The following is a 114,337-nucleotide window of genomic DNA, read 5'->3' as shown; positions in this document are numbered from 1 at the left end:
AGTCATATCCATTTCTGCCTCCTACCTCGGATACGTCTTCCCCTACGATCCGAAAGGAGGTGCTGACCACATGATAGTCGATGTTCGGCGTGCAGCCAAGCATCAAAGATGCTGGTGGCGTCGGGTGTCTGGGCCGAGCGAATGATCGGCGTTAGGCTGGCGCCATGACCGAGGAGCAGATGACCGACGAACGACCGCCGCGGACCATCCGCATGTTCCCCGACTATGCAGGTACGGTGCTGTGGATCAGCACGCCCATCGACTACGAGGACACGGGGCTGTCCGGCGCACTTGTCGCGCAGCTGGAGGCATGGGAACAGTCCTACTATGACTCGCTGGATTCCGACTTCAAGTGGGTGCCGGAGACTGCTGCGCGCATTTTCGCCGAGCAAGGCGTGCATCTCGCGCGACTCGTGTCTGCCGAAGTCGGCCCGCAGTTCGTCGTCGAGATCTCTTCATCCGATGACGACACCGAGGCAATGCGAATACGGGCCGAGCATTCCGCCGAGAACCCGAAGGCGGAAGCAGCTTTCACACGGCTGTTCGACGAGGCGGAGGCAGACGACCGCAGAATTGCCGAACTCGTCAGGAACGAACCGGACGGAGAGTGGACTGCCTACGCTCCGTTGTCCGGGACCGTCTTCAAACCGAATTCGAATGAGAAAGTCGAGCCGCCAACAGAAGCTGAGTGACGGGGCCTGAGGGTTCGCGTCCGAATCAGCGGAGCGCTTCGTGGTGCCCCCGGTCGGACTTGAACCGACGACCAAGGAATTATGAGTTCCCTGCTCTAACCAGCTGAGCTACGGGGGCCAGCCGAGACAACATTAGCACCATCGGAGTCCGCTTCCCCATTCGGATCACACGTGCGTTCAGCGGAGTCGAGACACCCGGACTCGCGCTGCTCAGGTCCGCAGCTTCGCCGTTGCGGTGAGAGGTGCGACGCGAGTGAGAACGCTGCGTGCGGCGTCGACGCATGTGTATCGGTCGGTCGTGATGTAGACATCGAAGACGGTCTGTCCGTCGCTGCCCGGGTCGTTGCGTTTCGACGCGGCAACCATGCCCGACCAGTCCGGCCCGACCACGACGACGCCGTGTTCGTTGCGGATGGGATCGGACGCGTCGACGAGTCCGGTGCGCACTCCGGGAATCGGCGGTCCGTCGAAGCCGCCGGAGAACATCGCCGTGAGCCCCACGGTGTCCCGGATCTTCTCGTACCGGAGTCGCGTCGCCTCGGAGAATTCGTCGTCCTCCCCGAACACGCCGAGGGTGATGGTTGCGGTACCCGATGCCAGAGCGCGTTCTTCCAATGCCGCGATCTGAGCGACGAGAAGTTCGCGGTTCATCACCAGAGGCTCGCGCCGCAGTCCCTGAGAGATCGAATACGGGGTGCCCAGCGCAGGCAGATTGCGAGAGTAGTGAGAGACGAGGGCATCCTCGCTCGGCTCGGAGAACGCCTGCGGTTGCTTCGTGGCCTCACCGAAGTAGGGCCCAGACATGAACCGTGCCCCGAGCGCACGCACACGGTCCAGGTCGTCTTCGGTCTCGACACCGTCGGCGAGGATGACCGCACCGGTGCGTTCGAGATGGGCGTGGAGAAGACGGTTGAGTTCGGCAAGATGAGAGTCGCAGTCGATGCGCAGAACGTCCGGGTGGAGTCCGACCACCGAAGGATTGACCAGCGGGACGAAAGCGGTGCTGCGCAGGTCGGCACCCACAGAAGACATGCCGACTCCCCATCCCATGGCGCGTGCGGAGCGCACCGAGCGCAGCACGGAGGCCGGGGACGAGGCGACCCGAGTGGCGTCGAGCTGGAGGATGACCGAGCGGTCGGGTTCTCCGGTGCGGTCCTCGAGGGTCGCGAAAGACTCAGCTTCGGCATGGAGGAACAGGCGGTTCGACTTCGGCAGTCCGGCACCTTCTGCCGTGCGCAGCGCAGAGTCACGCAGAGAGGCATCGATATCACCCGTGATCGTCGAGGCGCGCATGGCGTGGCGCAGGTTCTCCGACTCGGCGCGACCCAACTCCGGGGAACCCGTGGGAGCCTGCAGAATCTGGTGGCCGACTCGGTGGAAGGTCAGTGCGTCGACGACGGGGGCGAAATAGGTTTCGATCCCGCCCGAGCGCACGAGTTCCTCGAGCTCCAGCTCGTCATCGGGTACGGCCTCGACCACTGCGTTTCCTTCCATGGGCTGATGTGCGTTCACAGTCTTCCACATTCGGACACAGCGGATTGTCTAAAATCCGTAACATTATTGCGCTGACAGCTGACGATTGCCTCACTCAGCCGGGCGCGCCGCGAGCGGCACTCAAGCCCGGCGGGGGCCGCCTCGGCGAACCTCGATGAGACCGACGATTCCGGCGAGGATGACGATGACGGCGATGGCGACGAACGCCCCCATCATCCCCCAATGCCAATTGCTCACCGCGGTGATCGAGAACGCCAGCGCGGTCATGATCGCAAGCCCCATCGAAGTGCCGATGCGCTGCCCGGTCTGGAGCACTCCTCCCGATGATCCGGCGTATCTCAGGGGGACCTCCTGCAGAGTGAGAGTCTGGTTGGGGCTGATGACCATGCCCTGCGCGGTGCCGATGAACGCCAGAGTCAGCAGCAACCACCACTCGCTGCCGATGCCCTGGGACAGGAGCGCGACGACGGCGATCGTGGCCACCAGACCGACGAAGCACAGCGCGATCCCCCAGACGACGAGGCGGCGCCCGATCTGGAAGACGAACCGTCCGGACACGTCGGCTGAGACCGCCGAGCACAGCGCGGCCGGCAGACCGATCATTCCCGCGGCCAGGGCTGTATGTCCCAGTCCCTGCTGCATGTACATGGCGACGAGGACCCAGACGCTGGTGACGCCGAGGAAATAGAGGGCGATGATGATCGAACCGTTGCTGAAGCTGCGGATGCGAAAGAGATCGAGATCGACCATCGGGGGACGGCCCAGATGCGCGTACCGACGTTCCCACCGGGTCCACACCCAGATCATGCCGATGCCGATCGGCAGGGACAGCCAGATGAACCAGCCCAGCGATGATTCGACGAAGGGCAGAAGGATGAGGAGGACACCGACGCCGAGGAGGATGACTCCCACGGGGTCGAGATCCTTGCCGCCATCGGAGTTCTTCGCATCCTGGTCGACGGCGGGTCGCCATGCGCCGGCAGGCAGCCAGGCCCGGGCGAGGATGAGAGAGGCGATGGCGAAGGGCACATTGACCAGGAAAGTCGCTCTCCAGCCGAGGTCGCTGCCGAACAGTGCGATGAGGGCACCGCCGAGCACAGGGCCGATGGCCACCGACAAACCGACGGTGGTGCCCATCAGCCCGAATGCACGACCGCGCGGCGGCCCCTGGAAATACTGCTGCAGCAGGCCCACGACCTGTGGGTTGAGGAATCCCGAGCCCAGCCCCATGGTCACTCGGGAGATATTGAGCGTCAGCGGATCCGGGGCGATTCCGGCCACCAGCGAGGACAGGCCGAACAGGCCGACTCCGATGGCGAACAGCTGTCCGCGTCCGAAGACGTCTCCGGCACGTCCGGCGGCGACGAGGACCACACCGAAGGACAGCGCATAACCGGTGAGCACCCATTGCAGCGCCGAAGTGGAAGCGTCGATATCAGCAGCGATCGACGGCAGGACGACGTTGATGCTGGACACCGACAGCAGGGACATGAAGAGGGGAACGAGGCCGATGAGGAGGATGCGCTTCTGCGTCTGCGTCATCTTCGTGCTCTCGCTCACGCGGCCCCCTCAGCTACTCATCGTCTCTGCCTCGTCTCATCCTACGTTCATGCAGTTCAGTTCGGCCCCGTGTCTCAGCTCTGTCCGGCAGGAACCCAGCCCAGGGCCGGCGCGACGTGCTGGGCAAAGGACTCGAGGATATGCAGGTTGTAGTCGACGCCGAGCTGACTGGGGATGGTGAGCATGAGGGTATCGGCTGCCGCGATCGCCGCGTCGGCCTTGAGCTCTTCGATCAGCTTGTCCGGTTCACCTGCGTAGGTACGGCCGAACGTCGACCGTGTGTCGTCGATGATGCCGATCTGATCCCCTTGGCCTGCCCCACGCCGACCGAAGTAGAGGTCGTCGAGGTCAGTGGTGATCGGGAAGATGCTGCGGCTGACGGACACTCGTGGAGTCCATCCGTGCCCCGCGGCGCTCCATGCCTGACGGTACCTGGCGATCTGCTCGGCCTGCAGGTCTCCGAATGCGGCGCCTGTCGCCTCGGTGAGCAGAGTCGAACTCATCAGGTTCACACCCTGATGTGCAGCCCATTCGGCGGTGGAGGCGGACCCGGCTCCCCACCAGATGCGGCGTTCAAGGCCAGGGGAATGCGGTTCGATGCGCAGACGCTTCCCCGAACCGAACTGCTCCGGATCGGCCGGGGCAAGTTCCTCGCCGCGGACGGCCCGGAGGAACCGATCGAACTTCTCTCTGGCCATGTTCGCGGCCTTCGGCTCGGTGAGATCCTCGTAGCCGAACGCCTCCCATCCGCGCAGGGCAGGCTCCGGGGACCCGCGACTGATGCCCATCGCCACTCGCTGGTCGGAAAGCAGATCGAGGGCGGCGGCCTCCTCGGCGAGGTAGAGCGGGTTCTCATATCTCATGTCGATGACCCCGGTGCCGACCTCGATGTTGCTGGTCTTCGCGGCGATCGTCGCCAGCAGCGGAATGGGAGAGGCCGCCTGGGTCGCGAGATGGTGGACTCGGAAGTAGGCGCCGTTGACGCCGAGCTCGTCGGCACCGACGGAGATCTCCACCGCATCGCGCAGCATCCGCCCGGCGTCGAGGTCGCCGCCAAGGTCGTAGTGACCGAAACTGAGGAATCCGAAAGACTTCATGCCAGATGAACCCGCCGCGTGCAGAGCCTATTCCCCAGCCACGTCGACGACCCCGAGCGCGGTGTCGGGCAACGACGAAGGCCCCGTCCTAACGGACGGGGCCTTGGCTGCTCCCCCGGCTGGGCTCGAACCAGCGACCCTTCGATTAACAGTCGAATGCTCTGCCAACTGAGCTACGGAGGAATGCCGCAGTTTCCTGCGGACGTGTGTTCCAGCTTAGCAAACCCCCGGGCCGGCGAACAAAACCGTGACGAGTGCTTTAGCTCACAGCATTGAGGGTGCTTCGGCCACGGCGCTGAGGGTTTCCCCACCTGTCGCCGCAGGGTTGCCTTACAGTCAGGACAAACACAGTCTGCGGCCATCTTCGCCGCCGCCTCGCGCGATAGACTCGAAGCGATCCGCTCCCCACATCCACACCGTCGATACCGGAAGACTCATCGTGACCATAGTGGCAATCGCCCTCGCCGTCCTCGCGGCCGTGGCACTGGCCTATGGCGCCTTGTATCAGCACGATGCGGTCGCCGGGCAGGATGACTCCCACAACGGCCTGAGCTGGGCCCATTTCACCGAACTGCTGCGCAATCGTCGGTGGCTGCTCGGACTGATCATCCTCGGAGTGGGAACGGCGGGCAATTTCGTGGCCCTGGCGCTGGCTCCGGTGATGGTCGTGCAGCCGATCGGAGCGTTCTCACTCATCGTCTCGGTGCTGCTCGGCGTCCGCCACCGTGGGCTCAAGGTCAACAGGCGACTCGTCCAGTCAGTCGTCTGGTGTACCGCCGGGGTGACGCTCTTCGTCGCGCTATCGGCGACGACGGCACAATCGGAGGTCCACCTCGGAGCCGATGCGATGCCGCTGTTCTGGATCACTGCCGTTGCCGTGGCGGTCGGCCTGGTGATCGTGGTGGTCTTCCGCCACGCCCCTCAGCTCGTGCTCATCATCGCCGCCGGCCTGCTGTTCGCCTGTGTGGCGACGAACGCTCACCTGGTCAGCGTCCAGTTCCTCCAGGCCGGACTCGACCAGGTCACCTGGATCAACGTCGCGGCGCTGCTGGCGGCAGTTGCCCTGGGGTCCCTGTTCGTCCAGAATTCCTATGCCGCGGGCCCCCCGGAGATGGTCATCGCCGGCCTGACCGTCATCGACCCGATCGGTGCCGTGATCCTCGGCACCGTCGTCCTCGGCGAGGCGGCTCACTCCCCCGTCTGGCTCATCATCCTCATCTCTCTCACCGGATTGGTCGCCTGCGCAGCCGTCGTTGTATTGTCGCGGTATCATCCCGATGTCAGAGATCGAGAAGCTCAGCGCAGGAACGCCCGCCGTTCCGACACCATGACCGACACCGAGGAGAGCTGAATCCTGTCTGCGCACCGTCCCACCCCGAAACGCCGCATCCTCATCCCGGCGGAGACGTACGCCCCCGAAGTCAATGGTGCCGCGAAGTTCGCCGAGCGCTTGGCCGAAGGTCTCGCCGCTCGCGGGAATGATGTCCACGTGGCCTGCCCCTCGGCCACGGGCAAACCCTCGGTCAGTGTCGAGAACGGGGTCACCGTCCACCGCCTCACCGCTCACAGATGGCCTCTGCACCCGACGTGGATGATCTGCATGCCGTGGGAGACGAAGCCCGAGCTCTCGCGACTCCTCGACAGCGTCCGCCCCGATGTCGTGCATACTCAGGCGCATTTCGTCATCGGCCGCTATGCCTTCTCCGAATCGATCGGGCGCGGAATCCCTGTCGTGGCCACGAACCACTTCATGCCCGACAACGTCCGCCCCTATCTCAAGGCTCCGAAGGCCGTTCTCGACGGCGGCACCGCCATCGCCTGGTGGGATCTGCGCCGGAAGTTCCAGTCCGCCGATTTCATCACGGTTCCGACGCAGCTGGCCGCCGATCTGCTCACCGAGAACGGGTTCTCCTCGCCCATCAGGGCGGTGTCCTGCGGGATCGACCTGGAACGCTTCGCTCATCTGCGCGAACTCGACTGCGCCGCGTCGCGGGCCGTTCCCCCGCGTGTTCTCTTCGTCGGCCGACTCTCCTCGGAGAAGCACGCCGCCGACATCGTCGAGGCCGTGGCGAAGACCGATCCAGCGCTGGGGCTCGAAGCCGATATCGTCGGCGGTGGTGACCAGGAGGAGCCGCTGAAGCAGCTGGCTGTCGAACTCGGCATCGCCGATCGTGTGCATGTGCTCGGGAAGATCAGTGACGAGGCGCTCATGGAGGCCTACCAGCGCTGCACCTTCTTCTGCATGCCCTCGACCGCTGAGCTGCAGTCCATCGCTACGCTGGAGGCGCTGGCGTCGCGCAAACCCGTGGTCCTCGCCGATGCGGTGGCTCTGCCGCACCTCGTCCGCGACGAAGTCAACGGGTACCTGTTCCCGCCGCGCGACACAGATGCGCTGGCTGACCGGTTCACCCGTATCTGCCGAATGCCCGATGATGAACTCGATGCCATGTCGAAGGCGTCGCTCGACGTCGTGGCCAAACACGATATCGAATACACTCTCGACACGTTCGAAGCGATCTACGACGGAGTCATCCGAGACGCCGTCGACTCGTCAGCAGCCTGATGAAGAAGCGGCCTGACGAGGCGCCGGCATGAGCGGATTCGGCCCTAGGAACCCGCAGGCGGGATGAAGACCGTCGGCGTCGTGGACATCCGGGCGAAATCGATGCCGCTGACCATATCGTCGACGGATCTCCACGGGCCACCGTCTCCGGCGAATCCCAGCGACTGCTGCATCCAGGCGAAGAGGTCCTCGTTGGTCCATCCGAGGCCGCACAGCTGCTGATAAGTCACCGCTCCATCACGTTTGGCCAACCGCTGACCGCACTCGTTGAGCACCAGCGGAACATGCACCCAGCCCGGTTCGGCCAGACCAAGCAGCCGAGCCAGATACGCCTGCCTGGGTGCCGAAGAAGCGAGATCGTCCCCGCGCAGGATCTCGTCGATTCCGGTCGCTGCATCATCGACGACGACGGTGAGATTGTAGGCGAAGACACCGTCACCTCGCCGCAGCACGAGATCGTCGACGACCGCCTCCACCCGGCCGAGCAGCACATCGTCGATGCTGTGAACTCGATTGTCCGCGCGCAGACGCAGCGCCGGCCGCCGGTCGTTCGCTTCGAGCCTCAGCCGGGCGGACTCGCGCTCCTCTTCCCCGAGGCGGCGACAGGTCCCCGGGTAGGCTCCGGGTGGTGCGTGCGGTGCACTGGGGGCCTGAGCGATGTCTTTGCGTGAGCAATAGCATTCGTAGACGAGTCCGTCCGCCTCCAGCCTCGCAAGCGCAGCGGCGTATTCGGCAGTGCGTTCGGATTGGACCAGCGGCGCCTCGTCCGGGACGACGCCGAGATCGGCGAAGACCTGAAGCTGTGAGGCGGCCGCGCCGACCTTCACCCGATCGAGGTCTTCGATCCGCCACAGGAATCGCCGGCCCGTCTGCCGGGCACGCACATAGCTGAGCAGCCCGGAGCGGATATTGCCGATGTGGAGGTCACCGCTCGGGCTCGGAGCGAAACGGCCGGCCCCGCCGCCTCGAGGTCTCTCCGTCACTGATGGGCCACGAGATCGCCGTACTGCGGGAACCGCTCGAGGTAGTCCTGCACGTACGAACAGGTCGGCACGAGAGTCGACTCGTCGGCCCGAATGAGGTCGAGCACCCGAGTGACGAGGGTACGGGCGAAGCCTCGTCGGGAGAAGCCTTCGGAGATGATCGTGTGCTGGAGTTCCAGGGTGTGGTCATCGATGACCTGGTAGGCGAGGAACCCGATGAACTCTCCCGGTGTCTCATCGGTGAACAGCTCGTACCGTTCGCGGTCGATGTTCTTCACTACTCGAACCGGTGTGGGGCTGAGTTGAGGCTGTGGCATTGATGCACTCCTTCATGGCCGACTCCTATGTGAACGATACATGGTCGAACGAGGGCCCGGTCGCTGCCGACCGGGCCCTGTTCGCGACTGCAGAGTCAGTCGACGATCTTCGAGGTCAGGCCGTCGGCCTCGGTGTCGGCGGTGGTCTTGCGCTGGAGTCGGGACTCGAGCCAGCGGGCGAACCCGGCGACGATCATGTTGATGATGATGAACAGTGCCGCACCGACGATGAACGTCGGCAGCAGGTTGTTGTACTCACGACCGATGAGGTTCACCTGGTAGAGCAGGTCTTGATACGTGACGATGAAGCCCAGGGCCGAATCCTTCAGGAGCACGACGATCTGGGCGATGATCGTCGGCATCATCGCTCGCAGCGCCTGCGGCATGAGCACCAGGCTCATCACCTGCCCCGAGCGCAGCCCGATCGCCATGGCCGCTTCACGCTGCCCGGTGGGGACGGCGAGAATGCCTGCGCGGATGATCTCGGCCAGCACCATTCCGTTGTAGAGAGTCAGGCCGAAGACGACCGACCAGAAGGCACCGATCTCGTTGCCGAAGAGGAGGAACATCGCGAAGATGAGCAGCAGCACGGGCACGCCGCGGAAGAATTCGAGGACGATCGTTCCGGGAACCGAGATGACTTTCTTGTGTGAGAGCCGCAGGAGGGCGAAGACCACTCCGACCACCAAGGCAAGGACCGATGCCACGACCGCGACTTTGAGGGTCGCGAGCATGCCTTGGAGAAGGACGGTCTGAATCTGCGCGAAGGTGAAGGGGTACCACTTCTCGGGTTCGAGCTGACCGGCGTCGGCGAATTTCCAGATCACAAACGCCACGAGAGCCAACAGCACGATCAGCGACACGATCGAGAGGATGATGTTGTTCCGGCGGGACTTCGGCCCCGGTTCGTCGAACAGCACTTGAGTGGGTGCGCTCATCGCAGAATCACCAGCTTCTTCTCCAGGTAGTCGAAGACACGGCCGAGCAGCAGAGCCAGGATCAGATAGGCCAATGCGGTGCCGAACAGAATCGGGATGACGAGGTCACCGCGGATTTCGATGGCATTGCGCATCGCGGAGATCAGCTCTCGGTTGTTGAACGCCGAAGCGATCGAGGTGTTCTTGAGCATCGCGATGATCACACTGCCCAGGGGCGGGATGACCGTTCGGAAGGCCTGAGGCAGAACCACTTCGCTCAAGGTCTGTCCGAAACTCAGGCCTACTGCGCGGGCGGCTTCGGCCTGTCCGACGGGAATCGTCGAGATTCCCGACTTCAGCGTCTCCGCAACGAAGCACGCGGTGTAGGCGATGAGAGCGATCGTGGCGTAGACGAAGGAGTTGAAAGAACTCGTCGACCCGAATCGGATGTCGAGGAACGGCAGTCCGAATGCACAGAAGAACATCACGAGCGTCAGCGGAGTGTTCCGGACGACGTTGATGTACGTCGATGCGGCGATGCGCAGCACCGGGGTCGGTGAGACACGCATGGCGGCGAGTACCGTACCGAGGATCATCGATCCGATCAGGGCGACGGTGAAGAGTCTGATCGTTCCCCACGCGCCGGAGAGGAACATCTGGAGAAGCTCCAGGAAATCCATGGCAGATTCCTTAATCGATGCGAGGGCACCGCACGGTGCCCTCGCATCATGTCAATCTGTGGACTGGGTCAGTAGCGGTCGACCTTGGGCATGTCGACACCATCGGTGGATCCGAGTGTGTATTCGAATGCCTTCTTCCAATCGCCGTCGTCCATGCCCTTCTCCAGAGCATCGTTGACCGCGTCCCGCAGGGCTTTGTCGTCCTTGGGCAGTCCGACGCCGTAGGGCTCTTCGGTGAAGGGCTTGCCGACGACTTTGAATTCGCCTTCGTACTGCTTGGCATAGCCGCGCAGGATCGCGTCATCGGTGGTCACCGCGTCGACGGATCCCGACTGCAGGTCGGTGACGCACTTCGAGTAGGCATCATAGGTGACGAGTTCGGCCTTCTTGTACTTGTCCTTGATGTTCTGCGCCGGAGTCGAACCGTCGACGGAGCAGACCTTCTTGCCGTCGAGGTCCTCAGGACCGGCGATATCGGAGTCCTCGGCGACGAGCAGATCCTGACCGGCGACGTAGTACGGCCCGGCGAAGTCGACGACCTTCTTGCGCTCGTCGTTGATCGTGTAGGTGGCGACGACCATGTCGACGTTGCCCTGCTGCAGGAACGGCTCACGGTTGGCCGAAACGGTCTCCGTGTACTTGATCTGGTCGGGCTTGAAACCGAGCTGTGCGGCGACCATCTTCGCGATCTCGATATCGAAGCCCTCGGGCGTCTTCGATCCGGCCGAGACGTTTCCGAGACCCGGCTGATCGTACTTCACGCCGATGGTGATCTCGCCGGCGTCCTTCGCCGCCTTCCACGTCTTCGAGTCGGCGATGTCCGCGCTCTCGTTGACAGTGTATTCGGGAGCCTCTGCCTTGGCTCCGTCGCCGTCGGCAGGTGCGTCCGGGGTTCCGCCCTGGCCGCAGCCGCTGAGTGCCAGCATTCCGATGGCCACCGAGGCGACCGCCAGTCTGAGCTTCTTCATGGTCTCTCCTTGTGAGTGAGGTGGTGCTGATTGAAAGCGGTGGTGTCAGTTGGTGAGGATCTTCGACAGGAAGTCTTTGGCTCGGGCGCTCTGGGGGTTCGTGAAGAACTCCTCGGGTTCGGCGACTTCGACGATCTCCCCGTCGGCCATGAACACCACGCGATGGGCGGCTTTGCGGGCGAAGCCCATCTCGTGTGTGACCACGACCATGGTCATTCCCTCCTCGGCGAGTCCGACCATGACGTCGAGGACTTCGTTGATCATCTCCGGGTCCAACGCCGAGGTGGGCTCATCGAAGAGCATCACCTTCGGCTTCATCGCCAGAGACCGGGCGATCGCAACACGCTGCTGCTGACCACCGGAGAGCTGAGCCGGATACTTGTCGGCCTGGTGGGCGACGCCAACGCGTTCGAGCAGCGCCATCGCCTGCTTGTCCGCCTCGGCCTTCGGGATCTTGCGCACCTTGATCGGTCCCAGAGTGACGTTCTCGAGGATCGTCTTGTGGGCGAAGAGGTTGAAGGCCTGGAACACCATGCCGACGTCGGAGCGCAGCTGAGCCAGGGCCGCGCCTTCGGCGGGCAGTTCCCGGCCATCGATCGTGATGCTGCCGGAGGTGATGGTCTCCAGCCGATTGATCGTCCGGCACAGGGTCGACTTGCCCGAGCCGGAGGGTCCGATGACGACGACGACTTCGCGTTCGGCGATATCGAGATTGACGTTCTTCAATGCGTGGAAGTCGCCGTAGTGCTTCTCGACTTTGCTCAAGGACACCAGTGGTGGTGATTCAGCTCTCATATGTTGTGATCCTAGTGAATATGGGCGCGCAGAAGAACGGCACGCCCGGGGCAGACAGAACTGCAACCGACTTGTGACCTCGAGCACTCCCCCGACTGCAGTTCCTGCCGGGACGCGATCGCAGCCCTCAGGCGTCGGCCGTGTGAGCGAGCTTCTCGCCTTCTCTGCGCAGCTCGATCTTGCGGATCTTGCCCGACACGGTCATCGGAAACGACTCACGGACTTCGACATAGCGAGGGATCTTGAAATGAGCGAGTTTGCCGGAGCAGAACTCACGGACCTCGTCGGCGGTGAGCGAGTCGAATCCGTCCTTGAGGATCACCCACGCCATAAGCTCTTCGCCGTACTTCTCATCGGAGACGCCGACGACCTGGACGTCGCGGATCGCGGGATGATGGTAGAGGAATTCCTCGACCTCGCGCGGATAGATGTTCTCGCCTCCGCGGATGACCATGTCCTTGATCCGTCCGGAGATGTCGACGTACCCATCGTCGTCCATGATGGCCAGGTCGCCGGTGTGGATCCAGCGAGCCGCATCGATGGTTTCGGCCGTCTTGTCCGGCTGATTCCAGTAGCCGAGCATGACAGCGTATCCGCGAGTGCAGAACTCGCCCTTCTGGCCGCGCGGAACGGTCTGTCCGGTGACGGGGTCGACGATCTTGATCTCCAGGTGGGGCATGACTCGGCCGACCGTCTCGGTGCGCTTCTCCAGTGAGTCATCCACTCGCGTCATCATCGACACCGGCGCGGTCTCCGTCATGCCGTAGCAGATGGCGACTTCGGACATGTTCATATCGTCGATGACTCGACGCATCGTATTGACCGGGCAGGGCGAACCGGCCATGACGCCGGTGCGCAGCGAGGAGAAGTCGAATTCCGCGAACTGCGGATGCTCGAGTTCCGCGATGAACATCGTCGGTACACCGTAGAGCGAGGTGGCCTGCTCTTCGGTGACCGCCCGCATCGTCGCCACCGGGTCGAAGGCGGGAGCCGGAAGCACGATCGCTGCGCCATGGCTGAGTGCGGCCAGGTTGCCGATGACCATGCCGAAGCAGTGGTAGTACGGCACGGGAACGACCACGGTGTCGGCGGGGGTGTACGAGAGCATCTCGCCGATGAAGAAGCCGTTGTTGAGGATGTTGTGGTGGCTGAGCGTCACGCCCTTGGGGAAGCCTGTCGTTCCGGACGTGTATTGGATGTTGATCGGATCATCGGCCGAGAGGTCGTCGATGAGCTGCTGCAGCCGCACCGCGTATTTCGCCCCTTCGTCGTCGAGCATCTCGCGACCCTGCTCGATGAGGTGGGCGAAGGATTCGCGCTCGCCCACCGTGACACCGCCGATGAGGTCCTCGGTGACAGTGTCGAGGAAGACGAGGTCGAGGCCGGGGATCTTGGCCGCCACCTCGGTGGCGATGGCATGGAAGTCCGAGTGCGGAGGTGCGACGATCTGCGAGATCATCAGGCTCATTCCGGACTGCTCGACGACGAACTCGAGTTCGTGGCTGCGGTAGGCGGGGTTGACGTTGACGAGGATCGCCCCGATCTTCGCCGTGGCGTACTGGACGAGCGCCCATTCGCCGACGTTCTGCGCCCAGATGCCGACGCGGTCGCCCTTCTTCACCCCACGTTCGAGAAGACCGATGGCCAGTGCGTCGGTATCACGATCGAAGTCGGAGTACGTCCACCTCCGGTTCGAATGCCGATCGACCAAGGCCAGCGCTTCGGGATTCTCGGCTGCGGTGCGTTTGATGTGCTCGGCGATGGTGATCCCGAGCAGCGGTTCCGTCGATGTTCCCGACGAGTAAGACAATTCGGACACTGCGGTGTGCTCCCTTGCATGCCAATTTTCACTGTGACTGATTGCACACTATTCCGTCACGGTCCCGCATGCAAAAGCTGAGGAGGAATTCAGCGGCCTCACCTGCGGATTCGGGGTCGACCTGCCCGATGGGAGCCGAGTGGGCGACGCTTCCGTTCTCGACCAGAACCAGTGAGTCGGCCAAGGCGGTGACATCGTCGACGTCATGAGTGACGAGCAGTGCGCTGCGACCCTTCAGCAGACGGACCAGCACTTGCCGGGTCTCGACTGCCACATCCACGTCGAGGGCAGCGAGAGGCTCGTCGAGCAGCAGCAGCTTCGGCTCGACGACGAGAGCACGAGCCAGGGCGATGCGGGCGGCCTGCCCGCCGGAGACGGCGTCCGGTCTGCGGTTCGCGCACTGCCCCACGCCGAGGCGGTCGAGCATCGCCTGCGCGCGTTCATTTGCGGCGCCGCGAGACGCGCCCAAAGCCCGCAGACCGAAGCTGACGTTCTCGATGACGTTGAGGTGCGGGAACAGGAGCGGGTTCTGCGCGAGATGGACGATGCCGCGATCGTGGACGGGTGGCCACAGGCCCGCGGCGGTATCGAACACCGTGTCCTCCCCGATGCGGAGTCGTCCGGAGTCGGGCACGAGGGCTCCGGTGAGGACCTGGAACAGGGTGGATTTTCCGGCCCCGTTGCGACCGATGATCGCGGTGGTTCCCGGCCGCGAGGCACTGAGATCCAGTGCGATTCCACGGGCGCTGAGTCGGATTTCGGCACTGATGCCCTGCCCGGGGTCCGCGGATTGCGCGTCTGTGCTCTCCGCTCCCCCACGTTCGGATACATCCGTCGGGGAGCGCGGGTCCGCCTCGACGGGGGCGGCAGCCGGGACCGTGTCGGCGGGAGTGGGTGTCGGAGAACTGCGCGGGGACTTCAGGCGGAGAGCGTGCGGGGACCGGTAGGCGAGGATGATGATGAGCACGGCGATGGCGATGAGCAGGAGCGAGAGGCCGATGGCTGCCTGCGGGTCGGATTCGCGCACGAGATAGATCTGCAGCGGCATCGTCCTGGTGACGCCGGACAGCGACCCGGCGAAGGTCAGCGTCGCCCCGAACTCGCCGAGCGAGCGAGCGAAGCACAGCACGGCACCCGTGATGATCCCGTGTCGGAGCAGCGGCAGGGTGACGGTGAAGAAGACGCGATTGGGTTTCGCGCCGAGCTCGGCGGCGGTGAGCTCATAGCGGCGGCCGAGTCCCGCGGTGGCGGTCTCGACGGACATGACCATGAACGGCAGGGACACGAAGACCTGCGCCATGATCACCGCCGAGGTGGTGTAGGCGAGGCTGAGGCCCGCCGCCTCGAGTCCGCCGCCGAGGATGGCCGACCGGCCCCAGGTGTAGAGCAGTGCGAGTCCGCTGACCACCGGTGGCAGCACGAGGGGCAGCAGGATGAGGGTGCGGACGATGCGTTGGCCGGGGAACGTTCGGGTGGCGAGCAGGTACCCGAGGGGAAAGCCGATGAGGACGCTGATGAGAGCCGAGGTCACCGAGGTCAGCAGGGACAGCTTCATCGCCAGCCGCGATTCCTCGGCCGTGATCACGGCAAGCAGACCCTGCGGGTCGACTCGGGTGAGCATGCCGATGATCGGCAGGAGCAGGAAGACGATGCCGATGACGGCGGGCAGCCACAGCCAGCCCGGGATGAGCGGATCCGATCTGAGCCGCCTCTCTCGGCTGGGCGGGGACGCCGCCGGTCGGTTTGGGAAGGGCGCGGGCATTGTCAGCCTGCGGCGAAACCGGCGTCGCGCAGCAGCTTCTGGGCTGTGTCGGAGCCGAGGAACTTCACGAAGGCATCGGCTTGGTCCTGGTTCTCGCTGGCCTTGACGGTGGCGGCCGGGTACTTGTTGATGACCTTGTCTGCGCCGTCGAGATCGACCTGTTCGACCTTGCCGTCGCCACGGGCGATATCAGTGACGTAGACGATTCCCGCATCGGCCTGTCCGGCGCCGACCTTGCCGAGGACATCGGTGACCGAGTTCTCTTCGCTGACCGGATCGAGATCGACGTCATTGGTCTCGGCCCACTTCTCCGTCGCGGCTCCGCAGGGCACCTGAGGTGCGCAGACTACGAGGTCGTTGCCGGAGAAGTCCTTGGAGCTCTTGATCGCCTTCGGATTGCCGTCGGCCACGGCCAGCGTGAGCGTGTTCGAAGCGAACATCTCAGGCTCGCCGGCGAGCAGGTCGTCGTTCTCCAGCGTGTCCATCGTCTTCTCATCAGCGGTGGCGATGACGTCGGCGGGGGCGCCTTCGGAGATCTGGGAGACCAGGTCGGACGATCCGGCGAAGGAGAACTTCACCTCGGGTGCGTTCGGATCGGTCGCCGTGAACTCATCGGCGATGTCTTCGAAGACTTCGGTGAGCGAAGCGGCGGCGAAGACGGTGATCTCTTCCGATTGGTCCGCTTCGGCCCCCGTGTCGGGTCCGGAGGAGCAGGCGGTCAGGGTCAGGGCTGCGACGGTGCAGAGCCCCAGCAGGGTTTTCTTCATACCCCCATTGAACCCGCAGATGCGGTTCCGTGTCGACTTCAGTTCCGATTATGAGACTCGCAGAGTTCGTGCAACGCGGAAGAGTCGACTGCCCTTCATGAACCCGGGACGGTGTCGATCGACACCATCGTCGCCTTCACCGAGGCGGTCGCGAGGCTTCCCGGTTCGAGCTCGAGTTCGCGACAGGCTTCGGCCGACATCAGCGATACCACGCGGAAGGGACCGCACTGCATGCTGACCTGGGCCATCACTCCGTCGATGCTGACGTCTGTGACGAGTCCGGCGAAGCGGTTGCGCGAGGAGCTCACGACGCCGCTGGGATCGGGCAGAGCCCCGGACGATGTTTGGGCGAGGGCGGCGAGCTCACTGCCTTCGACGACCGCCCGGTTCGACGCGTCTTTGTGTTGGGAGAGGCGACCATCGGCGACCCACCGGCGAACCGTGTCATCGCTGACTCCGAGGAAGCGTGCCGCATCGCTGATACGCAGTCGTGTCATTCGAGGGCTCCTACCCATTCGTCCGTGCCATCGCTGAAGTGCTGGTGTTTCCAGATCGCGACCCGGGCCTTGACCTCGTCGATGAGCTCGGAGCAGGCACGGAAGGAATCCTGCCGGTGAGCGGAGGCGACGACCGCGGCCAGGGCCACGTCGCCGATCTCGAGGTCACCGACGCGGTGGACGACGGAGAGCCTGACCGCGGGATGACGGGCAGCGACGTCTGCCGCCACCTCGGCGATCTGTGTTGAGGCCAGGGGGTGGTATTCATAGTGCAGTCGGCTCACTCCACGGCCTTCATCGTGGTCGCGGATGACACCGGAGAAGCTGACGGCGGCACCACAGGCGTCGGTGAGGACCTCGGGTTCGAGCTCCTGGGTCGAAATCGGGGTCTCGACGACTCCTGTGGTCACGACGGTTCCGGTGCTCATGACTCTCGTGTCCAATCGCCGCTCTTTCCGCCGGTCTTCTCGATGACCTTGATGTCGCCGATCACGGCTCGACTGTCGACGGCTTTGATCATGTCGAAGATCGTCAGCGCCGCCGTGGTCACAGCCGTCAGCGCTTCCATTTCGACGCCAGTCTTCGACACAGTCTTGACCGCGGCAGTGATGGCCACCGCGTCCTCGCGGAGTTCGAACTCCACATCGATTCCCGTCAGCGGCAGCGGATGGCACAGCGGGATGAGGTCGCTGGTGCGCTTGGCGCCCATCACGGCCGCGATGCGGGCCACGGGCAGGGCATCGCCCTTGGGCAGTCCCGCCTCGGTGATGAGGTCGATGACCTCGGACCGAGTGGTGATGAGGCCGGACGCGACGGCCCGGCGCTTCGTGACGTCCTTGTCGCCGACATCGACCATCTGGGCTGTCCCCGATGCGTCGACGTGGCTGAGTTTCATGCGATCTTCCACGTCATCAGCCTATCTTCCATAGCTGAGAACGGATCGCCTGTGCCCGCCTCCTCGGGTGAGACGAAGACGAGATGGCTGGCTTCGGCATAGCTGTGCAGCAGGTGGGATCGGGAGTCGCCGACGAACTCGAGGCCTGCCTCAGTCAGTCTGGCACGGCGGACCTGCAGCTTTCCGGCTGGAGGGGCTTCGTCGAATCCGTGGGCCAGTCGGTGGTGGGCGACTTCCCGGGGTGCTTCATGATCGGCCAGCCCGAGCAGGGCGGGGCGGATGAAGAGCTCGAAGCTGATGAGTGTGCTCACCGGGTTGCCGGGAAGTGCCACCCACGCGTGGTCGGCCAGACGTCCGCAGCCCTGCGGCCCCCCGGGCTGCATGGCGATCGGTTCGAAGGTCATCGAAGAGCCCGCATCGAGATCGGCAGCGAGTTTGACGACTTCGTGCGCTCCCTTCGAGATGCCGCCGGTCGAGATGACCAGCTGAGCGTCGCTGTCGCGGACTCGGTCGAGCAGCTGCTGCGGGTCGTCGGGGACGAACGCGACCTCGGTGTCGACACCGAGGCGGCGCAGCCCGGAGCTGAGCGTCACGGAATTCGCGTCGTTGATCCCGGCGGCCGCCTCGGCGGCGATCTCATCACCCGTGCTCACGACGAGGACACGCGGCAGGCCGAGCACGGGCAGTTCGTTCACTCCACACGCGGCGGCCACGCCGAGGTGAGCGGGCGTCAGCATGGTGCCCGCGCTCAACACGGTCTGACCGGCGCTCACGTCGGAGCCGCGGGGGCGGACGAATGCTCCCGGGCACGGTTCCGCATGAGCGTCGAGGGTGATGGATAGGGTGATGGATTCGGCACCGAAGCGTCCCGGCGAGGTGTCTTCGATCTTGACGACCATATCGGTTCCCTGCGGCAGCGGTGCCCCGGTCATGATCTCCACCGCGGTGCCCGGCTGGACTGTCTCACCACGGGACCCCGCTGCGACGCGACCGCATACGAGAATCGGGCGTTGCCGCATCTCCTCCACGGTGGCCGCGGCCAGGGCGTAGCCGTCCATGCTCGAGTTGTCGAAGCCGGGCACATCGATCGGCGATTCCACATCGGCGGTCAGTCGCCTCGGCGCTTCCAGCAGTGAACTCAGCGGCAGGCTCACCGGACCGGTCAGCGGCGTAATGATCTCGGATATGCGCTCACGATGCATCTTCGCAGTAGTCATGGGACGATGATATCGACACGCTGTTCAAGGAGGATGACGCAATGGAGAAGATCGGCCTGCCCATGCCGGTGCTGAGAACTCCGACGGTGGACCCGGGCGAGGAGTTCACCGCTCACAATGAGGACTCGCTGCTCGACACCTTCGATCGCCGCGCTCGCGACCTCCGCATCTCCCTCACCGACTTCTGCAATCTGCGCTGCACCTACTGCATGCCGGAAGAGGGCGTCGAGTTCATGTCTCGCGACTCCGCAATGTCCGGTGACGAGATCGTCCGCTTCGTCCGCATCGCCGTGGAGAAGTTCGGCGTCGACCAGGTCCGCTTCACCGGAGGCGAACCTCTCACCCGCAAGGACATCAACGAGATCATCGCCGGCGTCGCAGCACTGGAGCCGCGACCGAACATCGCACTGACGACGAACGCGATCGGCCTGGACAAACGCGCCGCGGGGCTGAAAGCGGCGGGACTGGATCGCATCAACGTCTCTCTCGACACGATCGATCCGGAGACCTTCGCGACCATGACCCGGCGCCCGTTCCTCAAACGTGTGCTCGAGGGCATCGACGGGGCGAAAGCCGCCGGTCTCAACCCTGTGAAGATCAACGCTGTGCTGCTGCCGGGGGTCAACGATGCACAGGCTCCTGATCTTCTGCAGTGGTGTCTCGAGCAGGATCTGAGCCTGCGGTTCATCGAACAGATGCCCCTGGATGCCGGACATTCCTGGGAGCGGACGTCGATGATCACCGCAGCCGACATCTTCGCCCTCCTCGAACCCCGATTCGTGCTCACCCCGGATTCGGCCCCGCGGAACGGGGCCCCGGCCGAGAAGTTCCTCGTCGCCGATCGACGCCGTCCCGATTCGATCCTCGGCACTGTCGGCATCATCGCTTCGGTCACGCGTCCCTTCTGCGCAGACTGCACTCGCACTCGCCTGACCGCGGAGGGACGTGTGCGCACCTGCCTGTTCTCCCGCACCGAGGTCGATCTGCTCACGGCGATGCGCGATGGTGCTTCCGACGAATCGATTGCGAACCTATGGAAGGGTGCGCACTGGAAGAAGCTCGCCGGTCATGGGATGGACACGGATTCGTTCGAGCAGCCACAACGACCCATGAGCGCCATCGGAGGATAAGTGCCCACCATCACCGTTCGGTTCTTCGCCGCAGCCCGGGAGGCCTTCGGCGCCCGCGAATCACAGATCCGTGCCGGGTCCGTCGATGAGCTCGTCACGTCCCTCGCCGAGGCGGCCGACCCCCAAGCCGCGACCGTGCTGTCGCGCTCGAGCTTCCTCGTCAATTCCGTGGCCGCCACCGATCGGTCCGTGAAACTGTCCGACGGTGACACCGTCGATGTCCTCCCGCCGTTCGCCGGCGGGTAGGACCTTGAACAGCGAGATCGGTTGAAGCCTCGTCAGCTCTGCTCTGGAGTCGGCTGTGACAGATAGGCGAGATATCCGCCGTTGACCGAGGTCACCGCGATGCCGTGAGAGCGCAGCTGCGCAGCGGTCTTCGCCGAGCGCACTCCCGACCGGCAGTAGAGGGCGATGCCGTGCGGCCGTGCTGGGGCGGCATCAGAGGAGGCGGGGGTGTCCGCTGTGTCGGGAGTCGGCAAGCGGCTGGGATCGGCGAGCAGCTCGTCCATCGGAATGTGAATGGCACTGGGGACCATCCCCGAGGCGACCTCATCGTCATCGCGGATGTCGACGAGGATGGAGTCGGCCTCGACGTCCGCCCAGGTCACGGTGGCCGGCCCCAGGAGGCTTTCCCCTGTGGTCGGGCCGGCTGTTCTCTCTGCGGTGTCGTCGGTCTTGAGTGAGTCGAACGTGTGCTGGGCGTAGTCGCCGCGGTGCTGCCCGAGGTCTGTCACCGGAGGCCTGCCCGGAATCGGTCGCACCGGGACCGTCTCCCAACTGGTGTCGAGGCTGCTGTGGATGGCCACGCTGTTGACGAGCGGGGTGCCGATTCCGGTGAGCACCTTGATGGCCTCCATCGCCATCGCGGATCCGATGCTTCCGCACAGGGGCCCGAGGACTCCGGCGACCGAACAGTCGGGCACACTGCCCGGAGCCGGAACCTCGGGGTAGAGGTCGCGCAGTGTGGCGCCGCGTTCGGCATCGAAGACGGCGACCTGACCGTCGAAACCGAGGATCGTCCCCCAGACGAGTGGGATTCCGAGAATCTCACAGGCATCGTTGGCAAGGTAGCGGGTGGCGAAGTTGTCGCTGCCGTCGACGACGATGTCGACGCCTTCGAAGAGTTCGAGAGCGTTGTCCGGAGTGAGCAGCTGCGGAATCATCCGGACCTCGATCGACGAATTGATCCCGTTCATCCGCTGCCGGGCGGAATCGATCTTACGAGTGCCGATGGCCGCCTCGGTGTGGATGACCTGGCGATGCAGATTGCTCAGCTCGACGACATCGGGATCGATCACGGTGATCGTGCCGATGCCGACGGCCGCGAGGTAGCTGAGTATCGGGGCGCCGAGTCCCCCGGCACCGATGACGAGAACATGCGAGTCGAGCAGTGCGGCCTGCGCGCTTTCACCGAATCCGGACAGTCGGATCTGCCGGGCGTAGCGGGTCCGGTCGGCAGGACTCAGGCGTGAAGTCGACATGGCCCCATCCTAATCCGGAAGGGAGGGAGGGAAGGCGTCAGCACTCGAGGTAGTCGATGGCCGTGCCTGCGCACAGTTCTGCTGAACCATGCGGGGTATCGGTGCCGCGCGGGATTCTGATGATCACATCGGCCGCGGCGAAGTTCGGAAGCCTGGACCGGTCGGCAGGGAGGATCTCCCCTGATTCGGTGAAGGTGCCGGGACGGAAAGTGACGGCGTTTCCGTGTGTTCGCAGATCGGGTCCTGCGAGAAGTCCCTTCCGCCATCTCCGTCGCAGGCTCTTCCCGGTCAGCAGCGAGCCGACGAAGAGGTGGAAGGCGACGAAGGCTCCCTGTGGAGTGCCGGGCAGATGGATGAGCGGCAGAGTGCCGCGGCGTCCGAAGCCCTGAGGCGATCCGGGTCGCATATCCAGTCGGCGGAACGTCGAATGGTCGGGTTCCAGGACCTGACGGACGACTTCGAAGGCACCGGCGCTGATACCTCCGGTTGTCACAACGAGGTCGGCCTCGGCGCTCATCGTCGTGAGCACACCGCGCAGCTCGTCGGCGTCGTCGCTGCACGTGGCTTCGATGGGTTCGGCACCGAAGCCGCGGACTGCGGCGGCGAGCATCGGCAGGTTCGAATTGAAGATCGAGGAGGCGGCCGCCTCGGTGCGACTCTCACCTGTCTGGTCGGCACCCTGGATTTCGTCCCCGGTGACGATCAGACCGATGCGGGGTCTGCGGAGAACTTCGATCTCGGTGATGCCGAGCATCGCCAGCACGCCGACCCCGGCTGAGGTGATCCGCTCCCCGGCGGTCAGGACGATGTCGCCCCGGCACATGTCCTCACCGATCGAGCGGATGTTCCACCCGGGCGGGACAGCGGCGGGGAGGGAATCGATTCGGATGGCTTCGGGAGCCGGCCCGGTCTGTCGAGCGTCGGTCAGCTCGACAGGGACGACCGCCTCGGCGCCGGAGGGAACGGGAGCACCTGTCATCACGCGCACGGCACATCCCGTCTGCAGCGTGACGGAGGAATGTCCGGCGGGAGTGTCGCCGACGACTCGAATGGCATTCCCGTCGCGGGCGGAGTTCAGGGCGGCGCCGTCGAGGGCGAATCCATCCATCGCCGAGGCGGCGAAGTCGGGCACCGATCGCGGAGCGCTGATGTCCGAGGCCGTGGTGCGCCCGACGGCGCTGCGTACCGGCGTCGTCTCGGTGTGGAGATTCGGTGCCAATTCGGCGATGAGCTCGGAGTAGTCCTCTGGGTCCAATGATGTCCTTCCCTCGCTCCGATCCTACTTGTGAATCGGCGGAGCCAGACGCGATGATTCGGTGCGGCACTGGTCGAAGTTCCGGTGCGACTCGGACCGGGTTCGTCTACAGTGTGGAGCGTGGACACTGACCGAGCAGTAACCATCGAATCCTCACAGTTGAAACCGCTCAGCTGGGAGGCCGCTGCGGCTGCCTCGCTGGCGGTCTCGGCGGTTGTGCTCTTCGGCCTGGGAACGACGTTTCCGCAGGTCCGCGCCTTCGGATACGCACCGATGCTCGCGGCCCTGATCATCGCGTGGAGTGTCAATCGGAGTTTCGCCAGAGACCTCAGCATCATCGCCGCGTGTCTCGCTCTCATCTCGGCGATATCGGTCGAAGCCGATATCTCGTGGTCGAACATCGCACGCATGGGCGTTGTGCTCTCAGCCGTCGTCATCGGCCCTTGGCTCGTGACTCGTTACGTGTTCGAAGACAAGACGATCCAGTTTCCGCTGCGTCGCGGCCAGCCCTGGTCGCGGCTGGAATGGGCATGGCTGGTATTCGTCGTTGTGGTCGCCTGGGCAGTGCTGCCGCAGTACTTCATGCGCACCGGGGTCTACCTCAACTGGCCTCCGCTGACGAACTGGTCGGAGATCATCCGACTGTTCTTCGGGGTCAACGCCGTGGGCATCTGGGACGAGCTGTTCTTCATCTGCACGGTCTTCGCGCTCCTGCGCAAACACTTCTCGTTCTGGACCGCGAACATATTCACCACGATCATCTTCGTCTCGTTCCTCTGGGAGCTCGGCTACCGGTCGATCGGTCCGCTGCTGACGATCCCCTTCGCACTCGTGCAGGCCTTCATCTTCACTCGCACGAAATCGCTGCCGTATACGGTCACGGTGCATCTGCTCTTCGACGCGCTCGTGTTCCTCACGATCGTCCACGCCCACCATCCTGACGCGCTGCCCATCTTCATCGGCGTCTGACTGCTGCAGGCAGCCTCTCGATGCCCGGCATCTGTCACCCGAACTCGTATAATCTGCCGGTGGCACCGCACCCCTCACCCGTCCGGCCACACCCTCGTGCTGCAACGCTCTGAAGCGACACTGCGGGTGAGGGATGCCCGCCCGGAAACGACGAAGGCTCCCGTGAGGCGGTGACCCACAGGAGCCTTCGGACTGCGCTGGCTATGCGCGAAGCTACTGAATCAGCGGATTCCGCGCAGCAGCCCCAGCATCGGCTTCGTCAGCGTCAGCGCGAGCAGGCCGAGCACGACCGACGATCCGCCGACCGACAGCCAGTAGGGTGCCTGGTTGCCGGCGTCGAAGTACCCGCCGAGCACACCGGACAGTGCCGTACCGACACCCGAGGCAAGGAAGAACACGGCGATCATCTGCGACTGGAAGACCTTCGGAGCGACCTTCGTCGAGAACGACAGGCCCACCGGCGAGATGAGCAGCTCACCGAAGACGAATACGGCCAATGTGAGAGCCACCCACAGCAGCGGAGTCTCATTGGGGCCGGCCTCAGCGAAGGGCAGGAACATGAGGAACCCGATGCCGATGAGCACGAGTGACAGTCCGGCCTTGACCGGTGTCGAGATCTGCTTGGGTCCGAGCTTCATCCACATCGTCGCGAACAGCGGGGCGAAGACGATGACGAAGAACGCAGGGATCAGCTGGATCCAGTTGATCGGCATCTCCCATCCGAAGATCGACCGGTTGAGCTGAGTATCCGAGTAGACGGTCAGCACTCCGAAGATCTGCTGGTACATCGACCAGAACACGACAACCGTCAGGAAGAACGGGATGAAGGCGAGAACACGAGAGCGTTCGTCGGAGTTCGTCTGCGGCGAGGTGTACATGACGATGAAGTAGCAGGCGGCCGCTCCGGCAGAGATCCCGGCGATCCACCAATCGAGGTTTTCCGCGTTGACGATCTTCGTCATCCACAGAATGACGGCGAGGAGAATGACGACCACGACGGCCACGATGAAGAGGTAGAGCTTGTTCTTCGGCAGCGGATTGACTGCAACACGAGACTCCGGCGGCAGGCTCTTGCGACCGGTGAGGTAGATGATCAGGCCGAGTGCCATACCGACCGCGGCGGCCCCGAATCCATAGTGGAATCCGATGTTCTTCTGCAGGAGTCCGGTGAGCAGCGGGCCGAGGAGGGCACCGATATTCACGCCCATGTAGAAGATGGTGAAGCCGGCGTCACGACGCGGGTCCTTCTCTTCGTAGAGTTCACCGACCAGTGCCGAGGCGTTCGCCTTGAGACCGCCCGAGCCGAGCGCAACAAGGATGAGGCCGACTGCCACTCCCCCGAAGCCGGGGATGAACGCCAGGCAGATGTGACCGATCATGATGATGATCGCGGAGTAGAAGAGGACCTTCTCCGCTCCGGCGAGGCGGTCGGCGATCCAGGCGCCGAGGATCGTGGCGAGGAAGACGGCACCGCCGTACGCACCGACGATGCCCACTGCCGTACCCTGCTCCATCCCCATGCCGCCGTCGGTGACGCTGAAGTAGAGGTAAATCGCGAGGATGCCGTTCATCCCGTAGTAGGAGAATCGCTCCCACAGTTCCAGGCTGAACAGCTGCATGAGCGGCAGAGGGTGTCCAAAGAAGCGGGTATCGCTGCGGACGGCCTCGGTCGTCGAGGTGCTTGAAGACATTGTGTGCTTTCCGTAGTGGTGTGAGAGGCCACGATCCGTGGGCGCATTTCACGATGGACCAGCGGACATCCTACTCCTCGGTTATGTCCCGGTCACACCTGGCAATGCCTGGGACACGCCGTCCCAAAACACGGAAAGTCGAAGTGATTCAGATCTCTTCCTCGGCTCCGTCGACGCGCTGCCGTGACGGCTTGTCAGAGCTCAGATCGCGGCGCCTCCCGACGAACAGATTGAGGACACCGGCACACAGGACGATCGCCGAGGCGGCCACCGGGACGGCCATCGCCACGGCCGTTCCCCGATCCTCGGCGAGGATTCCGTTGATCGCCGAGGACACCGATTGGCCGACGATGATCGCCGACCCCGCCATCGACATCACGGTCGCCGACCGTCCGAGCGGCGCACGTTCGGCGGCGAGGCTGAAGAGGGTGACGAGGCTCGGGCCGATTCCCGTGCCCATGAGCAGCAGAGCCATGACGATGATCGGCATCGATTCCGTCGACGCGAGGATGACCGATCCCGTGACCAGAATGGGCGCGAAGCACAGCAGTCGCGCCCACAGAGCGAACGCAGAGGGGAACAGCGCCACCGAGATCGCCAGCACCGCAGAGCCGATGCCCATCACTCCGTAGATGAGACCGGCCTCCTCCGGCCGGCCGATGTCGTTGGTCAGCGCGGTGAGAGCGGTGAGGGTGGAGCCGAACACCATTCCGACGCCGAAGACACCGAGGATGATGACGAAGACACCGGCGGTGAACATGTCCTTGGCGGGGGCACGCTCGCCGAGGCTGCTCGACGTTCCAGTCGAACGCGCCCGCCCGGTCGGGTGGAGTGCGAAGGCGGAGACGAAGACGAGCGTCATCACGATCGCCCCGATGATGGGCGCGACCGGGGTGAAGAAGGTCGCCAAGAGCCCGACGAGGAAGGGTCCGAAGACGAAGATGACCTCATCGGCTGCGGATTCATAGGCCATCGTGGCATTGAGCACCTTCGGCCGCCTCGACAAGGGCAGCACGGACATGACGATGTCGACGAGGCGAGACCGCGACATCGGCGCGACCTGAGGTGAGGTGGCACCGATCGCGAAGGCGGCGATGAACACGACGAAATCCGGCAGCGGGCTGAAGACGACCCACGCCATGAAGGTCAGCGCCAGGCAGTTGAGGATCCCGGCGATGAGCAGAACATAGCGCTGACCCCACCGGTCGGCGGCCGCCCCGATGAAGGAACCGAACAGAGCCGTGCCCAATCCGACCACAGCTGAGTTGATCCCGCCCAAGCTCAGCGATCCGCGGCCGGCCACAACGAGGGTGAGCACACCGACGACGATCATGGCGAAAGGCATGCGGGCGACGAAGGCGATCGGGAAATAGCTGCGTCCGACGGCCGAGAACAGAGTCGGTGAGGACTGCTGCGCGGTGGTGCGCCGAGCCGAGGCGGGCATGTCGCTGTCTGTCATATCAATCCAGTTTCTGCTCCCGCTCGTCCGGGAGGTCGTGCCGCCGTGGTGACCTGGATCAAATCACTCGGTAGGTGCACGCTGTTGGTCTGAGAAAGTCGAACCGAAGGGTTCACCTTCAGGCTACTGTGTTTGGCGATCCGATTCGAGTGCCAATGCACCAAGCGACGTTGAGTTTGATCACCATGGCACGGACCTCATTCCCATCCGCGACTCAGAAAGAACGCAGATCGGTCTGCGAGGATGACGGCTATGAACTTCTTGTCTCGCGTCATCGTCAACGCCTGTGCGATCTGGGTGGCGGCCTGGATCCTGCCGGGTGTGACGATCACAGGGAACCGGGTCGTCGAGGAGCAGGCCGGCGCCATTCCGGCGATGATCATCTCCTACCTCGTCATCGGCCTCATCTTCGGATTGGCGAATGCCTTCATCAAACCGATCCTCAGCTTCGTCTCGGCTCCGATCACGTGTCTGACCCTGGGACTGTTCTCCATCGTCATCAACGCGATCATGTTGGCGCTGACGAGTTGGCTCAGCGGGTTCACCCCGTTCGAGTTCACCATCGATTCGTTCTTCTTCTCCGCCATCTTCGCCGCGATCATCGTCTCGATCGTCTCGGCTCTGCTCGGTTGGCTGGTCCCGGAGCGAAGCGCCGAACACGACCGGAGATGAGCAAAGTCCTCTACGCGATGTAGACTGTTGCTGAGAGTCAGCTGACCACCAGAAACATCGCCGGAGGAGACCATGTCCGATATCGCCGCCCCGAAGAGAACCCGCAATTCAGCATCGTTCGCCGATGTCATCGTCTTCGTCTTCGCCTTCGCTCTGTTCGTGTTCGGACTCTACCTCTTCGGAGCCTCATTCTCCTCACCTGAGGGAACCGAGTTCTGGGTGTTCTGGGGTGGTCTGCTCGCGTCGTGCTTCGCATTCCTCGTGCCGATTCTCTACCGCTGGGCACGCGACTCCCGCCGCTGATCTCCAACACGGTTGAAGAGAAGGGCCGCTGCGCTGATGCGCAGCGGCCCTTCGTCGATTCACCGTATCTGCCTTCGGCCTGTCACGCGCCGAATCACCGGTCGATTCGCCGGTGGCAGAAATCCATGATCGCCGAGGCGGCCTCCTCCGACCGTTCATAGTGCACGAGGTGGCCCACCCCATCCAATTCCACGAATTCGACGTCGGGGAGCTTCTCCACGAATGCCCGGGTCGGGCCGATCGGGGCAATGGCGTCCTGATCGCCGGCGATGACGAGCGTGGGCATACTCAGGTGGTCGGCCACCTCGGTGACGGTGTGCGCGACGGACGTCGCGAAGGCCTCTGACAGGGACGCGCGGTCAGCGAACGACGAGAAGTGCCGCGAATGCTGATCATGGATGTACGAACGCAGGCCGGGGTCGCGAGTCGTGGCCATGGCCACGCTCATGGCCCGGACGATCACGGGGTTGCTCAGCAGGGAGCGACCGGCTCGCTCGGGCAGCCGCGCACCGAGGGCGTAATAGGCCCGGGTGACCGCGGTGAGGAATCGTGCGGGCCCTTCGAGGGCGGGGCTGGTGATCGGATTGATGAGCACGAGCTCGTCGACGACGTCCCGGTGGGAGGCCGCCAGGTGGCTGACCAGGATCGAACCGAAGGAGTGCCCCACCAGGATCGGTGTCACGCCCCGCTGCCTGCCCACCTCGGCGCGCAAAGCGAGGAGATGATCGACGAAGGCAGAGAGCGACGAACCCGAATCCAGCGGGGCAGTGAGACCGAACCCGGGCAGGTCGGGCACGACCACCTCGCGGTCGGTGATGCTGCCGGCGATGAGGTCCATTCCATGATGATCCCCACGGAAGCCATGCACCATCAGCAGCGGACGCCGACGCCGCTCACCCGGATGGATCCACGCGGCCGTGCTGTGGGAGCCCAGCCGGATGTCGGTCCGCTGTGATTGACGTATCCGCACCTCAGTCGGTTTCGGCGATGTGCAGTCGACTCACGGCACGTCGGGGCACGACCACCACCGGAACGGGCAGGACACGCAGCAGACGGCGAGCCCTCGCACCGATTGCTACCTTGCCTCCGTGGCCCAAGCGGCTCGATCCGATGAAGGCGAGGTCGCCGGGCTGCCAGTCGATGGTCTCGGCGGCCTCTTCGATATCGGCTCCGGCCTTGGTTCTCACCGTCGCACGGCCAGAGGCCAGCATCTCCGAAGCGTCGTCCGCCAGCACCGCTCCCCCGTACTGTTCGGCGAATTCGGTGATCTCGGCGACCTCGTCGTCATAGAGTCCGTCGTTCTCGATCAGGGACAGCAGTCTGAGATCGACTCCGAGGCCGACAGCCGATTCGATGGCCGCTCCGATGAGTGACGAAGCACCTGGGCGAGCCCCGTAGAGTGCGGTCACCCGCGAGATCGGCCCGATGTCGGACCTGCCCGACGGGGCGAGCACGACGGGCACCGTCGACGAGTGCAGCAGCGACGAAGCGACCGTGCCGATGCGCAGTTGGCGCATCAGTGTGGTGGCCCGTGCACCGATGATGATGCCCAGTGCGCCTTCCTGCTCGGCGACCTCCATGAGGCCCTTGGATTCGTTCGAGGCGATGTGGATGCAGCCTCTGGCGCGGATGTCATCGGGGATGAGTGCCAGGGCTTCGTCCAGCCAATCGTCGATCTGCTGGGCCACGATCCCGGCCCCGTCCTTGGGCACGGCGCTGCCGGCGAGAATCGTCGATGATTCCGGACGGACGATGGTGACCACGAGTTCGACGTCGATGGAACGCGCGATCGAAATGGCCAGCGAGATCGCATCCCGGCCCCGATCCGTGGCGATGTATCCGACGACCAGACGTCTGGTGGTGGCGGTCTCTGACATCCTCAACTCCTCAAGCTGCGTGTCCGACTGATGCACGTCTCTTCCGATTCTACGTCGGCCCAAACAGCGCTTCGACCAACAGTTTTCACGAACCGTCTTTCTCGCCCGAACAGTCGAAGTGAAAATATTTGAGAAAATAATGAACAAAACTCCCACACGCAATGAAAGCTGTGCTAAATTCGACAGTGCAATTACGGATTCGCAGACACCAACCTGATTGCACCTTGACAATAGCGGACGTTGACGCCGTCCCCACGAGATCCACGACCATGAAAGGAGAGCAGTTACGATGATGAATTTTCTTGCAGGCCCTGACCTTCGAACGCCTTGGCATGAATACGCTGCCTGCCCGATTGGCGGACAAGGACTCGTCGGCTGACACAGCCGTCTCCCACGTCTTTTCCACCGGTTGGCTTCCGGCCACCGTTGTCCTCTGAGCCACCGGTTGCCTGATATCCGGCATTCTTCACGCCCGGCTTGTGTCCAGATCACTTTCGGCATCCCTGCTGTGCCTAGCACCGCCAGTTGCCGCACCTGATCCGGCCACTTCACGCCAACATCATTGAGTTCGGTCCGATCTGCTGCATTCGCGAGTGAGCGCCGTACCACCTGGCGCCTTCCGCTGTGCGGCCGACCAGTTCGGATTCATTGCCTATCGTATTCCGTTGCCATATCAGTGAATCTGTCATTGCAATGACCTATTCCCATATTGGCAATTAGCTGCCTTTGTCATATGCACCCTTGCGCAGGCGATTCATTGTCAATGTCACGACTTTTTCGGCAATTGTTTATCTGACCGTCATTCCGGGATATCTCCTGCCCATTTGCGGATATCCCCTGCCCGAAAACCACGAGGAATAATTGTGTCCACCACATTCCCATTCACCTATCCACGACGCTGGGCCCTGAGCACCGGAATGAAGCTCATCCGGTGGGCGCGCCGCCCAGCCCCGACACCCGAGTCTCGCCGCCTGAAGGTTGCCCGTCGTCAGCAGGCTCGCCTGCGCGAACACGCTCGCGAGCAGCGCGTACGTGAACTGCGCGAGCGGGATATCGTGCGCTACCTCAGCCAGGTCCGGCCGTTCATCTGATCCACCGCGGAGAATCCTCGGCGGATAGCTGACTCGCCGCGGCCCGAGTTCATCGGACTCGGGCCGCGGGGTCGGCCCCGATCAGTGCCTGAACACGGGGTTCCAGTATTCCCGCCCTTGTGGCGAGCGTCACTCTCCGCCGATTTGGTCTCTCACCCACACGTGGGTAATATTGATCAGGCAAGCGGGGGTATGGCGCAGTTGGTAGCGCGTCTCCATGGCATGGAGAAGGTCAGGGGTTCGAATCCCCTTACCTCCACCGCTGAAGGGCGGGGATCCAAACAAGGATCCCCGCCCTTCTTGCTACCTGACGGCGGCCCAGCAACCTGGCGCGAGGTTGCTGGGCCGCCGTCAGGTAGTAATTAGGGGCGGGTTTCCAGGGTGAGCAAGGTGCGTTTCTTTCCCTCTCCCCATGCGTAGCCGGTCAGGGATCCGTCCGCTCCGATGACTCGGTGGCAGGGCACGATGATGCTGATGGGGTTCTTTCCGTTGGCGGCCCCCACAGCACGCGCCGCACCGGGTCTTCCCAGCATCTCGGCCAGCTCACCGTAACCTGCTGTGCTGCCAAACGGAATCTGCGTCAGCGCCTGCCACACCGAGCGTTGGAATTCCGTTCCCTTCGCCGCCAAGGGCAGATCGAACTGTGTGCGCTGGCCTGAAAGGTACTCCCCCAGCTGTGCCTCGGCGCGGTGGAAGATCTCCAGGTCGTCTTCCGGAGTCGGTTCGACTCCGAACATTCTGTCGAGTCGAGCATCGATCGCCTCGGAGACCTCGAGATAGAGCCCGGTGAGATGGACTCCGTCGGAGGTGAGCAGGATCGGTCCTAGGTCCGTGTCGAGGATCGTCGTATATACCGGCGCCGAGGCGGTCGGCAGCTCCATGGCAGCGGTGAACTTCCGTGCGGTGTCGGGTTGGGTCGTTGTCGGCGTGGTCATGTCTGCGTGTCCTTCGTGTCGGTGAGTCATGGGCAGAATCATTCCTTGCTCGGTCTCGGTCGGTCAGGCTGCTGGGCTGCGGGCGTGATGTGCCCACAGCAGGTGGGTCAGGTAGGAGCGCCAGGGACTGCAGTTCATTGCGACCTGTTTCCAATCGACAGGTGCCGCTGAACTCGCGTCGAGATCGGCGATGGTCTTCTTCACGCCGAGGTCTGAGTCCATGAAGACGTCGGGATCTCCGAGGGCGCGCATCCGGATATAGCCGTTGCTCCACGGACCGATTCCGGGCAGTGCCAGCAGATTCCGGCTCGCTTCCTCGCGGTCGCTGCCCGCGCCGAGGTCCACACTGCCCTCGGCCAACGCCTGCGACAGTGTCTGAATCGTCCTGATCCGACTCGAAGGCAACGCCCATTCGGATGCGGGGACAGCGGCGATCGCCTCGGCGGTGGGAAAGACCCTGTCGACTCCGCCGAAGCTCAGCTCCTCCGGCAGTGATTCTCCAACACCTGCGACGAGGCGTTCCAGATGGGTGCGGGCGGCGGCCAAGGAGATCTGCTGTCCGAGGACTGTCCGCAGAGCCAGTTCGACGGGGTCGCTGTGGCCCGGTGAACGAAGTCCTGGATGGTCGTCGACGAGGCGGCGCAGGCCCGCCGACCGCAGTGTATGGGCGATCGCCTCGGGGTCGGCATCGAGGTCGAGGAGGCGCCGGACTCGTGCGACGGCGCTGCCGAGGTCGCGGGTGTCGGCCAGGCGGAGACGGCAGTCAACGAAGTCCCCGTGCCCTTGCCGCACCGTGATCACGGCGGGACCGTGAGCCAGCCGCATCGACCGGGTGTAGGCGCCGTCCGAGACATTTTCGATCCCGGCAACGGCTCGTGCCTCGAAGTACCCCAGCAGATGCGCGAAGTCGAACGGCGGGCGATACGCCAATCGGAGTACGACTTCGTCGGTCACCGAATGTTCGGCACCGTCTCTGCGCAGCTGTCGTGGGCTGATCGAATACATCGTTCGGAAGGTGTCGTTGAACTGTCGGATACTGGAGAAGCCGGCGGCGAAGGCGATCTCGCTCATCGGCATCGAGGTGGCCTCGATGAGTGTCCTGGCAGTGCGTACCCTTTCGGTGCGAGCCAGCGCCAGAGGTCCGGCACCGAGCTCGGCGTGGATGAGGCGCCCGAGTTGGCGAGTGCTGTACCCGAGTTCGGCGGCGAGGGTTGCGACTCCTCCGCGGTCGACGGCACCGTCGCGGATGAGGCGCATGGCTCGGGCCACGACGTCTCCGCGGGTGTCCCACTGCGGCGAATTCGGACTGGCATCCGGGCGGCACCGTCGGCAGGCCCGAAAACCGGCGTCTGCCGCGGCCGCGGCCGTGACGAAGAAGTCCACGTTCTCCCGCCGCGGAGTCCTCGCCGGACACGACGGACGGCAGAAGATCCCGGTGGTGCGCACCGCGGTGAAGAACATTCCATCGAAGCGTCGGTCACGGGAAGTGACTGCCTGATAACACTGATCGGAGGTGAACATAGTTCCATTGTCCGCCCCGAGGAGTACGATTACTAGCGGTTTTCGGCCACGGCAGTGGCCGGCACCAGACGAGGCAGGACGCGGACGAGGACGATCAGAACAAGAAGCTCGATGAGGGTCTGCGTCACGACCCCCGCTGGACCGATGCCCTCCCCGGTGATCGCACGAACGATCGGAAGCATGACCAGGGAATTGCGCGTGACGGCGGAGAGGATCACAGCACGTGATCGCCGCGGACCGACGTGCAGAGCCCGCGTGACGCCCCACCCGATCGTGGTCATCACGACAGCGAAGACTGCGAAGACGACGGCCACGGTCCCCAACTGTCCGGCGGAATGGGCGATCCTCGGGGTGACCGAGGCAGTGATGACGAGCAGCGTCAGCGTCATGACCGGATCCATCAGACGTGCGCTCGCGGCGAGGGGCCGGCCCAATCGTGGCGTCCGGCGGGCAAGTCGACGAACGACGACGGCGGCCGTAAGAGGAATGATGATGAACAGCACCAGCGCGCCGACGAGCGGACGAACAGGCAGATCGATGCTCAGCCGCCCTCCGGTGACCGCCCACAGCATCACGGGCAGCAACAGCAGCTGAGCGATCATGAGCATGGGAGTGAGCATCAGCAGGCGATCGGCGGCGCCTCCTGCAGCACGTGTGAACGCTATGACGTAGTCGATGCAGGGACACAGCAGCACGATGAGCACAGCCGGCAGCAGCGGATCAGCGATGTCGAAGACCGATATGAGACCGGCGACGACCAGCGGGACGATGAGGAAGTTCAAGGCCGCCGTCACAGCAAGAAGAGGCAGATCGCGAACCGCACGCAATCCCGTTTCGAAAGGGATGTCGAGGAACGTGAGGAAGAGCAGAGCGATGAGGCACGACGTCAGGGCGGTTTCGGCCAGAGCGGCGAATCCGGAGATTCCCGCACCGAGGATGACGCCGAGCACGGCACCGCCGAACCACCAGAGCGTCTGCGTCGAGGGGCGCCGAACGGCGTCCGAACTCGTCTGAGCCGATGGCTTGTCACGTCCGGACTCCGGGTGGGAAGGAGGCACAGCCGGTCGGCCGTTCAGTCGGCTTCGGGCCAGTAGTGGGAGTCCGGCAGCGCTCGTCGACCGAAGATGGCCTGCCCCACACGGACGCAGTCTGCGCCCTCTTCGATGGCCACTTCGAAGTCACCAGACATGCCCATCGACAGCCGCCCCAGGCCGAGAAGGTCAGGATCGGTTTCGCGAACCTGGTCGCGCAGACCGCGCAGAAGCTGGAAGCAGGGACGGACACGGTCGATATCCGAAGAGAAGACTGCCAAAGTCATCAGTCCCTGGACCTTGAGAGTCTCGAAGGCTCGCACCTCCTTGAGGAAGTCGAGGAGCTCTTCCGGCGGCATGCCGAATTTGGAGTCCTCAGAGGAGGTGTTGACCTGGACATACACGTCGAGGCTGCGTCCTTCCGCTTCGAGTCGACGGTCGAGGGCTCTGGCGACTTTGAGTCGGTCGAGCGCCTGGAATTCGCTGGCGAACTTCGCCACGTCCTTGGCTTTATTCGACTGGAGGTGCCCGATCACAGCCCAATCGATGTCGAGGTCGGCCATCTCCTCGGATTTGCGGTGGGCCTCCTGAACCTTGTTCTCACCCAACTTCGCACAACCGGCGGCAACGGCGAGGCGGATGCGTTCCTGGGGTACGGTCTTGCTCACTGGAAGCAGCTCGATGTCGGCGCGGTCCCGGCCGGCGCGCTCGGCGGCAGCGGCGATCCGGCGCTTCACCTCGGCGATATTGGCTCGGAACTCCCCGACGGTCGTCGCCGTCGAGTACTGCCCATCGTGACTGAGTCCGCTGTCGTCTCCCATACGGTCATCGTACTCAGGTTTTCCCTGCGTGCCCGCGATGTTCACGCCACGATGCGGGCCCGGTCGGTCGGTCCACGTCCGGTCATCGATTTGGCTTCCTCCCAGGCTGCGGCCAGTCGCGGCCCCACATGCTGCAGTTCGCTCTCCGTCACCGTATAGGGCAGGCGCACCCACCGATCGAGTCCACCGGCGGGGGCGAAGTTCGGTCCTGCGACGAGGCGGAGACCATGGTTTCTCGCGGCGATCGAGAGTACCCCGGAACGTGCCTCCGGCAGTTCGGCCCACAGCGCCATTCCACCGGAGGGGACGATGAGCTTCCACTCTGGCAGCCATGACCTCACCTGTGCGGCGAGCAGGTCTCGGGCGGCTCTGAGCCGGGAGCGGCAGTCGGCGACGACAGCATCGTGATTGCTCATGAGTTCGACCGTGACGAGCTGTTCGAGGACCGGTGCTCCCAGGTCGAGTCCGAGCCGGGAGGACGCGAAATGACCGATCCGGTGGCGGGGAATGCGCATCCATCCGATGCGCAGACCTCCCCAATAGATCTTGCTCACACTGCCCACTGTCACCGCGTCCGTGATCAGCGCGGACATCGGAGTGGCCATCCTGCCGTCCTCGAGTTCCAGTTCGACGAGGGATTCGTCGAAGACGGGGACGACTCGATGCCGACGAAGAGCCTCCGCGAGCTCACTGCGCTGGGCTTCGGGCAGCAGTGCGCCGGTCGGATTGTGGAAGTCGGGGATGAGATAGGCGCTGCGCGGACGTGTCTGTCCCATCAGCTGCTCCATGGCGTCGATGTCCCAATGGTGCCCCTGAGTTCCGAACTCGAGGGGGTAGGTCACGAGAGCGGCGCCCGCGCCTTCGAGTGTGGCGATCGCATTCGGATAGGTGGGGCTTTCGATGAGCACCCGCGAGGTCGACCGTGCCCCGCCTCGGCGCGCGGACTCATCGGGTTCGACGTCGAGGAGGGCGCGGACGGCGATGGCCGCACCGCCGAGTGCCCCGGAGGTGATGAGAATCTGATCGGGGTCGGTCGGGGCGCCGCGCCGGGTATAGCGATCGGCGATGATCTCCCGCAGCACCGGTAGCCCGGAAGGATAGTACCCGGTGCCGGGCAGGTAGGCACCCAAACGTGACAGTGCCCGGTCGTAGGCGTCGAGGATATCCGGAGGTGCGACCGGAGCGGTGCACGTGAGATCGACCTCCGACTCGTCGCCGCCGGCAGGTGAGAGCAGGTGGTCGATGCGGCCGCCCGGGACGCTGGGCAGCTGAACGGTGCTGCCGGAGCCTCGGCGAGTGAGGATGTATTCCTGTTCCCGCAGCTGAGCGTACGCTCGTCCCGTCGTCGTGCGCGAGAGACCGGAGGCGGCTGCGAGTTCGCGTTCGCTCGGCAGCCTCGTGCCGACCGGGAGTCGTCCGTCGGTGATCGCCGCGGCCACTGCGGCGGCCAGCGATTCGTATGCGGGCGCCTTCCACGGTCCGTCTCCGATGATGCCGATGAGTCGTTTGGCTCCCAGGACCGGTGTGCTCATGGTTCTGACCTCATGGGACCACTTTCCAGCAAGTGGCTATATCGCACAAGTCCAATTTCGGTCATGATGGAATTGTCCCTCTGATCGCAACCCTCAGAAAGCCACCACATGACGAAGATGAGAGCCTCGAGGCGTCAGCTGGCCAACGTCGGTCCCATCGCACAGCTGCGCGGCGGACGGCTGTGGCGGCGTCTCCCCCAGCTGATCCTCGGCCTCTACCTCTTCGGTGCCTCGATGGCAATGATGGTCAACGCGGGCTTGGGCATGATGCCGTGGGACGTCCTCCACTCCGGCATTCAGAATCACGTGCCGCTGACCTTCGGCACCATCATCACGATTCTCGCGTTCCTCGTACTCCTCATCTGGATCCCGCTGCGCCAGCAGCCGGGGATCGGCACGATTCTCAATGCCCTCCTCGTCGGGCCGGCGCTCGACCTCACCCGCCTGTTCCTGCCCCGGCCCGAAGAACTCGGGTGGAACATCTCTCTCATGGTCACGGGCGTCGTCCTCAACGGGGCCGCCTCGGCGATGTACATCGGCTCCCAATTCGGGCCGGGCCCCCGCGATGGGCTGATGACCGGGCTCTCCCGTGTGACCGGACGCTCGATCCGACTGGTGCGCACCCTCATCGAAGTCAGCGTCGTCGCCGTGGGCTGGCTTCTCGGCGGAGTCGTCGGGGTCGGCACAGTCCTCTATGCCTTGGGGATCGGCCCGATCACCCAGGCTCTGCTTCCCGCCTTCACCGTCGAACTCCGTCCCCGGTCGAAGCCGACGACCGCCGCCGAGGATGCACCCGAAGACTGAGCGACCGTCACCTCTGCGGGGCCCTCAGAAGATCGAGGACCTCAGTGAAGGACGGATCGAACGCATCCATTCACTCCATCGAATCGAGGATGTCGGTGAGATCGTCGAACGTCGTCAGCGGATTGACGATCGCGAACCTGGCATTCGGCCGCCCCTGGTGCGAGCTCGGGACGACGAAAGCGCGCTGGTCCTCGAGCAGACGATCCGACCATGCGTCATAATCCGACCGCTGCCAACCGTCGCGTTCGAACACGACGACCGAGAGTTCGGGTTCGCGCACGAGCCGCAGATGCTCTCGATGCTTGATCTCCGTGGCGATCTCACGCGCCAGATCGATCGAATGGCCGATCGCCTCCCGATACGTTTCGGCACCATAGCTGGCCAGCGAATACCACAGCGGCAGCCCACGCGGTCGCCGTGTCAGCTGGATGGCGAAGTCCGAGGGGCTCCAATCCTGAGCGTCGGTGAGCGTATCGAGATATTCGGCCTTCTGCGTGTGCGCTCGCCTCCCCGAATTCGGATCGCGGTAGATGAGCGCACAGGCGTCGAAGGGAGCGAAGAGCCATTTGTGAGGGTCGACGATGAGCGAATCGGCCTTCTCCACTCCGGCGAACTTGTGGCGTGCCTGCGGCGAGAGCATCGCGGCCAGACCGTAGGCGCCGTCGATGTGGAGCCAGAAGTCGAACTCGTCCTTGAGAGCGGCGATGCCGGCGATGTCATCGATGGTGCCGAAGTTCGTCGTCCCCGAGGTGGCGACCACCGCGATCACGGCGTCCCCGTGTTCGAGCAGGGCCTCACGCACGCCGTCGGGACGCAGGATCCCGTCCTCGCCGGTGGCCACCGGGGCGACATCGACATCCATGACCTCGGCTGCGGAGGCGACCGAGGAGTGGGCTTCGGCGCTGCACACGATCACCCAGCGTCCCGGCCGAGTCTCACCGAGCTTCTCCTTCTGTGCGTTGCGGGCGGCGACGAGAGCTGAGAGGTTGCCGATCGTACCTCCTTGGACGAAGACTCCCCCGGCTCCAGCGGGCAGCCCGAACTCTCCCGCCAGCCAGCGCAGGACTTCGTTCTCTGCATGGACGACTCCGGCACCTTCGAGCCACGAACCGCCGTAGAGAGCACTGGCGGAGACGACCAGGTCGAAGGCGACAGCCGCCTTCGTGGGAGCGCTGGGGATGAATGACAGGTACTTCGGATGGTCGGTGGAGATGCAGGCCGGAGCAAAGATGTGCTCGAAGATCGCCAGCGCCCGAGCTGATCCCAGCCCCTCCTCGGTGACGGTGGGGCCGGCCAGTCGACGCAGCTCGGCTTCGGACGTGGGATGGTCGAGCGGAGTGTCCTCGGCCAGAGTCCGACGACGCGAGTACTCGAGCACGAGATTCACGAGGTTTCGGGTCTCATCGGAGACAACGTGCATGCGGGAATGAAGACTGTCGGTCATTGGGGCTCCTCGGCGCGGTCGATGGTGATGGGGATCGCCCACCGATAACGAGACTATCCGCATAGAACCGATTTGTGGTGCCTCGGACGGTTCGGATCGACACGAATTCCTCTCCATGGTCACTGATCGCAAGTTCTGACTCTTATTCATATTTACTTGCGAGCGGACTTGTTGCTGAGGTAGGTTCGGCACCATGGCAGGAGGGCAGACGACCGAAACCGGGGATTATTCCCGCGGCACGATCGACAGGGGGTCCGAGGCCACCGGACTCCGCGTCCGGGACGCCATCCGGCGGTCCGGATTGAAGCAGCGCAAGATCGCCTCTGTGATCGGCATCGACGAGACGAAGCTGTCCAAGGCGCTGTCAGGTCGCCGCCGCTTCACCGCCGATGAGCTCCTCGGCGTGGCCACCGCCACAGGTGTGACCGTCCGGTGGCTGCTTGGCGACGAGTCCCAGGTCTCCGCGCTTCCGCCGAACTCGGCAGCTGCTGCGGCCAACGACGACGACGCCAACCCGAGACGCACGATCGCCGAGGCGGCGTGGACGCTGTTCGGCCGGTACGGCTTCGACGCGGTGCGCATCGCCGATATCGCGGCGGCGTCCGGGGTCTCGGCGCCGAGCATCCATTACTACTTCGCCAACAAGTCCGAGCTCTTCGATGCCGCTCTCGACTATTCGGTCAAACTCGCCTTCGACCGTCAGATCGCGTGGCTTGACGACATCGCGGACCCCGCGCAGAGACTAGAAAGTCTGTTGAAGCTGCAGTCCCCGCTGGGACGCACGGAACGCGGCGAATGGTCGATCTGGCTGCAGACGTGGACTCGAATGGCCCTCGAAGGTTCGGCTCTGTCGAACTATCCGCTCAGCTACGAACGCTGGTCGCGCACCGTCCAGACGACGCTCGAGGACGGTCAGCGCACCGGCTGCTTCCGAGGCGGTGATCCACGTGCCATGGCCGACGAACTCACCTCCCTCCTCGACGGACTCGGAATCAAGGTGCTCACCGGGGTGATGGACACCGAGACCTTCTCCCGGCGTCTGCGCTCCTACCTCGATCGCGCCATCATGCATCCCACAGAACCCACAACCGCAACATCCGCCGATCGACTGAAGGAGTCATCATGAACCGCAAGGTCATCCTCACCTGTGCCGTCACAGGAGCCGGGGACACCACCGGCAAGAGCGAACACGTTCCCGTCAGCCCCGAAGAGATTGCGAACGATGCCATTGCGGCGGCCCGCGCCGGGGCGTCGGTGGTCCATATCCATGTCCGCGACCTCGAGACGAAACAGGGTTCGCGCGAAGTCGCCTACTACCGCGAAGTGGTTCGCAGCATCCGCGCCTCCGACGTCGACCCGGTCATCAACCTCACCGCCGGGATGGGCGGCGACCTCGTCATCGATCCGCAGGATCCGCTGACCACGATGCCGGGCACCGATCTCATCAACGCCCTGGACCGACTCCCCCACGTCGAGGAGCTGCTGCCCGAGATCTGCACGATCGACTGCGGCAGCCTCAACTTCGGCGAAGGTTCGAACCTCTATGTCTCGACCCCCGACATGCTGCGCGAAGGGTCGAAGCGCATCCAGACTCTGGGAGTGCGTCCCGAAATGGAGATCTTCGACACCGGCAATCTGTGGTTCGCCAATGTGCTGGTCGAGGAGGGACTCATCGACGCCCCGCCCCTGTACCAGCTGTGCATGGGCATCCCTTACGGTGCTCCGGCCGATCCTGGCCTCTTGGCTGCAATGGTGAACATGCTGCCCAAAGGTGCGCAGTTCACGTCATTTGCCATCGGTGCCAACCAGCTGCCGTGGGTGGCCCACTCCGTGCTCGCCGGTGGTCATGCCCGCGTGGGACTCGAGGACAACCTCTACATGTCCAAGGGCGTCAAGGCCACGAACGCCGATCTCACCGCTCGTGCCGTCGACATCATCACCGGCCTCGGCGCATCCGTGGCCACTCCTGACGAGGCCCGCGAGATCCTCGATCTGCGCGTGCAGACACCGACCATCACCGGAGGCGATCTGTGAACGATTCCACCCCCGCCGCGCCCCTTCCCGACACGCCGGAGTTCCTCGGCTTCGACGCGATCGACACCATCACCTGCGTCGGCGCTGGAACGATCGGCGGCGGCTGGGCCGCATACTTCCTCGCACAGGGCTACCGGGTGAAGATCTGGGACCCGGCTCCGGACGCCGGCGAGAAATTCGCGCGCCTCCTCGATGCGGCTTGGCCGGCCCTGGCCGAACTCGACATGGTCGAGTCAGCCGACCGCACCGCTTGGTCGATGCACACCGACCTCGCCGAGGCGGTCGCCGGCACCGGATTCGTCCAGGAGTCCGCACCCGAGGACCTCGCCCTCAAGCGCGGACTGCTCGCCCAGATCGACGAGGTGTGCCCACTGAATATCGTGATCAGCTCGTCGACCTCGGGATACAGCATGACCGAAATGGCCACCGAGGCGGCCCACCCCGAACGACTCGTCGTCGGCCACCCATTCAACCCGCCCTACCTCATCCCCTTGGTCGAGGTCGTCGGCGGCCGGTCCACATCGGCCGCTGCTGTCGACTGGGCCGCCGACTTCTTCAGCCATATCGGCAAATCCGTCATCCGCATGGACCGTGAAGTCCCCGGATTCATCGCCAACCGACTGCAGGAAGCTCAGTGGCGCGAGGCCCTGTACATGGTCGAGCAGGGCGAGGCCACGGTCGAGCAGATCGACCGCTCGATCACCGATGGCCCCGGTCTGCGGTGGCCGTTCCAGGGACCGATGCTCACCTTCCACCTCGCCGGCGGCGAGGGCGGAATGGCGCATATGCTCGACCATTTCGGCCCCTCGCTGAAGTCTCCGTGGACGCGGCTGACCGCCCCGAAGCTCAGTCAGCAGCTGCGTGACGATGTCGTGGCCGGCTGCGATATCGAGGCCGGTGAGCGGTCCATCGCCGACCTCGTGGCGCATCGTGATGCCGGAATCATCGCCCTGCGTCGGCTCACCGACCAGTTAGCCACCACCACGGCAGACTCCGGTGATAGTGAGTCTGCGGACGGCGTGGCAGGCGCTCCTCCCTCCTCTGCTGCTCCCCCGACGTCCGCACCGATGTCAAGGGCCGCCTCGGCGACAATCCTCGGTACGTACAGCACCGAAGTCGTGTCCGAGTGGATCGATTACAACGGGCACATGTCCGAGGCCTTCTACGTTCTCGTGTTCGGTTTCGCCACCGATCAGGTGATGGATCAGCTCGGTCTCGATGCCGCCTACCGGGTAAGTGCAAAAGCGTCCCTGTACACCGTCGAATCCCATATCCGCTACCTCGACGAGGCGGCCCTCGGCGATAGGATCACCGTCGTCCCGCACCTCGTAAGTGCTGCTGAGAAGAAGCTGCACCTGGCCTATGAGATGTACGTCGATGAGCGCCTCGTATCGACCGAGGAGATCATGGCCCTCCACGTCGACCAGGCGGAGGACCGAGTCGTGCCCTTCCCGGACACAGTGGCGGAACGGATCTCACAGATCGACATGGAGCGCCCGGATTGGGTGGGTCGGGCGATCGGCTGAAGTACGTCAGGAATCAAGAAGCCGGCACCGCCTCGTGCCGCTATTCTGAAAGTCATTGGTTCAACAGAAGCCGAGTGTCCCGACCCGAGCATCCGTACTTTGAGGAGTCACCATGACCGCCACGACTGCCGACGTCACTTTCACTGCGAACGCCGAGCTGCTCTTCGACCGGCCGATTCTGCGCCTGCCTCAGGACGCCAGCGATCAGCTGCCCTCACGCGGCCAGGTCGCAGTCACGGGCACCCTCGACGGCACCGAATTCAGCACTGTCATCGAACCCGACGGACGTCGCGGTCATTGGATCAGTCTCGATGACGACCAGTGGGAGAAGCTTGGGAAGAGAGAAGGAGCGGGGATCGAGGTCGGCCTGACGCCGACGAAGAACTGGCCGGAGGTGACGGTTCCCTCAGACCTCCGTGCGGCGCTCGACGGTGCCGGTGATCTCGACGATGTCTGGGCCGGACTCACGCCGATGGCCCGGTGGGAATGGGTGCGCTGGATCAAGTCGACGAAGAACGCCGATACACGGGCACGCCGTGTCGACGTCGCAATCTCGAAGCTCGAGTCCGGCAAACGTCGTCCCTGCTGCTTCGATCTGTCCTCATGTACGGACCCGGAACTGTCGAAGAGCGGAAAGCTGCTCGGGCTGGCCTGAGCCAGAGCCCATCCGACCGACGAGTCGGATGCGCTTCAGTCCGGCTGCGGAGCCCGCAGCACGGCACGTGAGGGGTGCACAGTCAGCGTCAGTCCTGCCCCAAGCACGGAGACGACCGCGGCGGCCGCGAAGAGCAGCCAGAACCCACCGACCAAGGCAACGAGCCCGGCGCCCAGGAGCGGACCGATCAGCTGGCCGAGGTTCGCGGAACTGTTGACGAGACTGAGGTCGCGAGCATGGTCGTCCGGGTCGAGCAGCAGATCCGTGGCCAGGGCGAGACTGACCGCCATATAGGCTCCGTATCCGGCACCCATGACTCCGGCCGCCACTGCTGTCATGGTGAAGTTCGGGCTGATGAGGATGATGATTCCCGAACAGGCCTGGACGAGTGCGGCGACGACTGTCCAGAAACGTCGGCTGCCTCGTCTGTCCGTGACCATGCCGACGAGGATCGAGGCCGCCACCACGAAGACCGTGTAGATGACGATGAGGATGAGCAGGCGGTCCTCGGCGTCGGCGGCGGGGATCATGATCCCGTAGAGCAGGAAGAACAGCAGCAGCGACGTTCCGAACGAATTGCCGACGTTGACGATGAAGCGACTGAGGAGCAGGCGGGTGAAGCTCGGGTCGACAAGTGAGGACACTCGCGGCCGAATGAGATCACGACGGGCATGGAACTCGAGCACGGCGGCATGCGGCAGCGGCGGATCGGGCAGCAGTAGCGCAGTGACCGTGCCGATGACGACGATGAACCCGGCGAGCACCGCATAGGATGCGCCGGCGCTCAGGCCGAGCAGCACGATCGTGGCGACGCCGACGACGACGCCGACGGCTTGAGCCGAGCTGGCCGCAGCGGAGGCTGCACCGCGCTGGTCATCGAGCTGATCGGCGATGAGTGCAGTCAGCGCCGAAGAAGCCACGGATACGCCGACCGAGGCGACCACCCACGCCGCCCCGACCAGCAGGGGTCCTTCCGCGCTGCCGGTGAGGACGAGACCGAGTGCGGCGAGCACCGATCCTCCGATCGCCCAAGGACGTCTCCGACCGTACCGCGAACGGGTGCGGTCAGAGAGCCGACCGGCCACGGGGGCGGCAGCGATACCTGCCAGGCCGCCGGCCGAGAGGACGAGTCCGGACCAGACGACTCCGTCGATCCAGTGTCCGCTCTGAGTGTCGAGCTGAAGTGGCAGGAGGAGTTGGATCGGTGTCAGCTGAACCGTCCAGATCGCCAACCAGGCGAGTGTGAACCACACCATCCACCCAACCGATACACGTACTCGCGAAACGGAGCCGCCTGGGTGGGGCGGAGGGCTGACCGCGCTCATGGCCGAACCGCGGAGATGAGATCCCGATACCAGCGAAAGGACGCCTTCAGTGTCCGCGTTCCGGTGTTCATATCGACATGTACGAGGCCGAAGCGCTGGCTCCATCCTTCGGCCCATTCGAAATTGTCCAACAGCGACCAGACGGTGTACCCGTCGATGCGCACACCTGCTGCCTTCGCTTCACTCACCGCGCCGAGGTGGTCACGCAGATAGTCGATCCGCTCGGAATCAATGATCTCCGTATCGGTGGTGTCGGGTTCGGGGAACGAGGCTCCGTTCTCGGTGATGATGATCGGCGGCAGTGCGGACCCGTAGCGTCGACCCATGTCGATGAGGAAGTCGCGCATCGTGTCCGGTCGGATCGGCCACATGGGACCGAACCCGGTCACGGGCGCCCCGGGGGTGGGCACCATCTCGAACGGCACCGGTCCTGTCGAGGCACGGACCGTGGTCGGATTGTAGTAGTTGAAGCCGTAGACCTCGTTCGGTGCGGAGATCAGGTCCATATCGCCGTCGGCCACCGGCAGTTCGACGCCGAAGGGGCTGAGGTCGGGATATTGGCCAGTGAGCAACGGGTCAGTGAAGAGGCGGTTGTGAATCGCATCGAGCAGGTCGGCCGCAGCATGGTCGTCGGCAGACTCGGAAGCGGGGAGGACGAGACTGTGGTTGAGAGTCGGCGCCGCTTGAACTGCGCCGTGTTCGCGCAGAATTGGAGCGGCGATCCCGTGGGCCAGCAGCTGGTGGTGGACCGTGGGCAGAGAGTCGAAGAGCAGAGTACGCCCGGGGGCCAGTTCCCCCAGCGCATAGCCCTGCAGCGATGTCGATGCGGGTTCGTTGATCGTGTACCAATGACGAACGCGGTCACCGAGGCGACCGGCTACCACTTGCGTATAGTCACCGAAGCGGTGGGCTGTGTCGCGATTGAGCCATCCGCCGTTCGCCTCGAGTGCGACCGGCAGGTCCCAGTGGTAGAGCGTCGGTTCGGGTGCGATCCCGGCGGCGAGGAGTCCGTCGACAAGGCGGTCGTAGTAGTCGAGCCCCGCCGAATTCACCGAGGCGTCCGTCCCGGCATTCGGAATGACACGGGTCCAGGAGATGGAGAACCGGTACCGGTCGACACCGAGGTCGGCAAGCATCGCGATATCGTCATCGAAGCGGTGATAGCTGTCGGGACCGGGTTCGGCAGTGCTGCCGTCGATGATGTTGCCGGGCGTGTCAACGAAGTCATCCCACATGCTGCGGCCGCGACCATCTGCGCTGCGCGCCCCTTCGATCTGGAAGGCAGCTGTGGCCGCAGAGAAGTGCATTTCGGCCAAAGTCTCGACATTGCTTGGAAGATTCCCCACCATGAGTCGAATATGTCACGGTTGGTGAGGGCCTGCAACAGATGATCCGGAACCTTGCAGCCAGGTCTTCACTCTGCGAGGAGGACGGGCGGCGCGTAGGGGGCGTCGCGAACGGTCAGCTCAGGACTGATCGCGGCAGGAGGTTCGGGTGTGCAGGAGGAGAATCAGTCGGATTCAGCGGCAATCGCCGCCGATGCCCACACGAGCGGGATCTGCAGAGGCAGTCTCGCACAGGCGATGGCTCGGCCCTTCGGATTGTCCCACTGCTTGACCACTGTGTAGATGTTGGCCGGGAAGACGCCGACCATGAGCGCGGCAGAAGCGACACCGCCGAGGCGCCGGGTGGCCGGGTTGGCCAACAGCCCTGCACAACCGAGTTCGGCGACGCCGCTGGCTATGGTCCAGAAACGTGGATTGCCCAACCGAGGCGGGACGATGGAGTCGAAGAGCTTGGGTCGGGCGAAATGGGCAACCCCGGCAAGGCCCAGGACGCCGGTCATGGTCGCCGTCTTCGTGTCCATTCCACGTCCGTCCTGACTCTGCTCGCTTCGACGCGCCGCCTGACCCGGCGTCCGGCTTCGATTGCATGAGGTCCACAACGCAATATTCGGCATCGAACGACTCGACGGAGAGATGCGTGGAGCTAAGGGGAATCGAACCCCTGACCTTCTCATTGCGAACGAGACGCTCTACCAACTGAGCTATAGCCCCTTTTCGACTTCAGCTTACGCCTGCCCCCTGCCCTTGATCAAAATCGCACGAGCGGTATGGGACCTCGTGAGGCACAGTGTGTCACCTGGGGCGGGCCCGGTGGAGCCACTTGAACTCGGCGAGTACAGTCGAACGAGAGTCCCCTCTACGAAAGGACCGACAATGGCAGAAGAATTCGGAACAGTCGTCATCGGCGCAGGCCTGGCAGGAGGCACCGTGGTCGAATCGCTGCGGGATGCCGGTTACACCGCTCGGATCGCGCTCGTCGGCACCGATCCCGCAGCTCCGTACTACCGCCCGGATCTGTCGAAGAAGGTGATGATCGAGGGTTCGGATCCCGCCGACTCGGCCCTCCGAGGAGAAGACTGGTACTCGGCCCACGACGTCGAGACGTTCTTCGGCACCTCGGTGACCGCGGTCGACACAGATGCTCAGACCCTTACTCTCGACAACGGCGGTGACCTGTCCTATGGTCAGGTGATCCTCGCGACCGGATCGGTGCCCCGAACTCTTGATGTCCCCGGCGCTCAACTGGGCAACATCCACACTCTCCGCGACGCCGGGGATGCCGTGGCCATCCGGTCCCAGTTCGGTGAGGGCAAGAAGGTCGCGATCATCGGCGGCGGCTGGATCGGCCTCGAAGTTGCGGCCGCAGCGAAGTCTCACGGCTGCGATGTCACGGTCATCCTCCACACCGATGCTCCCCCGCTCTCCGGTGTCCTCGGGCAGGAGCTCGGAGAGTACTTCGAAGACCTGCACCGAAAGAACGGAGTGAACTTCCTCAAGAACGCGGACACGACAGCCTTCACCGGTGACTCCGCTGTCGAGGCCGTCGAAACGTCTGCCGGAAGTGTACCCGCCGATCTCGTCGTCATCGGAATCGGCGCGGATCCCGCCGTCGATCTGGCCACCTCGGCGGGTTTGACGACCGAGAACGGCGTGATCGTCGACGAACAGATGCGCACCTCTGATGGCAGCATCTTTGCCATCGGCGATATCGCGAATGCGAAGAACGTTCTGCGCGGTGAACGTCTGCGCGTCGAGCACTGGGACAATGCAGTTCGCCAGGCCGAGGTCGCAGCCTCGACGATCAGCGGCGGGACCAAGACCTACGACTGGCAGCCGTATTTCTACACCGACCAGTTCGACCTCGGCATGGAATACGTCGGTCAAGGCGAATCCGAGGACGACGTCGTCATCCGCGGCGACAAGTCCAGCGGCGAATTCATCGTGTTCTGGCACCGAGCCGGCAAGGTCACCGCGGCCATGAACGTCAATGTCTGGGACTACGGCGACGAGCTCCGCGCCCTCATCGGCAAGGAAGTCAGCGCCGACCGTCTCGCCGACGAACAGGTGCCGGTCGGCGAACTCTGAGTCCGAGAACGTCCGAGTCGGACGGATCGGCGATCCATCGTCGACTCCGCGGGGCCGGTGACCGAATGTCACCGGCCCCGCGGCGTGCGTGCCGACGTGGCAGAGAGGAATTCGCGCAGGTGCGCTGCGAAAGCCGCCGGATGACTGCGGTGCCAGTCATGGCCCATCCCGGGGACGAACCGGAGTTCGGCTCCGTCGATGCCTTCCGCCAACTCCCTGGCCGCAGGCCTGTTCGCGATGTCCCGCGTTCCGCACCACACTGCAGTCGGCACCCTCACCTCGCCGAGGCGGTCCCGCAGATCGGCGGCTTCGACCGCCGCGTACATGGCCAAGGTCTCGGACTTCGTCGAACCGTATGCGGCGAATGCCCGTTCCGGCAGTCGGATGGAGATCTGCCATTGCAGGCGCATCATCCACTTCGGCGGCCTCACCTGTCCACCGGAGAGAATCAGCGCGTCGAGTGCGCCGGGGTCGGCTCGAGCCGCGACCGCCGTCGCCACCATCGCACCGAGAGAGAGTCCGCAGACCACTGTCGACTGCTCCGCTTCGATCCTCTGTAGAACTCGATCCGCGGCGTCGGACAAGTCGAACATTCCGTCGTCGATGACGCCGAGTTCGCCGAGGTCGATGGCGTTGCACGACCAATCGGCCGGCAGTTCGGCGATGACGTCGTCCCAGACATCGGCGCGCTCACCGGCGCCGTGGAGGAAGATCAATTGCGTGTTGGCTGCGTTCATCGCGTCTCCTCGGGTCTCGTGATCATTCTAGATCCCGCTCTGGCATCCTGGTAGACATGGATTCGCTCTTCGCCGATGAGGCCTTCGACCGCCGACCGAGAATCGTCGCCCCCGGCGCGGTCTGGGTACCGGGTTTCCTCAGCGCCGAGGCGCAGCAGTGGATCATCGCCCGCTATGCCGATTGGCAGTCCGGTCCGGTTCCTCCCCATGCGACGACGATCGCAGGGCATCCGATGAGTGTCACGACGATCGGGCTGGGCTGGCATTGGCAGCCCGGGCGCTACGACCGCCGCGCCGTCGACGTCAACGACAAGGTGGTGCTGCCCTTCCCCGATTGGATGACCCGTCTGGGCCGCCAGGTTCTGCAGTCCACAGCAGCGGTCGTCGAGGCTGCACCGGATCTCGCCCCGGGTACAGCCGCCGCGTGGGGATTCGACCCCGCCGACTACCACCCGGATGTGGCCCTCGTGAACTACTACGACGAGCACGCGAAGATGGGTATGCACCAAGACAAGGACGAATTCGACCCTGCTCCTGTCGTCTCCTTGTCATTGGGCGATACGTGCCTCTTCCGGTTCGGGAACACGGAGACACGTAACCGTCCCTTCGAGGATCTGCGGTTGGCCTCGGGTGACGCCTTCGTCTTCGGCGGCCCTGCCCGCTTCGCCTACCACGGGGTCAGGTCGATCCAGCCGGGAACTGCACCGGATGCGGGACGACTGAACCACCTCGGCGGGGGCAGGATCAACATCACGATGCGCACGACCGGACGGAACTGAGCTCACGTGATCAATGGCCGGGCAGACCCGACTGACTGAGTCGGCTCAGGAGTCCTTCGCGTCGGGGTCGATGTCGACAACCCCTTCGGGCGGCGCTGCCAGCCGATTCGGTGACGTCTTCCGGAATACCGGCTGTCCGGAGAGCACCGCCGACCTGGCCAGGGTGTTGCTCGCAACCGAGGACACGATGATCAGGCACAGCACGGCGATGACCGCCATGATCAGCGAACTCCAGGAGAACCCGGACGCGTAGAGGTCGTAGATGAAGGCCGCGATGACGATGAACGGCATACCCAGTCCGGTGGCCGGAGAGAACACATTGATCCGAGACAGGGCATCACGGACCCTGAACATCGCCAGAGCGGAGCCGAGCAGCAGCAGGGAGCCGGTGATCCCGAAGATCCCGACGAGGGTCGTGGCGAGTGCTTCATTCATCAGCGGTGCCCCCTCGTGAGGATTCGGGACAGAGCGATCGTGGCGAGGATGCCCACCATGGACGACAGGAAGATCACATCGAGGACGATCGACGAGGACACGGTGATGCCGAGCATGGTGACGATGGCGATCGCCGAGAAGTAGATGAGGTCCGAGACCACCGCGCGTGAGCCCTGATCGCGAGCAGTGAGCACGCGGATGAGGCCGATGATGATGGCGGCGGCGAGGATGACCGCACAGATGCTTGCGATGACGATCACGGACGGCCTCCCTGCGGATCGGCGTGTGGCCCCGGTGCTCGTCCGCGGGTCATGGACAGCAGTCGGGATTCCATATCGATGAGTCCGTCGAGAGCGGATTCCTCCGACTCCTCGAACAGAGCATGGACGAAGATCACCGGCGGGGTCGTCGACGTGCCGGCGGCGATCGCTGTCACCAGGGTGCCGGGAGTGATGGTGATCGACGATGCGAAGAGCGTGACTTCGAGGTCGGTGGCGCAGCGCATCGGCAGTTCGACGATCATCGGCTGGGCGTAGTCGCTGCGGAAGAGTCGGGAGATGATGGTCGCCGAGCCCGTGATGATCGCCCAGACGATGAAGCCGACGTATGAGATGCCGTGGATGACTCGCATCACGGTGCCATCACCGCCTCGATGTAGTCACTGTGATCGAGCAGACCTTCGGCTGCCCGATGCGTGAGGGCGAGCAGAGGCTCCGGGAAGCAGAAGAGCGCAACGGACAGCCCGATCATGATCGTGGCGGGCACCAGCAGTCGGCCCGGGATGCGCACGCTGCGCGTGATCGGTTCGGCCGGAGCACGCCCGGTCTCAGCCGAGTCCGGACGGAACGTCTGCATCGGCGGTCCCCAGAAAGTGTTGCGCCAGGTGCGCTGAAGCGCCAGCAGACTGATCAGTGCGCCCGCGACGATGACGGCGACCAGGACCCATCCGAAGCCGCCGCCGGTGTCCGTGGAGGCCCTGACGAGTCCGACCTTGCCCCACAGTCCCGAGGTCGGCGGCAGACCGACGAGTGAGAAGAGTCCGAGGATCATGAGGACGGTCGCCCACCGCTCTCGTGAGGCGAGCCCCGAGAGCTTGCGGAAGGAACCGGTGCCGTAGGTCTGTTCGACGGCACCCATGATGAGCAGGAGGCCTGCCATCGTGATCATGTGGTGCATCATGTAGAAAGCACCGGCACCGAGAGCCGCCGAAGTCAGCAGTGTGACGCCGATGAGGATATGGCCCACACCAGCCGTCATCTGGAATCCGAGCACGTTGCGCACCCGCACCTGCCCGAATCCGGAGACCGCACCGATGAGGATGCTGGCCACCGCGACGATGAGGATGACGGTCGCCCACGGGGCAGGTTCACCGTAGACGGTGGTGTAGATGCGATAGATCGCATAGAGCCCGACCTTCGAATGCAGACCGGAGAACAGCGACATCATTCCCGCCGAGGTGTTCGGATAGGAGCGGACGAGCCACCCGTGGAAGGGCGCGCCGCCGGCCTTGACGAACAGGGAGAGCAGCACCACGCCCAGAGCGATCGCGGCCTGTCCGGTCGGGCGGCCCTGATCTGCCAGGACAGCGAGGTTGACGGTTCCGGTGGCTCCGTAGACGAACCCGACACCGATGAGCAGCATCGTCGAGGTCAGCAGGTTGACCATGACGTAGAGACGTCCGATGCCGAGCCTGCGCCAGGTACCGGTGACGGCGATGAGAGCGTAAGCGGGCAGCATCAACACTTCGACGAAGACGAAGAAGTTGAACAGATCACCGGTCAGCAGCGCACCGTAGACGCCGGTGAGCATCATCAGGATGAGGGCCGGGACGAATCTGTACTGGTCCTCTCCGGTGGAGATGAGGAACAGGCTGCTGACGAGCGCTACGAGCGAGGTGAGCACGAGCATGAGCGCGGTGAACGTGTCCGAGACGAACACGATCGCCAGGCCGGGCACATAGTCACCGACCGAATGGGCGATCACCGAGGTCGAGGCGTGCACCCCGAGCAGGACGATGCCACTGCCGCCGACGAGCACAGGAACGGCGAGCAGGAGCAGCCGGTCGAAGGTGCGTGAGGTGATGAGCACGCTCAGGGCCGAGGCCAGGAGCGGGATGCCGATGAGCAGGAGGAGCAGTGCGGAGTTCATGAGTCGCGCTCCTCCCCTGTCTCGGGATTGCGTTTCTGATCGTCATCGTGGCCGAGCACGGCCAGCGCGAGCATGAAGATGGTCACCGCCAAGGTGATGACGATGGCGGTGAGGACGAAGGCCTGAGGCAGCGGATCGGCCGCCTCGGCGAGGTCACCGCGCCCGGCCAGAGGTTCCCCTCTCCACGCGCCGACGCCAGCCGAGAGCAGGATGAAGTTCGCGGCATGGGAGATGAGGGTGAGACCGAAGACTCCCCGGACCATGGAGCGCTGCATCATGAGGTAGACGCCGCCTGTGGTGAGGACGCCGATCGTCAGTGCCAGGATCATGCTTCCTCCTCATCTCCGTCGGCTGGTGGATCCCCGTGGAGGATATGCGTCGAATTCGCGCGCACCTTCGCCTCCCCGGACGCTTCGACGCCGCGGCGGCGGCTGCGTTCGGGGCGTTCCCCGCGGATGGCCTCCATCGGACCGCTCAGCTCACCGTAGAGCAGTTCATCGGCACGTTCGCGGGTGCGTTCGACGTCGCGGCGGATGATGCCGTTGGTGAGCACATCGTCTCCGGCCGGCGTGGCCGCGGAGTCCGAGACACCGAGGAGGTTGAACGAGAGCAGCATGAGGCCGAGTACCGCCAAGTAGACGCCGACGTCGAAGAGCATCGATGTCGTCCAATGCTGACCGGCGAATTCCGTGTGCATGGGCTGGAGGAACGAACCGGCGAGCAGGAGACCGATGATTCCTGTGACCACCGCCGTGGCGACTCCGGAGCCGATGAGATAGAGCGGCGCGCGCGGCGGACCGAGTGCCCGGTCCTTCGGCGTGGACAGGTAGGCCAGACCGATGACGGCGGAACCGACGAGGGCGGCGATGAATCCGCCTCCCGGAGAATTGTGACCGCGCCAGAAGATGAGCAGGGAGCTCAGCGCCAGCAGCGGCCCGAGAACCTTCAGAGTCAGCTGCAGAGGGATGACGTTCGGCCACGCCTCGTGGACAGCTCGATATGCGGTGGTGCCTTTGGGGCGGATCGACACCCACGGGGGCCTGGGCGGTTCCGGAATGTTCTCGGCCGGCGGGTCGATGAACTTGTCCTTGACCGTCGACATCACCGCGACGATCGCGATTCCGGCCATGCCGAGGACGGTCAGCTCACCGAGGGTGTCGAGTGCACGGAATTCGACGAGGATGGTATTGACGATGTTGTCTCCGCCGCTGATCTCCGGAGCCTTGTCGAGATAGTACTGGCCGAGGGCGGAGCGTTCCCGACGGCCGTTGAGCGCCAGAGTCAGTCCGGCGACGCTCGCGCCGACGATGATCGCCAGGAGCAGACGCGGTGTCTGCTTGCGCTTCGGGTACTTCCAGAACGAGCGCGGCAGCTTCTGCAGCACGAGCATGATGACGATGATCGTCATCGCTTCGACGAGCAGCTGTGTCAGGGTGACGTCGGGGGCGCCGAGAGCGAGGATCTGCACGGTGGCGAGGATGCCGATGGCCGAGAGCGCCACAACGGTGGTCAGTCGTGAGTGCGAGGTGCAGAGGACGAGCACAGCCACGGTGATGAGGATGAGCAGAATGATGTCCACCGGACGGCTGAGGTTCTCCTGCAGCGGCGGCAGTTCGGCGAAGACGACAGGCAGGGCCCCGATGGCGAGTACGCTCAGTCCGCCCAGGGACAGAGCGAGATAGGGCCCTGAGTTCATGGGACGGACGAAGGCGGAGAGACCGTATCCCAGCCGTTTGAGAGTCTTCGTCAGTGAGTCGATGACATCGGCTCCGTCGAAGGGCAGCGTGGCTTTGTGGAAGAAGACGAAGACTCGTGATCGGCGGAGGATGATGAACACGCCGATGACGATGATGAGCCCGGAGGCGAGCAGTTCGATGTTGAACCCGTGCCACAGCGCCAGGTGCACGTGTTCCGAGGCTGTTGGCACCGCTGCCCGCACCACCTGGTCGAGCGGGGTGTCGAAGAGGAACAGGACGAAGCTCAGGGGCACCGAGGCCAGGATCGGCAGGGCCGCTGCGATGAGCATGACGGGTGAACCGCGGTGGATGCGGCGCTCCTCGGGTTCGCGGCCGTCGATGAAGCTGCCCCAGACCGTCTTCGCGCAGTAGGCGAAGGTGAGCACCGAGGCACCCACGGCGACGAGCAGAGCCACCCAGCCGGCCCAGGGCCCGCCCGGGGTCTCCCCCAGCGCTGCGAACAGTGCCTCCTTGGACACGAATCCCAACAGCGGCGGAATCCCGGCCATGGACGCACAGCCGATGATCATCACCGTGAACGCCGCCGGGGCAGTGCGCATGAGCTTCGGAATACGTGCGAGGTCTCTGGTGCCGGCGAGGTGATCGACGACGCCGACCATCATGAACAGGCCGGACTTGAACAGTGCATGCGCGATGACGTGGAGGGTGGCGGCGGCGATCGCAGCCTCGGTGCCGACCCCGATGACCGCGGTGATGAGCCCGAGTTGGGACACGGTCGAATAGGCCATGAGCTTCTTCACGTCATGTTGGTTGAGCGCGAACCAGCCGCCCAGGCAGGCAGTGAGGAGTCCTGCCGTCACGAGCAGGACGTTCCATGCCGGCGTGGCGTGGAAGGTCGGTGAGAACCGGAGCATGAGGAAGATGCCGGCCTTGACGACGGCTGCGGCATGCAGATAGGCCGAAACAGGGGTGGCGGCGGCCATCGCATCGGGCAGCCATGGGTGGAACGGGAACTGAGCCGACTTCGTCATGGCTGCAACGCCGACGAGCAGGGCCACGAGCGTCGTGACCTCGGGCTGGCCCGCCCACACCGGGGAGCTGACCGCCTGGGCGAGGTTCGTCGTCCCCGTCACGGCGATGATCACTCCGGTGGCCACCAGCAGACTGAGGCCGCCGATGAAGGTGAAGAACATCGTCCGCAGGGCCGGTGCCTGCCCGGGGGATCCGGACCGGGCGATGAGGAAGAACGACGCCAGGGACGTCAGCTCCCAGCACACGAACAGCACGAGCACATCGTTGGTCAACACAAGGGCGACCATGGAGAAGGTGAAGATCACCATCAGCCAATAGAAGCTCGTATTGCGTCCAGGGCTGAGATAGCGCGTCGAATAGACGAACACGACCGCACCGATGATCAGCGCGACATAGGTGAACACGACACCGATTCCGTCGGCGCGCAGCGCCAGGTCCACCCCGAGGCTGGGAATCCAGGGGTAGGACACTTCCGGATTCCTCCCGGCCATCACCTCGGCGGCGGTGGGAGTGAACAGGGCTGCCACGCCGAGATAGGCGATCGCCAACGGCCAGCCGCTCTCCCGACCCGCAGAACGGGTGAGAACGGGGGTGAGTGCGACGAGTGCGGCCAGAGCGATTAGCGTTAGGATCATGACCGGGCCTCAACGGCCGCGGGCACAGGTGATCGTTCCTTCACTCACTGATCCTTCGTGCGCAAACTGATAGACACAGGCTTTCGAAGATTCAGACTATCGACTCGGAGTTCCATGAGCAAAAGCACAAAGAGCCTCCAACCGTCACCGAGGCTGTCGGTCTTCTTCGACGCACGCTTCACCCGCACGACTCATCACGACGGGATCTCCCGGTACGGTTCGTGTCTGCTCTCGGCCCTGCTGACGGCCGTCGAGGGCACGGAGATCGACGTGACCATGATTATCAGCGATGAGGCTCAGTTGGCTCTGCTTCCCGAATGTTCGTGGGTGCAGCTGAGCGATCCCACCTCCCCCGCCGAGGTGGCCATCGCCGGGAAGCTCAATGCACTGGGCGCCGATGTCGTGTTCTCGACGATGCAGACGATGGGCTCGTTCGGACGTCGCTACGGACTCATCCTGACCATCCACGACCTCATCTACTACTCCCACCCCGAACCGCCGGGTGACCTGCCGCTGCCGGTGAGGCTGCTGTGGCGGGCGTATCACTTGAGCTTCTTCCCGCAGCGGTTGCTGCTCAATCGTGCCGATGCCGTGGCTGCTGTCTCCGAGACGACGAAAGAGCTCATCGCCGCAAACCGGTTGACGGATCGTCCGGTGCAGGTGGTGTCCAATGCCGCCGAGGCGGTCGCCGCGCCGGCGCGGACAGTGAACCGTCACGATGCGAAGACGCTCATCTACATGGGTGCGTTCCTGCCGTACAAGAACGTCGAATCCCTCATCCGCGCGCTCGAGCACCTGCCGGGGTGGACCCTGCACATCGCCAGCCGCATCGATGGCCGGAGGGAAGCTCAGCTGCGAGCCCTCATTCCCGACCGGGCGAGGGTCGTCTTCCATCGGGGAATCAGCGATGAGGAGTATGCCCGTCTGCTCGACGAGTCGACTGCCCTGGTCACGGCTTCGCGGGAGGAGGGCTTCGGTCTGCCCGTGATCGAAGCGATGGCCAAGGGAGTGCCCGTGGCCGTGTCGGATATTCCGATCTTCCGGGAGATCGCCGCCGAGGCGGCCGAATACTTCGACCCTGAGGATCCGCGGTCGATCGCGCACGCGATCGACCGGCTCACCGATGCCGGCAGGTGGGCGGAGCAGTCCGCGGCCGGCAGGCGTCAGTCACAGGTCTTCGATTGGGCGAAGTCGGCAGACTCGCTGGTCGAGCTCATCAGATCAGTCGCTGCGCATCGGAAGACGAACAACTGAGTCAGAGCGGGCACTGATGCACGGATGTCCGTCTTCCGGTACCGTAGGGGCGCGTTCGGCCGATCATCGAACCCGCAGCGGTGCGACCAAAGGACTCAGTGAGAGCGCGTGCCCCAACTGCGCAGGACCCATCGGTCGCCGGTGTACCCGAACTCTCCGTGACCGCAGTTTCCGAGAACCCCGAGCCGGCCGGTCCCGTTCATCTCCAGGAGAATTTCGGCGGCGGCGCGCAGCACCGCACCGTGGGCGACGATGGCGATCGTCGAGGCTTCAGCGGACCGCACGATATCGGTGATGGCGTCGGCGACGCGGCGACCCGACTGGGAACGCGATTCTCCTCCGGGAGGTGCGATATCGGCTCCGGAGGCCCATTCGGCGAGTTCGTCCGGCCAGGTCTCCGCCACCTCGGCGCGGGTGGAGCCTTCCCACTCGCCGAAGGCGGTCTCGCGCAGCCGCTCATCGCGAACGGGTTCGAGAGCGACGTGTGTCGCCAAGCTGTCGGCGGTCGCAGCGGCGCGCGAGAGGTCGGAGGAGACGATGAGTTCCGGTTCGAGTTCGGCGAGCCGCCTGGCGACCTGATCGGCCTGCGCTCGGCCGGTGTCGTTGAGGGGGACGTCGGACTGTCCCTGGAACCGTCCGGCGACGTTGAAGTCCGTCTGTCCGTGACGCCAGAACAGAACGGTCTTCGTCATGTGTCCGAGCCGGGTTCGGGCAGCTGCAGATCAATGACCGGGACGTCCTTCCACAACCGCTCGAGCGCGTAGTATTCGCGCTGTTCGGCGGAGAAGACATGGACGACGATCTCGCCGAAGTCGAGCAGCACCCAGTCCCCTCCCCGGCCTTCGCGGCGCAGCGGGGTGCGGTCGTGGACGAGCTGCACTTCCTGTTCGATCGCGTCGATGACCGCGCCGATCTGGCGTTCGTTGTCGGCGGAGACGATGAGGAACGCGTCGGTGATGTAGAGCGTGGAGCTCACATCGAGGCCGATGATGTCGGTTCCGAGCTTCTCGTCCGCGGCTTTGGCCGCGGTTCGAAGCAGCTGGGTGGATTCGGCGATCTCGCTCACAAGATCCTTTCGCATGGATGCGGTTATCGAGGTGGTGTGTCCCGGGTGTTGCTCAGAGGAACATGACGAGGGCGATGACGATGAGGGCAAGAGCGAAGAATGCGGCCACGCCGAGGACGATATAGGGCATCTTCGAAGGCTCTTCGCCCATGAGGATCTGACCGTCCTGCCCGGTCACCGAGCTGGCACGGATGCGTGAGCCGGGAGGGTTGACGGTCTCTTCGTCTTCGTAGTCGGCGTTCGGCAGCGACCAGGCTTCGGGCACAGCGTCCATCGGCCGGGTCTCCGGATTGGCGGCCAGGGCGCGTGCCGCGTCGTCGGAGCCTGCGTCGCCGCCCGAATCATCGGTCCTGCCGGAGTCTGAGCCGGACTGCGGCTCGTCGGCACGACCGGACAGCGGCGTCTGCGGTCCGCGAGCATCGCTCTTGCGAGGTTCATCGACCTCGGGGATCTGCGCCGAGGCGGCCGTGACGACGCGGACTCCGGATGTCGAAGGCGGCTGCACGATCGGCATCCGCCGCGACCGAGACGAAGGCTCGGACTCGTCCTCGGCATCTGCTTCAGGCTTCGCAGCCGACTTGTCTTCCGGTGCAGATTCATCCGCGGGGGTTGCTGCAGCGGCAGCACCCGTGGTCGGCTTGTCGGTTGATGTGTTCTGATCCTCTGCGTCCGGCTCGTCCGGGGTCTCGGCAGGCTTCTCGCCCTCTTCCTCGGTGCCCAGTGCAGGAGCGTCGCCGTCGAGAGCCGAGTACGGCATCGACAGTGCGTCATAGGGTTCGCTCTCCACGGTCGTCGGCCGCGGAGCCGAGGCAGGCGTGACAGGCGCCTCGAAGTCGCGGGCGGCGACCTCGTCGGAGGCTCCCCCGAAACCGGCGGTGTCATAGGATTCGTGCTCAGTCACAGCGGACTTCGCGTCGGATTGCGAATCGGCTGCCGATTCCTTCGCAGCGGCTGCCGAAGCTTTAGTTTCGGCGGAGTCTGCTGTCGGCGTCGCAGATTCCGAGCTCGAGTCCGCGGATTCGGATTCCGAGACTTCCGGGATCGGTCCTGTCAGTCGACCTTCGGCAGCGGCCTGGCGTTCGGCCAGTTCCTTCTCGTCGGCCACAACGGGCATCGCGCCGGTGGACAGATCGCCGTACAGCGAAAGTCCGTGTTCGCGCAGGTATCGCTTCTTCTCAGCGCGCGATTGGAAGTGCGGCAACGGGGTTCTTGTCGGGTCGAGACGGTCTTCGGCATGTACCGGCGGCCGGGACTCCTGCGGGTGATCCGATGCCAGGGCGCCGCGCTCATGGCTGGTCCGCGGCGAGGGCTCGGGGTCGATGCGCGAGGCGGTGTCGTCACTGGTCTCGGCGGCGGGTTTCGCACCGGGCTTCTTCGGGGGCAGCGGACTGAGGAGTCCGGCGCGAGAGTTCGGAGCCTCCTTCGGCTGCTCAGGAACCTCTCGTGCTTCGAACGCCTGTTCCGCCGCCAGCCTTTCGGCTTCCCGCCGTGCTCGACGTGACGTGAACTGCTCCTCAGCCATTCTCACTCCTGTACAACTCGTATTTCGCGATGTACTGCACTACGCCGTCCGGTACGAGGTACCAGACGGGTGCACCATCCATCACCCGTTGTCTGCAATCCGTGGACGATATCGCCAGCGCAGGGATCTGCACGAGACTCAGTCGGTCGACCGGCAGTCCCTCACCGCGGAGTTCGTGCCCGGGCCGGCTGACCCCGACGAAATGGGCCAGGGAAAACAGCTCATCCACATTCTTCCACGTCAAGATCTGAGCCAAAGCGTCCGCGCCGGTGATGAAGAACAACTCGGTATCGGGACCGTAGCTGCTGGCAAGGTCGCGCAGCGTATCGATCGTGTAGGTCGGACCCGGTCTGTCGACGTCGGCTCGGGAGACGGTGAACCGCGGATTCGATGCCGTGGCGATGACGGTCATCAGGTACCGGTGCTCGGCGCTGCTGACCTCTTCGACGTCCTTCTGATACGGCCGTCCCGTGGGGACGAAAACCACCTCGTCGAGGTCGAAGGTCGCCTGGACCTCACTTGCCGCGACGAGGTGGCCGTTGTGGACGGGGTCGAAGGTGCCGCCCATGACACCGACTCTGCGTCTGTGCTCTGCCATATCAGTGGCGGTGCGAGATGCCCTTCCACGACCGAGACACAATGCCCATCGTGATGAAGATCGCCAGGGTGATGAGTCCGTACCAGATCGGATCCATCGGCAGCTCCACGTGGGCTGCGTGCTCCCCACCTTCGGCCGCGGCGGCCATAATGGCTGCGTTCACGTCATTTCTCCTTACTCAGTGATCCGTCGCGCGCAGAGCGCTTCGGGGTCGTTACCTTCTCAGTTTCTCATGAACCATCCGGGAATCCGGCATCGACATGAATTCTTCCCTCTCCGATGTCTCCCCTGGTCGGGCGGTGAGTACCCTGATCGCGGAGTGTCGGAGTCGATTCGGGCTCAGGAACGGACCTGGCCGTTGCCCATCATCACCCATTTCGTGGTCGTCAGCTGTTCGAGTCCCATGGGGCCGCGAGCATGCAGCTTCTGGGTGGAGATGCCCACCTCCGCACCGAAGCCGAGCTCTCCCCCGTCAGTGAATCGCGTGGAGACGTTGACTCCCACCGCCGCTGCATCGATGGCGGTGACGAAGGTGTCCGCGTTGTCGAGGTCCTTCGTCACGATCACCTCGGTGTGGCCGGAGCTGTAGGCACGGATATGGTCGATGGCCTCTTCGATACCGGAGACGAGCTTGATGGCGATCTCCAGTCCCAGGTACTCCTTGGCCCAGTCTCGCCGCGACACCCGTCGGACCTTCATCCCTGCCGGTGCCAGTGCCGAGACGTCCGAGTCTGCGTGGACGATGACCCCGGCGCCGTCGAGGCGTTCCAGGATCTTCGGCAGCACTCGTTTCGCGGCTTTCTCATGCACGAGGAGGGTCTCCAGTGAGTTGCACACGCTGGGTCGATGCGTCTTCGAGTTGAGGACGAGGTCGACGGAGGTCTTCACAGTGGCGGTGGAGTCGATGAACATGTGCACATTGCCCACACCGGTTTCGATGACGGGCACGATCGATTCCTGCACGACCATGTTGATGAGGTCGGCGCCGCCTCGGGGAATGAGCAGATCGACGTAGTCGCGGGCGTGCATGAGCACGTTCGCGCCTTCGCGTCCGTACTGGTCGATGCCGTTGATCGAGTCGGCAGGCAGTCCCGCCGATTCGACGGCGCGGCGGAGGATGGAGATGATCTCAGTGTTCGAGTTCTGTGCAGCCGATCCTCCGCGCAGGACCGAGGCGTTTCCGGATTTGAGTGCGAGGACGGCGATGTCGACGGTGACGTTCGGACGGGCTTCGTAGATCGCTCCGATCACGCCCATCGGCACACGGTTCTGGGTGAGTCGGATGCCGTTGGGCAGGGTGCGTCCGACGACGACGTCGCCGACGGGATCCGCGAGATCGATGACGTCCTCGACGGAGTCCGCGATCGCCGCGATGCGATCGGCGTCGAGGCGCAGACGGTCGAGCAGAGACTCGCTCATTCCGTTCTCGGTGCCGGCGGCGATGTCGGCGTCGTTGGCTTTGGCGATGCGGTCGGTGCTGCTGCGCAGCGCCTCGGCGATGGCGCCGAGAGCGGCATTCTTCTCGGCGGTAGAGGTCGTTGCCAACAGGCTCGAGGCGGATTTGGCGTTGCGGACGATGCGGGTCACTCCGCGCACGGTCTTCGGGTGGCTCTCGGCTGCTGCTGTCATGTGCTATCTCCCCCCGCTCACCTGTGTGAGAACGAGATCGTTTCGATGGATGACCTCTTTACGGTAATCATTTCCCAGACGGGTGCCAAGTTCCTCGGTCGTGGAACGGAACATCAGCGGCAGCTCGTCCGAGGAGAAGTTCGACATACCGCGGGCGATGACCTCGTCGTCGAGATTGCGGATCTCGACCGGGTCCCCTGCTTCGAAGTCTCCGCTGCAGGAGGTGACTCCCGCGGCGAGCAGGGACGTCCCCCGGGAGAGCACAGCTGTTTCGGCTCCTCTGTCGATCGTGACCGAGCCGAAGGTCCGGGCGAGATGGCGCAGCCACAGCAGGCGGGTGCCCCGTCGTCTGTGGGTGACAGCGAAGTATGTGCCCACGGTCTCCCCCGCCAGCGCCGAGGCGGCCTGCGGTGCCGAGGTCAGCACCGCCGGGATCCCCGAATCGGCGACCATGATGGCGGCATCGACCTTCGTGGCCATTCCGCCGGTGCCGGTTCCGGCCGTCCCGACACCGCCGATGGCGAGGTCATCGAGGTCGCTGGGTCCGTGCACACGGCTGATCAGGCGGGAGCCGGGCTGATCCGGGGGTCCCGAGTAGAGCGCATCGACATCGGAGAGCAGCACGAGCGCATCGGCGTGAGCCAGGTGAGCGACGAGGGCTGCGAGCCGGTCGTTGTCTCCGAAGCGGATCTCCTCGGTGGCCACGGCGTCGTTCTCGTTGACGATGGGCAGCGTGCCCAGGGCCAGGAGTTTGTCGATGGCGCGCTGCGCGTTCTTGTACTGGGTGCGTCGGATCAGGTCATCGGCGGTGAGCAGCACCTGGCCGGGAACGAGGTCGTAGCGTCCCAGCGCTCGCGTGTATGCGGCCATGAGCAGTCCCTGACCGACCCCGGCCGCCGCCTGCTGGCTGGCGAGGTCTCGAGGGCGCTTCTTCAGCCCCATCGGCTCCAGTCCGGCCGCGATCGCGCCGGAGGAGACGAGGATGACCTCATGACCGGCTGATCGATGCGCCCCGATGACATCGGTGAGCGCGATGAGTTTGGCTTCGTCGAGTCCGCCGTCGATCGTCGTCAGCGAGGACGATCCGACCTTGACGACGATGCGACGGGCTCGGGCGATGTCGTCACGGAACGATCCTGCGGAAGAGTCCGCCTGAGCTGCGGCGCTCACTCCTCGCCGGCTCCCTCACCAGACTCTGTCGCAGGTGCACCGAGGCGGCTCTCGCGGTGTGCTCGTTCGGCCAACCGTTCTTGTTCGAACTCGGCCCGGGTGGCGGCCTTCGCGTCCATCTTCTCGTGATAAGCGGCCTTGCGTTCCTTGCGTGTGGAGCGCGTTTCCTCGTCGAGTCGGGCGTCCGATCCGCGGGAGCCGAGCAGTTCGGCTCCGCCGACGGTTGTGGGATCCCAGTCGAAGACGACGCCGTCGTCTCCGCCGACGACGATGGTGTCGCCGGGTTTCGCTCCGGCCTTGAAAAGAGCCTCTTCGACGCCGAGGTGCTCGAGGCGGTCGGCGAGGTAGCCGACGGCTTCGTCGTTTCCGAAGTCCGTCTGCTGCACCCACCGACGAGGCTTGTCGCCGAGGACGCGGAACAGCGGGCCATCGGAGGTGCGTTCGGAACGGACTTCGAATCCGCGATCGTCGACGGCCTTCGGACGGATGACCACGCGCTGCGGTGTCGCTTCGATCTCGGCGCGACGTTCCCGTTCGGCGAGCACGAGCTCGGCCATGGCGAACGAGAGTTCCCGCAGACCGGCATGGCTGACTGCCGAGATCTCGAAGACCCGGTATCCGGCGGCCTCGAGATCGGGCCGGACGATATCGGCAAGGTCGCGACCGTCGGGGATGTCGATCTTGTTCAGCGCCACGAGCTTCGGGCGCTGCGAGAGCGGCAGGAGTCCGCTCCCGTCGTCGAGGTCGACGGCATAGGCGGCGAGTTCGGATTCGATGATCGTGAGGTCGGAGACGGGATCACGTCCGGGCTCCCACGTGGCCATGTCGATGACATGGACGAGGCCGGCACAGCGTTCGACGTGGCGGAGGAACTCGAGGCCGAGTCCCTTGCCCTCAGATGCGCCGGGGATGAGTCCGGGAACGTCGGCGACGGTGTAGCGCGTGTCGCCGGCCTGAACGACCCCGAGGTTGGGCACGAGTGTCGTGAATGGGTAGTCGGCGATCTTCGGCTTGGCGGCCGACAGCGCAGCGATGAGGCTCGACTTGCCCGCCGATGGGTATCCCACGAGGGCGATATCGGCGATCGTCTTGAGTTCGAGCACGAGGCTGAGGGTCTGCCCGGGCTCTCCGAGGAGCGCGAAGCCGGGGGCCTTGCGCTTCGTCGAAGCCAGCGCGGCATTGCCGAGACCGCCGCGGCCACCGGCGGCTGCTGTGAATTCGGTTCCTTCTTCGACGAGGTCGGCGATGACGTCACCGTTGGTGTTCTTCACCACGGTGCCCTCGGGGACGTCGACGATGAGGTCTCTGCCGTCGGCGCCGTGGCGCAGATCGCCCTTGCCGATCCCGCCGTCGTCGGCACGCACGTGCGGACGGTGGTGCAGGGGAAGCAGGGTGGTGGTCTGACGGTCGACGCGGAAGATGATGTTGCCGCCGTTGCCGCCGTCGGCGCCGTCGGGCCCGCCGAGCGGTTTGAATTTCTCGCGCCTGATCGAGGCACACCCGTTCCCACCTGCGCCTGCGGCGAGGTGAACGGTGACACGGTCTACGAACTCGGTGGCCATAATGTCCTTATATCAGATGAAGGGTGAGTCGTTCGACTCACCCTTCATGCTCCCTTTTCAGGGAGAGATCATATTGACGACGGAACGGATCCGGGAAGGATCAGGCTCCGACGATGTTGACGATCTTGCGACCGTTGCGGGTTCCGAATTCCACGGCACCGGCGGTCAGAGCGAAGAGGGTATCGTCTCCTCCACGGCCGACATTGGCTCCGGGGTGGAACTTGGTTCCGCGCTGGCGGACGATGATCTCGCCGGCCTTGACGGCCTGGCCGCCGAAGCGCTTCACGCCGAGGTACTGTGGGTTCGAGTCGCGACCGTTGCGGGTCGAGCTGACTCCCTTTTTGCTTGCCATGTGAGAAGTCTCCTCTTACTTGATGTTCGTGATCTTCAGACGGGTGAGGTCCTGGCGGTGGCCCTGACGCTTCTTGTACCCGGTCTTGTTCTTGTACTTCTGGATCACAATCTTGGGACCGCGGAGTTCACCGGCGACCTCAGCGCTGACCGAGACCTTCGCCAGTGCGTCGGGATCGGTCGTGACCGTCTCACCGTCGACAAGAAGTACGGCATCGAGTTCGAGACTGTCTCCAGCCTTCGCCTTCATTCGGTTGACTGTGATGATATCGCCGACGCTCACCTTTTCCTGGTGGCCTCCGGCGCGGACGATGGCATAGACCATGGTCGAACCCTCTTTCTGTTGAAAACAAACGAACGGCGGTTGTCCCTTGGCTGCCGCAGAACGAGTCCCGCAGACATCCCATTGAGAGGAATCACCAGCCGTGGTGCGTCACGCGCACCGACGATCAATTCTAGTCGAGAGTGCACAGCAACGGCAAACCCGCCGCTCATGCTCGAGGGGAAGACCTGCCCATTGTGAGCCATCTCTCGTTCACTCCCGGAGGCAGGCGGCTCCCCGGGCACTTCGACTCAGCTTTCGCGCGTCTCCGCGATGCGCTCGTGCCGGCGGATGACCTCGGCGACGATGAACGCCAGGAACTTCTCTGCGAACTCCGGATCGAGATGGGACTCCTCGGCGAGTTCTCGCAGTCGGGCGACCTGCCTGGCTTCCCGCGACTCGTCGGCCGGGGGCAGACCGTGGTCGGCCTTGAGTTCACCGACGCGTTCGGTGAGTTTGAAGCGCTCGGCGAGCAGGTGAACGAGGGAGGCATCGATGTTGTCGATGCTGCCTCGCAGCTCCTGCAGCCGTTCGACTGCGCGTGTTCTGTCGTCTCTGTTCTCATCCACGCTCCCAGTCTATCGATGCCCGGACGTGCCCGTGCGCCGCATCCGTTTGGGCGCGGCGCACAGGCATCCTTGATCGAGCTGGTGCTCCTCCGATGCCGACGGAGGTCGGGATTCAGGCGGGCTGGTCGATAGGGACGGCGTCGGCGGTGTCCGGGTCGTTGAGCGTTCCGGCCCTCCGGTCGGCGAGGTATTTCCTCATCTCCTTCTTGACCACCGGCATGAGCATGTAGAGGCCGAGGATATTGATGAACGCGCACATGAACAGGGCCGCATCGGCGAATTCGACGACCTTGGAGAAGCTGGCGATGCAGCCGACGACGACGAAGAGGCAGACGAGCGTGCGGAAGATCATGATCGTGGCTTTCGAGCGACCGAACAGATAGCTCCACGCCCGCTCCCCGTAGTACGCCCATGTGATGAGGGTCGAGAAGGCGAACAGTGCGACGGCGATGGCCAGCAGGATCGGATACCACGAGGCGACGGTGGAGAATGCATCCGAGGCGAGAGCAACTCCGCCGATCTCGCCCTCACCGAGGTCGTTTCGATACGAAGCCTGGTTGGCAACGATGATGGTCAGCGCGGTCATGGTGCAGATGATCACCGTATCGATGAAAGGTTCGAGCAGTGCGACGAATCCTTCGGAGATGGGGCGACGGGTCTTGACAGCGGAGTGGGCGATGGCCGCCGAACCGATGCCGGCTTCGTTCGAGAAGGCCGAACGCTGGAAGCCGATGATCATGACTCCGACGATGCCGCCGGCCACTCCCTGAGGGTTGAACGCTCCAGCGAAGATCTCGCCGATGGCGTTCGGGATGTTCGCGTAGTTGAGACCGAGCACGAGGAGGCATGACACGACGTAGAAGATGGCCATTCCAGGGACGAGCTTGTCGGTCACCTTTGCGATCGAGCGGATGCCGCCGAGGATCACCAGGGCCACGAGCCCCGCAAAGATGAGTCCGAACACGAGTGAGGCAAAGGGGCCGGCCAGGAAGCCGTCATCGCCGCCGGTGGCGGTGCGGACCTGGGCGAAGGTCTGATTGGCCTGGAACATGCCGCCGCCGACGACACCGAAGATGAGGATGGCGACGGCGAAGAGTCCGGTCAGAGCGGTCGCCACGGGCTTCGAGAAGCGTCGGAACGCAACGGGGAGGTATTTGAACGGACCGCCGTGGACGACGCCGTTCTCGTCGATCTCACGGTACTTCACCCCGAGGGTGCATTCGACGAACTTCGTGCACATGCCGAGGAGGCCGGCGACGATCATCCAGAAGGTCGCTCCGGGGCCGCCGAGGGCGATGGCCACGCCGACACCGGCGATGTTGCCGAGGCCCACGGTGCCCGACAGGGCAGAGGCAAGGGCTTGGAAATGGGTGACCTCACCCGGGTCGGACTTCGACGAGAATTTTCCGCGGATGATCTCGAGAGACAGCTTCGCCCCTCGAGCCTGGATGAAGCCGAAGTAGACGGTGAAGACCGCTGCGGCGAAGATCAGCCACAGGACGACGAAGGGGAATGAGAAGTCTCCGAAGGTGAGCGGAAAGAAGATGATGCTGCCGAACCATGTGGCGATCGGGTCGAACCAAGAGTTGATGGCATCGTCGACCGGCGAGACCGGCGCTGCTGAGATATGAAGATTGTCCATAGTGCGACAACCTACTGAGACTTGCGTCACATTCAAGCGTTCCATGTTGTGGGATCGTTTCAGTTATCGAACCGTTACCAAATGGGGCGTTCGCGGGACTTTTGAGATCCGCGTCTCATTACCTGACTTAGACTGGGGGCATGACTCAGAATCCTCAGCAGCCCGGTCAGCGACCGAATCGATCCTCGGGCCCGAACCCCGATCGCGGCCCCGTCCCCAGCGGTGATCAGAGCACACATATCCAGGCCGGACACAGTCAGCCCGCGGCCTATCCCGGGGCTGAAGCAGTGACGAATCCCAATGGCCACTATGGTTCGCAAGGTGCTCAGTCCGGGTCGATCGGCGGTTCGGGCACGACGCCACCGTATGGTCCGCCCGCCGGCGCCCAAGCGAACACCGGTGCGCCGCCGCACCACCGTGAAGGCACACCGCTGCCACCGGCACCGCAGAGTCGTCGCACGGACGGACAGCCTGCCGGTTCAGGTCCGGTCCCGTCCACCGGGTCCGGACCTGTCTCGTCGCAGGCACCGCCCCCTGGGAACCGACGGTCCGCTTCGCAGACGCCGAATTCCCACCGCGGCCCATCCGCCTCGGGGCAGGGGAATTCTGCCCCCAAGCGCATCGTCTCTCCCGATGGCGAACGTGTCCGAGAGAAGCCGGCGGGCGGGGTCTCAGGCTACTTCGCGATCGTCGGCGCCATCGTTCTGCTGCTCCTCGCTGTGCTCCTGGGCATCGTCGGGTTCGTCATGACCTTCGCCCAGGTCGCGGTCGGTGTCGTCCTCTTCATCGTGGCCGTCCTCAGCTTCATCGCTTCGATGTTCCTGTTCAAGGGCTGCACCTCGGTGGCGCCCGGACATGCCGTCGTCCTCCAGCTCTACGGCAAGTACGTCGGAACGGTCAGGCAGTCGGGTCTGCGATTCGTCAATCCCTTCTACACGAAGGATCAGATCTCTACGCGCATCCGCAACCATGAGACCTCGACGCTGAAGGTCAATGATCTCGACGGCAATCCGATCGAGATCGGCGCCGTGGTGGTCTGGCAGGTCCGCGATACCGCACAGGCGATGTTCGAGGTCGATGATTTCGAAGAGTTCGTCGCCATCCAGGCGGAGACTGCGGTTCGTCACATCGCCAACTCCTATGCCTACGATTCGTCGGATCCCGGCCGTATGTCGCTGCGTGACAACGCCGACGAGATCACCTCGCGGCTCTCCGATGAGGTCGCTGCCCGGGTCATGGCTGCGGGAGTCACGATCATCGAGTCGCGCATCACCCAACTGGCGTACGCCCCGGAGATCGCCCGTGCCATGCTCCAGCGGCAACAGGCCACGGCCGTCGTCGCCGCCCGCCAGCTGATCGTCGAAGGAGCTGTGGGCATGGTCGAGACGGCGATCGAGGAGATCGAAGGGCGCCAGATCGTCAGGCTCGGTCAGACCGAACGCAGCGACCTCGTATCGAACCTGATGATCGTCCTCTGCGGTGACCAGGCCGCACAGCCGACGATCAGCACCACCCGCAATCAGCAGTCGGCAGGCTGACCTCCCGGAGCTGGGTGTACCGCACACCGCAGCGCCCCGTCGACGTCATCCGTCGGCGGGGCGCTGCCGTGTGTCTCAGCTCAGGAGAGGTGTTCAGTCCTCACCGATGATGACGAACGAGGCAGGCAGCTGCTCCTGCTTGGGGGCAGGGGCCCTCTTCGCCGGTTCGCGCTTCTTCGCCGGAGTGCTCTTGACCGGTTCAGCGGCGGCGACCTTCGTCTCGCTGTCCGCGCCGATCATCAACGGCAGATCCTTCGGCTCTTCGGCGACTGGCTTCTGCTCGGCTGCCGGCTTCTGTTCAGCGGACTGTGTCTGCTCGTTCGCAGGCGTCGCTTCCGCCGGTGTGTGCTCAGCGCCGTTCGACTTCTCGTTGCCACTGGGCTTCTCGTCGGGCGTCGCGGCCTGCGAGTCGTCGCTCCGGTTCGAGCGCGAACGTCGCCGGCCGTTCCGTGAACGCGATCGGGACTTGCCGTTCTCGCCGTTGTTCGCCGAATCATCGGACTGAGTCTGAGCGTCGGACGTCGATTCGGGCGAATCGGCGTCATCCTTCTTCAGGGTGGCCTTCGCGATCGCGGCGACGGCTGACCGAGAAGCGTCCGATGACACTGTCTCATCTGTCGATTCGGCCTCATTGTGCTTGGACTTCGAGCCTGAGTCTCCCCGGCGCTTGCGGTCACGGCGGTTGTCGTGGTTCGCCGAGCGGCCGCCGCGGTGCGCCTTCGAGCCGTCTTCTTCCGAACCCGGCAGCAGCAGGCCCCGGCCGGTGAGGTCTTCACCGGCGCTGACCAGGGATTCGGCGAGTCCGGTGCCGATGCGCTTGCGCGTCATCTGCACGAGTCCCAGCGATGTCACTTCGGCCACCTGATGCTTCGTCCGGTCGCGACCGAGGCACTCGACGAGGCGGCGCACCACAAGGTCGCGGTTGGACTCGAGCACCATGTCGATGAAGTCGACGACGATGATTCCGCCGATGTCGCGCAGGCGGATCTGCCGAATGACCTCCTCGGCGGCTTCGAGGTTGTTGCGGGTCACCGTCTCCTCGAGGTTGCCCCCGGAGCCGGTGAACTTGCCGGTGTTGACGTCGACGACCGTCATCGCTTCGGTGCGGTCGATGACGAGTGAACCTCCCGAGGGCAGGTTGACCGTGCGCTGCAGCGCCTTCTGGACCTGCTCTTCGATCCGGTAGTGGTCGAAGATGTCCTCGTCCTCGTTGTAGCTGTGGACACGATCGAGCAGGTCCGGTGCGACGGATTCGACATACTCGTGGATGGTGTTCCATGCGCCGTCGCCGTCGATGACGAGCGAGCTGAAGTCCTCGTTGAAGACATCACGGATGATGCGCACGATCATGTCCGGCTCGCTGTAGAGCAGCTGTGGCGCCAGCACCTTCGTCGACTTCGACTTCTTCTCGATCGTCTCCCACCGTTTGGCGAGACGTTCGACATCACGCGAGAGATCGGAGTCGGTGGCGCCCTCGGCAGCGGTGCGCACGATGACGCCGTTCGAATCGCCGACGAGCTGTTTGAGCAGCTTCTTCAGGCGTGCGCGTTCGTTGTCGGGCAGCTTCCGCGAGATTCCGGTCATCGAATTGCCCGGAACGTAGACGAGGAACCGCCCAGGCAGAGAGATCTGGCTGGTCAGGCGGGCGCCCTTATGTCCGATCGGATCCTTCGTCACCTGCACGAGCACGGCGTCGCCGGGGCTGAGCGCGGTTTCGATGCGGCGCGCCTTGCCGTCCATGCCGAGGGCGTCCCAGTTGACTTCACCGGCGTAGAGCACGGCGTTGCGGCCCTTGCCGATGTCGATGAATGCCGCCTCCATGCTCGGCAGCACGTTCTGAACCTTGCCCAGGTAGACGTTGCCGATGAGCGAGGACTGCTGCCGGTTCTCCTTGAGGTAGTGCTCGACAGCGATCCCGTCTTCGACGACGACGAGCTGGGTCTGGTCGCCGCTCTCCCGCACCAGCATGGTCCGCTCGACGGACTCACGTCGAGCGAGGAATTCGGCTTCGGTGATGATGGGGCGGCGACGTCCGGCTTCGCGGCCCTCCTTGCGACGCTGGCGCTTCGCCTCGAGACGGGTCGAACCCTTGAGCGAAGTGACTTCGTCGCGGTCGGTGCTGCGGGTGCGAGACCGACGACGGCGGCGACGACGCGAACCGCCGTCGGAGTCATCGTCACCATCGTCCGAATCCGAATCGTCGGAGTCCCTGTGGTCGGACTCCTTGTGATCCGACTTCGAATGAGAGTCCTCGGCGTCCGCATCGGAGCGCTTCGAACCGCGATTGCTCGACCGAGATCCCCGCTTCGACGGCTTCGCGTCCTGGTTGCCGGCAGAGTCCGAGGAGTCGTCCTCGGAGTCCTTCGAGTCGTCGTCGGAGTCCGAGGAATCGTCGTGGGAGTCATCGCGATTGCGCGATCGGCGCCCACGGCCGCCTCGCCGCCGACGCGGACCGCTGGAGGAATCGTCCTCACCACGGTCGTTCTGACGGTTTTCCTGTGGGGACGACGTGTCCTCATCGGAGTCGTGGGAATCTTCCCAGTCGTCGTCGGAGTCATCGTCGTCGACCGTGATGACCTCGGCGTGTTCGGCCTTCGGCACCTGGAAGATCAGGCCGCCGTCATAGGGCACAGCCGGAGTGGTGCGAGGTTCGGGCGCGGCAGCCGGAGCGGCCGGGGCCGCGAAGGGATTGCGCGGGTCGAAGCTCGGCGATGCCTGCGACGCAGCATCGGACTCATCGTCATCATCGTCGTCGACATCGGCATTGTCAGAGTCGTCGTGATCATCGTCAGCGTCGTCGTCTGAGTCTCCGCGGACGAACTCCTCGAAGACGAGTCCCCGATTGGCCACGGCATCGCGTGCGGACTTCTGCCCGCCTCGGCGAGGAGTCGGTTCTTCGTCCTCCTCGTCGTCACTGTCATCGGCATCGCCGATACGCAGCGACTCGGCCGCCTCGGCGATGTCATCGAGGCGCGCACGCACGCTGTCGTCGACATCCTCGTGTTCGGCGTTCTTGGCACCCGCCGACTGCTGCAGATTCGCGAGGTCCGCGAGAATGCCTTCGGTCGGATCTGTCGACTCTGTGCCGTCGGTATCGTTCATCGTATCTCCCAGTCCGAAGACGCCGTCCACACCGTACGGATCTTCGGATCCTTGCATGGTCCGCAATGGACCGAAACCTGTGGATGGCACATCCGGCTCGCGCTCAGCGCGTAGGCCTTCCGTGCTGCCTCATCTTGTTGTCGACCTGCGAGGTCATACCCTCGACTCGGTGGAGGCACGTCTCCTGCTCGGTGTGAGAACAGGTATCCGTCCGACCATTATGTCACAGAAGTGCCTCTGCGCTGAGGTTTCGATGGGGACGGGGTTTGCCGCACGGGACATGGCCAGGCATTCTTGAGGAGTGAACACCACACTGACTCAATCCGATGACCTCGAGTCCGCCGACACCACCTCGTCGTGGGTGCTCAGATCGGTGCCGTTCGGGATCTTCCTCATCATCGCCTCTGCCATCGGCTTCCTCGCCTCGTTCTCACTGTCGGCGGAGAAGTACGAAAAGCTGGCGAACCCGGACGTCGTGCTCTCGTGCGACCTCAACCCGTTCTTCTCGTGCGGTTCGGTCATGGAACATGCCGAAGCCGAGCTCCTGGGCTTCCCCAATCAGCTCATGGGCGTGGCGGCCTTCATCATCCCGCTGCTGCTCGGTGTGCTGATCCTGTCCGGCACCCGCCTGCCCCGCTGGGTGATGGTGGGATTGAATATCGGACTGGGCTGCGGCGTGGCGTTGGTGATGTTCCTGTTCTACGTCTCGATCTACAAGATCGGAGTCGGCTGCCCGTGGTGCATCATCGTGTGGACCGTGACGATTCCGATGTTCATGGCCGTCACCGCCCGCAATCTGCTCACCGGAGCCTTCGGTCGGCGCGCCGCCGACAATGCCGTGCTGAGGGTCCTGGCGAAGGAGAACATCGCCCTGTCGGTGCTGTGGATGCTCATCATCTTCGCCTGCATCGTCGTACAGTTCTGGGCGTTCTTCTCCAACCTGCTCTGAACATGAATCACATGCAGTGAGGGTGCCCCACCAAACGGTGGGGCACCCTCACTTATTCGACCGGCTCGGCTCAGACGTCGGCCGCATTCGGTCTTCTGCCTGTCATCAGCCTTCGGCCGGGTACCAGATTCCGATCTCGCGTTCGGCCGATTCGGTGGAATCGGATCCGTGAACGAGGTTCTTCTGCACCTTCTCACCCCAGTCGCGACCGAGATCGCCGCGGATCGTGCCGGGGGCTGCTGCCGTCGGGTCGGTGGCGCCGGCCAGGGACCGGAAGCCGGGGATGACGCCCTGTCCGGAGGCGATGATCGAGACGATCGGCCCTTCGGACATGAAGTCGACCAGCGGCTGGTAGAAGGGCTTGCCTTCGTGCTCGGCGTAATGGGCTGCCAGTTCGGCGGCGGTGGCCGAGCGGAGATCCAAGGCGTCGATCGCATAGCCCTTGGCTTCGATTCGGGCCACGATCTGTCCGACGAGGCCGCGAGCGACTCCGTCGGGCTTGATGAGGATGAGCGTACGTTCCATTCCGGTCCTTCCAATGTCGTGTGGACGTCGGTCCACAGTCTACCCGGGCACCGGGGCGCTCCCGCCTCGGCGTTCTCACGGTTCAGCCGCGCGCGGCGACCTCACGATCGATGCGGGCCGACCAGTACACGGCCACGGCCCATAGGGCGATGAACAGCGCTGCGACGAAGAACATCGAGGTGAGCACGAAGCCGGAGGCCAGCAGCAGCCCCTGCACGACCCACCCGATGATCACACCGGGACGCTTCTCACCGATCCGCCGCGGCAGCAGGATCACGGCAATGATCGCCAAAACGGCGACGACCGAGGCGCCGATGAGCAGCTGTGCCAGGGTCAGGGTCTGCGCTGACTTCACCGACAGGCCGAAGGTCGTGAGCACGGCGAAGTAGACGACGACGAGCTCGCAGATGAGTATCGATCCGCAGAGCACGGGGTACTTCGATTTCATCCTTCCTCCCCTCGTCCGAGCAGCAGGCGCGCTTCGGCCACGGTGTAGATGGAGCCGGTGACGACGATCCCCGGACTCTTCGCATCGACGCTGTTGGCCATGTCGATGGCTTTCATCAGAGCGGCGTTGAGATCGGAGGCGACGATGACGGAATCCTCGTCGACCCATTCCCGCGCCGCATCGGCGAGGTCGCCTGCCGGCAGCGCACGGGAGTTGAGATTCTCGCTGACGACGAACACATCTGCGCTGCGATGAAGCTCTTCGATGACACCGTCGCTGTCCTTGTCCGCCAGCATCGCCAGCACGATGACGACATAGTCGAAGTCGAACGCCTCGTCGAGGGTCTCGGCCAGCACATGCGCAGCATCCGGGTTATGGGCGCCGTCGACGACGACGCTCGGTCCCGTGCGCAGGAGTTCCGCGCGGCCCGGTGACGTCACGCGGGCCAGCCCTTCGGCCACCGTCTCCTGATTGAGCGGCTTGTCTTCGGCTCCCAGGAAGGCCTCGGCTGCGACGATCGCGACCGCGGCATTGTGGGCCTGGTGAATTCCGTGCAGCGGCAGGAACAGGTCGGAGTAGACGTCTCTGCGGCCCTGGACCGTGATGAGCTGACCGTCGACGGCCCGCTGCCGTTCGAGGAGACGGAAGTCCCGCTCTTCGGCGGCCAGCGGAATCTCACGGCGGGCGGCTTCCTCGTCGAGGACCGCCTGGGCGGCCTCGTCCTGGACAGCAGACACGGCAACAGGTTCGGGAGCCGGGCTGTCCTCGACGCTGCGATCGAGGATCCCAGCCTTGGTCGCGGCGATCTCCTCGATGGTGTCGCCGAGGAACGCCTGATGATCGAGACCGATCTTCGTGAACACGCACACCTGGGCATCGGCGACGTTCGTCGAATCCCATTGTCCGCCCATGCCGACCTCGGTGACGACGACATCGACCGGAGCATCGGCGAACACGGCGAAGGCCAGCACGGTCAGCGCTTCGAAGTAGGTGAGCTTCGCGCGTCCTTCGGTCTCGAGCTGGGCATCGACGATCTCGAGGTACGGGGCGATCTCGTCATAGATGCGCACGAAGGTGTGAGCGGACACGGGGGCGCCGTCCACGGAGATCCGTTCGGTCACCGAATGCAGGTGCGGACTGGTGAACCGGCCGACCCGGAGCTCATGAGCGGAGATGAGCGAATCGATCATCCGTGCCGTCGAGGTCTTCCCATTCGTGCCCGTGATCGTGATCGTCGGGGCCGCAGTGTGGATATCGCCGAGGATCTCACACGCCCTCCGAGTCGCATCGAGGCGCAGCTCGACCTGCGTCTCCCCCGCCCGGGCCAGCAGCAGGGCATAGACGCGGGCGAGCTCGGCCCGAGTGGCCTCATCGACGACCGGTTCGGGCAGAGGTTCCGAATCCGCGTCTTGTTCTGCGGTCTGCGGATCTTCGACAGCGGCCAACAGCTCCTCGGCTGCTGCCACCGGATCCTCGGCTGGGGTGTTGTGCTCGCTCATGCCCGCTTCACCGCCAGACGGGTGCCGCCGGGGAGCTCTTCGGGGCTGAAGACCTCGGCATCGGCGTCGACCGAGCCGAAGTCCAGAGTGGTCGCCAGGGTCTCACCGGCGATGAGGTCGACGTGAGGCTCGAGCGCGGCGACCACCTCGGTGCCGGCTTCGATGGTGACGGCGATCCGGTCGGAGATGTCGAGATCGAGCTGCTTGCGGATGCCCTGGATGGCACGCACGGCATCACGTGCCATGCCTTCGGCCTCGAGCTCGGGTGTGACCCGCGTGTCGAGGGCGAGGAAGCCGGAGTCGAGTGCCGCGAGCTCCATGCCCTCGGTACCGGATTCGGCCACGGATTCGAGGGTGTACTCGCCGTCGACGAGTTCGATTCCGCCGCTGACGACGGTGCCGTCGGTGACGGACCAGTCGCCGGACTTCGAAGCCTTGATGACCTGCTGGACCTGTTTGCCCAGACGGGGTCCGGCGGCACGGGCGTTGACGACGAGATTCTGTGACAGGGAGAAGCCGGCGGCCTCCGCCTCGGCGACGTCGAGGACCTCGACGGTACGCACATTGAGCTCATCGGCGATGATCTCGGTGAAGTCGGAGCTCAGGTCCGTGTCGGTGGCGACGGTCAGCTGCGACAGCGGCAGGCGCACCCGCAGTTGGTTGGCCTTGCGCACCGAGGAGGCCGTTGAGCAGATATCGCGGGTGAGGTCCATCGCCGCGACGAGGTCTGCGTCGGCAGGGAATTCCTCGGCGTCCGGGTAGTCGGCCAGGTGCACCGACCGCTGCCCGGTCAGTCCGCGATAGATCTCTTCGACCGTGAACGGCAGCAGGGGTGCGGCCACACGGCAGAATGCCTCCAGGCAGGTATAGAACACGTCGAAGGACTCATGCGTGTCGGTACCGCCGTCCCAGAACCGGCGACGCGAACGACGCACATACCAGTTCGTGAGCATGTCGAGGTAGTTGCGCACGAGTTCGCATGCCGCCCAGATGTCGAGTCCCTCCATCGCCTCGGCGAACTCGGTGATGAGGTCGTGCGTCTTGGCCAGGAGGTACCGGTCGAGGACCTGGGACGAGTCGTAGCGGGACTGTGCCTGGTAGCCTGTCTTCTCCCCCGCCGGACCGTCGGCCGCGTTGGAATAGGTGGCGAAGAACTGCCATGTGTTCCACAGTGGGAGCACGACCTGGCGGACACCGTCGCGGATGCCCTGTTCGGTGACGACGAGGTTGCCGCCGCGCAGGATGGACGAAGCCATGAGGAACCAGCGCATGGCATCCGAGCCGTCGCGGTTGAAGACCTCGTTGACGTCGGGGTAGTTGCGCAGGGACTTCGACATCTTCTGCCCGTCGGAACCGAGCACGATGCCGTGGGAGATGCAGTTCGTGAATGCGGGTCGGTCGAAGATCGCTGTGGCCAGGACGTGCAGCAGGTAGAACCAGCCGCGGGTCTGTCCCACATATTCGACGATGAAGTCGGCCGGGAAGTGGTTGTCGAACCATTCTGAGTTCTCGAACGGATAGTGCACCTGGGCGTAGCTCATCGAACCGGAGTCGAACCAGACGTCGAAGATCTCCGGGATGCGCTGCATCACCGACTTTCCGGTGGGGTCGTCCGGGTTCGGACGGGTGAGGTCATCGACCCACGGCCGGTGGAGGTCGACGTCTCCGGAGTCGTTGCGCGGCAGACGTCCGAAGTCGGCTTCGATCTCGGCCAGGGAACCGTAGACGTCCGTGCGCGGGTAGGCCGGGTCGGAGGAGATCCACACGGGGATCGGCGAGCCCCAGAAGCGGTTGCGCGAGATCGACCAGTCGCGGGCGTTTTCGAGCCATTTGCCGAACTGTCCGTGCTTGACGTTGTCGGGCACCCAGTTGATCTGCTCGTTGAGTTCGACCATGCGGTCCTTGAACTCGGTGACGCGGACGAACCAGGAGGACACCGCACGGTAGATCAGCGGGTTCCGGCAGCGCCAGCAGTGCGGGTAGGAGTGCTCGTAGGATTCGTGGCGGACCAGCAGAGCACCCCGCGATTCCATCGGACCCGTGTGGTTGCGCAGGTCTTTGATGATCGCCTTGTTGGCGTCGAAGACCTGCTGGCCGGCGTAGTCGGGCACGGTCGTATCGAAGCGACCGGCGTCGTCGACGGGACGGGCGGCGGTGATTCCGTAGGAGTCGGTGAGTTCCTTGTCCTCTTCACCGAAGGCGGGTGACTGGTGGACGATTCCGGTGCCGTCTTCGACAGTGACGAAGTCCGCGGCCAGGATCGTGTGCATGTTCTCGCCGAACTCCTCCTGACGGCCCTCGAAGTACGGGAACGGAGGTTCGTAGGAGGCGCCGACGAGTTCGCTGCCGGGGAAGGTGCGCACAACCTGCGGTTCGGCACCGAGTTCACGAGAGTAGGCTCCCAAGCGCGCCTCGGCAAGGATGAGAGTCTTGCCCTGAAGTTCTTCGGCACCGTCTTCACCGGGGATCACTGCGACGAGCGGGATCTCCGGGTTGACGGCCACGGCCTGGTTCGACGGAACCGTCCACGGTGTCGTCGTCCAGATGAGGACCCACTCGTCTGAGTCCTTGAGTCTGTATCCGAGGGTCACGGCCGGATCCTGACGCATCTTGTACACGTCGTCGTCCATGCGCAGCTCATGGTTCGACAGCGGTGTCTCGTCCTTCCAGCAGTACGGAAGCACGCGGTAGCCCTCGTAGACGAGGCCTTTGTCCCAGAGCTGCTTGAACGCCCAGATGACGCTTTCCATGTATTCGACGTTGAGAGTCTTGTAGTCGTTGTCGAAGTCGACCCACCGGCCCTGACGGGTCACATATTCTTCCCATTCCTGGGTGTAGCGCAGCACCGAGGAGCGGCAGGCGTCGTTGAATGCGGCCAGTCCCATGCGGCCGATCTCGGACTTGTCGGTGATGCCCAGCTGACGTTCGGCCTCGAGCTCGGCCGGCAGGCCGTGGGTGTCCCAGCCGAAGCGGCGGTCGACCTTCTTGCCGCGCATCGTCTGGAAGCGCGGGACGACGTCCTTGACGTAGCCGGTGAGCAGGTGACCGTAGTGGGGCAGGCCGTTGGCGAAGGGAGGTCCGTCGTAGAAGACGAATTCGTTCTCGCCGTTCTCGCCGGCATCGCGCTGGGCGATCGATGCCTTGAAGGTGTCGTCCTCCTGCCAGTAGCGCAGCACAGCGTCTTCGATGGCAGGGAAGTTCGGGGACGACGAGAGTCCGAAGGTCGAGGTCGAAACCTTGGGATAGAGAGGCTGAGTCATGAGCGTCCTTCTGGGTCACTGCGGTCACTGTCACGAGGACGACAGTCTGCCGCGGTACCACCTCGCTTATCCGCAGTCCGACCGGTTCAGGTCGGTCAGCGGATCGCTCATTCACTCAGACGATGACGGGTCCACCCGTCCGGGTCTACTGAGAACGCGGCGTTTCGAACGCTGGTTCCGTTCTTCCGGATGCTCCCCGGTGATAGCCGGATCGACGCAAGACAATCGTATACCGTCGACTCCGCCCGAGACCACTCGGCGGCGCGGGGATCTCCCTTGCCGAGGCGGCCCCGGGCTGGAGCCGTGGGTGCTCACAGCCCCCGGTTGCGTGCGACCTTATGCTGAGCGGCCTGGGCGATCGGTCGGATGACCATGAGATCGACGTTGAAGTGGTGGGGCCGGGTGAGGGTGTAGACGACGGCGTCGGCGACGTCGTCCGCGGTCAGCGGGTTCTCGACGCCTTCGTAGACCTTCGCGGCCTTCGTCTCATCACCGCCGACGCGTTTGAAGGTGAACTCGTCGGTGGCGACCATTCCTGGTGCGATCTCGATGACGCGCACGGGTTCGCCGGCGAGCTCGAGGCGCAGGGTCGCTGCCATCGAGTGGGTGCCGTGCTTCGCAGCGACGTAGCCACCGCCGCCTTCATAGGCCTGATGGCCGGCGGTTGAGGACATGACGACGATGTCTCCGCGGCCGGAATCGATGAGAGCCGGCAGCAGTGCTTTGACGACGCGCAGGACGCCGAGGACGTTGATGTCGAACATGTCCCGCCACCCGTCGACCGATGCTTCGGCGACGGTGTCGGTTCCGAATGCGGCGCCGGCATTGGCCACGAGGGAATGGACGGCTCCCCCGGCGACCACCTGTTCGGCCATGGACACCACGGCGGCGTCATCGGTGAGGTCGGCGACGATGTAGTCGGCTCCGGTCTCCTCGGCGAGGGCCTTGAGCTTGTCCTCACGGCGGGCCACGGCGACGACGTCCCAGCCCTGCTCGCGCAGCTGTCGGACCGTGGCCGCACCGATTCCGGAACTGGCTCCTGTGACTACTGCTCTGAGCTTTTCCATCTGTGTTCTCCTCTGTCGGGTCTGTCGGCGGGTTTGAGTCTGGATCCCGGAAGCGGGGTTTCCTGTTCGGATCTCAGTCTACGGAGTCGGCTCTCGGCCCCGTGCGATGTCTTCTGAGCCGAGATCGGTCTCGAAAGGGCCGCTCCCGGCCGGCTCGGGTGGCGTCGTTTCTTCCGGGGTCGTCGTGACGGTCGGGGATCCCTTCGCGCCCGGTCGGAGTTTCTTCACGTTTGGTCGGGTGTGCGGGTTACGGGGCCCGCCTTCGCCGAAGACGGCACGGAAGCCGGGGATCTTCACCGCCACCCAGGTAACTGCGGCGCAGATGATCGCATAGGCGATCGGCATGATCACGGCGTGGAGGAGGACGCCTGGCACGGTGTCCGGAAGGCCCATGGCATTTCGGACAGGGTAGAGCAGGAGCGGATGGAGGAGGAACACACCGAAGGAATACGGGTAGAACCGGTGCAGCAGTCCGAAGCCTTCGCGCAGATGGAAATGCAGGAGGAGGTAGGCGGCCATGGAGGCGAGGACGACTCCGGGGGCGAGGTATTCGTACGGGAACATCCACGGCTTCTCACCGGGACCCAGACCTGCCCAGACCGCGGTTCCGGCGACCGCGATGATGAGGCTGCCCCACGCCAGGACTGCACCCCTGACCGAGAGCATGATATCGCGCAGCACCCAGCCGAGGATGTAGAAACCGGCCATCGGCAGGAACCGGGTGGCGATATTGGCTTCGCCGACGTCGAAGACCATCGACACCCACTGGTCGGCCATGCCGATGCCGAGGAAGATCAGACCGGTCCCCCACTGCAGACGGCGGGAGCCGTGCACGCTCAGCAGGCGGAAGTACGGGGTGAGCAGGGTCAGACCGGCAAGGACGTAGAGGAAGTAGAGCTGGACGAAGGGCGATCCGGTGAGGATCGCAATGCCCGGATTCCAGGTGTCGTCGTCGGGCTGCAGGTAGTAGCGGCGGAACAGAACGTACACGACTGTCCAGAACACGAGGGGGATGCCGATTCGCCAGACACGTTTGGACAGGAACCTGCGCGGTTTGCTGCCCCGGTCGGGGTCGAGGGCCAAGGCCCCGGAGATCATGATGAATACGGGCACCGACCACCGGCAGGCGGAGTCGATGGTGTTGGCCAGCCACCAGCCGGGCCCCATACTTGCGAAGTTCTCTTCGACGACGGTGCCCAGGGAATGGATGGCCACGACGGCGATGATCGCGATCGAACGTGCCGGATTCATCCACGCGGTCGACGTGGGCGGCGGATTCTCTGTCGGAATTCGGTCCAAGGGCGCCATGTGTCCATGATGTCATTGCCCGCGGCGCAGGCGACTCACTGCGCCTTCAGGGTGTGAGCCGTCCCACGCCGTCGAGCTGGGGCGGCCGAGGCTGGAGTGCTGCGCTCGAGCTCCGGTGGGGCTTCGCGCGGCCACGGGCGCGAACCGGTTTGGCCGATCGCGAACCGGGTGAGAAAATCAGCAACTATGAACACACCTGCCTTTTCGGACTCGACGCACGAGTCAGTGAACCTTCCTGACAAGCCGGCCCTCGAGGGGCTGCGGGACAAATGGGACGCCGCGTGGAGCGAGCAGAACGTCTACGCGTTCGACGTCGACACCGATCGCGAGCAGGTCTACTCGATCGACACTCCCCCGCCGACCGCCTCGGGGTCGCTGCATGTCGGACACGTGTTCTCCTACACCCAGACCGACATCATCGCCCGCTATCAGCGGATGACCGGCAAGAACGTGTTCTATCCCCTCGGCTGGGACGACAACGGCCTGCCGACCGAACGTCGCGTGCAGAACTACTACGGAGTCACCTGCGATCCCGGCCAGCCCTACGACCCGGACTTCCAGCCGCCGGAGAAGGCGCCGAAGAATTCGCGCGACTTCGTCAAGGTCTCTCGCCAGAACTTCATCGAACTGTGCGAGAAGCTCTCCGCCGAGGACGAGAAGGTGTTCGAAGACCTCTTCCGCTCCACCGGACTGTCCGTGGATTGGAAGTACACATACCGCACGATCGATGACGATTCGCGTGCGGTGAGCCAGCGGGCCTTCCTCACCGACCTGAAGAACGGGCATGCCTATTCGCAGGACGCACCAACCATGTGGGACGTCACCTTCGGCACTGCTGTGGCTCAGGCCGAACTCGAGGATCGTGAGCGCGAAGGCGCGTACCATAAGGTGAAGTTCTTCCCCGAGGGCGCTGATGGCCTGGCCGACACCTCGGCGGAACCGATCATCATCCTCACCTCGCGTCCGGAGCTGATTCCTTCGGTCGTGGCGCTCGTCGCCCATCCCGATGACGAACGCTACGCCTCCCTGTTCGGCACGAACGTCGTTTCGCCGCTCTTCGGTGTCAGCGTCGAGATCCGCGCCCATGAGCTTGCGAAGTCCGATAAGGGCACCGGCATCGCCATGGTCTGCACCTTCGGCGACCTCACCGACGTCACGTGGTGGCGTGAACTCGATCTGCCGACCCGCGCGGTGATCAACCGAGGCGGCCGCCTCAACCTCGAGGTGCCCGAGTGGATCGCGAACTCACCGAAGTCCGATGCTGTGGCCAACTATGAGGCGCTGGCAGGAAAGACGACGTTCTCTGCGCGCAAGGACATTGCGCAGATGCTCATCGACTCCGGTGACCTCATCGGTGAGATCGAGCCGATCACGCATCCGGTCCCGTTCTACGAAAAGGGCGACAAACCGCTCGAGGTCGTCACCAGCCGTCAGTGGTACATCCGCAACGGCGGGCGGTCGGCCGAACTGCGGGATGCGCTCATCGCCCGCGGTCGCGAGATCGAGTGGCATCCGGCGTACATGCGCTCCCGCTACGAGAACTGGGTGGAGAACCTCAACGGCGACTGGCTGGTCTCCCGGCAGCGGTTCTTCGGTGTCCCGATTCCGCTGTGGTACCGCCTCGACGCTGATGGCCAGCCCGATTACGATGATCCGATCGTTCCCGAGTCGCTTCCGTGCGACCCCATCGCCGAGGCTCCTGCCGGCTTCACCGACGAACAGCGTGATGTGCCCGGCGGGTTCACCGCAGACCCGGATGTCCTCGACACCTGGGCGACGTCGTCGCTGACGCCGCAGCTGCTCGGCGGCTGGTCGCGTGACGAGGAGTTCTTCGACAAGGTCTTCCCCTTCGACCTGCGTCCGCAGGGACACGACATCATCCGCACTTGGCTGTTCTCCACCGTGGTCCGGGCGAACTCGCTCAACGATGCGGCACCGTGGAAGCACGCCGGCCTGTCGGGGTGGATCCTCGATCCGGACCGGAAGAAGATGTCGAAGTCCAAGGGCAATGTCGTGGTTCCGTCGGACATCCTCGGCGAGGCGAAGCCGGGATTCGGTCCTGACGCGGTCCGCTACTGGGCGGCCAGCGCGAAACTCGGTGCGGACACCGCTTACGACGTCACGCAGATGCAGATCGGCCGCCGGCTGGCGATGAAGCTGCTCAACGCCTCGAAGTTCGCTCTGGCACAGGGTGTGCATGCCGGTCTCATCGGTCAGCTCGGTGCCGTCACCCACGATCTCGATCGGGCCCTGCTGGCGAAGCTTGCCGAGGTCGTCGAGCAGGCCGGGAAGCATATGGCCGCTTACGACTATGCTCATGCACTGCGTGTGACCGAGAGCTTCTTCTGGGAGTTCACCGATGACTATGTCGAGCTCGTCAAGGACCGTTCCTACGGCTCATCGGGATCTGACGATCAGCTGTCGGCTCACGTCACCTTGGCTGCTGCTCTGGATGTCCTGCTGCGTCTGTTCGCTCCGTTCACTCCGTTCGTCACCGAAGAGGTCTGGTCCTGGTGGCGCACCGGTTCAGTCCACCGTGCGCCGTGGCCGGCAGATGAGGTGCTGAGCCACCCGGAATCGTCCGTCGATCCCGAGCTGCTGGCCTCGGTGGCAGCCGCACTGACCGAGATCCGCCGCACGAAGACCGAGGCCAAGGTGTCGCAGAAGACCGAGGTCGCTTCCGTGACCATTCAGGCGCCGGCCACCGTCGTCTCCGCGATCACGGCGGCAGAAGGCGACCTCACGGCGGCGGGCCGTATCAAGTCCCTGAGCACCGAGGAAGCCGGAGATGAGATCACCATTGCCTCGATCGACTTCGTCGACCAGGACTGAGCCGAACACCAGCCGGCCCTGACTGCCAGAAGAAGCAGCCTCCGGCCCCACCGGCTGAACTGAGACCCGAACTGGTCCCGCAGAGCCCCGCGACATTCGTTCCTCCGCAGCGTCGGAGCAGTGGATGCCGTGGGGCTCTGTTCATGTTCCGGAACGGATACACGAAATGACCGGGGTCTGCGTTCTCTCCGCCGTACTATGGTTATCGACCACTGAAGAAACACCGAAGTCCTCCCTGAACGAAAGGTCCCCAGAACCGTGAGAAGCGAACTCTTTTCCAAGCGCAACGCCGAGGTACAGAATCAAGAGCGGTGGACGCTACAGTCGAACAAGATGCTGCGTTCGGTGGTCACGCCGAACGCGCCGATGATCGCCACCAAGGGCGCGATGGTCGCCTATCAGGGCGATGTCCGCTTCACCCACCAGGGGTCGAAGTCGGTCGGCCAGTTCATGAAGAAGGCAGCCACCGGCGAGGGCGGAAACGTCATGCGCGTCGAGGGACACGGAGAGGTGTTCTTCGCCAGGGAGGCCTCGAACATCTTCATGATGGCGCTCGAAGGTCCGCAGGACGCACTGACCGTCAACACCGCGAATCTGCTCGCCTTCGACGACGCGCTCAGCTGGGAGATCAAACGCATCAAGGGCGGTGTCGGTGCGATGGTCAGCGGTTCGGGACTATTCAACCTCGAACTTGCCGGCCAGGGCACTGCCGCCATCTGCTGCAAGGGTGAGCCCATGGTCCTCGACTGCTCGCAGCAGCCGACCTTCGTCGATCCGCAGGCCGCCGTCTGCTGGTCGTCGGCGCTGGCCCCGCAGATCAAGACCGACGTCAGCGTCGGCACATTCTTCGGTCGCGGCTCCGGTGAGTCCGTGCAGCTGGCATTCCACGGCCCCGGCTTCGTCGTCGTCCAGCCCGCAGAGAACGCCGTCTACTCGGCCACCACCAGCTGACGCACCTGGCGGCCGTCCGCAGCATCACCACGCTGACGCACCCCCGACCTGCTGCTTCGGCAGCGAGTCGGGGGTGTCGTCGTCTCCCCCGCGCATCTCCCCATGTTCTCGCATCGGGCGCCCCTCACCCGTCGTGACTCAACGCCTTGGTGCACAACGGTGTTTCGACAGGACGGGTGAGGGATGCGCCAGCACCGGGGCGTTAAGACACCAACGCGGTAGAGCGAGAGCAGCACTGAGAGATGCGAAAGTACTTGAGCGTCATGGCTCTTGCAATCCGGTGTGAGTGGTACGCGGCAAGCTGCGCGACAATACCCGAAAGCGCAGAAGAGTCGGGCTATCCTGGCATGTCGGAGAAACCGAGTCCGCTTGGCCCATTCGGGACTCGACGTCGACTCTCCGCTGGGGCGTCAGGCATTCAAGGGCATGGGATCGGGGTGGCCGGGAATACTGGCCGGAATCGAGCAGGCCCTCCGGGACGACGACTCGCGCTGATTCGGGGACGACTCGTAGCAGGAGCACGGTCGAACGTCAGGTCTGCTCGATTGATCAGGCAGTGGGGACAGTGTGCTCGTGCCCGCCGCGTTCGACCCGGTATTTCCGGAAGGTCGGAAAGGCCACCGCACAGGCGAGCACGAGAACGATGACGGCGATGCCGCCACCCGCCGAGGCGACCGTGGTGTCTGTGACTGCAGCAACGGAGCCGTGGAGGACGTCCGCGATACGAGGTCCGCCGGCGACGACGACGATGAACACTCCCTGCATCCGACCGCGCATCGCATCGGTTGCGGCTTCCTGGAGCATCGTCTGCCGAAAAGCGCCGGAGACGATATCGGCTCCTCCGCCGACCGCCATCGCAGCCAATGCGACGACGAGTGCGGTCAGCCAGAACCCAGCCGCCAGCTTAAGGGACAGTCCGAACACCGTCATTGCCGCACCCCAGACGACGATGGCGACGATGACGGCCAGTCCCTGGCGCTCCACGCGTGAGACCCACCCGGAGAAGATCCCGGCCAATGCACTTCCGCCGGCCAGCGCAGCGAAGAGCAGCGAGAAGACGATGCCGCCCTCGGGCGGACCGTCGAAGGTCTCCGCGGCGATCTGCGGGAACAGGGCCCGCGGCATTCCGAAGACCATCGCAATGATGTCCACCAGCAGAGAGACCATGACGACGGTGTTCGTCCGCAGATACCGGAACCCGTCGACGATGCCTTTGAATCCCGACCGAGTATCGGGCTGTTTCTGCGGCGGCAGCGACGGCAGTCGGATCACTGCGTAGAGCGTAGCGAACAGGAACACGGCGTCGATGACGTAGAGCAGCTGGTACCCGAACAGAGGGATCAGCGCTCCGCCGACGACAGGGCCGACGACGGCGCCCAATGTCATCACAGTCATGTTCAGAGAGTTCGCCGCGGGCAGCAGGCCGAGCGGGATGATCGACGGCAGCAGAGCTCCCCGAGCCGGCTGGTTGAGTGCGAAGAATGCCTGCTGCATCGAAAATACAGACAGCAGCAACCAGACATTGTCGATGCTGAGCACCGCGATGAGGGCAAGTATCGCGCTCGTGACGATCAGACCGACCGTCGAGATCACGAGCAGTCTGCGTCGATCGATGACATCGGCCAACGACCCGCCCCACAGTCCGAAGACGATGAGAGGAATCAGCCCGAACGCACCGGCGAGCCCGACATACCCGGACGACCCGGTGATATGGAAGATCTGTGCGGGGATCGCCACAACAGTCATCTGCGCACCGATGACGGTGACGATATTGGCCACCCACAGTCGTCGGAACGACGCGTAGCGCAGTGGGCGTGTGTCGGCCAGGAGTCTCATGCGAAAAGAGACTCAGGCAGACTTCTTATTCGTCCTGTTCCGTGACTTCGGCACGAGGGTCGGGGCGACATTGGATTCGACGACGTCCTTAGTCACGACCACCTCGGCGATGTCTTCGCGTGAAGGCACATCGAACATGACCGGCTGCAGGACCTCTTCCATGATCGAGCGCAGGCCTCGAGCGCCCGTGCCGCGCAGCAGAGCGAGATCGGCGATGGCCTCAAGTGCCTCGGTCTCGAATGTCAGGGAGACATTGTCGAACTCGAACATCCGCTCGTACTGCTTGACCAAGGCGTTCTTCGGTTCTGTGAGGATCGACATCAGCGCGGCCCGGTCGAGGTTGGACACGGTGGCCAGCACCGGCAGGCGGCCGATGAACTCCGGGATGAGGCCGAACTTGAGCAGATCTTCGGGAAGGATGTCTGCGTACAGGTCCTCTTCGTCGTTCTTCGATTGCAGCAGGGCGCCGAAGCCGATGCCGTGCTTGCCCTTGCGGCCGGCGACGATCTCCTCCATCCCGGCGAATGCGCCGGCGACGATGAAGAGCACATTGGTCGTGTCGATCTGCAGGAAGTCCTGGTGCGGGTGTTTGCGCCCGCCCTGCGGCGGCACCGACGCCTGAGTGCCTTCGAGGATCTTCAGCAGTGCCTGCTGCACGCCCTCACCGGACACGTCACGGGTGATCGACGGGTTCTCCGACTTGCGAGCGATCTTATCGATCTCGTCGATATAGATGATTCCGTGCTCGGCACGCTGGATATCGAAGTCTGCGGCCTGAATGAGTTTGAGCAGGATGTTCTCGACGTCTTCGCCGACGTAGCCGGCTTCGGTCAGCGCGGTGGCATCGGCGACCGCGAATGGGACATTGAGACGTTTGGCCAGCGACTGGGCGAGGTAGGTCTTTCCCGAGCCGGTGGGACCGACGAGCAGGATGTTCGACTTCGCGATCTCAACTTCGGAGTCGTTGGAGCCGAGGGTCTTCTCGTCACCGGACTGCAGCGATCGGATGCGCTTGTAGTGGTTGTAGACGGCTACCGACAGTGCCTTCTTCGCCGGTTCCTGACCGACGACGTACTCCTGGAGGAAGTCGAAGATCTCACGAGGTTTGGGCAGCTCGAGTTCGGCCTGCTCCGGACTGGATTCGCTGAGCTCCTCTTCGATGATCTCATTGCACAATCCGATGCATTCATCGCAGATGTAAACACCAGGTCCGGCGATGAGTTTCCGAACCTGCTTCTGAGACTTCCCACAGAAGTTGCATTTGAGCAGGTCTGCTCCGTCCGCACTGCGAGCCACTGTCACAACCTTTCGCCAGGACGCTTGGCCCCAACTCTACCGCTCGTGTTTCCTGTACCTCAATAGCTTCCCATACGTGGCTGACACGAGCCCCCAGCCACGACTCGGTGTGTCGGCGGAAGGAACCGAGAACGGGTCCGTCCGATCACAATCGCACGAACCCGTTCTCAGTGTTTCCCTGTCCTCCGACAGGTGATCAGCTCGCGTTCTTGCGCGAAGAGAGCACCTGGTCGACGAGACCGTAGTCCTTGGCCTGCTCGGCCGTGAGGAAGAGGTCGCGTTCGATGTCGTTCGAGACCTGTGCGGCCTCCTTGTTCGAGTGCTTGGCCAGAGTTCCCTCGAGCCATTCGCGCATCCGCAGCACTTCAGCGGCCTGGATCTCGAGGTCAGAGGCCTGACCCTGTCCCTGCCCCTGCATCGCGGGCTGGTGGATGAGCACTCGCGCGTTCGGCAGGGCCAGACGCTTGCCGGGAGTGCCGGCGGCCAGCAGCACGGCGGCTGCGGAGGCGGCCTGACCGAGGCAGACGGTCTGAATCTCCGGCTTGATGTACTGCATCGTGTCGTAGATGGCCGTCATCGCCGTGAACGACCCACCCGGCGAGTTGATATACAGAGTGATGTCACGGTCAGGATCCTGCGATTCCAGGACGAGCAGCTGAGCCATGACATCGTCGGCGGAGGTGTCATCGACCTGTGCGCCGAGGAATACGACGCGGTCGTCGAAGAGCTTGGTGTAGGGATCCTGGCGCTTGAAGCCATAGGGTGTGCGCTCTTCGAACTGCGGCATGACATAACGCGACTGCGGCATGTTCGACGCCGTCGAACCCGGCATAAAGTTCATTGAATTCATTCTTCCCTCACTCCTGCTCAGTTGTTCTCGACGTCGGACGCGCGGGTGACCATCTTGTCGATGAAGCCGTATTCGAGCGCCTCTTCGGCGGTGAACCAGTGGTCGCGGTCGTTGTCCTGGAGGATCTGCTCGAGCGACTTCCCGGTCTGCTGAGCGGTCAGTTCGGCCATCTGCTTCTTCATGTGCAGGATCAGTTCGGCCTGGATCTTGATGTCGGTGGCCGTTCCGCCGATGCCGCCCAGCGGCTGGTGCATGAGGATGCGAGCGTGCGGGGTGGCGTAGCGCTTGCCCGGGGTGCCCGAGGAGAGCAGGAACTGTCCCATCGACGCGGCCATGCCCATGGCCACGGTCGAGACATCGGGCTTGATGTACTGCATCGTGTCGTAGATGGCCATACCGGCGGTGACGGAGCCGCCGGGCGAGTTGATGTAGAGCGAGATGTCCGCTTCGGGATCTTCGGCGGCCAGCAGCATCATCTGCGCGCAGATGGCGTTGGCGTTGTCGTCACGCACTTCCGAACCGAGCCAGATGATGCGCTCTTTGAGAAGACGATTGAAGATGTGGTCGTCCAGACCCATTCCCCCACCGGCGTCGAGGCCGACGGGAGCTGTCATGTCGTATGCGCTCACGTTTCACTCCTGTGTTCTGTGGATGGCTTGTTATGGACTCTAACCGCTCTCCCCCGGGTTTTAGTCCGCGGCGAGGCCCGTGTTCGCCCTCAGCGTGATCGGACCTGCGCAGATGCGAAGACGGTGGGTGCGGATCGTGATCCGTACCCACCGTCTCATCAGGATTCCACCGCCGAGGCGGCTCGTCCTCAGTTCTCTTCGGCGGCCTCTGCAGGTGCTTCGTCCGCGGCTTCCGCGCTCTGCGCAGTCGCGTCGGCATCCTCGGCGCCGGCTTCCTCGGCGTCGTCACCGGCGGAGGTGAAGGCCTCCATGTCGACGACGTTTCCGGCGGTGTCCTTGACCGTGGCACCGGCGAGGACGGCGGCCAGGGCCTTGCGGCGCGAGACCTCGCCGACGAGGGCGTTGACCTGGCCGGAGCTGTCGAGCATCTGGGCGAACTCGTTGGGGTTCATTCCGTACTGCTGCGAAGCGGAGATCAGGTACTCGATGAGTTCGGGCTGGCTGACCTCGACGTTCTCGGCTTCGGAGACCGCATCGAGGATGAACTGCGTGCGCAGGTTGCGCTCGGTCTCCTCGGTTACCTCCTTGCGGTGCTCGTCGTCGTCCGAACGGTTCTCGGACTCGAGGTGACGCTCGACCTCGTCGGTGACGATCTTGGCCGGGACCGGGACGTCGAGGGTCTCGATGAGGTGTTCGAGGACCTTGTCCCGTGCCTGGACGCCCTGTTCGGTCTCCTTGGCCTTGCCGGCCTGGACGCGCAGGTCCTCCCGCAGTTCGTCGATCGTGTCGAACTCGCTGGCCAGCTGAGCGAAGTCGTCGTCGGCCTCGGGCAGTTCACGTTCCTTCACAGCGCCCAGGGTGATCTTCACAGTGCCCTGTTCGCCGGCGTGCTCGCCACCTGCGAAGGTGGTCTCGAAGGTCGTGGTCTCTCCGGCGGAGAGGCCGTCGAGCGCTTCGTCCATGCCTTCGAGCATCGTTCCGGCGCCGACCTGGTAGGAGATGTCGGAGGCGGTGTCGATCTCTTCGTCAGCGATGGTGGCGACGAGGTCGAGGGTGACGAAGTCGTCCTTGGCCGCGGGGCGCTCAACGGCGACGAGAGTTCCGAAACGGGTACGCAGCTGCTCGAGCTCTTCGTCCACATCGGCGTCGGTGACCTCGATGGGGTCGACCTCGATGTTGATCGTGTCGTAGGCAGGCAGCGTGACCTCGGGGCGCACGTCGACCTCGACGGTGAAGCCGAGTTCGCCGTCTTCGGTTCCGTCGAGTCCGGGAACCTCGGAGATCTCGACCTCGGGCTGGCCCATCGGTTTGAGGTCGTGCTCTTCGACCGCGTTGCGGTAGAAGTCGTCAAGACCGTTGTTGATGGCTTCCTGGATCACAGCAGGACGGCCGATGCGCTGATCGATGATGCGCGCGGGGACCTTGCCCTTACGGAACCCGGGGACGGTGACCTGGGCCCCGATGGTCTTGTATGCCTCGTCGACGCTCGGTTTGAGTTCGGCGTATGGGACTTCCACGCTGATCTTGACCCGGGTGGGGTCGAGTTGCTCGACGGAGCTCTTCACAGTGTGACCTTTCAAATTCGACAGTCATGCATTTTCGGTCATCTCCGACCTGATCATCCGGGTTCGTGACCGCGAACGGCCATCTCACAGCCTGATCGGTCATCTCGTGACCTTAGAGGGAGCGAAAGTCCACGAATAGTTCGCGCACGTCCGCAAGACGCAATCCCCTATGTTACGCGAAACCCCGCCCGATACGCGAAACCGGGGTGATTTCACGAGCTCGCTCCACCTCGGCGTCCGTAGAGTTCGTCGAGGGTGATGATGACGTTGGCCGCCGTCCACGACAGCGGCGCCACGGAGACCGGATCGCCGTCCCCGCTGATCTTCTCCGGCAGGGACCCTGCGCTCGTGCGGTGCTCTGCCAGCCAGTCGAGGATCGATTCGGCTCGGTCGGTGAGTCCGAGGCGCGCGAAGCCGAGCCCCATGAGCGACGTCGACGGCGTCCAGCTGGAGCGGTCGATGATCCAGCCGTGTCCGGGCTTGATCCCTCCGGCCGGCTGTTCGAGGTGGTCCCAGACTCCGGCGAGAAGCTCGGGTTCGAGCGCGTAGATCCCCTCTGGCCGCTCCGGGACGAGTCCGGCCGCAGGCAGGTAGGCGATGGCCGAATCGGATCCGCCCGAGGTGGGGTACCGCTGCATCCCATTGGCGCCGAAGGTTCGCGTGAAGGTCGCTCGAAAATCGTCCGCTGCGAGCAGGACGGCTGCCGCGTCCTCGCCGAGGCGCCTCCACAGATCCCCATCAGCCTTGGTCAGTGCGGTGAGTGAGTTCATCCCGACCAGAGTCGGTCCGGCCAAGCCGAGGGTGACCTGGGATTCTCCGACTTCCCAATAGTCCGGGCCGACCGGAGGCAGGCTGCGACCGTGGGCGGTGAGGTCGAAGAGACGCCGGGTGGTCCGTCGCAGAAGGTCATCGAACTCGCCGAGGTCGAACTGAGCGGCCGCCGCAGTGGAGACCGAATGCACTTCGGAGATCGCCCATAGGACGAGGCCGAGGGAGTCGAACTGCGACTCGCGATCGTCCGGAGGCAGTCCGGACTCCGGGTCGACGCGGGCGGCGAACGACCCGTCGACCGCTTGTACGGACTGCAGGCAGCGCAGATGGCTCCATGACAGTTCCGACAACCCGACCCGCGCCAGAGCCACTGCAGAGAAGGCCGTGTCCCGCGGCCAGACATAGCGCCAGGCATCGGCCCATCCGGCGACCGGCGCGGGCAGCTCGTCGCTGAGAACCCATAGGTCGAGCAGGGCGGAGACAGCGAGGTCGCGGCGATGGGCAGGCAGAGTTCCCAGCCACGATTCGCAGCTGTCGAGGAATTCCCGCTGCCTCCGGGCCGGGCCCGGATCGGACAGATCCGGCATGACTCGTGACTGTGCGGGCAGGCGTCGCGCGGCGACGGCGTCGAGGGCCTCACGCCGGCCCGATCCGGTGTAGGCGGCGGTGACCGAGCGGACGGGATCCGGTTGGGCCGCCTCGGCGAGGGCTGCGGTGATCGTCGAACCGAGACCGATCGCACCGATCCCGGCGACCGCTCCGGTGAGCATCGCTCGCCGGCTGGGCCGGGCGATAGCCGACGCAGTGTCCCGCTCATCGCGCAAGGGCGTGCTCTGCGGCGGCTGATCCACTGTGCTCATCTGAGGATCTTACCCGTCCGAGAACGAAGAAGCCGGCCTGACCATCAGGTCAGACCGGCTTGTGGAGGGGATGACGGGAATCGAACCCGCACCATCAGTTTGGAAGACTGAGGCTCTACCATTGAGCTACATCCCCGTGTTGCGAGTTCGACTATAGTCGAGAACTTCATCGAGCGCCAAATCGACATTCGGTGACCTGCGTCACTCCTACGATCTCACTGTGAGGTGTGTCGCATTGACGGGTTTGCGCGATTCGCAAGGTGCACGTCGCGACCCGCCTGTGGTTAGATAGGAGCCGTCGCGGGATGTGGCGCAGCTTGGTAGCGCATCTGTTTTGGGAACAGAGGGTCGCAGGTTCAAATCCTGTCATCCCGACAGACTCCAGCCGCCCGGACCGATCGGTCCGGGCGGCTTCGTCATGCCGAAATACGCTGGCCCCCAATTACTACCTGAGGGCGGCCCAGATACCTGGCGCTAGGTTGCTCAGCCGCCGTCAGGTAGTACCAAAGGAGACATCTCAGGTGAGGCTCACGCCTCGAAGTCGATGACCTGCCTGACGACCGTCCCGTCGGAGAGCGCGTCGAAGGCCTCGTTGAGGTCGTTCAGCTTGATCGTGTCGGAGATGAGCTCCTCGACGGGCAGCTTGCCTTCTCTCCACAGCTGGGCATAGACGGGGATATCCCGACTCGGCACTGCCGACCCCAGATAGGAGCCGATCACGGTCCGGGCCTCGGCTGTCAGGGTCACCGGGGTGATGTGAGACTGCGCATCCGGGGCGGGCAACCCCACCGTCACAGTCGTCCCGCCGACGGCTGTGGCCGTGAACGCGGTCTCGAAGGCCCGAGCATGCCCGACGCATTCGATGACGATCGGCGCTGTCCTCTGGCCAAGCTGCTCGGGGGTGTAGACCTCGACGGCGCCGAGTTCCTTCGCCCGCACCAGCTTGTCTGGGTTCGCGTCGACGCCGATGACTCCGGCGGTCTCGATCGACAGAGCCGTGATGAGCGCGGCCATTCCAACTCCGCCGAGGCCGACGATCATCACCTCGTCATCCGGTCCCGGCCGTCCCGCGTTGAGCACCGCTCCCCCGCCGGTGAGCACGGCGCAGCCGAGCACCGCAGCGATGGAGGCGGGAACGTCGTCGTCGACGGGAACCACGGATGCCCGGTTGACCACTGCGTGAGTGGCGAACACGGACGCGCCGAGGTGGTGGAGCACCTCGGCGCCGGTGTCGTCGTGGAGACGCACCTTGTGTCCGTCGAACGGCAGGGTCCCGGCTCCGTTCGTCGCACTGCCGGGCGTGCACGGAAGTTTTCCGTCGGTGCGGCAGTTCGCGCACTCCCCGCAGCGAGGCAGGAACACTGTGACGACCTGTTGGCCGATCTCGAGATCATCGACGCCGTCGCCGAGCTTCTCAACGACTCCCGCACCTTCGTGCCCGAGCAGCATCGGCAGCGGGCGGGGACGGTTGCCGTCGACGACAGAGAGATCCGAGTGGCAGACCCCGGCCGCCGTCATCCGAATGAGCACCTCACCGGGACCCGGCTCATCGAGTTCGAGGGTCTCAACCGACATCGGCTGCGACTGAGCAAATGGCCGAGGCCGCTGCATCTCGCGCAGCACAGCGCCGTGGATCTTCACAGTGTTCTCCCTCTTACAGAGCCTGCCGGCCCTGCTCCTCATACTTCGCCATGATGTCGATGCGGCGTTCGTGGCGCTCATCGCCGGAGAACGGCTCGGCCAAGAATGCATCGACGATCGCGATCGCTTCGGCTTCCGGGTGCTGGCGGGCACCGACGGCGACGATCTGCGCGTTGTTGTGCTGACGGGCCAACTTCGAGATCTCCGGGTTCCAAGCCAGAGCGGTGCGTGCACCCTTGACGAGGTTGGCGGCCATCTGCTCGCCGTTGCCCGATCCGCCGATCACGACTCCGAGTGCTTCTTGACCGGCGGCTTGATCGTCGACGACGGCCTGTGCCGCGGCGATGCAGAAGGCCGGGTAGTCATCGAGCGCGTCATATTCAAGGGCGCCGTGGTCGACGACGTCGTGCCCGGCCGACTCGAGGTGCGCCTTGAGCACCTCCTTGAATTCGAATCCGGCGTGGTCGGTGCCGAGGTGAACCTTCATATGTCTGCCTTTCGGTGGGATCTGTTGATCGATCGAGTCCGCTGATTGTGCGGACCGTTGAGTCTCAGTCGAAGTTCGGGCCCTGGTCACGTGTGCGCTTGAGTTCGAAGAATCCCGGCGTCGAGGCGACCGCGAGGACTCCGTCGAAGAGGCGTCCGGCGTCCTCTCCCTTCGGAGCGGGGGTGACGACAGGACCGAAGAACGCGGTTCCGGCGACACGGCAGATCGGTGTGCCGACATCGTCGCCGACCAAGCTCAGAGCCTCGTCGTGGGAGGCCTGGAGCTGCGCGTCGTAGTCATCGGTCTCGCCGTACTTCATGAGGTCGGCGGGCAGCTGAAGTTCGGCCAGAGCCTCGGACACTGCCTTCTCGAAGTCCTTCTCTCCGCCCGGGTGGATCCTTGTGCCGATCGCGGTGTAGAGAGGTTCGGCAATCTCCTCACCGTGCTCGGCGATCGCGGCGGTGACGATGCGCATCGGGGCCAAGGCCCGGTTCATCAGTGCCCGGTAGTCCTCGGGAATGTCTTTGTCCCGATTGAGGAAGTTCAGGCTCATCGGGTGGAACTTCACCTCGACGTCGCGGACCTTCGCCACTTCGAGTCCCCAGCGTGAGGTCATCCATGCCCACGGGCAGGCCGTGTCGAACCACAGATCGAGTGTTTCCTTGCTCACTGTCTCTCCTCCGTCAAACGCTCGCGGGTCCCGTGCCGGGCACCCATCGTGTCAGTGCTCAATCTATCAAGACCGGCCATCCTCGGTGACGGTGGCCGAATCGCGATCAGTCGCACCGACACCGCCGCAGCGGAGCCTGTCCATGAAAGAATGACCGAGTACACCCGGTTCCCGAAGCGAAGGTCACCTCACTGTGCCGCAACACAATCTCACACGCGACGAAGCACGCGAACGTTCAGCCATCGTGGACGTCTCGAGCTACGAGCACACTCTGATCCTCACAGGAGTCGGTGAGAGTTTCCGCGTCCGTTCACGTATCCGGTTCACCGCGGCAGCGGATTCGACGACATTCATCGACGCCATCACCGCGAGTGTCGAGCGCGTCCGACTCAACGGCACGGACCTCGACCTCGCCGAGGTGGTCGCACCGGCCCGCATCACCCTTCCCGGCCTTGCCGCTGAGAACGAACTCATCGTCGATGCCCATTTCGCCTATATGAACACCGGAGAAGGTCTGCACCGATTCGTCGACCCGATCGATGACGAGGTATACCTCTACTCTCAGTTCGAGGTCCCTGACGCCCGCCGTGTCTTCCCCGTGTTCGAGCAGCCCGATATCAAGTCTCCGTACTCCTTCACCGTCGTCGCGCCGGAGAAGTGGACCGTCGTCTCGAACTCCCCCACTCCGACTCCGAGCGACGCGAAGGAGACCTTCGCCGAGCTCGGAGAGGAACCGCAGGAGGGCATGGCGGTGTGGCAGTTCGCCCCGACCACGCCGATTTCGTCGTATATCACCGCGATCATCGCCGGCCCGTATGAGTCCGTGCATTCGCAGCTGACTTCCTCCGACGGTTCGATTGTTCCTCTGGGCCTCTACTGCCGCGCGTCTCTGCTCGAGCACCTCGATGCGACGAAGCTGTTCCGGATCACGAAGGCCGGTTTCGAGTTCTTCGAACGCGAATTCGGTGTCTCCTACCCGTTCGAGAAGTACGATCAGCTCTTCGTGCCCGAGTTCAATGCCGGAGCGATGGAGAATGCCGGCGCCGTGACGATCCTCGAGAACTATGTGTTCCGGTCACGTCCAACCGAGGCTCTTGTTGAGCGCCGGACCGTCACGATCCTCCACGAGCTCGCCCATATGTGGTTCGGCGACCTCGTCACCATGCGCTGGTGGAACGATCTGTGGCTCAATGAGTCCTTCGCCGAGTTCATGTCGACGCTGGCGACGGCCGAGGCCACCGAATTCGCCGATGCGTGGACGACCTTCGCCACGATCGAGAAGTCCTGGGCCTACCGACAGGATCAGCTGCCGAGCACGCACCCGATCGTCGCCCCGATCGAGGACCTTGCCGATGTCGAAGTCAACTTCGACGGAATCACCTACGCCAAGGGCGCTTCCGTGCTCAAACAGCTCGTGGCCTGGGTCGGTCGCGAGGAGTTCTTCTCCGGCCTCAAGAGCTACTTCGACAAGCACGCGTGGTCGAACACCGAGCTCTCCGATCTGCTCACGGAGCTCGAGGCCACCTCGGGCAGGGATCTGGAGAGCTGGTCGAAGCTGTGGCTGGAGGAATCCGGAGTCAACCTCCTCGAGGCCGTCGTCACCACTGAAGCCGGTGATGGCACGGCCAAGGCATCGGGAACGGACGAGCAGACGATCTCGAGCCTGCGCGTGACTCAGCAGCCCTGGTCGATTCCGGGTCAGCCGACCCCGTCGCTGCGTCCGCACCGGCTGGCCGTCGGCTTCTATTCGGACAATGGGCAGGGACGTCTGCAACGCACTCATTCCGTCCCCCTCGACATCGACGGAGAATCCGCAGAGGTGGACGAGGCTCGAGGCCTGGCCCTGCCCGATGTCATCGTCGTCAACGACGCCGATCTCAGCTATGCGAAGGTCCGCTTCGACGCCCGCAGCATGGACACTGCGGCGAACAGACTGGGTGACTTCGACGATTCGCTCACCCAGCTCCTCGTGCTGGCAACGCTGTGGGATGAAGTCCGTGACGGAGAACGGCCCGTCCACGACTACATCAACACTGTGCTCACCCATCTGGGCGCCATCACCCATTCCTCCGGACTGCTCACGCAGATGCGCCAGCTCGATACCGCGGTCGGCTCCTACCTGCCGCCGCAGGAGCGCGAGAGGATGCACGCCGAGGTGGCTGACCGTTTCCTCGAGGTCCTCGAGGCGACCGAGGAAGGATCGGACCAGGCCTTCCAGTTCGTGCGCGGATTCATCCGTCACGCGACCACACCTATGCAGCTGGAGCGTCTGAAGTCCTGGCTGCGACCGGAGACCGAACGCGTCTATGGGGTCGCCCTGGACACCGATCTCACGTGGGAGATCATCATCGGTCTGTGTTCGAACGACGCCGTCGACGATTCGACCGTCGGGGAGATGAGCCGCAGAGACCCCAGCGCCACCGGCGTCCGCCACGCCGCGACCGCACGGGCCAGCCGCCCCAACTCGGCGTCGAAATCGCAGGCCTTCACAAGGATGGTCGACGATGCAGATCTGCCGAACTCGGAACTCGGGGCGCTCGCTCTCGGCTTCGGCACCGGGCTGCAGACGAACTCCGGGGATTCCATCGCCGCCGAGGCGCCGCTGCGGTCCTTCGCCGACGAATACTTCGCACGGGTGGCAGGCTGGTGGGAGACGCGCACCCTGGAGATGGCGCAGACGATGACTCTGCGGCTGTACCCACCGGTGAGTTCTGCCACAGTCGACGCCACGTCACAGTGGCTCGACGAGCATCCCTCAGCGCCGAAGGGCCTGGTGCGGCTGATGCGGGAGAACTTAGCCGATGCGAATCGGGCGCTGCAGGTTCAGCGTGTGTCCAGCGCTTCCAAGGGATCATTGAACCTTCACAGTTAGTCTCGAAAGATCATGACAACCGATGCAATAGACTCCACTGTTCAGAACGCAAGTGACTTCGATTGGGCAACGTTCCTCCTCGGCGCTCCGCTGAAGATCACCGTGATCATCATCGGCGCCATCGTCGTCAACCTCATCATCCGGCTCTTCATCCGCCGGTTCACCACTGCGGTGGCCAAGGGCACGGTCGGCAGCGAGAAGGCCGAAAGCGCGGGACGAGCGAAATTCTCCGCCACCGCGCTTGAGGCTCAGCGGACCGGGATCGATGAGCAGACGATCAAGCAGCGTCGAGCCCAGCGGGCGAAGACCGTGGGGCGCATGCTGTCGTCGGTGACGACGATCCTCGTCAGTGTCATCGCGGTCCTCATGATCCTCGATGCGCTGAGCTTCAACATCGCCCCGATCCTCGCTTCTGCCGGTATCGCCGGTGTTGCCATCGCCTTCGGTGCTCAGGAGCTCGTCCGCGACTACCTGTCGGGATTCTTCATCGTCATCGAAGACCAGTATGGAATCGGTGACACCGTCGACCTGGGCGAAGCCGTCGGCGAAGTCGAGGACGTCGGCCTGCGCCGCACCCAGATCCGTGACCTCACCGGCACCCTGTGGCATGTGCGCAACGGCGAGATCCTGCGTGTGGGCAATCTGTCCCAGGGTTGGGCTCGTGCCGTGCTCGACATCCCGCTCGACTACCGGACCTCGATGGATGAGTACCGCGAGATGACCGCGGACATCACGCGCACTCTGCGGAAGGATCCCGAGCTGGCCAGTGCGATGTTGGAGGATCCCGAGATCGCCGGTGTCCAGTCGCTGTCGGGCTCCCACCGGGTCATCCGCACGATGGTCAAGACCAAGCCGAACCTGCAGTGGATGGTCGAGCGTGCCTTCCGTGCCGAACTGATGACCCAGCTGGCCAAGCGCGGCGGACAGATCGGTATGGTGCAGGAGACGGTTCTGCGTACCCTGCCCGCTCAGGAGAAGGCGATGGCTCCGGCCGTCGCCGAGGATTCCGAGAATCCCTCGCCTCTGCCCAGTGACCAGGAGATCCGCAGCACCGTGCAGGAGGACTCCCCCAGTGAAGGATCGAGCGATGTCGCAGATAACTGACGGTTCCATCTTCGAGGCCGTCGGCGGGCATGACACGTTCACCCGCCTCGTCGACGTGTTCTACCAGCATGTCGATGCGGATGCTCAGCTCATTGCGATGTATCCCGACGGCCATGAGCTGGAGGGGGCGAAGCACCGTCTGCAGATGTTCCTCGAGCAGTATTTCGGGGGACCGTCGACCTACCAGGAGCAGCGAGGTCACCCGCGACTGCGGATGCGGCATTTCGACTATCCGATCGATTTCGATGCCCGGGACCGCTGGCTGCGCTGCATGCGCGCGGCGCTCGACGATGTGAGCCTGCCGCCGCTGTACGACGAGATGTTCTGGGACTACTTCCAGCGGGCAGCGACCGCGATGGTGAATACGAACCCGAACATCCGGTGATCACTCTCCGGTGACCACAGACCGCTGATCACAGTCCGCGGGCACGCGTGAGCAGGTGACCGCCTGGGGCGACGAGACGCAGCCAGCCTCCGGATTCCATGATGCGCAGCTGACGGTCGTCATCGCGCCCCGGCGGTGGAATGAAGCGCAGCGCAGCGGCTGCGAAGGCCAATCCTCCTGGCATCCCGGTTCCCTGCTCGCCCGCCATCGGACGTGACCACACGCGGGAACGCAGAGCTTTGACCGCGTGTCCCCCGGAACCCTCGGGCGCACCGGTGCTGATCTCTGCGATCCCCGACTCCGCAGTCTCGTGGAGCCGCCCGACGCTGATCGTGTCGTACTCGGACCAGCCCCCGCGTGGGGGCGCGATCCCGGTCCACGACACGAGCACCGAATTCGGCGGCACCGGCAGAGTGGTTCCATTCTCGTCTCGGGCGAAGCGGTCGAGCAGATTCGACAGCGGGACCGCCTCGTCGAATCCGTCTTGTTCGTGGTCGTGCAGGCGCAGCATCCGCATGGCCAGCACCAGCGGTGTCGAATCGCCGAGCCCGTGCGGGAACAGCGGTGCCACGGTGGCGGCCAGGACGTCGGAGGCGACCTGCAGTCGCATCGCTCCGTCAGCATCTGCCCTGTGCGCCAGAGAAGTGAAGGCGGAGAGATCCCGCATCGCCAGCGGGTCACTGATATGCAGATCCGTCATCGTCGGGCCCTCCGCAGCGGAACGGGCGTGCCGAGCACCGATTCCATGGCGACGGTCTCGGCTTCGCTGAGGCGTCGCGGCCGGCCGCTGGCGATGTCGATGAAGACGATGACGGTCTCGGCGACCGTGTAGGTGCGCGAACCGTCCGGTTCGCAGATGACATAGCCCACCGTCACCGAGGCGGGTCGGACTTCGCTGATGACGAGATCGACGGCGATGGGTCCGGTCCGATAGGGAATCGGGGCACGGTATTCGATGGCGTGGGAGGCCACGAGCAGCTCGGTGGTGGCAGAGGCGTCGGCGAAGATCGTCGGTATCTCGACCCCGCTGACCGTCTCGGACACCCCATGCTCTCCCGGCGTGGTCGGTGCATCGGAGCTGTGGGTGGGAGAGCCGAGGGCACGGACGCGCGCCTCTTCCAGCAGTTTGAGCTGGGTGACGTTGTTCACATGGCCGTAGGCGTCCATATCACCCCATCTCAGTTCCAACAGTACGCGGGTGAATTCGTCGAGAAGGGGGTTGGTGGCGCCAGAGTGCATGCCTCCCATCATGCCACCTTCATCACGACGGTGCCGCACGCGATAGGATCGTGACTCGTACGCACGATTGGCCCAGTCATCCGAGGGAGAAGCCCATGACCGACGAAGCATCCTCCGAAGCGGAGGCGAACGTAGCTCGGCTGCACGAGATCCTCGATCTGCGCCGGCTCGAGTTCACTGCGGCGTCCAGCGAAACGGACTTCTTCATCGGGCACAGCCAGTACAAACCCGACGGTCGGGTCTTCGGCGGGCAGGTGCTCGCACAGTGTGTCGTCGCAGCCGCTGCCACACTTCCCAGTGACCGCCTGATCCATTCGCTCCATGGATATTTCCTGCGCGCCGGCGATGTCAGCGAGCCCATCGAATTCGGCGTCGAACGGCTGCGTGACGGCCGTTCGTTCTCGGCCCGCCGCGTCCACGCATATCAGAAGGGCGCGCCGATCCTGTCGTTGAGCGCTTCGTTCCAGGACGACCAGCCGGGTCTCAGCCATGCCGAGCAGATGCCGACCGGTCTGCCGGCTCCCGCGGACTGCCCGGAACTGCTTGACTATATCGGCGACGAGGATTCTCCGGTCGTCAGCGACTGGCTGCGGAAGCGGCCCTTCGAAGTCCGTCCTGTCGAGCCGTCCCTGCACACCTCGGGCGTCTCCGATCCCTCGATCACCGAACAGCATTCCTGGTTCCGAGCCAGTTCGACGTTCGGAGACGACCCGGTGCTCAATGCCGCGGCTCTGGCCTATGCCAGTGACTTCAACCTGCTCGAACCCGTCCTTCGTCATCACGAACTGACGTGGCGAACCCCGGGGCTGCGGGTGGCCAGCCTCGACCATGCGATGTGGTGGCACCACCGGGTGCGCGTCGACGACTGGATGCTCTATGTGCAGGAGTCTCCTGCCGCACAGGGTGGGCGCGGTCTCGGCTACGGCCGCATCTTCGCTCAGGACGGAACCCTGCTGGCCACTGTGGCCCAGGAAGGCATGGTCCGGGTCAAGGAGGTTCAGTGACGAGTAAGGACCCGACGATGATGGACATCATCGGCACCATCCTCAGCCGACTGGTCAACGTGGCGCTTTTCCTCGTCATCGGGCTGCTCAGCCTCGTGGCGTTCATGGGACGCACGGATCTGCATGTGGCGGTCTGCGGGCTGTTGGCAGTCGTATGTGGAGTCATCGGCACGATTCTCGTCCGTCTGCTGTTCAGAGGGATCGCGAACCTCGGCGGACTCACCCGCCGGTCAGAGGACTGACTCTTCTCCTCATTCGGTCGAGGCTTCGGGCTGGCTCGTTTTGGACGGTCCGCCAGCGGACGCAGCGCACGTCTCCCACCGATTCTGTGCGGGCGCGTTCATCGTCCACCTGTTCCGCACGGATACAGTGATGCCCCGGCCTCTTTGACCGGGGCATCACTGTATCCGAAAGATGCGAAAGTAGAGTCGGAACCGGTTCGGCTCAGACCGAACTGAGCTCAGTCTCGGGTGAGACGACGGTGGGTGACTCGGTGCGGGCGGGCCGCATCTTCGCCGAGTCGCTCGACCTTGTTCTTCTCATATGCTTCGAAGTTGCCTTCGAACCAGTACCAGTTCGCCGGGTTCGCTTCGGTGCCCTCCCACGCGAGGATGTGCGTGGCCACACGGTCGAGGAACCAGCGATCGTGCGAGACGACCACGGCGCAGCCGGGGAACTCGAGCAGGGCGTTCTCCAGCGAGCCGAGGGTTTCGACATCGAGGTCGTTCGTCGGCTCATCGAGCAGGAGCAGGTTTCCGCCCTGTTTGAGGGTGAGAGCGAGGTTGAGGCGGTTGCGCTCACCGCCGGAGAGGACTCCGGCCTTCTTCTGCTGGTCCGGGCCTTTGAATCCGAACGCGGAGACATAGGCACGGGAGGGCATCTCCACCTTGCCGACCTGGATGAAGTCGAGCCCGTCGGAGACGACCTCCCACAGGTTCTTGTCCGGATCGATTCCGCCGCGGGACTGGTCGACATAGGAGATCTTCACGGTCTCTCCGACCTTGAGATCTCCGCCGTCGAGGTCTTCCATGCCGACGATCGTCTTGAACAGCGTCGACTTTCCGACGCCGTTGGGTCCGATGACGCCGACGATGCCGTTGCGCGGCAGGGAGAAGCTCAGGCCGTCGATGAGTTTGCGCCCATCGAAGCCCTTTTCGATCTTGTCCGCTTCGATGACGACATCACCGAGGCGGGGGCCGGCCGGAATCTGAATCTCTTCGAAGTCGAGCTTCTGCGTCTTCTCCGCCTCGGCCGCCATCTCTTCGTAGCGGGCCAGACGCGCCTTCGACTTCGTCTGCTTCGCCTTCGGGTTCGAACGCACCCATTCGAGTTCGTCTTTCAGCCGCTTGGCGAGTTTCGCATCCTTCTTGCCCTGGACCTGAAGGCGCTCCTGCTTCTTCTCGAGGTAAGTCGAGTAGTTGCCCTCATAGGGGTAGAGATGCCCACGGTCGACTTCAGCGATCCATTCGGCAACGTGGTCGAGGAAGTACCTATCGTGGGTGATCGCGATGACAGCGCCCGGGTAAGTCTTCAGGTGCTGCTCGAGCCACAGCACCGATTCCGCATCGAGGTGGTTCGTCGGCTCGTCGAGGAGCAGCAGATCGGGCTTCTCGAGCAGAAGCTTGCACAGTGCCACACGGCGACGTTCACCCCCGGAGAGTACAGAGACGTCCGCGTCCGGCGGCGGGCACCGCAGAGCGTCCATCGCCTGTTCGAGCTGAGAGTCGAGATCCCAAGCGTCAGCGGCGTCGATGGCCTCCTGCAGCTTGCCCATCTCTTCCATGAGGGCGTCGAAGTCCGCATCGGGATCGGCCATCTCCTCGGAGATGGCATTGAAACGATCGACCTTTGCCTTGATCTCGCCGACGCCTTCTTCGACGTTGCCGAGGACGGTCTTCTCTTCATTCAGGGGCGGCTCCTGCATGAGGATGCCCACCGAGTACCCGGGGCTGAGTCGAGCTTCACCGTTGGAGGGCTGCTCGATACCCGCCATGATCTTCAGAATGGTTGATTTGCCGGCGCCGTTGGGGCCGACCATACCGATCTTCGCTCCGGGGTAGAACGACATCGATACATCGTCGAGGATGACTTTGTCACCGTGCGCTTTGCGCGCCTTGTGCATGGTGTAGATGAATTCGGCCATAGTGCACTCAGGCTATCGGTTCGGCGCACCCCAGCGCTACTTGACGCTCGGCATCCGCCGAGGATGACCGAACTTCCGCCGAGGCGGTCCGACCTGCGTTGGGGAGTGCTCAGCCTCCGCCGAGAGACGGGGCTTCACCCGAAGTGCCACCCTCGCTCGAGGTCTCCTCGGATCCGCCCTCACCGGAGGACCCATCGGTACCCTGAGAGCCGTCGGTGCCTTCTGAGCCCGCAGTCCCTTCCGCTCCCCCGGTGCTTGCCGACGCGGAGTCGTCTTCACTCGGCGCGGGGCTCTCGGTTTCACCGTCCTTGCCGTTGATGTCCTCGCCGGGCAGGTGGCCGGCACCGTTCGAGTCGCCGTCTTCGTCGCGCTTCTCGCCCTTCGGTGCTTTGACACCTTTCGGCCGTTCCACTTCGCCGAACAGGCAGGAGCCCGTCGATTCGGTGGGCTGGACGAGGTCGGCGGTGGCTTTGCCCTTCCGGATCTCGCCGACGACGCAGCCCTTGTCGGTCTTGACTCCGAACATCTTCGAAGGGACTTCATTGCCGAGCGGCGATTCGTCGATCGTCGCCTCCAGCTGTTCGGGCTCATAGCCGGCGTCGAGCATCGTGGAGAAGAACTTCTTCGTCGACGGCACCGATTCCTTGTCACCCGTCAGCGGTTTGAGTGCCTTGAGCACCTTGTCGACTTCGGCAACGGGCTTCGCCTGGGTCTGTTTGGGCTGCGGCTGCGAATCATCGGCACCGAAGCCGAGAAGCGAACACCCCGACAATGCCAGAGTCAGTGCCGCAGCACTCAGCACAGGAACAAGACGCATCTGCAACCTCGGCGAGAGGGGACGATTGACAGTCTCACTCTAGCGGATGTCACGAGCTGCGAGGCGCATCGATTCTCCAGGACTGCAAGGAATTCACGCGATCAGAAGGGCGCCGCGGCTTTTGCGGTCTCCTGTGCGATCGGATCATCTTCGGCACCGGTGTCGATGCCGGCATCGACGCCGCTCGCGGCATCGACGATGTCGCCATGATCGGTGTCGCCGTCGGATTCGGACTCCGGCGGCGTTTCTGCGGTGCCCAAGGTGTTCCAGACCGAATCATTCGATCCGGATGCCTCAGAGGTCGTCTCTCCGGCAGTCGACTGTGAGCGGTCGGCTGCTTTGGCGCGCTTGTAGTGGGCGGTTCCGTACCTCAGGTCGGGGCCGATATGCTCCGCGACCACCGTCGGCGAGATTCCGCTGCGCTCCTCGGTGGCCCATTCTCGATTCCTCAGGCTGCCCGATACGATCACCGCGGCGCCGGTGTTGAGCGACATCGCGGTATTGCTCGCCAGGTCGCCGTAGCAGTCGACTCCGAACCACGAGGTGCCGTCTGGGACGAACTCACCGGTGTTCTTGTCGACTCTCCAGTGGTTGACGGCCAACCTGAACGAGGCGCAGGCTCGCCCGGACGGCAGCGTTCGTGCGCTCGGCTCGGTGGCGATGGTGCCGGTGACGGTGATCGGGATTGCGGACATCGGTGTCTCCAAATCGGTGTGATGAAACCATACGGTCGTCTGCGTCCGCATGGATCTCCAGTGAGCCCGGTCCTTCGCTCGGGTGTCCAGAAACATGAAATGCCCTGTGGACAGAGGTTCTCCGTCCACAGGGCTTCACAGTCCGAGTCGCCCACGGGGTGTGTTCGAGTCGGAGATGCGCGTCTGCGTCTCAGCGGAGCATCTCGTATGCCCGTCGGTGCTCTCCGATGACGCTCTTCACCGAGTTGAGATACGAGCTCTGGGCGACGCGGCCGACCGCGTCTCGCAGCTTGCCGTCGACCTCGGATGCCGCCTCCTTCGCGCCTCTGGCCCGCGCCGACTTCGCCATCAGAGAGGTCACGAACGAGCCGATGCAACCGATCACGAACAGCCCGATGCTGACGATCCAACACCACGTCGGCAGGGCTCCCGAACCGATTGCGGCGACGAGGGCGGAGACGATGATGCCGAGGAGACCGATGATCGAGGCGACGAAGAAGATGATCTGCAGGGTGTGTGCCAGCGACCACCAACCGGGGCTCTGGCGAGTGATATCCACAGCCGTGACGGCCGAGTCGAGATTCTCCGACAGCTCGTCGGTGCTCTTCTTCTCTGCTTCCGCGGCCTCGTTCTGCCATGCCTGCGGCATGGTCGACACGGATTCTGCGATGAGTTCGTGCGCCATGAGCCGGACGTGGGAGCTCTGCGCCTTCGTCGTCGCCGGCACCGAAGCGCGGACGAGCTCGTCTCTGTCCTGACCGTGCTTGGCGCCCAGCGGATCGGGCGCATTGCGCTGGGCCCACGCGAGGATGGGATACCCGGTCTTGCGGTAGGAACGGCGGATGTAATCATCGTGCACGGTCTGTGCCACGGCTTCGACACCGGCGGCTTCCGACATCGTCTCGACCAGTCGGGATGCGCCGGCCAATTCGTCCGGCGAGGAGACCGGTTCCCCGAGCTCCTTCCGGATCCGATTGGCCATCGCCTGCATATCAGCCAACAGCCTCTCGGCCGCTGCGTCGTTCGAGTCGACGGTGTCGGCGAGGATGCTGCGGATCTCCGGGATGCCCTCTCGGGTCACGGCCGAGGAGATGCGCACATTCGTCTCGCTCAGCCCATCCTCGTTGAGCAGCTGGCGCAGATGGTCGGTTGCGGCCTTCTGCTCCTCCGGACTGAGTTTGTCGATCTGGTTGAGGACGACGACCATGTTCGCACTGTTCTCGGCGAGTTTGGTCAGGTACTCGGAGTGCAGCGAGAAGTCGGCGTACTTCTGTGGGTCGACGACCCAGAACACGACGTCGACGAGTCCCACCAGACGATCCGACTCGACACGGTGTTCCACTGCCGTGGAGTCGTGGTCGGGCAGGTCGAGCAGGATCAGTCCGTGCAGGCGTCTCTGATCGTCGCCGTCGAGCGCGGACTCGCGCCAGGTGCGGCTGCGTTCGGGCACGTGCAGCCAGTCGAGGACATCGTTTCCGCCCTCGCCCCAGACGCATGCGGTCGGTCGTGAAGTCGTCGGCCTGCGCACACCGACACGGGCGATCTCGAGACCGGCCACTGCGTTGAACAGTGAGGATTTGCCGGAGCCCGTCGACCCTGCGAAGGCCACGACGGTGAAGTCCTCACCCAGGCCCAGGCGGTCTTCCGCCCGGTCGAGCAGATTCTGAGCATCGGTGCGAACTTCTCCGCCGAGCTTGTCCTCACTCAGCGACAGGGCGTGTGAGATGCCTTCGGCGAGACGCCGGATCTCGGTCTGTGCGGAACTGTTCACAATGCCACCTCAAGTCGTTCACCGGAGGCGCGCAGGGCGCCCGCTTGCCGCGCCGGTACCGCGGATAGTCTCAGTGCGTTGTCGAAAGGAGTACGGCAGCCCGCCACGATGCCCACAGCCGCGTCGAGGAAGCGCTGTCGGATCGATGCGATGAGACCGGCCGCCTCGTCGGCTCCGAAGATCGTCTCCGCAAGATTGAGTGCGACTCCTGCCCCTTGTCGGGTGCTCTGCCCGCCATCGCTGGCGCTCCGCGGATCCCAGAAGGCCGCGTATTCGACGACGGCGCAGACGCCTGCAACGCCGAAGGACAGGATTCGGGCCTTGGACTTCTTGCCCTGACCGATATCGCGCACGAGCGCGTTGACTTCGTCCGACCACGTGCTCACCGCCGATTTCACTGAGTCCTCGAGCCCCGCGGCCACCGTGCGCAGTTCGGGTTGATCTTCGATGAGCGCTGCACCTGCAGCGGTGTTTCGCCATTCGGCATTGACTTCATCGACCACGTCGATGGCCTGTTCGCGCAGCGACACAGCCGCGCTGCGCAGGATGGCGACATGCAATGGAGTGGCCGCGTCATGTTTGCCGGTCACTGCGGCGGAGATGCGATCGCGCATTCGAGCCATCGTCGGCTCCAGTCCGCGGAAGAGCTGGCCTGTGCCCACGAAGTCCTGCCAGCGAGCATTGACCTCTCCGTGGAGGACCCGTCCGTCGGAGAAGACTTCGGCGAGTCCGGATTGAGCCGATCGGAAGCTCTTCTCCACTGAGCCGACCAGGGCGATGTGGGCCTGTTCCTGAGTTTCGGCGAAGTCGGCGAGCTCCCTGACCCGTGCGGGCAGGGCAGCGATCGCACCCGTCAGCGTGCGATTGCGGATGCGTTCGAGTGAGGTGCCCTCCGTGCCGACTTGAGAGATCCAGGAGCGAATAGGGTAGATCGCCGCATGAGGCAGCAGACCGTCTTCCAGCTCGAGCTCGGCGACGGAGAAGATCGGTGAGTTCGCCAGTCCTGCATCGGCGAGAAGACTCGACAGGTGATGCCTGACTTCGCGGTTGGCTTCGGGCGGAACCCGATCGAGAACGATGGCCACCGAAGTGCTTCGCGCAGCGGCCGTCTTCAACAGGGCCCACGGGGCGGCATCGGCGTACCGGTTCGCCGTTGTCACGAAGAGCCACAGGTCGGCGCTGAGCAGAACCCTGCGCGAGAGCGCACGGTTCGTCTCCGAGATGGAGTCGATGTCCGGACAGTCGAGGATGGCAGTGCCCGCTTCGATGTTCTCATCTGCGATGAGCACGACTCCGGGCATGGCCGACTGAGGATCGGAGCTGCGCGGCAGGTCAGGCAGGTAATGCTCTGATTCGAAGAACTTCGCATCGGCGGGGTTGAAGATGACGACCGGGTTGCCCGTCGTCGGTCGACGCACGCCGGCAGGACTGACATTGCGCCCTACGAGGGAGTTGACCAGTGTCGATTTGCCGGCACCTGTCGACCCGCCCACGGCGATGAGGAACGGAGTCCGCGAACGATTGATCCGCGGCAGCACGTAGTCGTTGAGTTCCGCAGTCAGTGTCGAGTGTGCTGTGCGAGCGTCGGCGAAGTCTTCGCTGCGCAGGGTGAAGCGCGTCTCCGAAACTCGCTTGACGATATCGTTCAACGCTTGGCCGACCGGCGGCGTCACGGCGCTCTTGCTCTCAGTCATCACGCCTCCACTCTCTATGTTTTCCCAGCTCGGCACCAACTGCCACGCCGTATCGGCGCGGAATTGCTCGGCACCGACGCCGATCGACCGGACCTGCGGGATCGGCGGATGCGAGCATGAGAAGCGCCCCCGGCGGGGCTCGAACCCGCGACCTACCGCTTAGAAGGCGGTTGCTCTATCCGACTGAGCTACGGAGGCTCAAATATCGTAACCGATGCCCGGATGAGAACAGAAAGCGGCCCCGGTTCGGTGCGGACTGTCTCGTCCGTCGCCTCGAACCGGGGCCGACGCTGCCGTGAAAGCTCGGCAGGAACATCTCAGTAGTGACGGGCTGCGTTCTCCATCGACTTCCTCACCGTCACGAATGACACGGCCACCACTCCCGTCATCGCAAGAATGACTGCCACGGCCTCGATCCCGAATGCGAAGTCGACGATGATCGGGAAGAATCCTGCGAGCATGAAGCCCAGCAACGCGACAAGCGTGAGTGCCGTGGCAACAGAGAAGAGCTTTGCACCATTCATTGTCTGTCTCCTTCGATCGATGCATCCGATGGAGAAAGACTAACGCCAGATGAGACTCACGTCACTGAGAATTTCAGAAGAATTCGTCTCAGGCTTCGCTTCGAGCGTCGATCGCCTTCTCCAGGCGTTCGAGTTTGCCGTCGATCTCGCCGGTGTAGCCGGGACGGATATCGGCCTTGACCACCAGTGATACCCGAGTGCCGAACTGGCCGACAGCCTCGGTGGCCTCTTTGATGACCGCGAAGACCTCGTCCCATTCGCCTTCGATGGTCGTGAACATCGAGTCCGTCCGGTGCGGCAGACCGGAATTGCGAACGATCTCGACAGCCGCTGCCACGGCATCGTGGACCGAGGCGTCGGCCCCTTCTCCCCCACTGGGAGCGACTGAGAAAGCTGCGAGCATGATGGTGGTCCCTTCTGTCCGGTCCGGTGGGGAGCCGATCGGCTCCCCACCGGTTCATCTGTCTGGATTGCGGTCGAACGACTCGGCTCAGGCCTGAGCGGGCACTGTCACGATGAGCGAGTCACCCTGCCCGCCGCCTCCGCAGAGTGCGGCGATACCCGTGCCGCCGCCTCGGCGCTGGAGTTCGAGGGCAAGGGTGAGGACGACCCGGGCTCCCGAGGCACCGATCGGGTGGCCCAGTGCGACGGCGCCGCCGTTGACGTTGACCTTGTCCTCGTCGATGCCGAGGTCCTTGGCGCTGGCCAGGCCGACGGCGGCGAAGGCTTCGTTGATCTCATAGAGGTCGAAGGAATCGGCTGCGACGCCTTCGCGTTCGGCAGCGACCTTGATCGCCTGTGAGGGCTGGTGCTGGAGAGTCGAGTCCGGACCGGCGGTCCAGGCATGCGAACGGATCTCGGCGAGGATCGGAGCGCCGAGCTCTTCGGCCTTCTCACGCGACATGACGACGACAGCGCAGGCTCCGTCGGAGATCTGTGAAGCGTTGCCCGCGGTGATCGTTCCGTCCTTCTGGAAGGACGGCCGCAGCTTGGACAGGGACTCGGCCGTCGTGTCAGGACGCACACCCTCGTCTGCGGAGATGGTGACAGCGCCCTTGCGCGAGCTGATGGTCACTGGCACGATCTCATTCTCGAAGGCACCGGCCTTCTGTGCCGCCGCCGCGCGCTGGTGCGAACGAGCGGAGAACTCATCCTGCTCAGCGCGCGAGAACTCGCGGTCACCGGCATTGGCCTCTTCGGTCAGTCCGCCCATGGCCTGATCGGTGAATGCGTCCCAGAGTCCGTCGTAGTCCATATGGTCCTTGGCGACGACATCACCGTACTTGTACCCCGAACGCGATTTCATCAGCATGTGCGGGGCCTGGCTCATCGATTCCTGCCCGCCCGCCACGACGACGTCGTACTCGCCGGCTCGGATCAGCTGAGCCGCTTGGGTGATCGTGTTGATTCCCGACAGGCACAGCTTGTTGACCGACACAGCCGGAACGGACATCGGAATGCCGGCTTTGACTGCCGCCTGTCGACCGGGGCCCTGACTGTTGCCGGCCTGCAGAACCTGGCCCATGATCACGTAGTCGACGTCGGAGCCCTGAATGCCGGCACGATCGAGTGCCCCGGCGATGGCTTCGGCGCCGAGCTCGACGGCACTGAGTTTCGACAGCTCTCCCTGCAGTCGCCCGAACGGTGTGCGCGCTCCGGCGACGATCACTGCATCAGCCATATTTCCTCCTCGGATATCCGCGCTGCGGACGCGTGTCCGCAACACGTATGCATTTCGACATCCACCAGCCTAGTCGAGGCCCATGTGGCCTGCATCACGGGGTCCGCGCGGCCATGGATCAAGCCCTCGTCCACATTCTCGCATTCGCACCCAACACTCATGGAGTCTCCGTTAGAGTAGGACGAGGACAGCCTAAGAACACCCCCTTTCCAAGATGACAGGAGTTCGCTTCAGTGACGCCCACCGAAGAATTCCGCACAGCGATGCGCGGCTACGAGAAGAGTGAAGTCGATTCGCGACTGCAGCAGCTGCGCACCGAGGTCGAGTCGGTCCGCAAGGCCCTGGCCGATGCGCGCAGTCAGGTCATCAATGCAGATCGGGCGAAGTTGCAGATCGCCGGTGAGCTCTCCGAAGCCAAAGCACAGCTGAAGAAGGCTGCCAACGACAATGCAGAGGCGGCAGGGCCTCCCGGAAGCCGCATCGACCATCTTCTCAAGATCGCCGAGTCGCAGGCCCGCGAGACCCTGGCTCAGGCCAATTCCGATGCCGAGACGATTCGGAACAAGGCCCGCGCCGAGGCGGCGTCCGCTCGCGCTCGGATGCACACCGAGAGCAACGACACACTGTCCAATGCGCGCTCGGAAGCCGATGCAATCATCTCCTCGGCCGAGCTGCGCGCCGAAGAGACGATCAAAGCCGCTGAGAAACGCGCAGCCGAGCTCAGCGCAACCACCGAACGCGAGACCAACCAGGCCAAGGAAGCGAATGCCGCTTCCGCCAAGGAGGCTCGCGAGAGCCTTGATCTCGAGCTCTCCGAACTGCGGGCGACCGCTGAGAAGGAAGCTGCGGATCTGCGTGCCGAGGCCAAGACCGAGGCAGAGGAGACAGTGGCGGCTGCTCAGGCGCAGGCCGATGAGCTGCTCAAGTCCGCGAAGGCACGCGACGAGGCATCGAAGAAGGCCGGAAACGCCTTCGACGTCGAGCTCGCGAACAAGCGCAAGGAAGCCGAGACCGAACGCAAGAAGCGCTACGAAGAGGCTCAGGTCGAGAACAAGAAGCTCGTCGAAGAGGCTCAGGCACGCGCAGCGAAGGCCGACACCGAGGCCAAGGAAGCTGCCGAGCGTGCGGAGCAGACTCGCACCGACGCAGTGAAGAAGGCCGACGAGATCATCGCCGACGGAAAGTCCCGCGCACAGACGCTCATTGCGGAAGCTCGCGCCACCGCCGAGGCGACCATTGAGGAATCCGCGGCAGAGGCCAAACGCAATGTCGCCTCCGCACAGTCGCAGGTCGATCTGCTCACGAAGCAGCGCAAGACGATCACTGCTCAGCTCGATCAGCTCCGTTCGCTGTTCGCTATGCCCGGAGTCATGGGCGGCGACTCAGTGGATCCGGCGAAGGCCGAATCGGCGTCTCACGCCACCGAGCAGATCGCCGACGGTCAGGAGCTCGAAGACCTGCTGGCCGACGATGACTCGTCGGATGCGCCCAAGACCGATGACTCCGCGAAGTCGACCGATGACGCAGCATCGCACGACGCCGAAACCTCGAAGTCCGGATCCGCCTCGGGCGGGGGTTCGAAGTCGACCGGTCCTGCGAAGAACGATGGTGCCAGAGCCGAGGGCAACGGCCCTGCGAAGGCTTCCGACGAGTCGGCCGAAAGCTCGAAGTCGACTCCTGCTTCGAAGAACGCTGCGGAGTCGAACGCTGACTCTGCCGCTGATGAGAAGGACACGGCAGGCGAAGATCTGCCCAACGGCGCCACCGACGAGGACACGATCTCGATCAACGCTCAGGTCTCCGGCTCGAAGGACAACTCGAAGACCTCGCGCTCGCGCAACTCGCTGCGCTGAGATCGATTGAGTCGAGACCGACCGGGTCCAGCACGATTGATCTGAGACCGACCGAATCGATGATGACGATGGGACCCGCTGATGCGGGTCCCATCGTCATTGTGAGGCACGTTGGCTGACTGAGGTCTCAGTCGACTCCAGCCCTGTTGACGACAGCCCGGAGATCATCTGACCTCACCGGAAGCGGTCGAAGCAGTGCTGGTGCCAGTGCCGTCTGCTTTCGACCCCGATCTCGATTCCGTGGGGAGCATCCTGACGCCACGCAACGACATGGCTCGAGGCGGCACTGACATCCCGGCCACATCCAGGACAGACATAGACCTTTCCGGATTCGTTTCCCTTCACGGTCTGCACGGACCAGGTTCCGTCCGGCAGTGAACGGCTTGTCCTCATGCCTGCCACAGAGTCGGACAGATCGCGGGGAGACTGCTGCCATTTGTTCTTGCGACGCGAGGATGAAGATCGTGGCATTGAGTCATTGTCTCACGTAGGCTGAAGCGCGTGCGTCTAGTCATTGCCCAATGCTCCGTTGATTATGCCGGTCGTCTGACCGCCCACCTTCCGATGGCCACCCGCCTCATCATGCTCAAGTCCGACGGCTCGGTGCTCATCCATTCCGACGGCGGTTCCTATAAGCCGCTGAACTGGATGACTCCCCCGTGTACGGTTCGGCATATCGAGCCCGACGCCGAGCAGGCCGAGGCCGGCCTGACGGAGCTGTGGGAGGTTTCCCAGACGAAGACCGGTGACCGTCTCGTCATCTCCATCGCCGAGGTCCTCGCTGACGACTCCTATGAGTTCGGGGTCGATCCCGGGCTGGTCAAGGACGGGGTCGAAGCGCATCTGCAGGAACTGCTCGCCGAACATATCGAGACCCTCGGCGAGGGCTACAGTCTGGTGCGCCGCGAGTACATGACCGCGATCGGTCCGGTGGACATCTTGGCTCGTGACGACGGACAGAAGTCTGTGGCGGTGGAGATCAAGCGCCGCGGCGATATCGACGGTGTCGAACAGCTCACCCGCTATCTCGAGCTGATGAATCGCGATCCACTGCTGAGCCCAGTCAACGGAGTCTTCGCTGCTCAGGAGATCAAACCGCAGGCACGCACTCTCGCTGAGGACCGGGGCATCCGCTGCGTCGTTCTCGACTACGATGCCCTCCGCGGAATGGACGACCCCGAGACCCGCCTCTTCTGATCACCCACGATCAGCCGGCGGATCAGCCCACGGTCAACCTGCGGGATGGCCGGCCACCAACTCCAGCGTCGCCGATCAACCCGCGGGAAAGCCGGCCACTCACTTCAGCCGCGCCG

At 64.2% G+C, this 114,337-nt stretch carries 107 protein-coding genes and 7 tRNA genes (1 of these 114 only partly in view); 31 read left to right on the top strand and 83 right to left on the bottom strand.

Annotation, left to right across the window (positions count from 1 at the left end):
- Positions 1-6: the 5' end (the start) of a DUF3145 domain-containing protein gene (locus HK108_RS02670; protein ID WP_039211244.1), read on the bottom strand. The gene continues 486 nt to the left of window position 1, outside the view; only the first 6 of its 492 coding nucleotides appear in the window; it begins with the start codon at positions 4-6; its stop codon lies off the left edge, out of view.
- Positions 7-164: 158 nt separating this feature from the next.
- Between HK108_RS02670 and HK108_RS02665 the strand changes: the two genes are divergently transcribed.
- Positions 165-692 carry an immunity protein CdiI family protein gene (locus HK108_RS02665; RefSeq protein ID WP_181270480.1) on the top strand — a complete coding sequence of 176 codons (528 nt, stop codon included), beginning with the start codon at positions 165-167 and terminating at the stop codon, positions 690-692.
- A gap of 41 nt (positions 693-733) precedes the next feature.
- Here HK108_RS02665 and HK108_RS02660 read toward each other — a convergent pair.
- The 5 genes from HK108_RS02660 to HK108_RS02640 form a co-directional block, all read right to left on the bottom strand.
- Positions 734-810 (bottom strand) — tRNA-Ile (locus HK108_RS02660).
- A 92-nt stretch (positions 811-902) separates the two neighbouring features.
- The gene (locus HK108_RS02655) at positions 903-2,204 is read right to left on the bottom strand and encodes an EAL domain-containing protein (protein ID WP_229663919.1); all 1,302 of its coding nucleotides are present in this window, start codon (positions 2,202-2,204) and stop codon (positions 903-905) included.
- Between the two features lie 102 nt (positions 2,205-2,306).
- Complete coding sequence (locus HK108_RS02650) at positions 2,307-3,728, bottom strand: MFS transporter (RefSeq protein WP_180345525.1); 1,422 nt, start codon at positions 3,726-3,728, stop codon at positions 2,307-2,309.
- A gap of 92 nt (positions 3,729-3,820) precedes the next feature.
- On the bottom strand, positions 3,821-4,843 hold the full coding sequence (locus HK108_RS02645) for an LLM class flavin-dependent oxidoreductase (protein WP_139467115.1): 1,023 nt from the start codon (positions 4,841-4,843) through the stop codon (positions 3,821-3,823).
- Positions 4,844-4,953: 110 nt separating this feature from the next.
- Positions 4,954-5,026, bottom strand: a tRNA-Asn gene (locus tag HK108_RS02640).
- 256 nt (positions 5,027-5,282) lie between these two features.
- Here HK108_RS02640 and HK108_RS02635 point away from each other — a divergent pair.
- Entirely contained in the window at positions 5,283-6,194 is a 912-nt protein-coding gene (locus HK108_RS02635) for a DMT family transporter (protein WP_229663917.1), read from the top strand.
- Positions 6,195-7,406, top strand: a complete 1,212-nt coding sequence (locus tag HK108_RS02630) for a glycosyltransferase (RefSeq protein ID WP_308423770.1) — start codon at positions 6,195-6,197, stop codon at positions 7,404-7,406.
- Between the two features lie 44 nt (positions 7,407-7,450).
- Here HK108_RS02630 and gluQRS read toward each other — a convergent pair whose 3' ends face one another.
- The 13 genes from gluQRS to HK108_RS02565 all read right to left on the bottom strand — a co-directional run bounded on the left by gluQRS (position 7,451) and on the right by HK108_RS02565 (position 19,023).
- Positions 7,451-8,389, bottom strand: a complete 939-nt coding sequence (gene gluQRS, locus HK108_RS02625) for a tRNA glutamyl-Q(34) synthetase GluQRS (protein WP_181270479.1) — start codon at positions 8,387-8,389, stop codon at positions 7,451-7,453.
- A complete protein-coding gene (locus tag HK108_RS02620) occupies positions 8,386-8,706 on the bottom strand; it encodes a GNAT family N-acetyltransferase (protein ID WP_139467109.1) in 321 nt (106 codons plus the stop codon). Before HK108_RS02620 ends, gluQRS begins: the two co-directional genes overlap by 4 nt.
- Before the next feature lie 95 nt (positions 8,707-8,801).
- A complete protein-coding gene (locus HK108_RS02615) occupies positions 8,802-9,644 on the bottom strand; it encodes an amino acid ABC transporter permease (RefSeq protein WP_139907983.1) in 843 nt (280 codons plus the stop codon).
- Complete coding sequence (locus HK108_RS02610) at positions 9,641-10,303, bottom strand: amino acid ABC transporter permease (RefSeq protein ID WP_092014068.1); 663 nt, start codon at positions 10,301-10,303, stop codon at positions 9,641-9,643. Before HK108_RS02610 ends, HK108_RS02615 begins: the two co-directional genes overlap by 4 nt.
- A gap of 68 nt (positions 10,304-10,371) precedes the next feature.
- Positions 10,372-11,271 carry a glutamate ABC transporter substrate-binding protein gene (locus HK108_RS02605; protein ID WP_139467106.1) on the bottom strand — a complete coding sequence of 300 codons (900 nt, stop codon included), beginning with the start codon at positions 11,269-11,271 and terminating at the stop codon, positions 10,372-10,374.
- A 45-nt stretch (positions 11,272-11,316) separates the two neighbouring features.
- A complete protein-coding gene (locus tag HK108_RS02600) occupies positions 11,317-12,066 on the bottom strand; it encodes an amino acid ABC transporter ATP-binding protein (RefSeq protein WP_139467105.1) in 750 nt (249 codons plus the stop codon).
- A gap of 127 nt (positions 12,067-12,193) precedes the next feature.
- Complete coding sequence (locus HK108_RS02595) at positions 12,194-13,885, bottom strand: AMP-binding protein (protein WP_139467104.1); 1,692 nt, start codon at positions 13,883-13,885, stop codon at positions 12,194-12,196.
- 28 nt (positions 13,886-13,913) lie between these two features.
- Positions 13,914-15,647, bottom strand: coding sequence for an ABC transporter permease (locus tag HK108_RS02590; RefSeq protein WP_181270478.1), 1,734 nt, complete (start codon positions 15,645-15,647; stop codon positions 13,914-13,916).
- Between the two features lie 2 nt (positions 15,648-15,649).
- Entirely contained in the window at positions 15,650-16,414 is a 765-nt protein-coding gene (modA, locus tag HK108_RS02585) for a molybdate ABC transporter substrate-binding protein (protein WP_181270477.1), read from the bottom strand.
- Positions 16,415-16,509: 95 nt separating this feature from the next.
- Complete coding sequence (locus HK108_RS02580; protein ID WP_139467097.1) at positions 16,510-16,911, bottom strand: TOBE domain-containing protein; 402 nt, start codon at positions 16,909-16,911, stop codon at positions 16,510-16,512.
- Positions 16,908-17,339 (bottom strand): molybdenum cofactor biosynthesis protein MoaE, encoded by a 432-nt coding sequence (locus HK108_RS02575; RefSeq protein WP_139467095.1) that lies wholly within the window; start codon positions 17,337-17,339, stop codon positions 16,908-16,910. The genes HK108_RS02580 and HK108_RS02575 overlap by 4 nt, the downstream gene beginning before the upstream one ends.
- Positions 17,336-17,806 (bottom strand): cyclic pyranopterin monophosphate synthase MoaC, encoded by a 471-nt coding sequence (gene moaC, locus HK108_RS02570; RefSeq protein ID WP_139467425.1) that lies wholly within the window; start codon positions 17,804-17,806, stop codon positions 17,336-17,338. The genes HK108_RS02575 and moaC overlap by 4 nt, the downstream gene beginning before the upstream one ends.
- Positions 17,803-19,023, bottom strand: coding sequence for a molybdopterin molybdotransferase MoeA (locus HK108_RS02565; RefSeq protein ID WP_229663916.1), 1,221 nt, complete (start codon positions 19,021-19,023; stop codon positions 17,803-17,805). The genes moaC and HK108_RS02565 overlap by 4 nt, the downstream gene beginning before the upstream one ends.
- Before the next feature lie 41 nt (positions 19,024-19,064).
- Between HK108_RS02565 and moaA the strand changes: the two genes are divergently transcribed.
- Both moaA and HK108_RS02555 read left to right on the top strand, forming a co-directional pair.
- Positions 19,065-20,153 (top strand): GTP 3',8-cyclase MoaA, encoded by a 1,089-nt coding sequence (gene moaA, locus HK108_RS02560; protein WP_139907981.1) that lies wholly within the window; start codon positions 19,065-19,067, stop codon positions 20,151-20,153.
- Positions 20,154-20,399, top strand: a complete 246-nt coding sequence (locus HK108_RS02555; protein ID WP_139467091.1) for a MoaD/ThiS family protein — start codon at positions 20,154-20,156, stop codon at positions 20,397-20,399. It begins immediately after the preceding gene.
- Between the two features lie 32 nt (positions 20,400-20,431).
- On the opposite strand, the gene HK108_RS02550 is transcribed toward HK108_RS02555, so the two are convergent.
- Positions 20,432-21,634 carry a ThiF family adenylyltransferase gene (locus HK108_RS02550; protein WP_181270476.1) on the bottom strand — a complete coding sequence of 401 codons (1,203 nt, stop codon included), beginning with the start codon at positions 21,632-21,634 and terminating at the stop codon, positions 20,432-20,434.
- 37 nt (positions 21,635-21,671) lie between these two features.
- A complete protein-coding gene (locus HK108_RS02545) occupies positions 21,672-22,889 on the bottom strand; it encodes a molybdopterin molybdotransferase MoeA (RefSeq protein WP_181270475.1) in 1,218 nt (405 codons plus the stop codon).
- A 111-nt stretch (positions 22,890-23,000) separates the two neighbouring features.
- Here HK108_RS02545 and HK108_RS02540 point away from each other — a divergent pair, with 111 nt between their 5' ends.
- Positions 23,001-23,858 carry a CPBP family intramembrane glutamic endopeptidase gene (locus HK108_RS02540; RefSeq protein ID WP_373284067.1) on the top strand — a complete coding sequence of 286 codons (858 nt, stop codon included), beginning with the start codon at positions 23,001-23,003 and terminating at the stop codon, positions 23,856-23,858.
- Positions 23,859-24,079: 221 nt separating this feature from the next.
- Here HK108_RS02540 and HK108_RS02535 read toward each other — a convergent pair whose 3' ends face one another.
- Both HK108_RS02535 and HK108_RS02530 read right to left on the bottom strand, forming a co-directional pair.
- On the bottom strand, positions 24,080-25,549 hold the full coding sequence (locus tag HK108_RS02535; RefSeq protein ID WP_139467086.1) for a peptide MFS transporter: 1,470 nt from the start codon (positions 25,547-25,549) through the stop codon (positions 24,080-24,082).
- Between the two features lie 148 nt (positions 25,550-25,697).
- Entirely contained in the window at positions 25,698-27,008 is a 1,311-nt protein-coding gene (locus HK108_RS02530; RefSeq protein ID WP_229663914.1) for an MFS transporter, read from the bottom strand.
- 252 nt (positions 27,009-27,260) lie between these two features.
- Between HK108_RS02530 and HK108_RS02525 the strand changes: the two genes are divergently transcribed.
- Positions 27,261-27,680 carry a phage holin family protein gene (locus HK108_RS02525; protein ID WP_039210811.1) on the top strand — a complete coding sequence of 140 codons (420 nt, stop codon included), beginning with the start codon at positions 27,261-27,263 and terminating at the stop codon, positions 27,678-27,680.
- Positions 27,681-27,752: 72 nt separating this feature from the next.
- Complete coding sequence (locus HK108_RS02520; RefSeq protein ID WP_139467084.1) at positions 27,753-27,983, top strand: hypothetical protein; 231 nt, start codon at positions 27,753-27,755, stop codon at positions 27,981-27,983.
- Positions 27,984-28,077: 94 nt separating this feature from the next.
- Here the strand turns inward: HK108_RS02520 and HK108_RS02515 are convergent, their stop codons facing one another.
- Both HK108_RS02515 and HK108_RS02510 read right to left on the bottom strand, forming a co-directional pair.
- Positions 28,078-28,821, bottom strand: a complete 744-nt coding sequence (locus tag HK108_RS02515; protein WP_229663913.1) for an alpha/beta fold hydrolase — start codon at positions 28,819-28,821, stop codon at positions 28,078-28,080.
- A 133-nt stretch (positions 28,822-28,954) separates the two neighbouring features.
- Positions 28,955-29,860, bottom strand: coding sequence for a universal stress protein (locus HK108_RS02510; RefSeq protein WP_181270474.1), 906 nt, complete (start codon positions 29,858-29,860; stop codon positions 28,955-28,957).
- Between the two features lie 863 nt (positions 29,861-30,723).
- Here HK108_RS02510 and HK108_RS02505 point away from each other — a divergent pair.
- The gene (locus HK108_RS02505; RefSeq protein ID WP_139467077.1) at positions 30,724-30,951 is read left to right on the top strand and encodes a hypothetical protein; all 228 of its coding nucleotides are present in this window, start codon (positions 30,724-30,726) and stop codon (positions 30,949-30,951) included.
- Positions 30,952-31,137: 186 nt separating this feature from the next.
- Positions 31,138-31,210 (top strand) — tRNA-Ala (locus tag HK108_RS02500).
- A 103-nt stretch (positions 31,211-31,313) separates the two neighbouring features.
- Here HK108_RS02500 and HK108_RS02495 read toward each other — a convergent pair.
- From HK108_RS02495 to yczR, 5 genes are all read right to left on the bottom strand, one after another.
- Complete coding sequence (locus HK108_RS02495; protein WP_308423763.1) at positions 31,314-31,886, bottom strand: methylated-DNA--[protein]-cysteine S-methyltransferase; 573 nt, start codon at positions 31,884-31,886, stop codon at positions 31,314-31,316.
- Positions 31,887-31,949: 63 nt separating this feature from the next.
- The gene (locus HK108_RS02490; RefSeq protein WP_139467076.1) at positions 31,950-33,407 is read right to left on the bottom strand and encodes a DNA-3-methyladenine glycosylase 2 family protein; all 1,458 of its coding nucleotides are present in this window, start codon (positions 33,405-33,407) and stop codon (positions 31,950-31,952) included.
- Between the two features lie 32 nt (positions 33,408-33,439).
- On the bottom strand, positions 33,440-34,465 hold the full coding sequence (locus HK108_RS02485) for an arsenic resistance protein (protein ID WP_172169308.1): 1,026 nt from the start codon (positions 34,463-34,465) through the stop codon (positions 33,440-33,442).
- 14 nt (positions 34,466-34,479) lie between these two features.
- Positions 34,480-35,259 carry a YggS family pyridoxal phosphate-dependent enzyme gene (locus HK108_RS02480; protein ID WP_139467073.1) on the bottom strand — a complete coding sequence of 260 codons (780 nt, stop codon included), beginning with the start codon at positions 35,257-35,259 and terminating at the stop codon, positions 34,480-34,482.
- Between the two features lie 41 nt (positions 35,260-35,300).
- Complete coding sequence (gene yczR / locus HK108_RS02475; protein ID WP_139907976.1) at positions 35,301-36,791, bottom strand: MocR-like transcription factor YczR; 1,491 nt, start codon at positions 36,789-36,791, stop codon at positions 35,301-35,303.
- A gap of 108 nt (positions 36,792-36,899) precedes the next feature.
- Between yczR and yczE the strand changes: the two genes are divergently transcribed.
- On the top strand, positions 36,900-37,595 hold the full coding sequence (gene yczE / locus HK108_RS02470) for a membrane protein YczE (RefSeq protein ID WP_139907975.1): 696 nt from the start codon (positions 36,900-36,902) through the stop codon (positions 37,593-37,595).
- 70 nt (positions 37,596-37,665) lie between these two features.
- Here the strand turns inward: yczE and HK108_RS02465 are convergent, their stop codons facing one another.
- Positions 37,666-39,039, bottom strand: a complete 1,374-nt coding sequence (locus HK108_RS02465) for a pyridoxal phosphate-dependent decarboxylase family protein (RefSeq protein ID WP_139907974.1) — start codon at positions 39,037-39,039, stop codon at positions 37,666-37,668.
- A gap of 193 nt (positions 39,040-39,232) precedes the next feature.
- On the opposite strand from HK108_RS02465, the gene HK108_RS02460 reads away from it, so the two are divergent.
- From HK108_RS02460 to HK108_RS02445, 4 genes are all read left to right on the top strand, one after another.
- The gene (locus tag HK108_RS02460) at positions 39,233-40,165 is read left to right on the top strand and encodes a TetR family transcriptional regulator C-terminal domain-containing protein (RefSeq protein ID WP_181270473.1); all 933 of its coding nucleotides are present in this window, start codon (positions 39,233-39,235) and stop codon (positions 40,163-40,165) included.
- Positions 40,162-41,073 (top strand): beta-keto acid cleavage family enzyme, encoded by a 912-nt coding sequence (locus HK108_RS02455; protein WP_139907972.1) that lies wholly within the window; start codon positions 40,162-40,164, stop codon positions 41,071-41,073. The genes HK108_RS02460 and HK108_RS02455 overlap by 4 nt, the downstream gene beginning before the upstream one ends.
- Positions 41,070-42,599, top strand: coding sequence for a 3-hydroxyacyl-CoA dehydrogenase NAD-binding domain-containing protein (locus tag HK108_RS19045; protein ID WP_139907971.1), 1,530 nt, complete (start codon positions 41,070-41,072; stop codon positions 42,597-42,599). Before HK108_RS02455 ends, HK108_RS19045 begins: the two co-directional genes overlap by 4 nt.
- Positions 42,600-42,711: 112 nt before the next feature.
- A complete protein-coding gene (locus HK108_RS02445; protein WP_139907970.1) occupies positions 42,712-43,254 on the top strand; it encodes a YdeI/OmpD-associated family protein in 543 nt (180 codons plus the stop codon).
- Positions 43,255-43,289: 35 nt separating this feature from the next.
- Here HK108_RS02445 and HK108_RS02440 read toward each other — a convergent pair whose 3' ends face one another.
- The 4 genes from HK108_RS02440 to HK108_RS02425 form a co-directional block, all read right to left on the bottom strand.
- Positions 43,290-44,510: an MFS transporter gene (locus tag HK108_RS02440; protein WP_139907969.1), complete on the bottom strand. Its 1,221-nt coding sequence runs from the start codon at positions 44,508-44,510 to the stop codon at positions 43,290-43,292.
- Between the two features lie 65 nt (positions 44,511-44,575).
- Positions 44,576-45,928, bottom strand: a complete 1,353-nt coding sequence (locus tag HK108_RS02435) for a GH1 family beta-glucosidase (protein ID WP_139907968.1) — start codon at positions 45,926-45,928, stop codon at positions 44,576-44,578.
- A gap of 161 nt (positions 45,929-46,089) precedes the next feature.
- The gene (locus HK108_RS02430; protein ID WP_229663912.1) at positions 46,090-46,446 is read right to left on the bottom strand and encodes a DoxX family protein; all 357 of its coding nucleotides are present in this window, start codon (positions 46,444-46,446) and stop codon (positions 46,090-46,092) included.
- Positions 46,447-46,563: 117 nt separating this feature from the next.
- Positions 46,564-46,636, bottom strand: a tRNA-Ala gene (locus tag HK108_RS02425).
- 162 nt (positions 46,637-46,798) lie between these two features.
- On the opposite strand from HK108_RS02425, the gene HK108_RS02420 reads away from it, so the two are divergent.
- Positions 46,799-48,010 carry an NAD(P)/FAD-dependent oxidoreductase gene (locus tag HK108_RS02420; RefSeq protein WP_139907967.1) on the top strand — a complete coding sequence of 404 codons (1,212 nt, stop codon included), beginning with the start codon at positions 46,799-46,801 and terminating at the stop codon, positions 48,008-48,010.
- Positions 48,011-48,078: 68 nt separating this feature from the next.
- Here HK108_RS02420 and HK108_RS02415 read toward each other — a convergent pair whose 3' ends face one another.
- Positions 48,079-48,747 (bottom strand): alpha/beta fold hydrolase, encoded by a 669-nt coding sequence (locus HK108_RS02415; RefSeq protein WP_181270472.1) that lies wholly within the window; start codon positions 48,745-48,747, stop codon positions 48,079-48,081.
- Between the two features lie 56 nt (positions 48,748-48,803).
- Here HK108_RS02415 and HK108_RS02410 point away from each other — a divergent pair, with 56 nt between their 5' ends.
- Complete coding sequence (locus tag HK108_RS02410) at positions 48,804-49,526, top strand: alpha-ketoglutarate-dependent dioxygenase AlkB family protein (RefSeq protein WP_139467053.1); 723 nt, start codon at positions 48,804-48,806, stop codon at positions 49,524-49,526.
- 45 nt (positions 49,527-49,571) lie between these two features.
- On the opposite strand, the gene HK108_RS02405 is transcribed toward HK108_RS02410, so the two are convergent.
- Genes HK108_RS02405 through HK108_RS02380 form a run of 6 tightly spaced genes read right to left on the bottom strand, consistent with a single transcriptional unit; the run spans position 49,572 to position 55,473 of the window.
- A complete protein-coding gene (locus HK108_RS02405; RefSeq protein ID WP_101545629.1) occupies positions 49,572-49,961 on the bottom strand; it encodes a cation:proton antiporter in 390 nt (129 codons plus the stop codon).
- Entirely contained in the window at positions 49,961-50,221 is a 261-nt protein-coding gene (locus tag HK108_RS02400; protein WP_139467051.1) for a monovalent cation/H+ antiporter complex subunit F, read from the bottom strand. Before HK108_RS02400 ends, HK108_RS02405 begins: the two co-directional genes overlap by 1 nt.
- The gene (locus HK108_RS02395; RefSeq protein WP_139467420.1) at positions 50,218-50,592 is read right to left on the bottom strand and encodes a Na+/H+ antiporter subunit E; all 375 of its coding nucleotides are present in this window, start codon (positions 50,590-50,592) and stop codon (positions 50,218-50,220) included. The genes HK108_RS02400 and HK108_RS02395 overlap by 4 nt, the downstream gene beginning before the upstream one ends.
- Entirely contained in the window at positions 50,592-52,109 is a 1,518-nt protein-coding gene (locus HK108_RS02390; protein ID WP_181270471.1) for a monovalent cation/H+ antiporter subunit D family protein, read from the bottom strand. The genes HK108_RS02395 and HK108_RS02390 overlap by 1 nt, the downstream gene beginning before the upstream one ends.
- Complete coding sequence (locus HK108_RS02385) at positions 52,106-52,438, bottom strand: sodium:proton antiporter (protein ID WP_139467048.1); 333 nt, start codon at positions 52,436-52,438, stop codon at positions 52,106-52,108. The genes HK108_RS02390 and HK108_RS02385 overlap by 4 nt, the downstream gene beginning before the upstream one ends.
- A complete protein-coding gene (locus HK108_RS02380) occupies positions 52,435-55,473 on the bottom strand; it encodes a DUF4040 family protein (protein ID WP_181270470.1) in 3,039 nt (1,012 codons plus the stop codon). Before HK108_RS02380 ends, HK108_RS02385 begins: the two co-directional genes overlap by 4 nt.
- A gap of 114 nt (positions 55,474-55,587) precedes the next feature.
- On the opposite strand from HK108_RS02380, the gene HK108_RS02375 reads away from it, so the two are divergent.
- Positions 55,588-56,727 (top strand): glycosyltransferase family 4 protein, encoded by a 1,140-nt coding sequence (locus HK108_RS02375; protein WP_181270469.1) that lies wholly within the window; start codon positions 55,588-55,590, stop codon positions 56,725-56,727.
- A 95-nt stretch (positions 56,728-56,822) separates the two neighbouring features.
- On the opposite strand, the gene HK108_RS02370 is transcribed toward HK108_RS02375, so the two are convergent.
- The 12 genes from HK108_RS02370 to HK108_RS02315 all read right to left on the bottom strand — a co-directional run bounded on the left by HK108_RS02370 (position 56,823) and on the right by HK108_RS02315 (position 67,158).
- The gene (locus HK108_RS02370) at positions 56,823-57,419 is read right to left on the bottom strand and encodes a histidine phosphatase family protein (RefSeq protein WP_139907964.1); all 597 of its coding nucleotides are present in this window, start codon (positions 57,417-57,419) and stop codon (positions 56,823-56,825) included.
- Positions 57,416-57,793, bottom strand: coding sequence for a ribosome silencing factor (gene rsfS / locus HK108_RS02365; RefSeq protein ID WP_229663911.1), 378 nt, complete (start codon positions 57,791-57,793; stop codon positions 57,416-57,418). The genes HK108_RS02370 and rsfS overlap by 4 nt, the downstream gene beginning before the upstream one ends.
- 52 nt (positions 57,794-57,845) lie before the next feature.
- Entirely contained in the window at positions 57,846-59,315 is a 1,470-nt protein-coding gene (locus HK108_RS02360; RefSeq protein ID WP_139907963.1) for a prolipoprotein diacylglyceryl transferase, read from the bottom strand.
- Positions 59,308-59,913, bottom strand: a complete 606-nt coding sequence (gene nadD / locus HK108_RS02355; RefSeq protein ID WP_139467041.1) for a nicotinate-nucleotide adenylyltransferase — start codon at positions 59,911-59,913, stop codon at positions 59,308-59,310. Before nadD ends, HK108_RS02360 begins: the two co-directional genes overlap by 8 nt.
- Before the next feature lies 1 nt (position 59,914).
- Complete coding sequence (locus HK108_RS02350; RefSeq protein ID WP_167443897.1) at positions 59,915-60,076, bottom strand: hypothetical protein; 162 nt, start codon at positions 60,074-60,076, stop codon at positions 59,915-59,917.
- A gap of 176 nt (positions 60,077-60,252) precedes the next feature.
- Positions 60,253-61,542 (bottom strand): glutamate-5-semialdehyde dehydrogenase, encoded by a 1,290-nt coding sequence (locus HK108_RS02345; protein WP_181270468.1) that lies wholly within the window; start codon positions 61,540-61,542, stop codon positions 60,253-60,255.
- A gap of 3 nt (positions 61,543-61,545) precedes the next feature.
- Positions 61,546-62,712 (bottom strand): glutamate 5-kinase, encoded by a 1,167-nt coding sequence (proB, locus tag HK108_RS02340; RefSeq protein ID WP_139907962.1) that lies wholly within the window; start codon positions 62,710-62,712, stop codon positions 61,546-61,548.
- Entirely contained in the window at positions 62,709-64,274 is a 1,566-nt protein-coding gene (gene obgE, locus HK108_RS02335; protein ID WP_139907960.1) for a GTPase ObgE, read from the bottom strand. The genes proB and obgE overlap by 4 nt, the downstream gene beginning before the upstream one ends.
- A 100-nt stretch (positions 64,275-64,374) precedes the next feature.
- Entirely contained in the window at positions 64,375-64,626 is a 252-nt protein-coding gene (gene rpmA, locus HK108_RS02330) for a 50S ribosomal protein L27 (RefSeq protein ID WP_025776788.1), read from the bottom strand.
- Between the two features lie 15 nt (positions 64,627-64,641).
- Positions 64,642-64,950 (bottom strand): 50S ribosomal protein L21, encoded by a 309-nt coding sequence (gene rplU, locus HK108_RS02325; protein ID WP_181270467.1) that lies wholly within the window; start codon positions 64,948-64,950, stop codon positions 64,642-64,644.
- A 248-nt stretch (positions 64,951-65,198) separates the two neighbouring features.
- Positions 65,199-65,516, bottom strand: a complete 318-nt coding sequence (locus HK108_RS02320) for a chorismate mutase (RefSeq protein ID WP_139467033.1) — start codon at positions 65,514-65,516, stop codon at positions 65,199-65,201.
- Between the two features lie 112 nt (positions 65,517-65,628).
- Complete coding sequence (locus HK108_RS02315; RefSeq protein ID WP_181270466.1) at positions 65,629-67,158, bottom strand: alanine/glycine:cation symporter family protein; 1,530 nt, start codon at positions 67,156-67,158, stop codon at positions 65,629-65,631.
- Between the two features lie 140 nt (positions 67,159-67,298).
- Between HK108_RS02315 and HK108_RS02310 the strand changes: the two genes are divergently transcribed.
- Positions 67,299-68,696, top strand: a complete 1,398-nt coding sequence (locus HK108_RS02310) for an SPFH domain-containing protein (protein WP_229663909.1) — start codon at positions 67,299-67,301, stop codon at positions 68,694-68,696.
- A 93-nt stretch (positions 68,697-68,789) separates the two neighbouring features.
- Here HK108_RS02310 and HK108_RS02305 read toward each other — a convergent pair whose 3' ends face one another.
- On the bottom strand, positions 68,790-71,798 hold the full coding sequence (locus tag HK108_RS02305; protein ID WP_229663908.1) for an Rne/Rng family ribonuclease: 3,009 nt from the start codon (positions 71,796-71,798) through the stop codon (positions 68,790-68,792).
- A gap of 301 nt (positions 71,799-72,099) precedes the next feature.
- Between HK108_RS02305 and HK108_RS02300 the strand changes: the two genes are divergently transcribed.
- Positions 72,100-72,747, top strand: coding sequence for a vitamin K epoxide reductase family protein (locus tag HK108_RS02300; protein WP_181270465.1), 648 nt, complete (start codon positions 72,100-72,102; stop codon positions 72,745-72,747).
- 105 nt (positions 72,748-72,852) lie between these two features.
- Here the strand turns inward: HK108_RS02300 and ndk are convergent, their stop codons facing one another.
- From ndk to HK108_RS02270, 6 genes are all read right to left on the bottom strand, one after another.
- Positions 72,853-73,272 (bottom strand): nucleoside-diphosphate kinase, encoded by a 420-nt coding sequence (gene ndk, locus HK108_RS02295; protein WP_039210750.1) that lies wholly within the window; start codon positions 73,270-73,272, stop codon positions 72,853-72,855.
- Between the two features lie 82 nt (positions 73,273-73,354).
- Complete coding sequence (locus HK108_RS02290) at positions 73,355-73,720, bottom strand: DUF4233 domain-containing protein (protein WP_181270464.1); 366 nt, start codon at positions 73,718-73,720, stop codon at positions 73,355-73,357.
- Complete coding sequence (locus HK108_RS02285) at positions 73,717-75,219, bottom strand: bifunctional folylpolyglutamate synthase/dihydrofolate synthase (protein WP_181270463.1); 1,503 nt, start codon at positions 75,217-75,219, stop codon at positions 73,717-73,719. Before HK108_RS02285 ends, HK108_RS02290 begins: the two co-directional genes overlap by 4 nt.
- Positions 75,216-78,479, bottom strand: coding sequence for an isoleucine--tRNA ligase (gene ileS / locus HK108_RS02280; RefSeq protein ID WP_181270462.1), 3,264 nt, complete (start codon positions 78,477-78,479; stop codon positions 75,216-75,218). The genes HK108_RS02285 and ileS overlap by 4 nt, the downstream gene beginning before the upstream one ends.
- Before the next feature lie 311 nt (positions 78,480-78,790).
- Entirely contained in the window at positions 78,791-79,546 is a 756-nt protein-coding gene (locus tag HK108_RS02275) for an SDR family oxidoreductase (RefSeq protein WP_181270461.1), read from the bottom strand.
- Positions 79,547-79,624: 78 nt separating this feature from the next.
- Positions 79,625-80,854 carry an acyltransferase gene (locus HK108_RS02270; protein ID WP_181270460.1) on the bottom strand — a complete coding sequence of 410 codons (1,230 nt, stop codon included), beginning with the start codon at positions 80,852-80,854 and terminating at the stop codon, positions 79,625-79,627.
- Between the two features lie 186 nt (positions 80,855-81,040).
- Between HK108_RS02270 and valS the strand changes: the two genes are divergently transcribed.
- From valS to HK108_RS18725, 3 genes are all read left to right on the top strand, one after another.
- Positions 81,041-83,686 (top strand): valine--tRNA ligase, encoded by a 2,646-nt coding sequence (valS, locus tag HK108_RS02265; protein ID WP_181270459.1) that lies wholly within the window; start codon positions 81,041-81,043, stop codon positions 83,684-83,686.
- Between the two features lie 258 nt (positions 83,687-83,944).
- Positions 83,945-84,637, top strand: a complete 693-nt coding sequence (locus HK108_RS02260) for an AIM24 family protein (RefSeq protein ID WP_139467014.1) — start codon at positions 83,945-83,947, stop codon at positions 84,635-84,637.
- A 369-nt stretch (positions 84,638-85,006) separates the two neighbouring features.
- Entirely contained in the window at positions 85,007-85,132 is a 126-nt protein-coding gene (locus HK108_RS18725) for a hypothetical protein (RefSeq protein ID WP_258233208.1), read from the top strand.
- Between the two features lie 54 nt (positions 85,133-85,186).
- On the opposite strand, the gene HK108_RS02255 is transcribed toward HK108_RS18725, so the two are convergent.
- The 7 genes from HK108_RS02255 to HK108_RS02225 all read right to left on the bottom strand — a co-directional run bounded on the left by HK108_RS02255 (position 85,187) and on the right by HK108_RS02225 (position 92,580).
- A complete protein-coding gene (locus HK108_RS02255; RefSeq protein ID WP_181270458.1) occupies positions 85,187-86,473 on the bottom strand; it encodes an MFS transporter in 1,287 nt (428 codons plus the stop codon).
- A 12-nt stretch (positions 86,474-86,485) separates the two neighbouring features.
- Positions 86,486-87,769, bottom strand: coding sequence for an ATP-dependent Clp protease ATP-binding subunit ClpX (clpX, locus tag HK108_RS02250; protein WP_181270457.1), 1,284 nt, complete (start codon positions 87,767-87,769; stop codon positions 86,486-86,488).
- Positions 87,770-87,965: 196 nt separating this feature from the next.
- A complete protein-coding gene (locus HK108_RS02245; RefSeq protein WP_139467010.1) occupies positions 87,966-88,610 on the bottom strand; it encodes an ATP-dependent Clp protease proteolytic subunit in 645 nt (214 codons plus the stop codon).
- Positions 88,611-88,636: 26 nt separating this feature from the next.
- The gene (locus HK108_RS02240; protein WP_101545567.1) at positions 88,637-89,233 is read right to left on the bottom strand and encodes an ATP-dependent Clp protease proteolytic subunit; all 597 of its coding nucleotides are present in this window, start codon (positions 89,231-89,233) and stop codon (positions 88,637-88,639) included.
- Between the two features lie 203 nt (positions 89,234-89,436).
- Positions 89,437-90,813 (bottom strand): trigger factor, encoded by a 1,377-nt coding sequence (gene tig / locus HK108_RS02235; protein WP_181270456.1) that lies wholly within the window; start codon positions 90,811-90,813, stop codon positions 89,437-89,439.
- A 212-nt stretch (positions 90,814-91,025) separates the two neighbouring features.
- Positions 91,026-92,444 (bottom strand): glycoside hydrolase family 15 protein, encoded by a 1,419-nt coding sequence (locus HK108_RS02230; protein WP_229663907.1) that lies wholly within the window; start codon positions 92,442-92,444, stop codon positions 91,026-91,028.
- A 62-nt stretch (positions 92,445-92,506) separates the two neighbouring features.
- Positions 92,507-92,580: transfer RNA gene (locus HK108_RS02225), tRNA-Gly, on the bottom strand.
- Between the two features lie 165 nt (positions 92,581-92,745).
- Here HK108_RS02225 and HK108_RS02220 point away from each other — a divergent pair.
- Positions 92,746-92,819: transfer RNA gene (locus tag HK108_RS02220), tRNA-Pro, on the top strand.
- Positions 92,820-92,972: 153 nt separating this feature from the next.
- Here HK108_RS02220 and HK108_RS02215 read toward each other — a convergent pair.
- From HK108_RS02215 to HK108_RS02205, 3 genes are all read right to left on the bottom strand, one after another.
- Entirely contained in the window at positions 92,973-94,085 is a 1,113-nt protein-coding gene (locus HK108_RS02215) for an alcohol dehydrogenase catalytic domain-containing protein (RefSeq protein WP_139467008.1), read from the bottom strand.
- Between the two features lie 13 nt (positions 94,086-94,098).
- Positions 94,099-94,572 carry a ribose-5-phosphate isomerase gene (locus HK108_RS02210; protein WP_139467007.1) on the bottom strand — a complete coding sequence of 158 codons (474 nt, stop codon included), beginning with the start codon at positions 94,570-94,572 and terminating at the stop codon, positions 94,099-94,101.
- 64 nt (positions 94,573-94,636) lie between these two features.
- Positions 94,637-95,242, bottom strand: a complete 606-nt coding sequence (locus HK108_RS02205) for a mycothiol-dependent nitroreductase Rv2466c family protein (protein ID WP_139467006.1) — start codon at positions 95,240-95,242, stop codon at positions 94,637-94,639.
- Between the two features lie 193 nt (positions 95,243-95,435).
- On the opposite strand from HK108_RS02205, the gene pepN reads away from it, so the two are divergent.
- Genes pepN through HK108_RS02190 form a run of 3 tightly spaced genes read left to right on the top strand, consistent with a single transcriptional unit; the run spans position 95,436 to position 99,603 of the window.
- Entirely contained in the window at positions 95,436-98,114 is a 2,679-nt protein-coding gene (pepN, locus tag HK108_RS02200; RefSeq protein WP_181270455.1) for an aminopeptidase N, read from the top strand.
- Positions 98,115-98,126: 12 nt separating this feature from the next.
- The gene (locus tag HK108_RS02195) at positions 98,127-99,218 is read left to right on the top strand and encodes a mechanosensitive ion channel family protein (protein WP_139467004.1); all 1,092 of its coding nucleotides are present in this window, start codon (positions 98,127-98,129) and stop codon (positions 99,216-99,218) included.
- Positions 99,202-99,603 (top strand): globin, encoded by a 402-nt coding sequence (locus HK108_RS02190; protein WP_181270454.1) that lies wholly within the window; start codon positions 99,202-99,204, stop codon positions 99,601-99,603. Before HK108_RS02195 ends, HK108_RS02190 begins: the two co-directional genes overlap by 17 nt.
- A gap of 28 nt (positions 99,604-99,631) precedes the next feature.
- Here HK108_RS02190 and HK108_RS02185 read toward each other — a convergent pair whose 3' ends face one another.
- A complete protein-coding gene (locus HK108_RS02185; protein WP_139907946.1) occupies positions 99,632-100,303 on the bottom strand; it encodes a DUF8185 domain-containing protein in 672 nt (223 codons plus the stop codon).
- Complete coding sequence (locus HK108_RS02180) at positions 100,300-100,842, bottom strand: acyl-CoA thioesterase (protein ID WP_139467001.1); 543 nt, start codon at positions 100,840-100,842, stop codon at positions 100,300-100,302. Before HK108_RS02180 ends, HK108_RS02185 begins: the two co-directional genes overlap by 4 nt.
- A gap of 95 nt (positions 100,843-100,937) precedes the next feature.
- Here HK108_RS02180 and HK108_RS02175 point away from each other — a divergent pair, with 95 nt between their 5' ends.
- Both HK108_RS02175 and HK108_RS02170 read left to right on the top strand, forming a co-directional pair.
- Positions 100,938-101,846, top strand: coding sequence for an acyl-CoA thioesterase (locus HK108_RS02175; protein WP_139467000.1), 909 nt, complete (start codon positions 100,938-100,940; stop codon positions 101,844-101,846).
- Positions 101,843-102,088: a hypothetical protein gene (locus tag HK108_RS02170; protein WP_229663906.1), complete on the top strand. Its 246-nt coding sequence runs from the start codon at positions 101,843-101,845 to the stop codon at positions 102,086-102,088. Before HK108_RS02175 ends, HK108_RS02170 begins: the two co-directional genes overlap by 4 nt.
- Positions 102,089-102,306: 218 nt before the next feature.
- On the opposite strand, the gene ettA is transcribed toward HK108_RS02170, so the two are convergent.
- The 9 genes from ettA to HK108_RS02125 all read right to left on the bottom strand — a co-directional run bounded on the left by ettA (position 102,307) and on the right by HK108_RS02125 (position 111,171).
- The gene (gene ettA, locus HK108_RS02165; RefSeq protein ID WP_181270453.1) at positions 102,307-103,989 is read right to left on the bottom strand and encodes an energy-dependent translational throttle protein EttA; all 1,683 of its coding nucleotides are present in this window, start codon (positions 103,987-103,989) and stop codon (positions 102,307-102,309) included.
- A gap of 109 nt (positions 103,990-104,098) precedes the next feature.
- Positions 104,099-104,806 (bottom strand): DUF6993 domain-containing protein, encoded by a 708-nt coding sequence (locus HK108_RS02160; protein WP_181270452.1) that lies wholly within the window; start codon positions 104,804-104,806, stop codon positions 104,099-104,101.
- A gap of 101 nt (positions 104,807-104,907) precedes the next feature.
- A complete protein-coding gene (locus tag HK108_RS02155) occupies positions 104,908-105,501 on the bottom strand; it encodes a single-stranded DNA-binding protein (RefSeq protein WP_181270451.1) in 594 nt (197 codons plus the stop codon).
- Positions 105,502-105,691: 190 nt separating this feature from the next.
- A complete protein-coding gene (locus HK108_RS02150) occupies positions 105,692-107,272 on the bottom strand; it encodes a GTPase (protein ID WP_181270450.1) in 1,581 nt (526 codons plus the stop codon).
- Entirely contained in the window at positions 107,269-108,966 is a 1,698-nt protein-coding gene (locus HK108_RS02145) for a dynamin family protein (protein WP_181270449.1), read from the bottom strand. Before HK108_RS02145 ends, HK108_RS02150 begins: the two co-directional genes overlap by 4 nt.
- A gap of 124 nt (positions 108,967-109,090) precedes the next feature.
- Positions 109,091-109,164 (bottom strand) — tRNA-Arg (locus HK108_RS02140).
- A 119-nt stretch (positions 109,165-109,283) separates the two neighbouring features.
- Complete coding sequence (locus HK108_RS02135) at positions 109,284-109,490, bottom strand: hypothetical protein (RefSeq protein ID WP_139466994.1); 207 nt, start codon at positions 109,488-109,490, stop codon at positions 109,284-109,286.
- Between the two features lie 88 nt (positions 109,491-109,578).
- Positions 109,579-109,893 (bottom strand): thiamine-binding protein, encoded by a 315-nt coding sequence (locus HK108_RS02130; RefSeq protein WP_181270448.1) that lies wholly within the window; start codon positions 109,891-109,893, stop codon positions 109,579-109,581.
- A gap of 87 nt (positions 109,894-109,980) precedes the next feature.
- The gene (locus tag HK108_RS02125) at positions 109,981-111,171 is read right to left on the bottom strand and encodes an acetyl-CoA C-acetyltransferase (protein WP_181270447.1); all 1,191 of its coding nucleotides are present in this window, start codon (positions 111,169-111,171) and stop codon (positions 109,981-109,983) included.
- A 233-nt stretch (positions 111,172-111,404) separates the two neighbouring features.
- Between HK108_RS02125 and HK108_RS02120 the strand changes: the two genes are divergently transcribed.
- Complete coding sequence (locus tag HK108_RS02120; RefSeq protein ID WP_181270446.1) at positions 111,405-113,024, top strand: coiled-coil domain-containing protein; 1,620 nt, start codon at positions 111,405-111,407, stop codon at positions 113,022-113,024.
- A gap of 174 nt (positions 113,025-113,198) precedes the next feature.
- Here HK108_RS02120 and HK108_RS19235 read toward each other — a convergent pair whose 3' ends face one another.
- Positions 113,199-113,417, bottom strand: coding sequence for an Rv1322 family protein (locus HK108_RS19235; protein WP_139467416.1), 219 nt, complete (start codon positions 113,415-113,417; stop codon positions 113,199-113,201).
- 108 nt (positions 113,418-113,525) lie between these two features.
- On the opposite strand from HK108_RS19235, the gene nucS reads away from it, so the two are divergent.
- The gene (gene nucS, locus HK108_RS02115) at positions 113,526-114,221 is read left to right on the top strand and encodes an endonuclease NucS (protein ID WP_139466990.1); all 696 of its coding nucleotides are present in this window, start codon (positions 113,526-113,528) and stop codon (positions 114,219-114,221) included.
- Positions 114,222-114,337 lie beyond the last annotated feature (116 nt).

The organism is Brevibacterium sediminis (assembly GCF_013623905.1).
GTDB lineage: Bacteria > Actinomycetota > Actinomycetes > Actinomycetales > Brevibacteriaceae > Brevibacterium > Brevibacterium sediminis.
Note: the sequence above shows the minus strand (reverse complement) of the source record. Positions and strands in the feature narration are given on the sequence as shown.

Bases quoted from the DNA above. Each gene is read 5' to 3' on its own strand.
- HK108_RS02375 (WP_181270469.1), top strand. From the start codon at position 55,588: ATGAGCAAAAGCACAAAGAGCCTCCAACCGTCACCGAGGCTGTCGGTC.
- HK108_RS02245 (WP_139467010.1), bottom strand. From the start codon at position 88,610: ATGAACTTTATGCCGGGTTCGACGGCGTCGAACATGCCGCAGTCGCGT.
- HK108_RS02515 (WP_229663913.1), bottom strand. From the start codon at position 28,821: ATGGACCTCATCGCCGGCAGCATCACCGACCGCGAGGTGGTCGTGCCC.
- HK108_RS02565 (WP_229663916.1), bottom strand. From the start codon at position 19,023: ATGACTACTGCGAAGATGCATCGTGAGCGCATATCCGAGATCATTACG.
- HK108_RS19235 (WP_139467416.1), bottom strand. From the start codon at position 113,417: ATGAGGACAAGCCGTTCACTGCCGGACGGAACCTGGTCCGTGCAGACC.
- HK108_RS02600 (WP_139467105.1), bottom strand. From the start codon at position 12,066: ATGAGAGCTGAATCACCACCACTGGTGTCCTTGAGCAAAGTCGAGAAG.
- HK108_RS02490 (WP_139467076.1), bottom strand. From the start codon at position 33,407: ATGTTCACCTCCGATCAGTGTTATCAGGCAGTCACTTCCCGTGACCGA.
- rpmA (WP_025776788.1), bottom strand. From the start codon at position 64,626: ATGGCAAGCAAAAAGGGAGTCAGCTCGACCCGCAACGGTCGCGACTCG.
- HK108_RS02610 (WP_092014068.1), bottom strand. From the start codon at position 10,303: ATGGATTTCCTGGAGCTTCTCCAGATGTTCCTCTCCGGCGCGTGGGGA.
- HK108_RS02230 (WP_229663907.1), bottom strand. From the start codon at position 92,444: ATGAGCACAGTGGATCAGCCGCCGCAGAGCACGCCCTTGCGCGATGAG.
- HK108_RS02270 (WP_181270460.1), bottom strand. From the start codon at position 80,854: ATGGCGCCCTTGGACCGAATTCCGACAGAGAATCCGCCGCCCACGTCG.
- HK108_RS02580 (WP_139467097.1), bottom strand. From the start codon at position 16,911: ATGACACGACTGCGTATCAGCGATGCGGCACGCTTCCTCGGAGTCAGC.
- HK108_RS02575 (WP_139467095.1), bottom strand. From the start codon at position 17,339: ATGAGCACCGGAACCGTCGTGACCACAGGAGTCGTCGAGACCCCGATT.
- HK108_RS02130 (WP_181270448.1), bottom strand. From the start codon at position 109,893: ATGCTCGCAGCTTTCTCAGTCGCTCCCAGTGGGGGAGAAGGGGCCGAC.
- HK108_RS02275 (WP_181270461.1), bottom strand. From the start codon at position 79,546: ATGGAAAAGCTCAGAGCAGTAGTCACAGGAGCCAGTTCCGGAATCGGT.
- HK108_RS02160 (WP_181270452.1), bottom strand. From the start codon at position 104,806: ATGCGTCTTGTTCCTGTGCTGAGTGCTGCGGCACTGACTCTGGCATTG.
- HK108_RS02550 (WP_181270476.1), bottom strand. From the start codon at position 21,634: ATGTCGACTTCACGCCTGAGTCCTGCCGACCGGACCCGCTACGCCCGG.
- HK108_RS02405 (WP_101545629.1), bottom strand. From the start codon at position 49,961: ATGAATGAAGCACTCGCCACGACCCTCGTCGGGATCTTCGGGATCACC.
- HK108_RS02395 (WP_139467420.1), bottom strand. From the start codon at position 50,592: ATGCGAGTCATCCACGGCATCTCATACGTCGGCTTCATCGTCTGGGCG.
- moaC (WP_139467425.1), bottom strand. From the start codon at position 17,806: ATGAAACTCAGCCACGTCGACGCATCGGGGACAGCCCAGATGGTCGAT.
- HK108_RS02525 (WP_039210811.1), top strand. From the start codon at position 27,261: ATGAACTTCTTGTCTCGCGTCATCGTCAACGCCTGTGCGATCTGGGTG.
- HK108_RS02125 (WP_181270447.1), bottom strand. From the start codon at position 111,171: ATGGCTGATGCAGTGATCGTCGCCGGAGCGCGCACACCGTTCGGGCGA.
- yczE (WP_139907975.1), top strand. From the start codon at position 36,900: ATGACGAAGATGAGAGCCTCGAGGCGTCAGCTGGCCAACGTCGGTCCC.
- HK108_RS02155 (WP_181270451.1), bottom strand. From the start codon at position 105,501: ATGTCCGCAATCCCGATCACCGTCACCGGCACCATCGCCACCGAGCCG.
- HK108_RS02410 (WP_139467053.1), top strand. From the start codon at position 48,804: ATGGATTCGCTCTTCGCCGATGAGGCCTTCGACCGCCGACCGAGAATC.
- HK108_RS02460 (WP_181270473.1), top strand. From the start codon at position 39,233: ATGGCAGGAGGGCAGACGACCGAAACCGGGGATTATTCCCGCGGCACG.
- HK108_RS02360 (WP_139907963.1), bottom strand. From the start codon at position 59,315: ATGGCTGAGGAGCAGTTCACGTCACGTCGAGCACGGCGGGAAGCCGAA.
- HK108_RS02435 (WP_139907968.1), bottom strand. From the start codon at position 45,928: ATGGTGGGGAATCTTCCAAGCAATGTCGAGACTTTGGCCGAAATGCAC.
- HK108_RS02455 (WP_139907972.1), top strand. From the start codon at position 40,162: ATGAACCGCAAGGTCATCCTCACCTGTGCCGTCACAGGAGCCGGGGAC.
- HK108_RS02615 (WP_139907983.1), bottom strand. From the start codon at position 9,644: ATGAGCGCACCCACTCAAGTGCTGTTCGACGAACCGGGGCCGAAGTCC.
- HK108_RS02185 (WP_139907946.1), bottom strand. From the start codon at position 100,303: ATGACGGATCTGCATATCAGTGACCCGCTGGCGATGCGGGATCTCTCC.
- HK108_RS02240 (WP_101545567.1), bottom strand. From the start codon at position 89,233: ATGACAGCTCCCGTCGGCCTCGACGCCGGTGGGGGAATGGGTCTGGAC.
- HK108_RS02535 (WP_139467086.1), bottom strand. From the start codon at position 25,549: ATGTCTTCAAGCACCTCGACGACCGAGGCCGTCCGCAGCGATACCCGC.
- HK108_RS02665 (WP_181270480.1), top strand. From the start codon at position 165: ATGACCGAGGAGCAGATGACCGACGAACGACCGCCGCGGACCATCCGC.
- HK108_RS02285 (WP_181270463.1), bottom strand. From the start codon at position 75,219: ATGAGCGAGCACAACACCCCAGCCGAGGATCCGGTGGCAGCAGCCGAG.
- HK108_RS02650 (WP_180345525.1), bottom strand. From the start codon at position 3,728: ATGACGCAGACGCAGAAGCGCATCCTCCTCATCGGCCTCGTTCCCCTC.
- ettA (WP_181270453.1), bottom strand. From the start codon at position 103,989: ATGGCCGAATTCATCTACACCATGCACAAGGCGCGCAAAGCGCACGGT.
- HK108_RS02430 (WP_229663912.1), bottom strand. From the start codon at position 46,446: ATGGACACGAAGACGGCGACCATGACCGGCGTCCTGGGCCTTGCCGGG.
- HK108_RS02495 (WP_308423763.1), bottom strand. From the start codon at position 31,886: ATGACCACGCCGACAACGACCCAACCCGACACCGCACGGAAGTTCACC.
- HK108_RS02315 (WP_181270466.1), bottom strand. From the start codon at position 67,158: ATGGACAATCTTCATATCTCAGCAGCGCCGGTCTCGCCGGTCGACGAT.
- HK108_RS02480 (WP_139467073.1), bottom strand. From the start codon at position 35,259: ATGGGAGACGACAGCGGACTCAGTCACGATGGGCAGTACTCGACGGCG.
- HK108_RS02310 (WP_229663909.1), top strand. From the start codon at position 67,299: ATGACTCAGAATCCTCAGCAGCCCGGTCAGCGACCGAATCGATCCTCG.
- HK108_RS02390 (WP_181270471.1), bottom strand. From the start codon at position 52,109: ATGAACTCCGCACTGCTCCTCCTGCTCATCGGCATCCCGCTCCTGGCC.
- HK108_RS02465 (WP_139907974.1), bottom strand. From the start codon at position 39,039: ATGACCGACAGTCTTCATTCCCGCATGCACGTTGTCTCCGATGAGACC.
- HK108_RS02145 (WP_181270449.1), bottom strand. From the start codon at position 108,966: ATGACTGAGAGCAAGAGCGCCGTGACGCCGCCGGTCGGCCAAGCGTTG.
- HK108_RS02290 (WP_181270464.1), bottom strand. From the start codon at position 73,720: ATGAAATCGAAGTACCCCGTGCTCTGCGGATCGATACTCATCTGCGAG.
- HK108_RS02440 (WP_139907969.1), bottom strand. From the start codon at position 44,510: ATGGTGTGGTTCACACTCGCCTGGTTGGCGATCTGGACGGTTCAGCTG.
- HK108_RS02380 (WP_181270470.1), bottom strand. From the start codon at position 55,473: ATGATCCTAACGCTAATCGCTCTGGCCGCACTCGTCGCACTCACCCCC.
- HK108_RS02530 (WP_229663914.1), bottom strand. From the start codon at position 27,008: ATGACAGACAGCGACATGCCCGCCTCGGCTCGGCGCACCACCGCGCAG.
- HK108_RS02510 (WP_181270474.1), bottom strand. From the start codon at position 29,860: ATGTCAGAGACCGCCACCACCAGACGTCTGGTCGTCGGATACATCGCC.
- yczR (WP_139907976.1), bottom strand. From the start codon at position 36,791: ATGAGCACACCGGTCCTGGGAGCCAAACGACTCATCGGCATCATCGGA.
- modA (WP_181270477.1), bottom strand. From the start codon at position 16,414: ATGAAGAAAACCCTGCTGGGGCTCTGCACCGTCGCAGCCCTGACCCTG.
- HK108_RS02190 (WP_181270454.1), top strand. From the start codon at position 99,202: ATGTCGCAGATAACTGACGGTTCCATCTTCGAGGCCGTCGGCGGGCAT.
- moaA (WP_139907981.1), top strand. From the start codon at position 19,065: ATGGAGAAGATCGGCCTGCCCATGCCGGTGCTGAGAACTCCGACGGTG.
- HK108_RS02520 (WP_139467084.1), top strand. From the start codon at position 27,753: ATGTCCGATATCGCCGCCCCGAAGAGAACCCGCAATTCAGCATCGTTC.
- HK108_RS02620 (WP_139467109.1), bottom strand. From the start codon at position 8,706: ATGCCACAGCCTCAACTCAGCCCCACACCGGTTCGAGTAGTGAAGAAC.
- obgE (WP_139907960.1), bottom strand. From the start codon at position 64,274: ATGGCCACCGAGTTCGTAGACCGTGTCACCGTTCACCTCGCCGCAGGC.
- HK108_RS02415 (WP_181270472.1), bottom strand. From the start codon at position 48,747: ATGAACGCAGCCAACACGCAATTGATCTTCCTCCACGGCGCCGGTGAG.
- HK108_RS02590 (WP_181270478.1), bottom strand. From the start codon at position 15,647: ATGCCCGCGCCCTTCCCAAACCGACCGGCGGCGTCCCCGCCCAGCCGA.
- HK108_RS02255 (WP_181270458.1), bottom strand. From the start codon at position 86,473: ATGAGACTCCTGGCCGACACACGCCCACTGCGCTACGCGTCGTTCCGA.
- HK108_RS02175 (WP_139467000.1), top strand. From the start codon at position 100,938: ATGACCGACGAAGCATCCTCCGAAGCGGAGGCGAACGTAGCTCGGCTG.
- HK108_RS02445 (WP_139907970.1), top strand. From the start codon at position 42,712: ATGACCGCCACGACTGCCGACGTCACTTTCACTGCGAACGCCGAGCTG.
- HK108_RS02345 (WP_181270468.1), bottom strand. From the start codon at position 61,542: ATGACAGCAGCAGCCGAGAGCCACCCGAAGACCGTGCGCGGAGTGACC.
- HK108_RS02385 (WP_139467048.1), bottom strand. From the start codon at position 52,438: ATGATCCTGGCACTGACGATCGGCGTCCTCACCACAGGCGGCGTCTAC.
- HK108_RS02180 (WP_139467001.1), bottom strand. From the start codon at position 100,842: ATGCACTCTGGCGCCACCAACCCCCTTCTCGACGAATTCACCCGCGTA.
- HK108_RS02305 (WP_229663908.1), bottom strand. From the start codon at position 71,798: ATGAACGATACCGACGGCACAGAGTCGACAGATCCGACCGAAGGCATT.
- valS (WP_181270459.1), top strand. From the start codon at position 81,041: ATGAACACACCTGCCTTTTCGGACTCGACGCACGAGTCAGTGAACCTT.
- nadD (WP_139467041.1), bottom strand. From the start codon at position 59,913: ATGGCAGAGCACAGACGCAGAGTCGGTGTCATGGGCGGCACCTTCGAC.
- HK108_RS02605 (WP_139467106.1), bottom strand. From the start codon at position 11,271: ATGAAGAAGCTCAGACTGGCGGTCGCCTCGGTGGCCATCGGAATGCTG.
- ndk (WP_039210750.1), bottom strand. From the start codon at position 73,272: ATGGAACGTACGCTCATCCTCATCAAGCCCGACGGAGTCGCTCGCGGC.
- ileS (WP_181270462.1), bottom strand. From the start codon at position 78,479: ATGACTCAGCCTCTCTATCCCAAGGTTTCGACCTCGACCTTCGGACTC.
- rplU (WP_181270467.1), bottom strand. From the start codon at position 64,950: ATGGTCTATGCCATCGTCCGCGCCGGAGGCCACCAGGAAAAGGTGAGC.
- HK108_RS02645 (WP_139467115.1), bottom strand. From the start codon at position 4,843: ATGAAGTCTTTCGGATTCCTCAGTTTCGGTCACTACGACCTTGGCGGC.
- HK108_RS02210 (WP_139467007.1), bottom strand. From the start codon at position 94,572: ATGAAGGTTCACCTCGGCACCGACCACGCCGGATTCGAATTCAAGGAG.
- HK108_RS02370 (WP_139907964.1), bottom strand. From the start codon at position 57,419: ATGACGAAGACCGTTCTGTTCTGGCGTCACGGACAGACGGACTTCAAC.
- HK108_RS02195 (WP_139467004.1), top strand. From the start codon at position 98,127: ATGACAACCGATGCAATAGACTCCACTGTTCAGAACGCAAGTGACTTC.
- HK108_RS02135 (WP_139466994.1), bottom strand. From the start codon at position 109,490: ATGAATGGTGCAAAGCTCTTCTCTGTTGCCACGGCACTCACGCTTGTC.
- HK108_RS02420 (WP_139907967.1), top strand. From the start codon at position 46,799: ATGGCAGAAGAATTCGGAACAGTCGTCATCGGCGCAGGCCTGGCAGGA.